At 65.0% G+C, this 115,343-nt stretch carries 98 protein-coding genes, 1 tRNA gene and 1 pseudogene (1 of these 100 running past the window's edge); 50 read left to right on the plus strand and 50 right to left on the minus strand.

The window, feature by feature from the left end:
- Positions 1-632 precede the first annotated feature (632 nt).
- On the plus strand, positions 633-1,319 hold the full coding sequence (locus DI605_RS11125; protein ID WP_293973428.1) for a hypothetical protein: 687 nt from the start codon (positions 633-635) through the stop codon (positions 1,317-1,319).
- Positions 1,320-1,335: 16 nt separating this feature from the next.
- Here DI605_RS11125 and DI605_RS11130 read toward each other — a convergent pair whose 3' ends face one another.
- Genes DI605_RS11130 through DI605_RS11140 form a run of 3 tightly spaced genes read right to left on the minus strand, consistent with a single transcriptional unit; the run spans position 1,336 to position 2,753 of the window.
- Entirely contained in the window at positions 1,336-1,632 is a 297-nt protein-coding gene (locus DI605_RS11130) for a hypothetical protein (RefSeq protein WP_293973431.1), read from the minus strand.
- Positions 1,568-2,122, minus strand: a complete 555-nt coding sequence (locus tag DI605_RS11135; protein ID WP_293973434.1) for a hypothetical protein — start codon at positions 2,120-2,122, stop codon at positions 1,568-1,570. Before DI605_RS11135 ends, DI605_RS11130 begins: the two co-directional genes overlap by 65 nt.
- Before the next feature lie 46 nt (positions 2,123-2,168).
- Positions 2,169-2,753: an alpha-ketoglutarate-dependent dioxygenase AlkB gene (locus tag DI605_RS11140; protein WP_293973437.1), complete on the minus strand. Its 585-nt coding sequence runs from the start codon at positions 2,751-2,753 to the stop codon at positions 2,169-2,171.
- A gap of 332 nt (positions 2,754-3,085) precedes the next feature.
- Between DI605_RS11140 and DI605_RS11145 the strand changes: the two are divergent.
- Positions 3,086-4,261: pseudogene (locus DI605_RS11145) on the plus strand (OB-fold nucleic acid binding domain-containing protein); the annotation flags it as partial.
- Between the two features lie 417 nt (positions 4,262-4,678).
- On the plus strand, positions 4,679-5,116 hold the full coding sequence (locus DI605_RS11150; protein WP_293973439.1) for a hypothetical protein: 438 nt from the start codon (positions 4,679-4,681) through the stop codon (positions 5,114-5,116).
- Positions 5,117-5,817: 701 nt separating this feature from the next.
- Here DI605_RS11150 and DI605_RS11155 read toward each other — a convergent pair.
- From DI605_RS11155 to DI605_RS11165, 3 genes are read right to left on the minus strand one after another with little or no spacing between them, the layout of a single operon-like run.
- A complete protein-coding gene (locus tag DI605_RS11155) occupies positions 5,818-7,113 on the minus strand; it encodes an HlyD family type I secretion periplasmic adaptor subunit (protein ID WP_293973442.1) in 1,296 nt (431 codons plus the stop codon).
- Entirely contained in the window at positions 7,113-8,873 is a 1,761-nt protein-coding gene (locus DI605_RS11160) for an ATP-binding cassette domain-containing protein (protein WP_293973445.1), read from the minus strand. Before DI605_RS11160 ends, DI605_RS11155 begins: the two co-directional genes overlap by 1 nt.
- Complete coding sequence (locus tag DI605_RS11165; RefSeq protein WP_293973447.1) at positions 8,870-10,213, minus strand: TolC family protein; 1,344 nt, start codon at positions 10,211-10,213, stop codon at positions 8,870-8,872. The genes DI605_RS11160 and DI605_RS11165 overlap by 4 nt, the downstream gene beginning before the upstream one ends.
- A 416-nt stretch (positions 10,214-10,629) precedes the next feature.
- Between DI605_RS11165 and DI605_RS11170 the strand changes: the two genes are divergently transcribed.
- Positions 10,630-18,240 carry an S-layer family protein gene (locus DI605_RS11170; protein WP_293973450.1) on the plus strand — a complete coding sequence of 2,537 codons (7,611 nt, stop codon included), beginning with the start codon at positions 10,630-10,632 and terminating at the stop codon, positions 18,238-18,240.
- A 136-nt stretch (positions 18,241-18,376) separates the two neighbouring features.
- On the opposite strand, the gene DI605_RS11175 is transcribed toward DI605_RS11170, so the two are convergent.
- Together DI605_RS11175 and DI605_RS11180 are read right to left on the minus strand one after the other, a co-directional pair.
- Entirely contained in the window at positions 18,377-19,000 is a 624-nt protein-coding gene (locus tag DI605_RS11175) for a PEPxxWA-CTERM sorting domain-containing protein (RefSeq protein WP_293973453.1), read from the minus strand.
- A gap of 211 nt (positions 19,001-19,211) precedes the next feature.
- Positions 19,212-20,402, minus strand: coding sequence for a hypothetical protein (locus tag DI605_RS11180; RefSeq protein WP_293973455.1), 1,191 nt, complete (start codon positions 20,400-20,402; stop codon positions 19,212-19,214).
- Between the two features lie 288 nt (positions 20,403-20,690).
- Here DI605_RS11180 and DI605_RS11185 point away from each other — a divergent pair, with 288 nt between their 5' ends.
- Entirely contained in the window at positions 20,691-21,428 is a 738-nt protein-coding gene (locus DI605_RS11185) for a GntR family transcriptional regulator (RefSeq protein WP_293973458.1), read from the plus strand.
- 9 nt (positions 21,429-21,437) lie between these two features.
- Here DI605_RS11185 and DI605_RS11190 read toward each other — a convergent pair whose 3' ends face one another.
- Together DI605_RS11190 and DI605_RS11195 are read right to left on the minus strand one after the other, a co-directional pair.
- A complete protein-coding gene (locus DI605_RS11190) occupies positions 21,438-22,196 on the minus strand; it encodes a hypothetical protein (protein ID WP_293973461.1) in 759 nt (252 codons plus the stop codon).
- The gene (locus DI605_RS11195) at positions 22,193-23,290 is read right to left on the minus strand and encodes a hypothetical protein (RefSeq protein WP_293973464.1); all 1,098 of its coding nucleotides are present in this window, start codon (positions 23,288-23,290) and stop codon (positions 22,193-22,195) included. The genes DI605_RS11190 and DI605_RS11195 overlap by 4 nt, the downstream gene beginning before the upstream one ends.
- A 379-nt stretch (positions 23,291-23,669) precedes the next feature.
- Here DI605_RS11195 and DI605_RS11200 point away from each other — a divergent pair, with 379 nt between their 5' ends.
- The 4 genes from DI605_RS11200 to arsH are packed head-to-tail and all read left to right on the plus strand — an operon-like array spanning position 23,670 to position 25,847.
- Complete coding sequence (locus DI605_RS11200; protein ID WP_293973466.1) at positions 23,670-23,999, plus strand: helix-turn-helix transcriptional regulator; 330 nt, start codon at positions 23,670-23,672, stop codon at positions 23,997-23,999.
- An 11-nt stretch (positions 24,000-24,010) separates the two neighbouring features.
- Complete coding sequence (arsC, locus tag DI605_RS11205; RefSeq protein ID WP_293973469.1) at positions 24,011-24,442, plus strand: arsenate reductase (glutaredoxin); 432 nt, start codon at positions 24,011-24,013, stop codon at positions 24,440-24,442.
- Complete coding sequence (locus DI605_RS11210) at positions 24,439-25,107, plus strand: MIP/aquaporin family protein (RefSeq protein WP_293973472.1); 669 nt, start codon at positions 24,439-24,441, stop codon at positions 25,105-25,107. The genes arsC and DI605_RS11210 overlap by 4 nt, the downstream gene beginning before the upstream one ends.
- Positions 25,104-25,847, plus strand: coding sequence for an arsenical resistance protein ArsH (gene arsH / locus DI605_RS11215; RefSeq protein WP_293973475.1), 744 nt, complete (start codon positions 25,104-25,106; stop codon positions 25,845-25,847). The genes DI605_RS11210 and arsH overlap by 4 nt, the downstream gene beginning before the upstream one ends.
- Positions 25,848-26,118: 271 nt before the next feature.
- On the opposite strand, the gene DI605_RS11220 is transcribed toward arsH, so the two are convergent.
- On the minus strand, positions 26,119-27,279 hold the full coding sequence (locus DI605_RS11220) for a DUF3644 domain-containing protein (protein ID WP_293973478.1): 1,161 nt from the start codon (positions 27,277-27,279) through the stop codon (positions 26,119-26,121).
- A gap of 190 nt (positions 27,280-27,469) precedes the next feature.
- Between DI605_RS11220 and DI605_RS11225 the strand changes: the two genes are divergently transcribed.
- Entirely contained in the window at positions 27,470-27,814 is a 345-nt protein-coding gene (locus DI605_RS11225; protein WP_293974421.1) for a DUF2924 domain-containing protein, read from the plus strand.
- Positions 27,807-29,483, plus strand: coding sequence for a recombinase family protein (locus DI605_RS11230; RefSeq protein WP_293973479.1), 1,677 nt, complete (start codon positions 27,807-27,809; stop codon positions 29,481-29,483). Before DI605_RS11225 ends, DI605_RS11230 begins: the two co-directional genes overlap by 8 nt.
- A 527-nt stretch (positions 29,484-30,010) precedes the next feature.
- On the opposite strand, the gene ligD is transcribed toward DI605_RS11230, so the two are convergent.
- The 10 genes from ligD to DI605_RS11280 form a co-directional block, all read right to left on the minus strand.
- Positions 30,011-32,524: a DNA ligase D gene (ligD, locus tag DI605_RS11235; RefSeq protein WP_293973481.1), complete on the minus strand. Its 2,514-nt coding sequence runs from the start codon at positions 32,522-32,524 to the stop codon at positions 30,011-30,013.
- Positions 32,524-33,426: a Ku protein gene (locus tag DI605_RS11240; RefSeq protein WP_293973483.1), complete on the minus strand. Its 903-nt coding sequence runs from the start codon at positions 33,424-33,426 to the stop codon at positions 32,524-32,526. The genes ligD and DI605_RS11240 overlap by 1 nt, the downstream gene beginning before the upstream one ends.
- Positions 33,427-33,558: 132 nt before the next feature.
- Complete coding sequence (locus DI605_RS11245; protein ID WP_293973486.1) at positions 33,559-33,858, minus strand: hypothetical protein; 300 nt, start codon at positions 33,856-33,858, stop codon at positions 33,559-33,561.
- Positions 33,859-33,941: 83 nt separating this feature from the next.
- A complete protein-coding gene (locus tag DI605_RS11250; RefSeq protein WP_293973488.1) occupies positions 33,942-35,099 on the minus strand; it encodes a site-specific integrase in 1,158 nt (385 codons plus the stop codon).
- A 257-nt stretch (positions 35,100-35,356) separates the two neighbouring features.
- Entirely contained in the window at positions 35,357-36,409 is a 1,053-nt protein-coding gene (locus DI605_RS11255; protein ID WP_293973491.1) for an AAA family ATPase, read from the minus strand.
- Positions 36,410-36,550: 141 nt separating this feature from the next.
- A complete protein-coding gene (locus DI605_RS11260) occupies positions 36,551-36,904 on the minus strand; it encodes a hypothetical protein (protein WP_293973494.1) in 354 nt (117 codons plus the stop codon).
- Between the two features lie 218 nt (positions 36,905-37,122).
- Complete coding sequence (locus tag DI605_RS11265) at positions 37,123-37,362, minus strand: hypothetical protein (protein WP_293973497.1); 240 nt, start codon at positions 37,360-37,362, stop codon at positions 37,123-37,125.
- On the minus strand, positions 37,359-37,742 hold the full coding sequence (locus DI605_RS11270) for a hypothetical protein (protein ID WP_293973500.1): 384 nt from the start codon (positions 37,740-37,742) through the stop codon (positions 37,359-37,361). Before DI605_RS11270 ends, DI605_RS11265 begins: the two co-directional genes overlap by 4 nt.
- A 109-nt stretch (positions 37,743-37,851) precedes the next feature.
- Complete coding sequence (locus DI605_RS11275) at positions 37,852-38,268, minus strand: hypothetical protein (protein ID WP_293973503.1); 417 nt, start codon at positions 38,266-38,268, stop codon at positions 37,852-37,854.
- 78 nt (positions 38,269-38,346) lie between these two features.
- Positions 38,347-39,057 carry a hypothetical protein gene (locus DI605_RS11280; protein ID WP_293973506.1) on the minus strand — a complete coding sequence of 237 codons (711 nt, stop codon included), beginning with the start codon at positions 39,055-39,057 and terminating at the stop codon, positions 38,347-38,349.
- Between the two features lie 855 nt (positions 39,058-39,912).
- Here DI605_RS11280 and DI605_RS11285 point away from each other — a divergent pair.
- From DI605_RS11285 to DI605_RS11295, 3 genes are all read left to right on the plus strand, one after another.
- Entirely contained in the window at positions 39,913-41,226 is a 1,314-nt protein-coding gene (locus tag DI605_RS11285) for an AAA family ATPase (RefSeq protein ID WP_293973509.1), read from the plus strand.
- 126 nt (positions 41,227-41,352) lie between these two features.
- Positions 41,353-41,619 (plus strand): hypothetical protein, encoded by a 267-nt coding sequence (locus tag DI605_RS11290; protein ID WP_293973512.1) that lies wholly within the window; start codon positions 41,353-41,355, stop codon positions 41,617-41,619.
- A 233-nt stretch (positions 41,620-41,852) separates the two neighbouring features.
- On the plus strand, positions 41,853-42,719 hold the full coding sequence (locus DI605_RS11295) for a hypothetical protein (protein ID WP_293973514.1): 867 nt from the start codon (positions 41,853-41,855) through the stop codon (positions 42,717-42,719).
- Positions 42,720-42,839: 120 nt separating this feature from the next.
- Here DI605_RS11295 and DI605_RS11300 read toward each other — a convergent pair whose 3' ends face one another.
- A complete protein-coding gene (locus DI605_RS11300; RefSeq protein ID WP_293973517.1) occupies positions 42,840-43,280 on the minus strand; it encodes a hypothetical protein in 441 nt (146 codons plus the stop codon).
- A 217-nt stretch (positions 43,281-43,497) separates the two neighbouring features.
- Positions 43,498-43,573 (minus strand) — tRNA-Thr (locus DI605_RS11305).
- A 136-nt stretch (positions 43,574-43,709) separates the two neighbouring features.
- Between DI605_RS11305 and DI605_RS11310 the strand changes: the two genes are divergently transcribed.
- Both DI605_RS11310 and DI605_RS11315 read left to right on the plus strand, forming a co-directional pair.
- On the plus strand, positions 43,710-44,762 hold the full coding sequence (locus tag DI605_RS11310; protein WP_293973520.1) for a hypothetical protein: 1,053 nt from the start codon (positions 43,710-43,712) through the stop codon (positions 44,760-44,762).
- Positions 44,763-44,865: 103 nt separating this feature from the next.
- Positions 44,866-49,527 (plus strand): NAD-glutamate dehydrogenase domain-containing protein, encoded by a 4,662-nt coding sequence (locus DI605_RS11315; RefSeq protein WP_293973523.1) that lies wholly within the window; start codon positions 44,866-44,868, stop codon positions 49,525-49,527.
- A 160-nt stretch (positions 49,528-49,687) separates the two neighbouring features.
- Here the strand turns inward: DI605_RS11315 and DI605_RS11320 are convergent, their stop codons facing one another.
- Together DI605_RS11320 and DI605_RS11325 are read right to left on the minus strand one after the other, a co-directional pair.
- Positions 49,688-50,479: an arginyltransferase gene (locus tag DI605_RS11320; RefSeq protein ID WP_293973525.1), complete on the minus strand. Its 792-nt coding sequence runs from the start codon at positions 50,477-50,479 to the stop codon at positions 49,688-49,690.
- Between the two features lie 129 nt (positions 50,480-50,608).
- Complete coding sequence (locus tag DI605_RS11325; RefSeq protein WP_293973527.1) at positions 50,609-51,856, minus strand: threonine ammonia-lyase; 1,248 nt, start codon at positions 51,854-51,856, stop codon at positions 50,609-50,611.
- 45 nt (positions 51,857-51,901) lie between these two features.
- Here DI605_RS11325 and DI605_RS11330 point away from each other — a divergent pair, with 45 nt between their 5' ends.
- Positions 51,902-52,816 (plus strand): NAD(P)-dependent oxidoreductase, encoded by a 915-nt coding sequence (locus DI605_RS11330; RefSeq protein ID WP_293974424.1) that lies wholly within the window; start codon positions 51,902-51,904, stop codon positions 52,814-52,816.
- 56 nt (positions 52,817-52,872) lie between these two features.
- On the plus strand, positions 52,873-54,594 hold the full coding sequence (locus DI605_RS11335; protein WP_293974426.1) for an amidohydrolase: 1,722 nt from the start codon (positions 52,873-52,875) through the stop codon (positions 54,592-54,594).
- A 113-nt stretch (positions 54,595-54,707) separates the two neighbouring features.
- Here DI605_RS11335 and DI605_RS11340 read toward each other — a convergent pair whose 3' ends face one another.
- From DI605_RS11340 to DI605_RS11370, 7 genes are all read right to left on the minus strand, one after another.
- Positions 54,708-55,322 (minus strand): redoxin domain-containing protein, encoded by a 615-nt coding sequence (locus tag DI605_RS11340; RefSeq protein WP_293973529.1) that lies wholly within the window; start codon positions 55,320-55,322, stop codon positions 54,708-54,710.
- 35 nt (positions 55,323-55,357) lie between these two features.
- Entirely contained in the window at positions 55,358-57,406 is a 2,049-nt protein-coding gene (locus DI605_RS11345) for a thioredoxin family protein (protein WP_293973532.1), read from the minus strand.
- 52 nt (positions 57,407-57,458) lie between these two features.
- Complete coding sequence (locus DI605_RS11350) at positions 57,459-57,752, minus strand: hypothetical protein (protein ID WP_293973535.1); 294 nt, start codon at positions 57,750-57,752, stop codon at positions 57,459-57,461.
- 54 nt (positions 57,753-57,806) lie between these two features.
- Positions 57,807-60,416 (minus strand): methionine synthase, encoded by a 2,610-nt coding sequence (gene metH, locus DI605_RS11355; protein ID WP_293973538.1) that lies wholly within the window; start codon positions 60,414-60,416, stop codon positions 57,807-57,809.
- A gap of 142 nt (positions 60,417-60,558) precedes the next feature.
- The gene (locus tag DI605_RS11360; RefSeq protein ID WP_293973541.1) at positions 60,559-61,614 is read right to left on the minus strand and encodes a homocysteine S-methyltransferase family protein; all 1,056 of its coding nucleotides are present in this window, start codon (positions 61,612-61,614) and stop codon (positions 60,559-60,561) included.
- A 155-nt stretch (positions 61,615-61,769) separates the two neighbouring features.
- On the minus strand, positions 61,770-62,717 hold the full coding sequence (gene metF / locus DI605_RS11365) for a methylenetetrahydrofolate reductase (protein ID WP_293973544.1): 948 nt from the start codon (positions 62,715-62,717) through the stop codon (positions 61,770-61,772).
- A complete protein-coding gene (locus DI605_RS11370; protein ID WP_293973547.1) occupies positions 62,717-63,676 on the minus strand; it encodes a metalloregulator ArsR/SmtB family transcription factor in 960 nt (319 codons plus the stop codon). Before DI605_RS11370 ends, metF begins: the two co-directional genes overlap by 1 nt.
- A gap of 92 nt (positions 63,677-63,768) precedes the next feature.
- Here DI605_RS11370 and DI605_RS11375 point away from each other — a divergent pair, with 92 nt between their 5' ends.
- From DI605_RS11375 to mazG, 13 genes are all read left to right on the plus strand, one after another.
- Positions 63,769-64,689 (plus strand): VacJ family lipoprotein, encoded by a 921-nt coding sequence (locus DI605_RS11375; RefSeq protein WP_293973550.1) that lies wholly within the window; start codon positions 63,769-63,771, stop codon positions 64,687-64,689.
- The gene (locus tag DI605_RS11380) at positions 64,686-64,988 is read left to right on the plus strand and encodes a hypothetical protein (RefSeq protein WP_293973553.1); all 303 of its coding nucleotides are present in this window, start codon (positions 64,686-64,688) and stop codon (positions 64,986-64,988) included. Before DI605_RS11375 ends, DI605_RS11380 begins: the two co-directional genes overlap by 4 nt.
- A gap of 154 nt (positions 64,989-65,142) precedes the next feature.
- Positions 65,143-65,805 (plus strand): ribulose-phosphate 3-epimerase, encoded by a 663-nt coding sequence (gene rpe, locus DI605_RS11385; RefSeq protein WP_293973556.1) that lies wholly within the window; start codon positions 65,143-65,145, stop codon positions 65,803-65,805.
- Positions 65,805-67,520, plus strand: a complete 1,716-nt coding sequence (locus DI605_RS11390) for a heparinase II/III family protein (RefSeq protein ID WP_293973559.1) — start codon at positions 65,805-65,807, stop codon at positions 67,518-67,520. The genes rpe and DI605_RS11390 overlap by 1 nt, the downstream gene beginning before the upstream one ends.
- A 150-nt stretch (positions 67,521-67,670) precedes the next feature.
- Complete coding sequence (locus DI605_RS11395; protein WP_293973562.1) at positions 67,671-68,852, plus strand: D-alanyl-D-alanine carboxypeptidase family protein; 1,182 nt, start codon at positions 67,671-67,673, stop codon at positions 68,850-68,852.
- A gap of 10 nt (positions 68,853-68,862) precedes the next feature.
- Positions 68,863-69,495 (plus strand): dTMP kinase, encoded by a 633-nt coding sequence (gene tmk, locus DI605_RS11400; RefSeq protein WP_293973565.1) that lies wholly within the window; start codon positions 68,863-68,865, stop codon positions 69,493-69,495.
- Positions 69,492-70,451 (plus strand): AAA family ATPase, encoded by a 960-nt coding sequence (locus DI605_RS11405; RefSeq protein ID WP_293973568.1) that lies wholly within the window; start codon positions 69,492-69,494, stop codon positions 70,449-70,451. Before tmk ends, DI605_RS11405 begins: the two co-directional genes overlap by 4 nt.
- 58 nt (positions 70,452-70,509) lie before the next feature.
- Positions 70,510-72,033 (plus strand): methionine--tRNA ligase, encoded by a 1,524-nt coding sequence (metG, locus tag DI605_RS11410; RefSeq protein WP_293973571.1) that lies wholly within the window; start codon positions 70,510-70,512, stop codon positions 72,031-72,033.
- Between the two features lie 40 nt (positions 72,034-72,073).
- Positions 72,074-72,316, plus strand: coding sequence for a hypothetical protein (locus tag DI605_RS11415; RefSeq protein WP_293973573.1), 243 nt, complete (start codon positions 72,074-72,076; stop codon positions 72,314-72,316).
- Between the two features lie 67 nt (positions 72,317-72,383).
- Positions 72,384-73,160 carry a TatD family hydrolase gene (locus tag DI605_RS11420; RefSeq protein ID WP_293973576.1) on the plus strand — a complete coding sequence of 259 codons (777 nt, stop codon included), beginning with the start codon at positions 72,384-72,386 and terminating at the stop codon, positions 73,158-73,160.
- Positions 73,161-73,182: 22 nt separating this feature from the next.
- On the plus strand, positions 73,183-73,938 hold the full coding sequence (locus tag DI605_RS11425) for an MBL fold metallo-hydrolase (protein ID WP_293974429.1): 756 nt from the start codon (positions 73,183-73,185) through the stop codon (positions 73,936-73,938).
- Positions 73,935-74,114: a hypothetical protein gene (locus tag DI605_RS11430; RefSeq protein WP_293973579.1), complete on the plus strand. Its 180-nt coding sequence runs from the start codon at positions 73,935-73,937 to the stop codon at positions 74,112-74,114. The genes DI605_RS11425 and DI605_RS11430 overlap by 4 nt, the downstream gene beginning before the upstream one ends.
- 37 nt (positions 74,115-74,151) lie before the next feature.
- Positions 74,152-75,006, plus strand: coding sequence for a nucleoside triphosphate pyrophosphohydrolase (gene mazG, locus DI605_RS11435; RefSeq protein ID WP_293973582.1), 855 nt, complete (start codon positions 74,152-74,154; stop codon positions 75,004-75,006).
- 57 nt (positions 75,007-75,063) lie between these two features.
- Here mazG and hflX read toward each other — a convergent pair whose 3' ends face one another.
- The 7 genes from hflX to dusB form a co-directional block, all read right to left on the minus strand.
- Positions 75,064-76,398 (minus strand): GTPase HflX, encoded by a 1,335-nt coding sequence (gene hflX / locus DI605_RS11440; protein ID WP_293973585.1) that lies wholly within the window; start codon positions 76,396-76,398, stop codon positions 75,064-75,066.
- Between the two features lie 146 nt (positions 76,399-76,544).
- Positions 76,545-77,141: an RNA chaperone Hfq gene (gene hfq, locus DI605_RS11445; RefSeq protein ID WP_293973587.1), complete on the minus strand. Its 597-nt coding sequence runs from the start codon at positions 77,139-77,141 to the stop codon at positions 76,545-76,547.
- 26 nt (positions 77,142-77,167) lie between these two features.
- Complete coding sequence (locus tag DI605_RS11450; RefSeq protein ID WP_293973589.1) at positions 77,168-78,553, minus strand: sigma-54 dependent transcriptional regulator; 1,386 nt, start codon at positions 78,551-78,553, stop codon at positions 77,168-77,170.
- Between the two features lie 26 nt (positions 78,554-78,579).
- Positions 78,580-80,826, minus strand: coding sequence for an ATP-binding protein (locus DI605_RS11455; RefSeq protein ID WP_293973592.1), 2,247 nt, complete (start codon positions 80,824-80,826; stop codon positions 78,580-78,582).
- Positions 80,827-80,926: 100 nt separating this feature from the next.
- Positions 80,927-82,372 (minus strand): nitrogen regulation protein NR(I), encoded by a 1,446-nt coding sequence (ntrC, locus tag DI605_RS11460; protein ID WP_293974431.1) that lies wholly within the window; start codon positions 82,370-82,372, stop codon positions 80,927-80,929.
- A gap of 65 nt (positions 82,373-82,437) precedes the next feature.
- Positions 82,438-83,484 carry an ATP-binding protein gene (locus DI605_RS11465; RefSeq protein ID WP_293973595.1) on the minus strand — a complete coding sequence of 349 codons (1,047 nt, stop codon included), beginning with the start codon at positions 83,482-83,484 and terminating at the stop codon, positions 82,438-82,440.
- Between the two features lie 41 nt (positions 83,485-83,525).
- Entirely contained in the window at positions 83,526-84,524 is a 999-nt protein-coding gene (dusB, locus tag DI605_RS11470) for a tRNA dihydrouridine synthase DusB (protein ID WP_293973597.1), read from the minus strand.
- 128 nt (positions 84,525-84,652) lie between these two features.
- On the opposite strand from dusB, the gene DI605_RS11475 reads away from it, so the two are divergent.
- Genes DI605_RS11475 through DI605_RS11485 form a run of 3 tightly spaced genes read left to right on the plus strand, consistent with a single transcriptional unit; the run spans position 84,653 to position 86,858 of the window.
- On the plus strand, positions 84,653-85,810 hold the full coding sequence (locus DI605_RS11475) for a bifunctional 2-C-methyl-D-erythritol 4-phosphate cytidylyltransferase/2-C-methyl-D-erythritol 2,4-cyclodiphosphate synthase (protein ID WP_293973600.1): 1,158 nt from the start codon (positions 84,653-84,655) through the stop codon (positions 85,808-85,810).
- On the plus strand, positions 85,807-86,337 hold the full coding sequence (locus tag DI605_RS11480) for a hypothetical protein (protein ID WP_293973603.1): 531 nt from the start codon (positions 85,807-85,809) through the stop codon (positions 86,335-86,337). Before DI605_RS11475 ends, DI605_RS11480 begins: the two co-directional genes overlap by 4 nt.
- Positions 86,334-86,858: a CinA family protein gene (locus tag DI605_RS11485; protein ID WP_293973605.1), complete on the plus strand. Its 525-nt coding sequence runs from the start codon at positions 86,334-86,336 to the stop codon at positions 86,856-86,858. Before DI605_RS11480 ends, DI605_RS11485 begins: the two co-directional genes overlap by 4 nt.
- Here DI605_RS11485 and DI605_RS11490 read toward each other — a convergent pair.
- Together DI605_RS11490 and lipA are read right to left on the minus strand one after the other, a co-directional pair.
- Positions 86,798-87,280 carry a type II toxin-antitoxin system RatA family toxin gene (locus tag DI605_RS11490; RefSeq protein WP_293973608.1) on the minus strand — a complete coding sequence of 161 codons (483 nt, stop codon included), beginning with the start codon at positions 87,278-87,280 and terminating at the stop codon, positions 86,798-86,800. The two genes, DI605_RS11485 and DI605_RS11490, sit on opposite strands and share 61 nt — an antisense overlap.
- Positions 87,281-87,313: 33 nt before the next feature.
- Entirely contained in the window at positions 87,314-88,240 is a 927-nt protein-coding gene (gene lipA / locus DI605_RS11495) for a lipoyl synthase (RefSeq protein ID WP_293974434.1), read from the minus strand.
- A gap of 65 nt (positions 88,241-88,305) precedes the next feature.
- Here lipA and DI605_RS11500 point away from each other — a divergent pair, with 65 nt between their 5' ends.
- From DI605_RS11500 to DI605_RS11515, 4 genes are all read left to right on the plus strand, one after another.
- Positions 88,306-88,956: a carbonic anhydrase gene (locus DI605_RS11500; RefSeq protein ID WP_293973611.1), complete on the plus strand. Its 651-nt coding sequence runs from the start codon at positions 88,306-88,308 to the stop codon at positions 88,954-88,956.
- Between the two features lie 85 nt (positions 88,957-89,041).
- Positions 89,042-89,485, plus strand: coding sequence for a hypothetical protein (locus DI605_RS11505; protein WP_293973613.1), 444 nt, complete (start codon positions 89,042-89,044; stop codon positions 89,483-89,485).
- Positions 89,486-89,727: 242 nt separating this feature from the next.
- A complete protein-coding gene (locus DI605_RS11510; RefSeq protein ID WP_293973616.1) occupies positions 89,728-89,943 on the plus strand; it encodes a hypothetical protein in 216 nt (71 codons plus the stop codon).
- A 76-nt stretch (positions 89,944-90,019) separates the two neighbouring features.
- Positions 90,020-91,411: a M20/M25/M40 family metallo-hydrolase gene (locus DI605_RS11515; RefSeq protein ID WP_293974437.1), complete on the plus strand. Its 1,392-nt coding sequence runs from the start codon at positions 90,020-90,022 to the stop codon at positions 91,409-91,411.
- 25 nt (positions 91,412-91,436) lie between these two features.
- Here DI605_RS11515 and DI605_RS11520 read toward each other — a convergent pair whose 3' ends face one another.
- From DI605_RS11520 to ettA, 3 genes are all read right to left on the minus strand, one after another.
- Entirely contained in the window at positions 91,437-91,856 is a 420-nt protein-coding gene (locus DI605_RS11520; RefSeq protein WP_293973619.1) for a ribose-phosphate pyrophosphokinase, read from the minus strand.
- Positions 91,857-91,871: 15 nt separating this feature from the next.
- The gene (locus DI605_RS11525) at positions 91,872-92,615 is read right to left on the minus strand and encodes a hypothetical protein (RefSeq protein WP_293973622.1); all 744 of its coding nucleotides are present in this window, start codon (positions 92,613-92,615) and stop codon (positions 91,872-91,874) included.
- A gap of 182 nt (positions 92,616-92,797) precedes the next feature.
- A complete protein-coding gene (gene ettA / locus DI605_RS11530; protein ID WP_293973625.1) occupies positions 92,798-94,477 on the minus strand; it encodes an energy-dependent translational throttle protein EttA in 1,680 nt (559 codons plus the stop codon).
- A gap of 237 nt (positions 94,478-94,714) precedes the next feature.
- Here ettA and DI605_RS11535 point away from each other — a divergent pair, with 237 nt between their 5' ends.
- Positions 94,715-95,449: an SDR family oxidoreductase gene (locus DI605_RS11535; RefSeq protein WP_293973628.1), complete on the plus strand. Its 735-nt coding sequence runs from the start codon at positions 94,715-94,717 to the stop codon at positions 95,447-95,449.
- Between the two features lie 83 nt (positions 95,450-95,532).
- Positions 95,533-95,841, plus strand: coding sequence for a hypothetical protein (locus DI605_RS11540; RefSeq protein ID WP_293973631.1), 309 nt, complete (start codon positions 95,533-95,535; stop codon positions 95,839-95,841).
- Positions 95,842-95,904: 63 nt separating this feature from the next.
- Here the strand turns inward: DI605_RS11540 and sdhA are convergent, their stop codons facing one another.
- From sdhA to sdhC, 3 genes are read right to left on the minus strand one after another with little or no spacing between them, the layout of a single operon-like run.
- The gene (gene sdhA / locus DI605_RS11545; RefSeq protein WP_293974440.1) at positions 95,905-97,692 is read right to left on the minus strand and encodes a succinate dehydrogenase flavoprotein subunit; all 1,788 of its coding nucleotides are present in this window, start codon (positions 97,690-97,692) and stop codon (positions 95,905-95,907) included.
- On the minus strand, positions 97,689-98,075 hold the full coding sequence (sdhD, locus tag DI605_RS11550; RefSeq protein WP_293973634.1) for a succinate dehydrogenase, hydrophobic membrane anchor protein: 387 nt from the start codon (positions 98,073-98,075) through the stop codon (positions 97,689-97,691). The genes sdhA and sdhD overlap by 4 nt, the downstream gene beginning before the upstream one ends.
- Positions 98,075-98,491, minus strand: a complete 417-nt coding sequence (sdhC, locus tag DI605_RS11555; protein WP_293973637.1) for a succinate dehydrogenase, cytochrome b556 subunit — start codon at positions 98,489-98,491, stop codon at positions 98,075-98,077. The genes sdhD and sdhC overlap by 1 nt, the downstream gene beginning before the upstream one ends.
- Before the next feature lie 158 nt (positions 98,492-98,649).
- Between sdhC and DI605_RS11560 the strand changes: the two genes are divergently transcribed.
- From DI605_RS11560 to DI605_RS11590, 7 genes are all read left to right on the plus strand, one after another.
- Positions 98,650-100,035: a methyl-accepting chemotaxis protein gene (locus DI605_RS11560; RefSeq protein ID WP_293973640.1), complete on the plus strand. Its 1,386-nt coding sequence runs from the start codon at positions 98,650-98,652 to the stop codon at positions 100,033-100,035.
- A 131-nt stretch (positions 100,036-100,166) separates the two neighbouring features.
- Positions 100,167-100,880, plus strand: coding sequence for an SDR family NAD(P)-dependent oxidoreductase (locus tag DI605_RS11565; protein ID WP_293973643.1), 714 nt, complete (start codon positions 100,167-100,169; stop codon positions 100,878-100,880).
- On the plus strand, positions 100,870-101,784 hold the full coding sequence (locus DI605_RS11570; protein WP_293973646.1) for a 50S ribosomal protein L11 methyltransferase: 915 nt from the start codon (positions 100,870-100,872) through the stop codon (positions 101,782-101,784). The genes DI605_RS11565 and DI605_RS11570 overlap by 11 nt, the downstream gene beginning before the upstream one ends.
- Before the next feature lie 81 nt (positions 101,785-101,865).
- A complete protein-coding gene (locus DI605_RS11575; protein WP_293973648.1) occupies positions 101,866-103,032 on the plus strand; it encodes an efflux RND transporter periplasmic adaptor subunit in 1,167 nt (388 codons plus the stop codon).
- A 21-nt stretch (positions 103,033-103,053) separates the two neighbouring features.
- The gene (locus tag DI605_RS11580) at positions 103,054-106,173 is read left to right on the plus strand and encodes an efflux RND transporter permease subunit (RefSeq protein WP_293973651.1); all 3,120 of its coding nucleotides are present in this window, start codon (positions 103,054-103,056) and stop codon (positions 106,171-106,173) included.
- A gap of 123 nt (positions 106,174-106,296) precedes the next feature.
- Positions 106,297-107,493 (plus strand): DUF445 domain-containing protein, encoded by a 1,197-nt coding sequence (locus tag DI605_RS11585; RefSeq protein ID WP_293974443.1) that lies wholly within the window; start codon positions 106,297-106,299, stop codon positions 107,491-107,493.
- Between the two features lie 129 nt (positions 107,494-107,622).
- Complete coding sequence (locus tag DI605_RS11590; RefSeq protein WP_293973653.1) at positions 107,623-108,177, plus strand: ester cyclase; 555 nt, start codon at positions 107,623-107,625, stop codon at positions 108,175-108,177.
- Positions 108,178-108,246: 69 nt separating this feature from the next.
- Here DI605_RS11590 and dnaE read toward each other — a convergent pair whose 3' ends face one another.
- Together dnaE and DI605_RS11600 are read right to left on the minus strand one after the other, a co-directional pair.
- Positions 108,247-111,741, minus strand: a complete 3,495-nt coding sequence (gene dnaE / locus DI605_RS11595) for a DNA polymerase III subunit alpha (RefSeq protein ID WP_293974446.1) — start codon at positions 111,739-111,741, stop codon at positions 108,247-108,249.
- 60 nt (positions 111,742-111,801) lie between these two features.
- The gene (locus tag DI605_RS11600; RefSeq protein ID WP_293973656.1) at positions 111,802-112,308 is read right to left on the minus strand and encodes a hypothetical protein; all 507 of its coding nucleotides are present in this window, start codon (positions 112,306-112,308) and stop codon (positions 111,802-111,804) included.
- A gap of 85 nt (positions 112,309-112,393) precedes the next feature.
- Between DI605_RS11600 and argJ the strand changes: the two genes are divergently transcribed.
- From argJ to DI605_RS11615, 3 genes are read left to right on the plus strand one after another with little or no spacing between them, the layout of a single operon-like run.
- A complete protein-coding gene (gene argJ, locus DI605_RS11605; RefSeq protein ID WP_293973659.1) occupies positions 112,394-113,617 on the plus strand; it encodes a bifunctional glutamate N-acetyltransferase/amino-acid acetyltransferase ArgJ in 1,224 nt (407 codons plus the stop codon).
- A complete protein-coding gene (locus DI605_RS11610; RefSeq protein WP_293973662.1) occupies positions 113,617-114,039 on the plus strand; it encodes a GFA family protein in 423 nt (140 codons plus the stop codon). Before argJ ends, DI605_RS11610 begins: the two co-directional genes overlap by 1 nt.
- Positions 114,036-114,833, plus strand: a complete 798-nt coding sequence (locus DI605_RS11615) for an inositol monophosphatase family protein (RefSeq protein WP_293973665.1) — start codon at positions 114,036-114,038, stop codon at positions 114,831-114,833. The genes DI605_RS11610 and DI605_RS11615 overlap by 4 nt, the downstream gene beginning before the upstream one ends.
- Before the next feature lie 3 nt (positions 114,834-114,836).
- On the opposite strand, the gene DI605_RS11620 is transcribed toward DI605_RS11615, so the two are convergent.
- Positions 114,837-115,343, minus strand: the 3' portion of a protein-coding gene (locus tag DI605_RS11620) for a hypothetical protein (RefSeq protein ID WP_293973668.1). It continues 297 nt past the right edge of the window; the window shows 507 of its 804 coding nt (coding positions 298-804); its start codon lies off the right edge, out of view — the gene reads right to left on this strand; it ends in the stop codon at positions 114,837-114,839.

The raw sequence follows: 115,343 nt of genomic DNA on the forward strand, positions 1-115,343 counted from the left end.
CCGATGCTGCCAGGCGGGTTGTGCAACACCGCCCCGAGGGGCACCATACCAACCCCGGACTCCAGTTATGACTGGTAGAGCTTTGGGGAGCACGTCAGTGGGTCGAGCCCCGTTTCCTACCCAAAGCGCCCCACGCTGGACCCAAGCGCGCTTCCCACGAGAAGGCCGTTCCGCCGGACGTTACCCGGTTTCCCTTGTTTATGGTGCTTTGGGAGGATGGTGCGCGACGCAGTCGCGAGCGGACCAGTCTCGTGCGCCGTTTCCCTTAAAAAAGGGGAAGAAAGGGGAAAACTGTTCCGCACGACAGCGCAGATTTACGCTTTAGAGCCGTGAGAGGCTCTGTAAACAGCGCCTTCAACGAGAGTGGCAAAGGGCATCAGAAAGGGAGAAAATTCTTCCAGCCGATCTCAAAAGGGAAGCCGAGCGGCAATCTCCGGAAATCCTTGACGGACGATCGTCAGCAGCAGTAAGTCGGAAACAGCGCATCCGTGTTTCGCGGGTGAGCTCTGAGAAGACGAGGCGGCTCTTCGGAGCCAGCGCCAACGCTAACTACGGTCCGCGGACCGAGCAGGCGAGCGCATTTGGATCCCCGCTCCGGCGGGGTTTTGGGCCCACTCTTCTCGGAGGCGCAGATGCGCAAACCTCTTCGTTCATCGACTTCTCTTTCCCGCCCTAACTTTGATGCGATCCGGCTCGCTATCGAGTATGTAGCGCCGCGGCGCGTGTGGAAGCGACGTCGCCAAACTCGCAAGCATGGCCAAGCGCAAATCCGAAAGCTTGCGGCAGGCATTGACCGGCACGGCTTCAATGTCCCTCTTATAGTGGATGACGAGCTGGCCCTGGTTTCGGGCCATCCCGTCGGTCAGCGTCAGCAAATGCGCGCGGTCGACCAGCATCTTCTCGGCCGACCAAAGCGTAGGGCTGCCCGCGAAGCACCTGAACCCGTCGACCTTCGGCTCAACGGCGCGAAGGATTCCACGTCATCTGCTCCTGCGACTCATCGACGCGCCCGGGCACGAACGGCCGAAGTTCAGTTCCTCTGTCGCGGTCCACTGCGACTGACCGCGGCTTATCGCTGTGATCAGCTTGCCAGCGGCGGAAACGATCTCACCGGCGGCGAGCAACTACCGAGCCGGATAGACGTGAAAGAAGCTGAAGCGCTAACGCCGGTTTTCGACTGGGCGGCTATCGAAAACGTACTGCCGGAGCTGACGGGCGCAGAAGCTCGCAACAGATCTGGAGCTTTGGTTGCAAGCTCGCTTTCAGGAATTAGCTGGTCGCCAATGATCCAAAATACGGCCATTCACCCCCTCCACTAACGCAAGCCAGACAGCATCAGGTGGATTTGCGCAATTGCATCTGCGGATCGTCGAGGATGATGAGATCGCCGCCCCGCCCGGTCAGCGTGCCTTCGATCGACGTCGCCTTCCGGAAGCCGCCAGCCGATGTGTAAAATTGAAGGGAGGCGGCTCGTTTGCTGATCACGGTTGAGGGGAACAGGTGCCGGTACCAAGCTGATAGCATCACCTGCCGCGTCTTCTGCCCGAGGTCGGCCGCAAGATCCTGATTATAGCTGATGACGATGATCCGCCGGGTCGGGTCGATGCCGAGGAGGAAGGCCGGCAAAGCCACGGAGATCATGATCGACTTGGTCGGCCGCGAAGTCGCCATGTTTGCCCGTCGACGAGAAATCCTTGGTCTTGAGATTGTAGGGCGGGTCGGTGAGGATCTGACGGATCTTGGCCTCGCCGATCAGCCGCTGGATCGTGGCGGGGTCGGTGCTGTCACCGCAGAGCAGCCGGTGGCGGCCGCACAGCCAGAGGTCGCCGGTGCGAGTCACCGACCGCTTTGCGTGGTCGGGCAACGCCGTGCTGTCGAAGTCGGAAAGCTTCGCCGTCCGGGCCCGACCAGCCATGGTGTCGATCTCAGCAATTTCGAAGCCGCTGTCGGTCAGCTCGAAGGTGGGCTCGGTAAGCTTCAGCTCTTCGAATTCCAGAACCAGAGCGGCTTCGTCCCACTCTGCCTCTTCAGTCACTTTGTTCTCGAAGATAGCAAACAGCCGCAGCTGCTCTTCGGTCAGGTGGGATATGCGAATGATCGGGACCTGATCGAGACCTAGCATCTCGGCCGCCGCAAGCCGCGCATCGTAGATCAGCCGTTTGCGGCTGTCACGGGGCGGCGGCGAGCCGTCGACCTTTGTCCGAGAAGCTGCGGAATGTGATCGAGTAGCGCTTCCCGCTATCCATCTCCGCGATGCTGTGCTCCCAGATATGGCGAACCTCGCCACTCAAATGATAGAGCCCGCGCGGCTCCAGTGGCAGCGATATACGCTGCCAGCGGTCTTCCTCTTTGCGACGAAACCGCATGGTCGCGGGAACTCCTAAAGAAAGCCCGACGACATGCTCGTAGATTGGCCGATCCTTGTGCCAGCCTATCCCGGCACCAGGATCGTAGCGGATCATTAAGGCTTGCGTGATCTCTCCGGATAAAAGACCTGCAAACGCCTCGGCGCGCTCCCGCACCGGTTGAAGCCAGTCCGGCAGCGGCTCTCCGCGGCTCAGCGCGCCACTCGCGAAATCATACTTCCAGCCGAAGCTACGGGTGAGCCGCTTGCCCGTCCACTGCTGGAACCGGAAAGGGGTGAGATCCAGAGTGTCTATGGCCGCAATCAGCGCTTCTTCCTCTTCGCGCGTAATGAAGTGGGGCTGAGCCGCGAGCCCCGGTACGGGCGGGACTTCGAATAGGTCGAGCATCGATCAGATCGCCAGCCGTTGCTGTTGCGCACGCGCCGGCTCGATAACGAACGTGCCGGCGGGATGCGTCACCAGCATCTCGCCTTCGGTCAACGCATGGTCCAGCCATGCCATGTGCCGGTTACGCCGGATGATCGCGCGAGTGGCACCGGCGGGTGGGGTCAGCCACTTTTACGACAAGCTCGTCGACGGCATGGTCGCGCGTGGCTATCCCCGCCGGGCACAGGCGGAAGGCCCTCCTGCGCTCGCACTTCGTTGATGGTCATCCAGCCGGCATTGAGGGCGGCCGTGTAATATGTTGACCGGCCCTCACTGTCACCACTTCGGTCGAATATCCGCGCGATTTCGCCGAGCGGACCTTCAAGCAGATCGAGGGGTTCGGCTCCTACGGCTTTCCTGAGAGCCACGCGGCGAGCTTCGCCAAAATCGCGTACGCGTCGTCCTGGATGAAGCATCACCATCCCGACGTCTTCTGCGCGGCTCTGCTGAACGCACAGCCAATGGGGTTCTACGCACCGGCGCAGATCGTGCGGGATGCGCGTGAGCACGGCGTCGAGATCCGCCCGGTCTGCATCAATGCGAGCCGCTGGGATTGCACGCTGGAGCCGACAAGCGGCCGCTACCTGGCGGTTCGCCTGGGTCTGCGGCAGGTGCGCGGGCTCGCCAATCTCCACGGAGCTGCGATCGTCGGCGCGCGTGGGCAAACGCCCTACGGCTCGGTCGAGGAGGTCTGGCGGCGTGCCGGTGTGCCGCGCGTCGCGATCGAGCGGCTCGCCGAGGCGGACGCGTTCGGAAGCCTCGGCGAAGGGCGACGGCAGGGCTTGTGGAAGGTGAGGGGGCTCGGCGAAGCGCCGCTGCCGCTGTTCGCGGCTGCGGATGCGCGTCAGGCGGCGTTCAACTCGGAGGGGCTGGAGCCCGTGGTGACCCTCCGGCCAATGACTGATGGCCGGGAGGTGGTCGAGGATTACCGCTCCACCCAGCTCTCGCTCAGAGCCCATCCGCTAACCTTCCTGCGGGATGATCTTGCCCGACGCGGCATCGTCTGCTGCGCGGATCTTGCCCGGATCAAGGATGGGCGGCGGGTGGAGGTCGCCGGGATCATTCTCGTTCGCCAGAAGCCCGGCTCGGCCAAGGGTGTGCTGTTCATCACGATCGAGGATGCGACTGGCATCGCGAATGGCATTCTCTGGCCGGACCGCTTCGAGGCGCAGCGGCGCACCGTCATGTCGGCGTCGATGATCGGTATGCGGGGGATCGTTCAGCGCGAGGGCGAGGTGATCCATGTCATCTGCAAGCGAATCGTCGATCATACGGTGCTCCTGGCGCAGGTCGGCGCGATGTCGTTCCCGCATCGGCCGGGGCGCGGCGATGGTGCGACGCACCCCGGCTCACCCGATCGTGGCGACCCCGGTTGGCAGCCGCGCACCAAGGACGGCTATTACCGGCCGTTCCGGACCGGCGCCGACCCCGAGGACGTCGTGCGGGTCAAGACCCGTGACTTCCGGTGAGCCGGTCGCCCTCGCGTCACCAGCGCATCGTCATCGAACTCTCGCTCCGGATACTGCGTGCTGCGATGACGCGGTCGGCGCAGGGCAGGGTGGACTGCATTGAGGTCCGTCTAGCGCTCCGCTGCCTGCTCCATCATTGTCCCGAACGTTGGCCGTTCGCGTTGTTCTGGGATGCGGCTGCCAGCGAGAACGATATCGGCCGCGCGCAGGGGTGCACGGCCGCGTTCAACGGAATCGTGCGGCAGCTTCGGCTCGGAGGCGCAGCGCATGAGGACGAGGGCGGCTCCTCGCGATGAGCTTCATTAAGCCACTTAGCATTCGACCACGTCGTGTACTGATCGGCATCAGTCTTAGCGCTCGCGGCGCAACCGGAGCCCACCCCGCACATTATCATGTCGACCCAATTGAGGTACGCCGATGACCGATCAAGACGGGGCGCCGCGCCCTCTACCACTCATCGACACGGCCAGTGCGGGCGATAGGCCCGCCTCGACCGTTTTGAAACCAGAGGCGGGCCCACAGCCGGCTTCCACAAAGGAAGTATTCGGCCGCGGCCTGCTGCTCATTCTGGGCGAAATGGCCCAGTTGGTAATCGCCTTCGTGCTCGCGATATGTGCGATCGCGTGCTGCGCGGCTCTCCTTGTCAAGCTGAATGACGCCATTCACTTCATGGGCGAAGCTTTTGTGATACCACCGATCGTCGGTCGAGCACTCGGCGGTTTATTGGCGCATTCAGCGACCTTCCTCGTCATCTGCCTCCTGCTGGCCATCTTTGGCATCAAGGTCCTCGATCTCGTCGTGCGTGTGCTCAAGCGTCGCGCACGACTGGCAGAGCTTGGCTATTCACCGAGGTGACCCGCGCCGCTAAGCGCAGCTGCTCGCGGCGCTAAGGGGACATGGTCCTGCGCCGCAGGGAAAGTGTTACGTGAAAGCGGCTGAATTGCGGGACCTGATCGTGCAGCGCCTCGCTAGAGAGGATGGCGGCGGCACGATCCGCTGGCGGAGAGCACTGGGTGAACTGTGGGTCTATTCGCGATCCACACACGCGCATTGCAATTGGGACGTTCGCCCGACCGGATCCATAAGACACACCGCCGCAGTCCAGCGAGCGGCCGACATCGTACGCTTGGCTCATCCTTTTGTGGAGCCAGCTGCGTACCTCGGCGCAGACAATTCCCCGGACCTACCGCTTCGACCGGGTGGGCATGGAAATCGGGCGGCTTGTTCGCCATCCAGTTCAGAAATCGCTCGATCGGCGCGGCACTCGTCAGGTCATCGCGTGACATCCTGGCGAGAGCGTGATTGTCGAAGCTGGCGTGACCCAGACCCGACCATGACGTTCCCTTGCGCGAACGCTTGCGAGGAGTCGCGCGTCCTACATCAGGGTAGCGATGAGAGGCGGCGGCAAGCGCTTTCATCTGTTTGGACGCTCGTTTGAACAGACCGGTCTCGACAAATTCGGAGGCTCGTACCTGATCGAGCCGCCGCTTCTTCCGCATATTTAAGTCGCGGGGCTGATGCGACCAACTGTGTGAATACGAAAATGTTCGGATCGATCACCGCTCCTGAAACGCGTTTTCGCGCAATCGTGTAATAGGCGTCAGTACATAAGACAGCACCGAACGTTTGTCGCCGATCAGGCTTACATCGGAAACCATTCCTGGCCCAATCGGCAGCGGTCTGCCGTCCGCATCGGTCAATTGTCCGTGCGTCTGGACGCGAACCTCGTAATGGATTTCGCCCGTTTTCTCGTTGGCGACCGCATCGGGCGAGATATTGACGACACGGCCGTCTATTGCGCCATAGATCGCATAATCATAGGCGCTGATTTTGACGCGCGCTGGCTGCCCTACCGCGACGAACGCAATGTCTTCAGGTCGGACCTGAACCTCTACGGTGAGCGCGCCATCTTCGGGCACGATTTCGACCAGCGGATCGCCGGGCCGCACCGATCCGCCGACCGTGGCGACCATGACCCGATTGACCCGTCCCGCGAGCGGCGCGCGGACCTCCGTCCGCCTCATCTTATCCGAGAGCGCGGGCAATTGCCGGCGTCGTGCCGCCAGATCGGCGCGCGCGGAGGCGAGATCCTCCGCCGCTTTCGCGCGCCAGTCCTGTCGGGTTTGCGTGAGTGTGGCGCGCGCTTCGGCGACGCCGGCGCGCGCGCGGGCCAACGCCGCCGCCGCCGCATTCGCGTCGGCGGCGGTGATCGCAAGCTGGTTTTCCGCCTGGACGAGGGACAGGCGCGGCTCGATCCCCCGCAGCACGAGCGGGCGTATCAGATCCGCCTCCGATCTGGCCGCATCCCGTGCCGCGCTCTTGGAGGCGAGGGTCGCCTCGGCCTCGGCGACCGCGCGCTGGGCCTGCGCGATGCGCGCCTCGCCCGCCGCCGAGAGGCTCGCGAGATCGGCCTGCCGCGAACGGTAGAGCGCCTCCTCGATACCGACCGCCTCGGCCGCGTCTGCCGGGAATAGCGGTGGATGCCCTCCGACCTCGCCTTCCAGCCGGGCGACCTTGGCGGTCAGCGCCTGGACGGCCGCCTCTCCGCTGCCGAACTCGGCGCCGGTGGCGGTGCGATCCAGGCGGATGAGCGGCTGCATCGCCTTCACGCGATCGCCCGCCTTGACGAGGATCTTCTCGACCACCCCGCCTTCCAGATTGGAGACGACCTGCAATTGCGCGGTCGGCACGACCCGACCGACGCCATGGACCGTCCGATCGAGCCTGGTGAACGTCGCCCAGCCCAGCGCCACCACGAAGAAGCCGACGATGCTCCAGAGCAGGATGCGGGACGCCTGCGACGGATGAAAACGTATCGCCAGGTCCTCGAGAGAGTGGGGTGCGGTGGACATCAGGCGGCCGCCACGCCTTGAGGGCCGGCCTCCGCCCCCCCGCCGGCGGCCGCCGCGCGCTGCCGCGCCAGCACGTCGTCGCGGGGGCCATCGACGATCACGCGGCCCGCTTCCATCACGATGATCCGCGTCGCCAGCCGCATCAAAGCGGGGCGGTGCGTGATCAGGATCATGGTGCGTCCGGCGACCTCATCCACGAGCCGATCGATCAGCTGCGCCTCGCCCGGCCCGTCCATCGCGCTGGTCGGCTCGTCGAAAATAATAAGGGAGGGGCGGCCGGCCAGCGCGCGGGCCAGCGCGATCGACTGGCGCTGGCCCCCCGAAAGCCCTTCGCCCCGATCGGTCAGCTTCAGATCATAGCCGTTGGCGATGCTGCCGATATGATCGTGCGTGCCGGACAGGCGGGCGGCACGCAGCATCTCCTCCTCATCGATATCGGATCGGTCGAGCAGGATATTCTCGCGGATCGTACCGGAAAGCAGGACGCTCTCCTGCAGGGCCGCGCCGATTTTGCGCCGCAGGGCCGTGGGATCGAACTGGCGGATATCGGTCCCGTCGATCTGGACCACGCCCTCGGCCGCCTCGTGCAGACCGAGCAGCAGCCGGGCGATGGTCGACTTGCCGGAGCCGACGCGCCCGATCAGGGCGACACGCTCGCCCGGCTCGATCGAAAACGTCACGCCGCGCAGCGCAGGCTCGGCAGCGCCTGGATAGGTGAACGCTACATTCCGCAGGCCGATGCGCCCGGCGATCGCGCCGGGGCGAAGTCCTTGTCCCTCCGGGCCTTCCAGCGGCTTGCGCATGAAGGCGTCCAGCTGGCGATAGGCGGTGCGGGTCGCCGTCAGGCGGCTGAGCAGCTGCGCGATCTGGGCGAGCGGGCTCACCGCCCGGCTGGTGAGCATGGACGAGGCCACCAGCGCGCCCATCGTCAGCCGGTGATCCACGATCAGCGTGACCCCGAGGATTACGACGCCCGCATAACTCAGCGTATTGGCGGCCGCGACCACGTTCATCCCGATCGCGGACACCATCCTTTGCCGGAGCGCGTGATCGGCTTGCCGATCGATCGCCCCGATCCAGCGGCGTGCGAGCAGCGGCCCGGCGCCGTTCGCCTTGACGGTCTCGATGCCGCCAATCGTTTCGACCAGCACCGCCTGCTTGGTGATCCCCTCGGTCATGGCCTTGCCCGCCAGCCGCTCCAGGGTGGGGCGGGTGAACAAGGCGGATGCGATCACGATCGGCACCGCCGCGAGCGGAACGAGCACCACCCACCCGCCGATCACCGCGATGATCGCCAACGTCAACAGGATGAACGGCACGTCGACGAGCGCGCTCAGCGTTGCCGAGGCGAAGAAATCGCGCAGCGATTCCAGTTCGCGCATCAGCCCGGTCAGTTGGCCGGTCGATCCGCTGCGAAGCGCAAGACGCATCGCGAGCAACCGGCCGAACATTCGCTCGCCTATCTCGCGGTCGATATTCGCGCCGGCAATGTCGACAAAATAGGCGCGCAGCCCTCGGAGCAGGAAATCGAAGACGACCACCACCGCGAGCCCGATCGACAGGCCGACCAGCGAGGCAAGCGCGTTGTTCGGCAGGACGCGGTCATAGACCGTCATTGCGAAGATCGAGCTGGCGAGGCCGAACAGGTTGATCATCGTCGCGGCGACGACCACGCGGATGTAGAGGCCCCTGTTGGCCCACATCGGCGCCGCCATCCACGAGGCGAGGCTCCGGCTTTCGGCATCCGCTTCCGGCTTCATCGCCTGCCTCCCCGCGGTGTCGCATCCGCCACGTCGATCCCCAGCGTGTCCAGCAGGCGCCCCGTGCGTGACAGCAGGGCATATTGGGCGGCATCGCGATCCCCGAGCCCTTCGATATAGGCGGTCGCGGCCCGGAACTCGGCATCGTCCGCTTCCAGTACATCGAACAACGTGCCGCGCGCGAGCCGGAACCTCTCGGCCAGCATCTCGCGCGAGCGGCGCGCGGCGACATAGCTTGCCTCGAGCGCGGCGATCTGACCGTCCAGCGCGCGGACGTCGGTCCATGCGATGGCGGCGTCGCGTTCGGCTTCCTCGCGGATGCGCTGGGCGCGCGCGGCCGCCGCATCGGCCTGCGCATCGGTCTGACGGGCGCGCGCGATCAGCCCCATCGAAAAACGCTGCCGCACGGTGATATGTGCCCGGACGTCATAATCCCGCCTGTCCTCGAAGACGCCGTAGCGTCCCGCATCGACCCCGGCGGACAGGCTGGGATAGCGATCCGCCTTCGCGGCGCGCGCATCGGCATTGGCGCCGGCCGCCTGTTCCTCGGCCGCGCGCACCATCGGCAGACGGTCTGCTGCGCCGCGCGCCATGTCGATGCTCGCCAGCGTCGGCGCGGCGGGCGGTGCACGCCCCAGCGTCGGCGGAGGAAGCGTCCCCGAAAGCTCCTGGAAGCGCGCCTCCGCATTGGCGAGCTGGCGACGATAGCCGGCGGCGCGCGCGGCGGTCTCAGCCAGCGCGCTGTCCACCCGCAGCAGGTCGCCCTCCGCCGAATAGCCGCGCTCGATCCTGACGCCGAGATCGCGTCGCAGCCCCTGCTGCCGGGCGACATGCTGATCCGCCAGCACGATCAGCGCGCGGAACGTGAAAACGTCATACCACGCGGCGACCATCCGCAGGGCTGCCTGATCGGCCGCGACATCGATCCCGGCGGCGGCGGCACGCAGCCTTGCGCTCGCACCACCTATCCGCTGCGCGGTGGCGCCGAAATCGAACAATGTCTGGGTCAGGCTCGCGCTGACGTCGGTGCGGCTATTGGCCCGCGATCGTTCGTAGACTGTGTCCGGATCATTCGAGAAGCCGCGGGCCAGGACGCGCGCCGAATAGAGCGAGACATCGGCGGTTGGCAGCAACGCGGCGCGTGCCTCGAGATGTGCGCCCGCCGCCGCCTTCTCGTTCGCGATCGCTTCCCCCAGCGAGGGATGGCGCAGGACCGCCGTCGACACGACTTCCGCGAAGGCGGCGCCGGACAGAGTGGGACGGGCGAGAGCCAGGATGGGATCGGGCGCCGGCTCGGCTGCCGGATCGGCGAGGGCGCCCGCCGCGCCGGCGATGGCCACGCCGCATGCGAACGCGATCCGGATCGGGCGTCCGAAATCTGTTCCCCTCCACCACCGCTCCGCGTCCGGTTGCATAGGCCGCTGACGATACCCCACCCGGCCCTCACATCGGGCCGAAACCGGGCTTATCTGGCGATCCATCCAAAGCCAAGCCAAAATCGCCGAATGTGAATGGCTCGTTTCCGAAAATGGCGGAAATAGGCGGCGCGGATGGGCGTCCCTTCGTGTGCAAGCGGCGAGGGGAATCTCGAAACCGATTTATTACAAAGGGATGAGTCCAGGCACTGCGCTGCGCGGCTCTCCGAGAGCTGTATCGAAGAGTGAATGTTTGGTTAATGACATTGCTGGTTTGGATGGGTTATGGACCCGTAATAACGAGTCGTGTTCATGTTGCTTTGATTTGGGGGAGGCAGGCGATGTCAACGCTCACCGACGATCTGCGGGCAGAGGTCAACAGCTTTTTCAACAGCATAACGGAAACTGCGCTGGATCAGGCGCTGGGTGTCGACGTCCCGCTCGTCGGGCACACCGTGCAGGACGCGATCACCGGCACCATTCCATTCTTCAGCACGATCAAGTCGGCCATCCTCGGCGCGATCGACAGCGTCGACACCGCCACATCGGCCGAAGCGATCGCCAGCGCACTCGACGCGCTCGATGGGGTGGAGGCGACCGCCAGCGGCGGCAAGGTCCTCATCCATATCGGCGCCAGCGACAACTTCTCGCCCGCCGCGCAGCAGTTCGACCTGGCAGCCGGATCCAGCGCGCTCGGCATCAAGCTGCACGGCAGCGCCGGCTATGCGCTCACGGCGGGGCTCGATGCCAATTTCAGCTTCGACGCCGAAGGCACGCACGCGCTGACGATCGTCGACAAGGGCACGGACGAACTTAGCCTGGGCATCGACGGCAGCCTCGACCTGAACGGCAAGGGCGATCTCGGTTTCCTAGACATCGATGCGACCGACAAGCTCGCCACGCCCGAAATCGCGCTGAAGGCGGCAATCAACTTCGCGGACGGCCAGAACGTGACCGCGCTGACGGCGGCGGACTTCACCACATCGATCAGCGGCGACGCGAACCTCGATCTGGGCCTTTCTGCCGGTCTCCTGACCGACGAGACCAGTCTGATCCCGAAGGTTCTGACCGATCTCATCATCAATTATCACGTCACCGATTTCGATCCGTCCTCCGGCCTCTCGGCGCTGGGCGCGACGCCCACCATCCAGCTCGCCAACATCCAGCTGGATCTGGGCTCCTTCGTCGACTGGCTGTCCGACGTGTTCAGCCCGCTCATCAGCGACGTGTTCGGCGAATTTCCGCTCGGCGATCTGCTGGATGCGGTGACGACGCCGCTGCCGGTCATCGATGACGCCAGCCACGCGCTCAACCTGATGCAGGTGTTCGATCTGGTCGGTCACGACGACATGATCACGCTGCTCGATCTGGCGGCGGCGGGCGGCGCGAACAAGGACGTGCTTAATGCCTTCGCGGTCGCCTTCAACTTCATCAAGGGCATCAACGATTCCACGGGCGCCGGCGAGGCCGATCATGTCGATCTGGGCTCGATCACGTTGCTGGGCGACGCTCCGGGAATGGGCTTCGCGGCGCTGGACGCATCCGGCCCCGACTACACGCCGCCCTCGGACGATCCCTTCGGCAGCGCCCTTGACGGGCTGGCCGACACGCTCGGCGGCAATCCGCCCGCACCTAAGAGCGGCCTTGGCGGCCTGCTCCAGCCGCTGGTGGACACGCTCAACACCGTGGGCCTTTCAATCCCGCTGCTGACAGACCCGGAAGGTACGATCGTGCCATTGCTGCTCAACAGCAGCAGCGCGCCAGTGACGCTGATCCAGTATGACGTGCCCGCACTCACCTACGATGCGAGCTACGAGCAGTTCTTCCCGATCATCGGCCCGATCGGCGTGTTCTTCGGCGGCAATTTCTCGGCCGGGGTCGATGTCGATTTCGGCTACGACACCAAGGGCATCGCGACCGGCAATTTCGCGGACGGCTTCTACTTCACCACCGCCAAGCTGCCGACGCCGAAGATGGTGGGCGACGAGCTCGCTTACTATGCTCCGGCGGGCCTTGTGGGAGCGGGTGTCTATGCGTCCGCCGGCATCAACGTGGGCTTCGCATCGGCGCAGGTGGGCGGCGGCCTGACCGCCGATCTCGAAGCCTATTTCCCGAGCGCCGACAGCAACGGCAAGCTCTATCTCGCCACGATCGGCGACGGCGGCTGCATCTTCGATCCGATCCACGGCGAACTTGGCGTGGAGGTATTCGTCAAGGCCAAGGTCGGCTTCGGGCCATTCAGCGTGTCGCGCAAGTTCGACATTGCCGACGTGACGCTCGCGGAGTTCAACTTCGGCTGTCATGGCGATGCAACCGATCCCGGCTTCGGGCTCGCCACGCTCGGGCCGGCGGGCGGCGTCGCGCCCGGCGTGCTCGCAATCAATGCGGGGACGCGCGCCGACGATCGCTCGATCCAGGGCAAGCATGGCACGGACGGCGCCGAAGCCTTCCAGGTTCGCAACGCCTATGACGATCAGGGCCACCTGATTCCGGGCCAGCTCGACGTCTCCGCGTACAATATCAACGAGCATTATGGCTCGGACGGTAACGTGCCGACGTTCATCTACGCGCAGATGGGCAATGAGCGCGACACGATCGTGATCGCCGCCGATGTGACGCAGAATGCCCATCTCGAAGGCAATGGCGGAGACGATCTCGTCGTAGGCGGCGCCGGCAATGATGAGCTTTATGGCGACGATGGCGAGGATCATCTGATCGGCGGCGCCGGCAACGACACATTGTTCGGCGGCAATGACGACGACGTTCTCGAGGGTGGGTTGGGCGCCGACATCATCGACGGCGGCGATGGCACCGATCAGGTCACCTACGAACATTCGGCCGAGGGCGTCACCTTCAAGTGGGGCACGGTCAACGGCCGCGACGGCTTCGTCGGCACGGGTGGCGAGGCGCAGGGCGATGTACTTTACAGCGTCGAATATCTCATCGGCTCGCACTTCGACGATGAACTGCACGGCAATCCGAACCAGTCGAACACGATCGAGGGCCTCGACGGCGACGACCGGATCTACGGCGGATCGAAGGACGATTTCCTGCTGGGCGGCGGCGGTGCGGACCTGCTCGTCGGCGGCGCCGGCACCGACTCCACCAGCTATGCGACGTCGAACGGCCTGGTCTACGTCGATCTGGCGACCGGCCGTGGTTATTTCAGTGACGCGGCGGGCGACCAGCTCGACAGCATCGAGAACGTCCAGGGATCGTTCGCGGGCGACGTGCTGATCGGCAACGCTTCGGACAACGTCCTCGACGGTTGGTTCGGCGACGACACGATCGAGGGCGGCGGCGGCCACGACACGATCTATGCGGGCGCGGGCAGCGACATCGTCTATGGCGATGCCGACGGTGATGTGATCGACGGCAATGGTTCGGCCGACACGATCAACAATCCCTCCGCGCTCTTCACGCCGGGACGCGATCTGCTGAGCTACGCGCTGGTTTCCGGCCGCGGGGTCTCGATCAACCTGCATGACGGCAATGGCGACGACAATACGGTCCGCTACGTGCTGCCCGACGGGTCGGTCTTCAATTCATTCGAGGATCTCGACGGATCGAACCAGAATGACAGCCTTACCGGCGACGATCAGTACAATGTGATCCGCGGCCTCGATGGCGATGACAGCATCTCGGCGCTCGGCGGTGACGACGACATCGTCGGCGGCAGGGGCGCCGACGCGATCAATGGCGGATCGGGCCGCGATCGCGCCGATTATCGTTCGTCCGCACTCGGCGTGATCGTCGATCTCACCGCCGGGACCGGCAGCGCCGGCGACGCACTGGGCGATACGCTAACCGGCATCGAGAATCTGCGCGGATCGGACAAGGCCGACACGCTGATCGGCAATGCCAACATTCCGATCTTCGGGATCGACGGCAACAACGAGATCGATCCAGGGCTGTCGCGCGGCGGCACCGATTATGTCGACGGACGGGGCGATCCGGGCAACGATGTCGACACGCTGGTGCTCGATTATTCGCGCGGCGATACGGGCCTCGGCGTCACTGGCGGCTTCGCCTATGTCGGCGCGACCAGCGGATCGTTCCAGAGGCTGACGACGGGCGGCGCGCTGCTGGACGGCGTCAATTTCGACAATATCGAACAGATCCGCGTTACCGGCACCGCCAGCGCGGACACGATCCAGGGAGGCACTGGCAACGACACGATCAGCACGGGCGGTGGTGACGATTATGTCGACGCGGGCAGTGGCGCGGACTGGGTCTCCGCGGGCAAGGGCAGTGATTTCGTCAATTATTCCGAGGCCGCCACACCAACGGTGTTCTCGCTCGATGGCGGGCTCGGCATCGATACGCTCTCGATTACGACGGGGTATAGCGGCGCTTTCGGCGGTGGCGGCTATCGCGGTGACGTCACGCTGACGGGTGGTGACGGGACGAGCGAATTTTCCGGCATCAACCTGATCCTGCCGGATACTGGCGGCTCGGCGCGGAATTTCGAGATATTGCGTGATGTTTTCACCGGCGACGGCAACGATGTTGTCACCCAGCCGGGCCGTTTCGACAACAGCTTCAATACGGGCTTTGGCAGCGACGTCATCACGCCGGGCCTCGGTCTCGATTATGTGAATGGCGGAATGGATTTCCCCGGCGGCACGGTGGTCGAACCCTTCGCCAATTACGGCCGTGTGTTCCTCGATTCCTATCCCGAGGCGAAGACCATCCTGCGCGCCGCCGGTGATCAGCTCGTGCTGGATTACAGCCACTCCACGGATGCGGTGATCAGCGCGGTCTCCACCTACGATACGGGCTGGGTGATCGACAGCTACTATCTCGGCACAGGGCAGGACACAGTCGACAGCATCCGCTCGAACGAGGGCAATTACAGCTCCGGCAACGACAGCGTGACGTTCGAGAATATCGAGCGGATCTCGGCCGTGGGTTCGGCGCATAACGACCTCCTCGTCGGCACCGACCTGGCGTTCGGCTTCAACCTCACGATCGACGACGGCTATGGCCGCGCTACGGGTTCGGAAAGCCTGCGCGGCGACGACTATCTCGACGGCGGCGACGGCAATGACGTGCTCATCGGTGGATCGGGCGACGACACGCTGATCGGCGGAAACGGCGACGACATTCTCGCCGGTTCCAACAATGGTCGCGGCCAGATCCCGGATATTAACGAGATCGATCACCTGACCGGCGGGGCGGGGGCCGACACCTTCGTGCTCGGGTCGATCAGCGGGCCGCTCTACCGCGATTTCGCATCGGGCTATGGCACGCCGCTCTTCAATTCGGAGCTCGTCTCCGACGACAACCGCGCCATCATCACCGATTTCGACAAGGCGGCCGACAAGCTGGCGCTGTGGACGAGTTCCACTCATGTCGACGCGGGCCTCTACCGGAGCGAGGAGCATGACGGCTCGACATTCATTTACTATCGCGACGGCATCTCGGTCACCGGCGCCCCCAATCCGGCGGCGGACGAGCTGATCGCCGAACTGGTCGGCGTCACCGGCTTCGATCTCCACGCCTACTATGTCGATTACCGGACGGACTTCTCCGATCTGCTGCAGGCGCCCGCCAATGCGGATCTGGTCGCCGACGCGACGACGGCGAGCCTGGCGAGGACCGCCGACGTGTCGGCGCTGACCGCCGATCTGTCGCCTCTCGACGCCTCATGGGTCACCCAGACCGGCGATGCGGACACGCTCAAGAGCGCTCTGTTCGGCGGCAGCTTCTCGCCGCTCGGCCAGGGGACGCTCACGATCGAGGGAAATTCGGCTGGCTTCGGCACGTTCTCGGGCGATCCCTTCGGGCTCGGCTCGGGCATCGTGCTCTCGACCGGCGATGTCAGCGATCTCGCCGGCCCCAACCTGATCGACGGCGGCACCGTGAAGTCGCAAACCGTCAACCTCACCTTCCAGCAGGTCGCGGCGTTCACCGCGGATGGCGGCGCGACCATCTATCGCGCCGATCTCTCCAATCTCGGCTTCGACATCAAATCGCTGGTGCTGGGAGACAGCGCTTCCGGCTTCGGAGGCAGCGGCGGCAAGGCGAGCGGGTTCGATATCGACGCGCTGGTGCTCAGCACGCAGAAGGTCGACAGCTTCGCCACCCGCGCCGATTTCAACAATACGAGCGTACTGTCGCACCTGGATGCGTTCGGCTTCAACACGGCCGAGACGCGCTACGATCCCGGTACGCAGCGCGCGGGCGGCGGCAACTTCCCGAATGCCTCGGATCTGCTTGGCGCCGTCAACAAGATGCCCGACTTCGGGGAAGCGACGCTCGGCGTGGCGGATGCCGACGGCTACGCGGGCACCGGCGATCTGACGCTGGGCGATGCCGGATCGATCGGCTTCGATCTGCGCGACGGCGTGCCGAGTGACGGGCCGCTCTATCTCTACGTGGTCGAATCCGGCGACGTCGCGGGCGAGAAGCTCACGGGTGGCCTCACCGCTTCGAACACGCGACTGGATGCGCCGACCGATCTCAGCACCGATCTCGGCCTGCCGGGCGGCGATGACGATACGGTATCCCTGACCTACACCTTCACGCCGACCGACATGGCCGGCCATACGGACGGCACCGTCACCGATATCGCGCTCGACTTCGTCTTCTTCTCCGAAGAGCTGATGGAGTTCGCGCAGTCCGAATATAATGATGATTTCAAGATCATGCTGAACGGCGTGAATCTCGCCCGACTCAGCGACGGATCGTTTGCGAGCGTCAACACGCTGGCGACGCCGGCCGCCGGCCCCGATGCGGGCAGCGACATCTTCAGCCTCCGGACCGACATGCAGGGCTCGGACCTGATCTACAATCCCGCCCTCACCGGGCCTTCCGCCGCCGAAACGCGCGCGGATGCCTACAGCAAGGTGCTGCACTTCACCGGCGCGATCAACGTCGGCCAGGAGAATGTGCTGACGATCGAGGCGCGCGACGTGCGCGACGGCCTGCTGGACTCCGGCATCCTGATCAAGGCGGGCAGCCTCTCGGCCGAGACGCACGCCACCTTCTCGATCGATCGCGACGGTACGCCGCTGGACGAGGGCGATATGCGCACGGTCGGCTATCATGTCGTCCTGCCCGGCGGCGCGACCGCATCGAGCCCGGTGACGATCACGTTCGATCCCACCGCTGGCCTCGATCTCGGCGCGGGCGCGGGCGTCGCGGTGACGCGCACGGTCGCTGCGGGCGGTCCTTATGACGGCACGTTCGACATGCTGGCCTTGCCCGACGGCAAGAATGACGGCGAGCGGACGGAGTCCGTGTCCGTCGCAGTCTCGGGTGGAGGCATCACCGATCCTGTCGCGCCGCTGGGCGTGCTCGTCGACGACAGTATCGAGACGCTGACCCGCACGATCGGCAACGCGCCCGAACGCTATAATCGCACCCAGCCCAATGCGTGGCACGATGCGTGGACGGCGGACGGCATCACGATCACCCACACGGCCGACCATACGATATCGACGCCCGCCTACAGCGCCGTCGATTTCGGGACGCTCAATCCCGGTATCCTTTCGGGTAGCGACATGCTGGCCGGCGATCTCGGCGTTTCCGGCATGGCGGGCGCCATGACCAGCACCCCGCAGGACATTGGCGGCACGGAAGCGCTGCGCTTTGAGTTCGCCAGCGGCGGCGTGACCAATTTCGAGATCGATTTTGCCCGCTTCGAATCCGGCGATTCCGCGCTGCTCCAATTCTATGACGCCGGCGGTGCTCTGGTCCGGAGCGAAACGGCCGGTGGCGCCAGTCTCGACGTCTCGGGCCTGCACGATGTCGCATCGGTGGTCGTCAGCGCGGCTGCGGGCGCCTTCATGGTCGACAGCGTGACGGTCGGCGAGGTCAAGGAAGCCGTCACATCTATGTCGATGACGGCGTTCGATACGGGCAATGGCGATCCGGCACTGATGGCCGTTGCCTTCTACGATCATCCCCAGCAGCTGAACGCCAATCACGAGCTGATCCCGCTCTGAGCCGGACGACGCGTCGCCGCCCGCGACCGGTGCATGGTGCGGGGCGGGCGTCTCGGAGACTGGAAATGAAAAGGCGGAGCGGGTTCCTCACCCGCTCCGCCTCACTCGTTCGGGCCCTGGAAAGAACCCGACGCCGTCAGGCCGGCTGTCCGATCCGCAACAGCCGCTGCGTTCGACGAAGCGATCCGCCGACGCAGCCGAAGCCCACGATCATCATCATCCAGGTCGCCGGTTCGGGCACGGCGCCATTCGTGTCGCGCCCGCCTGCGACATCGATCTGCTGCTCTAAAGTGGCAAATGGCGCCGACGTCGCGTTGACATCGAACGAGGCGATCGAAAGCGTGACCTGGCTGATGGCCGTGTCGCTGATGAAACCCAGATAGGCAGCCGACCCGCCTTTGGCCGTCAGCGACGCCGTGGCCCCGCCATTGAGGGCGATGGACAGCGTTCCATCGATATAGTTGAAATTCTCATCCGCGACGCCGCCGAACAGGCCGAGCGCCGTGATCGGCGTGGAGAACGTGAACACCAGCGCATTGCTGTCGATCTCCGTGGAAACCAGATTCCCCGCACCGTACACGTTCGTGCCGGGCGCGGTTATGGTGAGCGGGCCGACGCTGTAGCTCGGCGCGTCATACGATGCGCCCAGATTAAACGTCAGGGTCGATCCGCCGCTGGTCGCCGCCACGAAGTCGGCCCGGTTCGAGAAGGTCTGGGTGATCGTGGCGCCGGCCGCCACCGGTGTACCCGCAACGATCATCGCCCCGACAATCCAATGCGTTATCTGCCGCATCCGCATCATTCGTCCTCCCTACAAAACGCTACGGGGTCTGGCTTTCGACCTTGCCGAAACGGCAGTCGACAGCTCCTAACGGATCGGAAACCGTCCGCCGATTTTTCATACATCATCCAATCCAAAAGCACGACCAAAAAAGGTCCGAATTCGGTCCGTACTTCGGTTGGCGAAAGCGTCAGGAAATCGTCGCCGGGCGGGTCGTTGCGAGGATGTCGGCGGCCATGCGTTTCGCCGCCGCCACCGGGTCGTAGCGGCCATATCGCAGGCGTATTTGGGCGCAGGCGGCGGCGATCCGCGGATCGGTCGTCAGCGTGTCCAGCCCCTCGGCGATCGCGGTGCCGCTCGGCTTCCGCGGCATCACGGCCAGCGCCGCACGGATGAGACAGGAGGCCACCAGACCTGCCTCCAGCGTGTCCGGAAAAACGAGGCTGGGTACGCCGTGCCGCAGCGTGGCGGACGACAATCCGTGCCCCGCGCGACCCACCAGAACCGCCGCTTCCGTGAGGATCGCATCGATATCGACCGGTTCCGGACTATAGTGGATAGAGGGTGGCAATGCTTGGGGCGGCGTGCCTTGCGCATGCCAGATTGCCGGCCATCCGCGCGCGCCCAGTAGCTCGATCAAGGCCGTCGCAGCGGGATGTTCGAAGGGCATATAGAGGAAAGTCCGCGGCCCGTCGCCGGTCGGCCAGGCCGGTCGGGCGGTGCCGCCGAAGCTGAGCAGCGGCCCGTAATAAGCCCGCCCCGCGCGCGTCCCCGCAAAATCGAGTTCCGGCCAGGAGGTCAGAAATTCAATGCTTTGGCCCAGCAATCCGGCGATGCCCCCCACGGCCGGACGATCAAATCGACTCAGTGTCCCCTCAATCGCGGCATCGATCTCCCGATCGGGGTCGTCATCCGGGCCGGCAGGCGCGACCGTCCTCGATATCAGCCGGGGCATCGGCCTGATCGCGGGCGGGGCGGAGAAGGCGGTCCCTATCCGAACGACGGGAATTCCGGCGATATGCGCGGCGAGCAACGAGACCGGCGCATGTTCGGCCACGATCATGTCGGGTTTGGCCAGATCGAACAGGACCAGCCACGCCTTGACCAGCGCCTCGATCGCCTGCGGCTCGGCGAAGCCGGCATCCGCGATGACCTGGCCGTAGGTGATCGTCGCGGTCCGCCGGGGCGGGCGGCGCAAGTAGAGCGGCGCCTGTATTACGCGGGCGAAGCGTGGGTTCGGCAGTGCCGCGACCGTGACCAAATCCTTCGCCGCAAGCGTCACCGTGTGGCCCGCTTCGACAAGGGGCGCGGCGAGCGCATCGAGCATGGCGACATGCCCGTATCGCAATCCCAACTCCCATGTGGCGAGAATGTCCGTCATTCCATGGGGGCCGTAACATCCTCGATCGAAGCTGGACTGACCATACCAATACCATGCCGTATCTCAATCCGGGGAAAGGCGGGCCGATCCGCGTCGATGCGCGGAATTGCACTCGAAAATTCCGCGACGCGCCGCCGGCCGCAATATTCCGGCGCCCAGCGTTCCACTTGGCCGGTTAACCATTATTCACAGTTCCGCATCTACTGACCGAACCAATCCTCCCCTATGTGGGAAGCATACGAACGGCATTTTGCGAGAAATGCGCGTTGGCAGCTGAGGGTCAGGGCGTTGGAGCATCTTCTTCATCTCGATCACAACACGGCCCGACCGCTCTATCTACAGCTCGAGGAGCAGTTGATCGAGTTGATCGAAAGTGGGCAACTCGCGGTGGGAGACAGCCTCCCACCAGAGCGCAAACTTGCCGAAGCTCTCGGGATCAGTCGCTCGACAGTTCAGCAAAGCTACGCGATACTGCGTGAACGGCAGTTACTGGCCGGACAGGGCCGACAGGGTTCGATCATCCAGAACGAAGCTGCGCGGTTGCGCCCAGGTATGGATCGCCTGCGCGGGTTCACGGAAGAACTGGAAAAGCTGGGCCGCAGACCCTCAGTGCGCGTCCTCGAGTGTCGCATTGTGGAAGATCGTTCGGTCGCGTCGCTGTTCGGTCTTCCTTCGACGGCTAAATTCCTGCGATTGGTCCGGGTACGACTAGGCGATGATGTGCCATTGTCGCGCGAATCCGCCTGGTACAGCCTCGAGGCCGCGCCATTCCTTGCCGATGCCGACCCGACCCAATCAATCTACGGCCAGCTCGCTGCCAAAGGCCTGCCCCCAGCTTCGTGCGATCAGACGGTCGAAGCGACAATGCCGAACCAGGAAGAAGCCGAGATTTTCGGCTTCGAGCAGCCATTTCCCTGTTTGCTGATCAAGCGCAAGACCCACGCGCTTAGCGGCGTGATGCTCGAATATGTCGAGGGCACTTTCCGCGGCGACGCCTATGTCTATCGCCTCAAACTGGACGCCTGAGACCGCGATTCAAGGCGCCAGGCAATCGAGATAGGCGCCGATATAGGCATTGATCCCCAATGTCAGCGATCCTCCAACGCGCGGATTGATCTCCAGAAGGACGGGCACGTCGCCGGCGATCTTGAAATCGATGGAACAGGTCCCCGAATAACCGAGGGCCGTGAGCATCGGCTCGAAAGCGGCGAGCGCCGGGCGGGGATCGATTTCGCGGCTCTCGATCGGTGCGTTCGCGCCGCCACGAACGAGGCCGGGACCTGCCATGCGATGATGGAGCGCCCAGGCGAAGCGGATTCGGCCCCGATGCCGGATCGCGTGGAGCACATATTCGTCGGCCCCCGGCACATAAGCCTGATCGAAGAGCGCCGGATCATGATGGGCGGGAGCGGGTCCCTGGAAAATCCGGGCGCCGCGCCCGAACTCGTCACGCCGCGGCCGGCGTATCAGTGGAAAAGGGAGATCGCCCACATCGCCTACGGCGGGGATGTGACGTTCGAAGCCCGCTCTAATGAGATGGCGAGCCAACTCGAGCTTGTCGTTGCAGAGCGCCACCACGTCATCCGCAGGGCGCAGGAAGCGGCGACCTTCCAAATCCGCCCGCGTTGATAATATCTCGTAATCCGCCAGTCCGAACGGCACAACCGCATCGAAGGCATCGAGATCGACATGCTCCAGCGGTGCGAACGACCCGGCATATCGGCTCGGGTCGATCCGCTCGGCGATGAGCGGCATCCAGGCGAGATGTTGGGCAAAGAGAATTTGAACCGTCATCCGTTCGTCCGCTCCAGGGGGCGAACGGGTTTGGCACGTCGGCGAAGGAGGATCATGCAGAGGATGGCGCAGCCCGTCATTGCCGCTGCCGACGAACTCAATGGGCCGAAAGCCTCGCCCTCGACGAACAAGCCTGCAAAGATCTGACCGGCGGCGATCCCGAGCGGCAACATGGCCCCGGCGAGGACGACCACGCGACCCGAATGATCCGCTTCCGCCGCCGATCCCAGATAGTAAGGCACCAGAAAAGACCAGAAGAAGAGGATGGCCGGAACGGCGATCCCGAACGGCCCGCCGACGCTTCCGACGAATGCAAGCGCCAAGCTTGCGGATCCCGCGACGAGTGGGAGCACGCGACCGATGCGATCTGCCAACAGGATCGCGAGAGCCGCACCAGCGATTCCCGCCAAGCCGGCGACGGAAAGAACGTACCCGAGATCGACGTCCCCGATACCGCGAGCCCGCGCGGTCAGCGCGACAACCGGCCAGATCGCGCCAAATCCCGTGGCCAAAAGAAAGATGCCGGCGAGCCCGGGCAGCATTGAAAGGATGTCTCCAAGCACGACAGGCGGACGCTTCTGGCCTTCCTCTTCCATCTTGTGCAGGAAGCCCGCGCATGCCGAGGTAAGCAGCAGGAAGATCAGGAGCAGCGCGAAGATCCCGAAGTGCGGAAATCGCAGGTGCGCCCCAGTTGCCGATGCGAGCAACAATGCGCTGACGATCTGGTTCGAGAATACGACGATGCCGAATGCTCGGTCTGGACGGGGGGTCCGTGCGAGCACCGCGATCGCTAACCCATAGAGGGCGCCTTCTGCGAGCCCGAGAACAGCCCGTGCCGGTATGATGATCGAGATATTACCGGTCAGAAAAGCGAGTTGGGCTCCAATCGCCGTGACGATCGCCATGACGGCGAAGGCGCGATCGCTGACCCAGCCCATCATTATCGGCACAAGCATCATTGCCACGGTCATTGTCGCGAACTCGACGGCGACGAGCCTCAGCGCGATGGTGAGTGGAAGGTTAGCTTCCAGCGTCAGAGCAATTATGATCGCCGGCGTGATAGCGCCAAGGACACCGGCGGGGTTCGTTAACATCGCCGTCGCGATGAGTTGAAGCCATCCATTACAAGTTGGTCGCAAGCGATGCTCCGTATCCAGCTTTTCGCCGAGGACCTACGCTATCGAGAGGCCGACACTCAAGGCTGCGTAAGGCACAATCGACTTTAATCAACTCTGCCACCCATAAGGAACTTGCTGTATATGGTCCGGAGATCAAGGCGATCCTTCGGACATTTAGGGCATATATGCGAGAGATCTGAACGCTCATTTGACCCGAATGCGGACATCAAAGCAGCTTCTCCGCTTCCCGGAACCGGTCGTTCATTCACGCGACCTGCGGACTAGCAGAAGGGCATCATATCGGAAATTCCCGATACATATTGCAGCGACCAGAAACATCGGGTAATTCCGATGTATGGAAAATGGTTCGGCGATATCCGCTTTGGCGGCTCTTGCGCATCCGACGCGCCTCGACGCCTTCCGGCTGCTGATCCGTCATGAGCCCGACGGACTGCCGACCGGCGCATTGGTCGAAGCCAGCGGTCTGAGCCAGAGTACCTTTTCGACCCATCTCGCAGTGCTGGCGAAGGCTGGTCTTGTGAGCGCTGAAAAGCGCGGACGTCAGCAGATACAGCGTGCGAACGTCTCGGCGCTAGTCGCGCTGATGACCTTCCTCGCGAAGGACTGTTGCCAAGGCCGAGCTGACCTGTGCGAGCCGCTGCTCGCCGAACTCATATGCTGCTGAAAGATCACGGCGTGATCGAAATCATCATCTATCACAATCCTGAGTGCGGCACGTCCCGCAACACCCTCGCTCTGATCCGGAATGCCGGTGTCGAGCCGCATGTGATCGAATATCTGAAGACGCCGCCTGCGCGCGGGCTGCTCATCGACATGATTGACCGCGCCGGACTGACACCGCGCGCCCTGCTGCGCGAAAAGGGCACGCCTTATGCCGACCTCGGCCTCGGCGATGAGGCTTTGCCGGATGAGGCGATCATCGATGCGATGATGGCGCACCCGATTCTCATCAACCGGCCGCTGGTCGTGACGCCGCTCGGCGTGAAGCTCTGCCGTCCATCCGAGGCGGTGCTGGACATAATGCCCGCGCAGCAGCTCGGCGCGTTCGCGAAGGAGGATGGCGAGCAGGTGATCGACGCTGCCGGCCGTCGCATCCAGTCGACGTGAGTTCGCGCGCGATCTTCGCCGAGGCGCTGGGCTGCCTGATGCTGTTCGCGACCGTCGTCGGCTCCGGGATCATGGCGGAGCGTCTGGCCGGCGGCAACATGGCCGTCGCCCTTCTGGGCAATACGCTGGCGACGGGCGCGATCCTGTTTGTCCTCATCACGATGTTCGGTCCAGTGTCCGGCGCGCACATGAACCCGGCCGTCACATTGGTCATGCGCCTGCGCGGTCATATCCGCACCGACACGGCGCTGGCCTATGTCGCTACGCAACTTGTTGGCGGCATCCTTGGGGTGTGGCTGGCGCACCTGATGTTCGACCTGCCGATCCTCCAGCTTTCCACGAAGCTACGCTACGGGCCCGGACAGTGGGCCGGGGAAGCGGTCGCCACATTCGGGCTGATCCCGACGATCATTGGCACGATGCGGATGCGGCCGGACAGCATCCCGGCCAGCGTCGCGCTCTACATCGTGGCCGCCTACTGGTTCACCTCATCGACCAGCTTCGCCAACCCCGCCATCACCGTCGCCAGATCGCTGAGCGATAGTTTTGCGGGGATCGGACCATCCTGCGTTCCGGCGTTCGTCATCGCGCAGATCGTCGGCGCAGTCGCCGCGCATCTCGTAAGCGGGATCATCTTCCCCAGCCTTCAAGAGGAATTTGCGTGAGCCGCATACGCGCCCTTGCAGAACCCGATCATCTTCCCGCGCTCGATCCCGCTTACGCGATCAGGCAACCGGCGCTCGGTCTCGGTGACGACCAACCGCCGCCGCGCATCCTGCTGCTCTACGGCTCTCTTCGTGAGCGCTCCTTCTCACGTTTGGCGGTCGAGGAGGCGGCACGTCTGCTCCAGTTCTTCGGGGCCGAGACGCGCATCTTCGATCCGTCGGACCTGCCGCTGCCCGACCAGGTAGCCGGCGACGATCATCCCGCCGTCCATGAGTTGCGAGAGCTGTCGATGTGGTCGCAGGGGCAGGTCTGGTGCAGCCCAGAACGGCATGGCCAAATCAGCGGAATCATGAAGGCACAGATTGACCATCTGCCGCTTGAGATGAAGGGAATGCGCCCAACGCAGGGGCGCACGCTTGCGGTCATGCAAGTCTCGGGCGGTTCCCAATCGTTCAACGCAGTGAACACGCTTCGACTGCTCGGCCGCTGGATGCGTATGTTCACGATCCCGAACCAGTCGTCGGTGGCGATGGCCTACAAGGAATTCGACGACGCGGGCCGCATGAGGCCGTCCAGCTATTATGACCGGATCCTCGATGTAATGGAGGAATTGGTGCGGATCACCGTGCTGATGCGTCCGCACGCGAGCCAACTTGTCGATCGCTATTCCGAGCGGAAAGCGGCAGGCCTTCTGGTTCAAGCAGAGGATCACTCGGCAATCGCAATGCGTCGTGGTTGAGGCGCCGGTCTTCGTTGGAAGGCAAAGCCAGCTCAATACCCGCGAGGGGTCGGCGTCGTGGTGGAAAGACCCAATCCCGGCCGCTCAACGAGCTTAAGGCGGCACCAGAAACCTGCCATTCGTTCATGTGAATAAATGGACCGCTCCGTCGAGCCCAGGGAGGCGCTCCGAACAGCTTAGATTGGGGACAAAGTTGACTGGCAGCTTTTAACACGCTGCCGCGCATAGCTGCCAGTAAGTGCGTGACATTGTCGCTCCGGCCGCGACGACTTCAGGCCGTCACAATGCCCCTGATACGGTCGATCCCCTCCTGATACCAGAACCACTGGCCGCCCAACAGCACCGCGAGGCCCTTCGCCGGATCCTTCAGGTCGTTTAGCTTCCAGGCCTGCGTAAACTGATGGGTGGTAACGGCCACGCCGTCGTCGAGCAGCTTCTTGATAGCCTCCGTCATCCGATATTTTGGACGCTCGACGTGCTTGATCGCCACCTCCACGTTGGAGCCGACTGGACTGTAGATCACAGCCTGGTCCGCCTTCTTGGCGTTGTTCGTTACCTTCGGCACCACGTAGACACGGAAAGAGTAAGCGGGGTCGTCGAACTCGGCTTGCGACATCGGCCCCTCGATGAGCGCGTTGACGGCGGCGACCGCCTTGGCGACCGGCACCGCGCCCTTCAGCGCGTTCGCGGACTGCAGGGTCAGCGCCTGGAGCTGGATCGCGAACGCGAGGTCGTGGGAGAAGTCGTACTTGCTGCCGAAGTTGTCCTTGGCGAACCGCAGGAAGTTCAACGCGTTTGCCTGTATCTTCGCTTGCAGCGCATCGTTAACGTCCTCGGCGGATCGGTGCTCGATCGCGTTCCTGATTGCGATCAGGTATCTGAGGTTGGCCTTCTCACCTGCTGACAGCCCCGACTGCGGCCGCTCGATGCAATAGCCCAGCTCCCAGAGCTTCTCCTGACCGTCGATCATGACCGGTGAGCCGTCCGCGTTCTTGAACGCCGGCGTCACGCCCTGTTCGGTCAGTCGCGCGTGCAGTAGGTATGTCCAGGCAATGATCGACAGGACAATGAAGGTCTCGGATCGGGTGGACAGCGTGTTGTTGTTGTAGACGAGGACGGCGGTCTTGAAGATCTCGACGGCCTTGCGAACCTGCGCGCTGGCGTAGGTGGTCACATAGAACCCGAGATGCTCGGCCAGCGCGGCCAGCTTGGCATACTGGTAGAGAAGCGCGTCCACCTCCCCGACGGTAGCGGTCGCGATCGCCACGTAGCGTGGCTTCGTCCCCTTCCGGATTGCTCCGATCTCGCGGTGGTTGAAGTTGCGATCGAGGAAGCTGAAGATCGCCAGCACCTGCTGATCGTTCAAAGCCTTGTGCTGGATCAGCCCCTTAATGAGGCCGACCTCCCGATCTGACAGAACGACCTTCGCCATACGTCGCCTAGCCCCCCTTGTCCTCCACGCTAGGTCATGATCAGCGCCGGAGTCGATCCGGCGTACACTTATTGGGTGGGATGCCGGCTGGCAGCTTCTTGCCGAGCATGCCCAGAAAGCGACATTCGGTGTGCGCAGATCGGTTCGCCAAAAGGTGCTTTCGTTCAGCTAATGAGCGCGACAGCCGCTGATCCCACTCCGAAGGCTAGGCTATCGGTTGCAGGAGAGAGCACATGGCGGGCTCGCACCTGACATCCGTCGCAAGCTCGACAGCCTGGCGGGCCCGGCAAAGAATGGAAAGATGCGAGCTGAGGTTACTCGGCCAAGCCTCAGACCAGGTGCTCGCCTTGTTCGCGAATGGCACGGCCAAACACATCAGGTGCTGGTGCTGGACAATGGCTTTCTGTTCGAGGAGCGTCGTTACACGTCACTAACCCACATTGCGCGCGACATCACCGGCAGCAATTGGTCAGGACCGCGCTTCTTCGGCTTGCGCGCTACCGGGAAGGGCAGGGAAGTGGCGAATCATGGCTAAGCCCGCCTCGGCTATAACTCGCTCGGACAAGGTCCGCTGCGCCATCTACACAAGGAAGTCGACGGAGGAGGGATTGGAGCAGGAGTTCAACAGCCTCGATGCCCAGCGCGAGGCCTGTGCTGCCTACATCACCAGCCAGCGCCACGAAGGCTGGACGCCTGTGCCCCACACTTATGATGATGGCGGCTATTCCGGCGGAAGCTTGGAACGGCCCGGTCTCAAGCAATTGCTTGCCGATATTGCCGCCGGCAAGGTCGACGTCATCGTCGTCTACAAGGTCGACCGGCTGACCCGAAGCCTCGCCGACTTCTCCAAGATCGTCGAGGTGCTCGAGCGGGCGAATGCCAGCTTTGTGTCGGTGACGCAGGCGTTCAATACGACGACGAGCATGGGCAGGCTGATGCTGAACGTGCTGCTGAGCTTCGCGCAGTTCGAGCGAGAGGTGACGGGCGAGCGCATCCGCGACAAGGTGGCCGCCTCCAAGCGCAAGGGCATGTGGATGGGCGGACCGGTGCCGCTCGGCTACGATCTCGGCAGCCGCAAGCTCGTGATCAACGAAGCGGAAGCGGCGGACGTTCGCGCCATCTACAAACTCTATCTCGAGCTTGGCTCCATCGGCGCGTTGGCCGCGGAGCTCGAACAGCGAGGTATCCGCACCAAGCCGCGTACCTACAAGGACGGGCGTGCCGTCGGTGGAATCGCTTTCTATCCCGGGCCGCTCAGCTATTTGATCAAAAACCCCCTCTACATCGGCGAGGTCCAACACCGCGGCGAGCGCTTTCCGGGTGAGCATGAGGGTATTGTCGAAAGGGACGTGTGGGAGGCCGCCCAGCGGTTGCTCGCCGACAATCGAAACAGCCGTCGCGTTGGCGGCCGCGCCGCCAGTCCCAGCTTGCTGGCTGGCATCATCAAGGATGCCGAGGGCAGGGCGATGACGCCAAGCCACAGCACGCGCGGCAGCCGACGCTACCGCTACTATTTCACGCAGGTCGGCGTGGACCGCAAGATGCCCGCCGATGGCTGGCGAATACCCGCGAGCGACGTCGAGCAGGCGGTGCGAGATAAGCTGCGACGCTTGCTAAGCCGCTCGTCTGAGCTGCTTGACGTACTTGGGCCGCTGGACCGACCGGCTCCCATCCTCGAGGCTGCTGCACTGCTTGCCGGATCGATGGTGGCGATGGCCACCTCGGAGCTGCGCGCCTCGCTGCTGGCGATCAGGACAGAAGTTACCATCAGCGAGGCGGCGATTCAGATAAGCGTCGCGCGAGACAAGTTGCTTTTGGAACTGGGCGCCGTTCCAGCAGAGGAAGATGCTCCTCCGATCGTACTGACTATCCCCGCGAAGCTGACGCGTTGCGGTCTAGAAATGCGGATGGTTATCGATGCCTGGGACCCGGCTGCGCCGGCGCTTGTCGATGCTGCTCTGGTGAAACTGATCGTTCGCGCTGAGCAGGCACACCGCACGTTGGTGGAAGGTGGATCGACCATCCCGCGGCTCGAGCGCAACGAGCTGGCGCGCCATGCCCGCTTGCACACGCTCGCGCCTGACATCGTCAGCGCCATCGTTGAAGGACGCCAACCGCGCTCGCTCTCGGCCCGCAGGCTGCTACGCGTTCCAGAGATGCCGATGGACTGGCGTGAGCAAAGGAAGACGCTCGGCTTCAGCTGAACGTCACGACCATCGGGTGAAGGCCGCGCTATATGCGCGGTCTTCTTCGTTCCGTTTGGCTCACGGTCTTCAGCTGAGACCTTTCTCCACGGGTCACGGAAACGGCGCTCAGAGACTCTGGCCGGATTGGCCGCGCAACGCCGGGTCAAAACGGTCTCGCGACACGCGCGACAGCCACCTGCCTCGGCAAAGTCCCGGAAAAGCGGGAGGAATTTGGCTCGAGCCAAGAGACCGCCACCAAGTCGGTGAATATGAGAATGGATGGTGCCGCTTACAGGACTCGAACCTGTGACCCCCGCATTACGAAGGCCTCTGACGAAGGCGTATTTCTATATATTTATCAGATGGATGATGCCTAAATCGGGGTGTGGTTTTGGTGTTACCCAATCCCGCCCCAAATCGGGCAAAGTTCGGTGATCGGTTGCTTCCTAGCGAACGCACTTTGGCTGGACGATCTTGCGAAAATCGACCTTCTGCCGACCCACTTGGAATGAGGGCGGCAGGTGAGGGGGCTACGTGCTGAGGGGTTAAATTTCCGGAAGCGCCTGCGAGATCGCGCACCAATCCGTGAACTGCCTCGCGCCAGTGCGTTCGAGCAGCAATTCGATATCGTCGATCGTGTAGGGTCGCGCGTCATTCAGCCGGGCGAGTTCGTCCCACGTTATCGGAGCCGCGACAGTCGGCCGTTCCCGTGCTCGCACCGAAAAAGGCAGCACCGCTGTCGCGCCACGCTCGTTGCGCAGCCAGTCGAGGAAAATACGGCCCTTGCGATTAGCCTTGCGCATGTTGGCGGTAAATATGCTTGGGAAGGCTTGCCCGAGCGCGCGGGAGAAGCGGCTGGCGAAATCTTTCACCACTGGCCAGTCGCTGCCGCCGTCCAGCGGCACGATGATGTGCACGCCCTTACCGCCCGAAGCCATCGGCCAGCTCTGTAAACCCAGTTCGGCCAACTGATCGCGGAGCAGCACGGCTGCATCACGTACCGTCACGAAGCCCAGGCCCTCGTCGGGATCGAGATCGAACACCAGACGGTCGGGGTGTTCGACAGCGCTCGCAGGCGAGCCCCAGCCGTGAAACTCGATCGTCCCCATCTGCACGCAGGTCAGCAGCGCGGCCCCGTTATCGACGACGAGATACTCTTCCTCGCCGCCCTTCTTTTCGCGGATCGCGACGGTGGAAACCTTGCCGCCGAAGCTGCCGCCATCGTGCTTCTGGAAGAAGCAATGTCGTCCGCGCCCCTGCGGGCATCTAACGAGGCTGACGGGGCGGTTGCCGAGCCAGCGCAGCATCGGTTCGGCGATGGCGGCATAATAAGTGGCGAGATCGCCCTTGGTGTGGCCGCTGTCGGGAAACACGACCCGATCGGGGTGGGAGATGACGATGCCGAAGGGCTTGTCCGCCGTGCCTGGGGCCTTTGAGGGAACCGGCGTCTCGCGCGTGACATCCGCAGCCGCCTTATCCTCGCGCAGCCCCAGAAAACTGGCGTGGCGCAACACATTCTCGGCGGTGAATTCGGCGAATGCGACTTCAGCTACAAGCTTGGGCGTGACCCAATGCGCGCCACGCGCGGCAGCTTTGGGCACCTCGGCCGGCGGGGTCTTACGGGCCAGCGGCTTCAGCCGCGCCAGCAGTCTCTCGCGGGTATCAGCATTGAAGCCGGTGCCGACCTTCCCGGCGTAACGCAAACGCTTGCCGTCCTGCACACCCACCAGAAGCGACTGCAGATCGCGCCCCGCTTTGCCGCTTTCCAGATAGCCCAGGATCACGAACTCCTGTCGGCGGGTGCATTTCACCTTCAACCAACTTCGCGTTCGCCGCCCGCGATAGGGCGCGTCGGCGGCCTTGGAGACGATCCCCTCATAGCCATCGCGGCACAGCCGATCGAACAGCGCCTCGCCGCCTTTCTCGACATGCTCCGTATAGTGGATCGGCGGCGATACGCCCTCCAGCAGGGCCGACAGTCGCGCCTTGCGCTCGACCTGCCCCAGATCGCGCAGATCCTCGCCGCCTTCCTCCAGCAGATCGAAGGCAAAGTAATGAAGTTCGCCGCTATCCTGCAGCGCGGCCTGGAGCGCCGAGAAGCTGGGTCGCCCCGCTTTGTCGAGTGCCACAACCTCGCCATCGATCAGTGCGCCGTGCGGGGCGAGATCGCGTGCTGCGGTAACGATTGTTGCAAAGCGATCCGACCAGTCGAGCCCGCTGCGGGTATAGGCCTTGGCTGCACTGTCACCACAGGCGAGCAACGCACGATAGCCGTCGAACTTCACCTCATGGATCCAGCCGCTGCCACCCGGCACCGTATCGGCGAGTGTCGCCAACTGCACTGACTGGAAAGCCGGCGGCCTGCCCGATCTCCTGCCTCTACGCGCGCGTTTTGGCTTCGGAGGTGCCTTGCCCGGCGCATTCGCGGCGGTCTTATCCCGTTTCGCTTCGGCTGTATCCGAATGCCACACCGGATCACCACCGCGCAGGATTTCCGCCATGCTGCGACCCGTCTCGACCGAAGTAAGCCCGGTGCCGACCAAATCGATCGACGCGCCGGCATGATCGTCCGCGACCTTCCACAGCAGCCAGTTCTCGCGCTTCTCACCGGGGCGCGGCTTCATCCGCACCAGCAGCCATTCGCCCCGCATCCGCTGGCCATGCAGGACGACATGGACGTGACCGTCCTCGATCGTCTTGGCCGGATCTTTGCCGCCCACAGGGGACCATGTGCCGACGTCCCACAGCATGACCGTGCCGCCGCCATATTCGCCCTTGGGGATCGTGCCCTCGAAGGCGGCATAGGCCATCGGGTGGTCCTCGGTCCTCACCGCCAGCCTCTTGTCGTCCGGATCGGCGGAAGGACCGCGCGTCACCGCCCAGCTTTTGAGAACGCCGTCCATCTCCAGCCGGAAATCCCAGTGGAGGCGGGTGGCATCATGCTTCTGCACGACGAAAAGATTGCCGGCGGCCGTTCCCGTGGGATCGCCTTTCGGTTCCTTCGTCCGCTTGAAGTCACGCTTCGCGTTGTAGGTCGCCAGCGGATCGGCGCGGGCCATCACGCGCTCTTGCGGGCGCGTGGAGCCGGCTTCTTCGCGGTCGGTTTCGCCGCCGCCTTCGTTGCCGCCGGCTTGCGTGAGGCGGCCTTCTTGGCCGGAGTTGCAGCGCCCGGCTTGTCGAGCGACTTCCTGAGTGCCGCCATCAGGTCAATAACGTTCGATCCGCCTTTCGCCGGCCGGTCGTCATCCGTGTCGAGGCTGACCTTGCCGGACTTCGACTTGCGCTTGCGGGCGATCAGGTCGCGCAGCGCATCGACGTAGCGATCATGGAAATCGGATGCATCGAACTTGCCTGATTTCTTCTCGATTAGTGAGGTGGCGAGATCGAGCAGATCCTCGTCAGGTTTGGCGTCGCCGATGTCGCGGAAATAGCTGGCCGCCTTGTTCACCTCGTCGGCGTAGCGCAGCGTCTCCAGCACCAGTCCGCGTCCGCACGGCTTGAGGCTCACGACATATTCGCGGCCCCTGAGCGCCAGCTGGCCCAGCCCCACCTTGCGTGTCTTGCGCAGCGCCTCGCGCAGCACGACGAAGGCCTCCTCGGCGAGATCGTCGGCAGGAACGACATAATAGGGCTTGTCGTAATAGATCGCGTCGACCTCGTGCACGTCGACGAACTGCGTCAGCTCCAGCGTCTTCTTGCTCTCCAGCTTAACGCCCTCGATCTCCTTCTCGTCGAGCAGGACATATTCGCCCTTCTCATATTCGAAACCCTTCATGATCTCGTCCGGATCGACCGGGCCGATGCCGTCAACGACCTTCTCGTAATGGATGCGCTTGCCGGACGGCTCATGGATCTGACGGAAGGAGACGGTCGCCCCGCTCTTGGTGGCGGAATAAATCTCGACCGGGATCGACACCAGAGCGAGGCGGATCTGCCCCTGCCAATATGCGCGTGCCGGCATGCGAGATCTCCATCTGGTTGCGCATCAAAGCCGGCACGGTGGGAGTTGTTCCACTTGAAGGTTGATCGGCCGTCGAACGGAAGTGGAAGTGCACGCCACCGGGTGAATTTGTCCGCGACCAGATGGAAAATCCTATATGATCGCCTCGTATCGCCGGCCCGGCCTGGAGCGCCAGCGAACGCGCATTTGCGCATCCAAAAGCTTGGCCACGCGAGCGCGATCGTAGCCCAGCTTAAACAGCGCGCCAAGAATGCGCGGTCGAGTGTCGAAACCCTCGTCCAGCGCCGCGCTTATGAGAACGAGAATCGTGTCGGTGCTGCTGGCGTCGCCGCAGGCATCGCGAAGCCCGCGCAGGCGCTGGAAGATGAGAGCGGTCTCGTCGGGTACTGCCGGGACAACGGCCTCGGCGGCAGTTTGGATCGGGGTATTCATTGTCGGATGTCCTTCGCGGCCGAAGCCGAAAAATAATAGGAAAGGGTGCCCCGACCCGCGCGAGGCGGATCGAGGCGAGAAGGTTAGGCAGCGATGCCGAGCTTGAGCTTGGCGGCACCGGCTTCGACGGCAGCGGCGAGGGTATCGTCAGCGAAGTGCGAGTAGCGTGCCGTGGAGGCGAGGTTGGCGTGCCCCAGCAGCTTGCCGACGGTCGCCATGCCGACGCCGTTGTTGATCATCGCGGACGCGGCTGAATGGCGCAGGTCGTGGATGCGAAGGTCCGGTAAGCCTGCCGCGACACGCGCCGTCTGCCAGCCGTGCTTGATTGTCGTAAGGTGCCGCTTCGGATTGCGCGGGTTGGGGAACAGGAAGCCCGAGCCCTTCGGCAGCGCCTCGATGATGTCCAGGGCCGCCTGAGACAGCGGCACGTGGCGGGATCGGCCGGTTTTCGATGTCGGGATGAACCAGTCCCGCCGATCGATATCGACGTTTTGCCAGCGCGCCGACAGCAACTCCGATACCCGCGCTCCGGTCAGCAGGAGAAGGCCGATGACGTTGGCCAGCTCGGGGTTCCGGGATTTCGCCGCTGCCGCCATCAACCGGGCGGTCTCATCGGCGGTGACATACTTCTCGCGAGCGTTGCTGAATTTCGGTCGAGGCACGCCCCTCACGGGGTTCTTGTCGCCACCGGGCGTTTCCCAGCGTGCCGCCAGTTCGAACGATCGGCTAAAGATCACACGGATCTTCTCTACCGTGGCCGGCGCGAGGCCTTCCGCCCGCTTCTCCGCCAGCCACTTCGCCACGTCCTGCTGCTTGATGTCGGTCAGCCGAACCTTGCCCCAGCGCGGGCGAATGTGGTTGTCGATGTAACCCTTCAGCGTCTTGATCGACTTAATGTGCGTCCGGGCATGGGCGATGTGGTCGTCGGCGAGAGTACCATAGAGCGGCACCGCTCGCTTCTCGGCTTTATCCGCCATCGGGTCGCCGCCAAGGGCAACCTTGGACATCAGCTGCCGGGCGGTCTTGCGGGCCTGATCGAGGCTAATTTGATCGGACCGCGCTATCTTATGCTGACGCTGGGCGCCGTGCTGGTCCTGATATCGCAGATAGTACGTCTTCCCGCCGCTGGCGCGCACTTCCAACACGAGGCCGGGGTTGTGCGTACACCAGAGGTCGATTTTCTTCTTGCCCGTCGGGCATTCGGCAGCGGCAACGACAGCCGCGTCAAGTTTGAGCTTCATGGTCGGAATTTCCTTCGTGAAGAGGAGATGGCGCGCGGCCGCACAGGCGCACGCAGGGGCACGCCGCGAGGGCGCGATGGGTTGGGGATGGGCGGGGGCCGAAACAGCGCTCCGTGGCCCGCAGGCGGGCGAGGTTGGGCAGTCCGGGCAGAGGGCATGTGCCGCCCGTATCCCCGCCGACGGGTGAGGCCGGCGAGGGGTTGGGAATTGGAAAACTGAAACTGATGCAGGTTGGGCGGCGAACTCGGGATCTGAAACTAAGCGGCCACCGATACGCCCGCGAGCAGCCGATAAACGTTGGCACCGCGCGCCTTGACGTCGAAGGTCCACAGGTGACGACTGGCATCTTCGCCCGTCCGCGCTTCCAACACCCGAAGCACCTTGTCCCGGCTGCTCCGGGACGCAGCACCGGCTACCCTCAGTATCTGCATTTTCTTATTGTGACCGTGTTCGATCGCCAGCTCGATGCATTCCGTAATGTGCTCATCCGAGCCCGGAGGCGGTCCTTGTTCGAAATCGACGCCGTCCACCTGTCGGACCGAGGCAAGCCGCTCGACGTAGCTCAAGCCGGTCGTGGTGGCGTAGGTGTAGAAAGCACGCTGGGCGGTGCCGCCCCGGTTCTTGAAGCACTCGAACTCGATGACGCGTTCGTTGCCGCGTTCCTCCTTAGCGTCGAGATAGTAGCAACTGTCGCTGTCCTCGAAGAGGTCATTGGTGCCCGAGAACACCAGCTTCTGGTTCGCGCCGCGATGCTTGTTGGTGTGCGCGAGAGCCAGCAGCGATCCGTTCGCCATCGCGAAACGCCGAGCGAGCTTGCCGAAGGCTGCAGAGTCTTTCTTGCTCATGAGGTCGGCAAATTTCTTCAATGTATCCAATATGATGAGCTTGCCGTGCGCTGAGCCGTTGGCGATCATCTCCTCCATAGCGGGAATGAGACCGGACGCACGGAAGCCATGTTCGCCTTCCGCCAGACCGTGGATGCCGTAATCGTCCAGAGCCTTCATTTTGGCTGCCACGCCTGCGGTGCTGTCGTCGACGTTGACGTAGAAAATGTCCTGCGGGGCAATCCGCTTTGCATCCACCGCATCCATCGCCAGATGCAGGCCGATAAGGGTTTTTCCTGAGTTCGGCGGACCGTACCAAATGCTGATTTCGCCAGCGAGGGAGACTTCGCCGAGCAACGGACGCTGGCTAAGGGCGCGGGCCTCCAACTCGCCGCCTTGTCCGGTGAGCGAAAACTTGAGCAGTGGGTTCTGAGACGCAGTCGGGATCGGTCGACTTGCCTCCTTAAATATATCTTTCACTTCCATGATCTTAAATCCGATGCGTGATGGCGACCGTGGTCAGATCGCCAGATTTCCAGATCCCGGCCCTCCGCTCGTCGCCGCGTTGGCAATTAGAGGGCGCGGGTCAGGTGTCGCCACCGCCGGAGGCAGCAGCGACGCCCGGCGTCAGTATTTGTCGAAGGCCATCCGCTGAGCGGCATTCAGGTCGGGATACAGTTCGATCAGGCGCTGATGTACGAAACGGATGTCGTCTGCCGAAGCACCGCGCATCCAAAGCCCGTGGCCGCGAAAGTCCTCGAAGAGATCGAAGGTCTGCTTTGCGCGACGGCCGATATTGATGTTGAGGTGTTTGCCGAGAACCGTTTCGATATCGTCGGGATCACGCCCGCGATCGAGGTAAGCGGCGACGATGCCGATATAGTCCGGCACCTGGAGCGTCAGATGCTTCCCGCGATCCGAGAAAGCATAATCGACGAGGGTTGCGCCGCGAAGGAGGGAGTCATTATCGATGATCTGCATGATGTTGCTCTGGCTGTGAGCCCGGCAGGCTGCCGGACGATCACACCGGAAATCGTAACCAAAAAAGCTGAGGCTAAGTGGTCTTCCCGATGCCCACTGTGTGGGTTAATCCAACGGGCTCATAAGTCACTGATAATAGGCGAATAAGTTAGCATCCTATTTGGTTATATTGTGATTATGGTTTGGTTCGTTAGCGCTACGGCTGCCGCTTGTGTGGCTCATCTACGACGAAGCATGTTCGCTATCACCATAAGCGCTACCAACGCGATGAACGCCAAGGGCTGCGCCTGCATCAGTGCCCCGAAAAGACATAGGCCGATCATGCCGAACAGTTCGCGCGGGCACTCGAACAACGCGATCACCAGCCCGATGAGGATGGCGAGGCCGAGAACGACCGCCACAGCCTGTCCGGCAGCGATGATGGCCCCCGCCACAAGGAAGATACCCAGCCATTTCATGCCGCCTGCTCCCGACAGAGAGCGACCAAGGCCGGGTTAGCGGTGTCCGCGACAATTAGCTCGAAGGCATGTCCGGCGTTACCCACGATCTGGACCGCAATGTGATAGTTGCGGCTGGCTCGGTAGATGTAATCAAAGGGCTGGACGAAGGCGGGTTCGTCATGCCGTCGTCCGTCGGGGTCAGTTAGCGGAGCCCAGCCTATGGCCTCGACTAGGTCGGCTTCCGTGGTGACAGCGGTGACGACCACGACGTCGGTCATGTCGAGCAGCCCATCTGCTTCAAGGAGACGACGACGAGCGGTGAGGAGGGCGGTCAGTTCGGGATCAAGCGGCATGCTGAGGGCGCGCGCCCACGATGCGCTGTCGAAGGCGTGGATCATTGATGTTCTCCGGGCATAAAAAATGCGCCCGAGGCGGGGTGCCTGGACGCTGCGATTTCGTTGGTTTTGTTGGGAGAGCGCGTCCGAGAGGGAGGCGCTTCGCTAAGTTTTACGGCTGTTCGGCGGTGTCCCGATCGGCGAAAGCGCGGATGATCGCGAGAAGGGTAGGGTCTATGCCTTCGCGGTCCGGGACAAAAAGGATGGCTCCCCCGCCTGCATCGCTGGTAACGAACACTATCTCGCGCCAGCCATGATCCGATCGGACCCATTCCCAGTTCGGGACGAAGTCTGGATCTGGCCACGCGGCTCCATCGACAAGGTTGGTGGCGATCGGGATACCGGCCGCTGTCTCAACTGCGGCAAGACCATCGCCTGGCTCGACAATGATAAAGGGACCGAGTTCGCCAATCTCGATATCGGCTTCCAGCAGCTGAATGCTTCGCAGAGCCAGCATGTGTTTGAGCCACGGGTTGAGGGCCGTAGCGATGGCGCGCGCCATGGACTGCGCATCGGTGATTATCTGCATGTGAAGGGCTCCAGAAATGACAAAACCCCCGACGCCGGGTGGCGCCGAGGGTCCGTGGTGGATGTGGAGTTGTAAGAGTTAGCGGAGTTGCATCGTGACGAGGCTCTTGCCTTGCGGTGTCCTCCGCGCTCCAAAATCGATGCGGCGATCGCCTCCGCGAGACACTACTGCGAGGCCGGTACAGTTCAGTTGGTTGGCATCGCCCGTATAGCCGACCGCAATCTCGTTGATTTCGATGACCTCCGGGCCGATTCCGTCCTTCGACAACGCGATAACGTTCGGCACGAGGCTGTCACATAGGTTCTGCGCCTGTGTCTGAATGTCGGCTTGTCTTTCGGCAGCAGCGGTTTCAGCGGCTTGAGCCAGTTCGGCCTTGGCACGCGCATCTTCCAGCGCCTGCTTACGCGCCTTCTCGGCGGCTGCCAGTGCCTCGACTTTCGCCTTAGCGGCGGCTTCCTTAGCGCCCTCTGGTGTCTGATGCCACGCAGCATCCACGGCTGCCGTGCAGTCGCCGAACAAAGCCAGCATCGGGATTAAGGCGATATATGCTCCCCATTTGGCCGTACGAGGCAGCCGTTTGAACGTCATGGGCGCGTAAATTAGGGCGGCGATCACCGCGATGGCGATGCAGATATAGAGGTAGACGGCCGGTGCCCCCGGAGAGTTCAGTTTCCCCACGCCAGCGGAAAGCGTGAGCGCCGACACGGCCATTAGGGCACAGACAGTCCATTGAATTATGTTGGCAACCTTCCCGGAGCGGGTCGGTGCGGACGGAATCGTGGCGTCCATCGGGTTCCCCTGTTGCTGAATGTGGAATGGGCGCGACCGATCGCGTCAGGACGCAGGTGCGCTGACGTGTCGGATCGATGGTGTCATTGATATTGCCCCTTAGCGGGACAACCTTCGGCTCAACCTCGTGCCGCCCCTATGAACCCCTCGGGACGACGGCCGAAGCCGGATGTTGGAAACCTACTTAGCATAGGCGCATGCGCCTTTATCGGCCGAAACCGACTGGACATGCGCGCATGCCACCCGGCCTCCGCCTTCGCGGTGACCGAGTTGCTAAGAGAGGTTTCCACGCCCCACCCTCTGGCTTTCACAGAGGGCAAAGCGCTTATCGTTAGGCTGGAGGGCGTTCGCAATAGCCGTCTGCGCGGGAAGGCCTGGATGCCTTCATATAAGATGGTCGGATTGGCGCTCGGCCCTTGACCATCCCTCGATGTTCGTTACTTGTTCTCATTCGACTGGGGTGAGGAATTGTCAGTGCGAATATCGAGCATCGAACTACGGGCTACCCGACGCTTCTCGAAATTGATGATCTCTGACCTGCCATCCAGCGCGAAGCTCATTTTCCTATGCGGGCCAAACGGATCGGGAAAGAGTTCCCTATTTGATGGTATGAGATCTTTCTTTTTGAGGAGCAATGGGACCGGACACGTTCCCAACGATGACTACCTAATGAAGATTATGACCAATGAGCTCGCATCCGAAATCTTTCCTTCGCAGACGATGCCTGGTCCGAACGGGCAGACGATAGCAATGCCGTCACCTCGGTCGTCATACAGTGCGATTCAGTTCCACTCATCTGGCGAGGCAGCGGTTTCGGGGCCAAATAGTTCGACGAGTATTCGCCCAGCGAACCTGATGCCTGGTCAGCTTCATCCTAACTCGTTCTATTTTCGGTCGGCCCATCGGAACGAAGCTGAGTTTTCGATGTCATCGATCGGTGGTCAGCCGCGAAATATGCGGCCTGACATGGAGGGGCTTAGAGCCATCGACAATGATGCTGCGGTGAGCAGAAACTACGCCAGATTGGTGACAAACTCGGTCGAAGACCTTTGGACGAAAGGGCAAGGGGCGACAACATTTGATGAGTATCGGACCAAGACAATCGGTAAGGTTTCCGGGCATCTTGAAAGGCTGTTTCCCGGACTTCTGTTCACCGGTATCGGAAATCCGCTAAATAACGGAACATTTAAATTTGACAAGGGAGGTTCTAGCGATTTTCCTTATAGAGATTTGTCAAGCGGTGAAAAGGCGGCGTTTGACTTGCTGCTTGATGTTTTTTCGCGCCAAAATGCGTTGGTCGATACAGTGATGTGTATAGACGAACCGGAAGCTCATCTAAATGCTCGAGTGCATGGCGACCTTTTAAATGCCTTGTTTGAGGGGGTGTCCGAAAAGTCACAGCTTTGGCTGGCTAGCCACTCGATCGGTATGATGCGACGTGCTCGCGATTTGTCGTTTGCTTACCCTGGATCAGTCGTCTTCCTCGACTTTGAGGGGCATGATTTTGATAAAGCGGTAACGCTAGGGCCGGTGTCACCAGATAGAGATCTCTGGAAACGCGCTTTGAAGGTAGCGCTTGACGATATAGGCGATCTGGTCGCGCCGGAGCACATCGTTGTCTGCGAAGGCGAGGATAGCGCAAAATCGCTCGATGCCGAATGCTATGGCAAGATATTCGGGCGAACGCATCCTGAGGCTCAATTCGTCCCAGGTGGTGCCAACAGCGAGATTGCAACCGATCGCCGAGGCTACGCATATTTGGTTGGTCGGCTGACGCCGGGAGCAATAGTAACAAGGCTGGTAGATCGAGACGATAAGTCCGCCTCTGAGGTGATTGAGCTTCTCCCGATCAAAACACTCCACCGGCGTAACATCGAATCTTACCTTTTCGCCGACGACGTATTGGAGAGGTTCGCTGAATCCGTTGAGGCGAACAGTTGGCAGCGCATCAAGCCATTGATCGATCAGGCTTTGGCCGATGCCGTTGGAAGAGGGAATCCGCCTGACGATCGAAAACCTGCTGCTCCAGCGATCTATAATGTTCTGCGCCGGGAGCTGGAACTCGTCGGGATGGGGTCGACGGCGAACGCCCTTGCCAAGGAACGGTTGGTGCACCTGATCACCCCTGATTCTGAGGGATACAAGGAGCTCGAAGCCGCGATTTTCTAAAGTTGCTGGTTCAGTGGATAAACGGATGGTCGGAGCGATAGATGGATGGGCGAGCCGGGTTCTCCCCAGTTAACGCTGCCGCTCGACGTGTCGCCCTTCTGACGGGTGGGTGGTAGGGGCGTAAGCATGGACTTTGACGCGCTCCTCATCCGTTTCTTCGGCACCGATGATATCACCACGCTTCCGCCTGAGCGGGTGGCGGACGGAGTGGCCGCGCTACGGCTGCAGTTCGGCTTCGAGAAGAATGAGGACGAACGCTTCGCCCTGTGGTGCCTCATGTTCATGCTCGGCATCGAACCCGACGTAGAGGAGGCTTTTCAGGACGAGAGGGATCGCGCCGCCGCACGCGAGTTCATGGCACAGGCCGAGCGGGAGATGGGAGAGGAAGAGTGATGGGAAAGGTGCATTGCGCTAGGCGACTACCCGGCTACCTATCGGCCGCTGCAGTAGCCTTCGCAAGGCGCCTCATGGCGATCGGAGTTTTGTAGAGCACGATGAAACATCGATACCTGTTTGCATTTTGCGTGATGCTTGCAAGCACGCCAGTCCCGGTGGCCTCTCAGTCACGCGATTCCGTGTCGGAACGTGAGAAGTTCACGGCAGATCAGGTTGTTCGGCGATCTCAGATGACTATCGCGGAGCGCGAGCAGAAACTTAAGGAGGACGATCTGCAGTTGCGTCGGCAGGAGGCCGGACGGGCTCGATGGCTAAACCCGATCCTCGTCGGCGTCTTCGCTGCTTTTGTCGCCGCGCTCGCCAATGTCGCTGTGGCATGGTGGAACGGGCGTTCGCAGCGGGAATTAGATAGAATTCGTGCAAATGACAACCTCACGTTGGAACAGGAGAAATTCCGCAGTGAGTTAGAGTTGCATGCGCGACAGGCCGAGAGTGCTCGCATACTTGAAATGATCAAGACCGGAGACCCTGATAAGGCATCCGACAACATGTCATTTTTGGTAAAAATCGGTCTCATTTCGACACCAGATCTGGTCGAAAAACTTAATCATTACGTTGCGGGCAGGGAGCCAGGGACGGGAGCATCCCTTCCGTCTCCTCCCGGAACCTCGGCTGGCTCGTATTTGGATCTAGATCAATATAATAATTTCTTCGCTCAGTTCATAAGCCATTTTGCCCGCGTACTTGAAAATGAACGTGAGGCGCGTAGGCGAGGAATCGATCTTTCTCAAAACACCGAGTGGCAAAAGGCGCAGCCACATAGAAAGTTGCTTCAGCGGGCACGGGACATGCTGATACAACATGCTTTAATCGGCATGGATAACTCGCATTACGTAACCACAGACGTCTTCGATAAATCTGCTGATAAAATTGAGATCACGCCGAAGCGTTTGCGCGCGATGGCGTACGACGCCGCTCTTCTCGCCAATATGGCGATGGGAATCAGTTGGGGAAGCAACTGGTGGTATGATCCGAATGCAGAAGAAGGAATAACTTCTTTCTACCCTGGCGGATCGGACAATCCAAACTGCATCTGAGGTTGCTCAGCAGCTTGGCAGCACTGTTCTATAGCGTGGTCCCGTGCGCCCGGCACAAACAAAGGCCGCATATTTAGTAGAAGGCGGCTCCAGAGCTACGCAGGCGCCCGATCTCATTCGTCACGACGAATAGCTTGGGAGGTGCGCTCTGATCGCCGTCCAAAGCGAACCGCAATTTACTGCCCACCATCCATCGGCCTCGTGCGGTGCTGGTGATCTCTGCTCGTCACAACCGCGTCCGTGATAGAGTGGGGTGCGGGTGACGATCACGCGCGACCAAGCGAACTGATCGCCGGAGATGTCGATCGTGAGGCCGTTCCACTCCAGCCAGCTATGACAACCTGTCCATCCGCCAATGCTATCCGTCGCGGTCTGATTTACGGCTTCAGGCCGAATGCCAAAACGTTCCAAAAGGTAGCGGGCGAGAAGCTCGACCGAGTGACCGCAACATCCGCGCGGATATGTCATGCTCTTCGCCTGCCACGGCCCTTGACCGGCGGCATCAATGGCACGGCGGAAATCGGTTGCGGCCTCCAAGATATCTGCGTCGGTTGGCGCCATTCGTTTACTGGTCAAAGCCGGTTCCCCCCTCGTTATGCCGCCGAGCGTAGCCGGGTAGTTCGCCAACGGCCGGAGAAGGGGGCGACAAGAGTATAGCGTGGGTCGAGCCCCGCTTCCTACCCAAAGCGCCCCACGCTGGACCCAAACGCGCTTCCCACGGAAAGGCCCTTCCACCGGACGCTGCCCGGTTTCCCTCGTTTATGTGCCTTTGGGTGGATGGTGCCGCTTACAGGACTTGAACCTGTGACCCCCGCATTACGAATGCGATGCTCTACCAGCTGAGCTAAAGCGGCGTGCGGCGAGGCCTCTATACGGGCTCGCGCGTTACCGCAAGCGGGTCATTTGATTTACCTTTCGGCAAGGCCTGCGGGTGCATTCTGAAGAACGGTGATGCCGCATTGCGATGGCAGCGAAGGGCTCGGGCGGGCGATGACGAATTTGGTGGGGACAGGGCAGGGCGAAAGCAGCGGGGGCGGCGCTTATGCGTTCGAACCGCTCCCCTTCATCGCCAGCGAGCGACGGCTGCATGTTCGCGCCTATAATTACTGGCGAGGGCGCGCCGATGATCGCGCCATGCCCACGCTGGCGGATTGCGACGACGTGTCCGAATCCGGTTTTGCCGACCAGATGATTCTGGTGGATCTGCCGGCGGGCAACCAGCCGGCCCGAATTCGCACGATCGGCCCGGCGCTGTCGGCGGAAATGTCGACGGCCGACACTGCCGGCACCAGCCTCGTCGGGCAGCTTCTGGCTCGGCTGCCGACCGTGGCATTGCAGCGCACGCCGATCGGCTTCGAGGCGGAAACGCCGGAGGGCGGCGATGCCGGACGCTGCTTTCGCGGCATTCTGCTGCCGATCGCCGACGCAAAGGGCGCGATCGCGCATGTCATGGGGGTGATGAGCTGGCGGAAGATCGCCGCGGAGCTGCCCGGCCGCGATGTGGCCGCCGCCCTCGCCAGCATCGGCGCGACGCCGCCTTCGGATGCGACGCTTTCGCCCTGGTCTCTGCCGCCTGTGACGCGCGATTTGCCGACACCTCCCTCGACGCTGGAGCGCATCGCCTCGGCGCACACCTGGGCCGCGCTTGCCAAGACGGACCGCCCGCGTGCCCGCGCGCATCTGCACGCCGCCATCGGGGCCGCGCATGATGGCGTGGCCGGGCTGCCGGCGGAGGAAGCCAGGGCGCAGCTGCGCTCCATTTTCGATGATGATGCCGAGTTGCCCGCGATCGAGCGCACCTTGGAGCAGGCGCGTCTGCTGGCGATCGGCGGGCATGATCTCGCCCGGCGGCTGGATGCCGCGCCCGGCGGCGTGGCCGAATTCGCCGCCCGCTGGGAAGCGATGCCGGATGCCGGCCAGGCGCCGCCTCGGGCCCGCTTCCGTCTCACCTCGATCGCGCCGGAGCTTATGGCCCGGTCGTCGCATCGCTCCGACGACGAGGATGATGCGGGGCGCGAGCCGGCAGGCCGGGCCGCGGGCTGATACCTGTCGGCCTCGCTTGTGCTGGTAACGAGCGAGGCGCATAGCGCGTGCATCTTGAATGAGGAGGGGCGCCTCTCCGAGGACGCTCCCAAGGAGCAGATGCATGGACGCGGAGCTCGTTGAAAACGAAGCACGCATGACGCTCGACAAGGCGATCGGAGAGGCGATTGTCGCCTCGCTGACGGACGGTGCCTTGCCGGGTGAGACGGATGGGCTGGACGATGCCGGGCGTGCCGAGGCCGCGGCTTTCGTGGCCGCCACGGCGAATGCGAGGCGGCCGGGCGAGGCGGCGGTGCAGATCGAATCGATCGGTGGGGAAGGTGTTCGCCGCAGGATGCGCCTTGCGATCGTGAATGACGACATGCCGTTCCTTGTGGATTCGGTGGCGGGTGCGCTGGCCGAAGCGGGGATCGACATTCATCGCCTGCTGCATCCGGTCGTCGCCGTGCGTCGGGATGGCGGCGGCAAGCTGGTCGAGCTGTTTCGTGGCGAAGCGAGCGGCGAGCGCCGGGAATCGATGATCTATATCGAAGCCGATCGTGCCGATGCGAAGGCGCGCCGCGCGCTGGAGGCCGAGATCGCCGCGACGCTGGGCGATGTGCGCCACGCGGTGGAAGACTGGCCGCGCATGCAGCTTGCGCTGCGCGATGCGGCGGCGACACTGCCGGATGGCGAGGGCGCGGCCTTGCTGCGCTGGTTCCTGGAACGGCATTTCACCTTGCTGGGCGCGCATGTCGAGACGCGTGACGGCGCCCTTCGGGATGGGCTCGGCATATTGCGCGGCGCGAGCGATCCCTTGTGGACCGAGGAAGCACGGGCCGAGGCGTTTCGCTGGTTTGAGCGTGGCGGTGAGGCCCCGCTCGCGATCAAGAGCGATCGCACGGCGCGCGTCCACCGCCGCACCGCACTGGACATGCTGGTCGTGCCCTTGCGCGGCGATACGGGCGTGGAGGCGCTTTCGATCCATGTCGGCCTGTGGACCAGCGCCGCGCTGCGCTCGCCTTCGGACAAGGTGCCGGTGCTTCGCGCGCGGCTGAAGGCGATCGAGGAAAAATATGGCTTCGATCCCGGCGCCCACGCCGGCAAGGCGCTGCGCCATGCATTGTCGGCGCTGCCGCATGATCTGCTCGTGGGCCTCGGCGCGGGCGCGCTGGAAGAGGTGGCGCTGACGGCGATGTCGCTCGCCGATCGCCCCCGGCCGAAGCTGGTGATCGCGGCAGGGCCACTGCGCCGGCATCTTTATGCGTTCGTCTGGCTCGCGCGGGAGGCGGTCTCCACCGCGCTTCGCCTGGCGATCCGCAATCTGCTGTCGGAGGCGGCGGACGCCCCGGTATCCAGCTGGTCGCTGGAGACGGGCGGCGAGGGCGATCTGGCGCTCCTGCGCTTCACGCTGGATCCGCGCCCCGGCGCGACGATGCCGGATGTCGCCGCGCTGGATCACGCGATCGAGGCGATGCTGCGCGGCTGGGCGCCGGCCGTGGAACTGGCGCTGGGCCAGAGCGTGAACGCCACGCGCGCGGCGCGGTTGACGCTCGACTGGGCCGAGCAATTCCCGGCACCCTATCGCAATGCGGAAGTGCCGGCGGAGGCGGCGGCGGATGCGCTGCGGCTCGACGCGCTGGCGGACGAGGGGGCGCGGGGCACGCGCATCGCCGCCGCCGCCGATGGGGAGCCGATGCACCTCAAGCTGAAAACCTATCGGCTGGGTGGGCTGATGCCGCTTTCCTCCACCGTTCCGGTGCTGGAGAATTTCGGCTTCACCGTGCTGGCCGAGCGCCCGACGCGCATGGCGGGCGAGCGGAACGCCTATATCCACGATTTCCTCGTCGAGACGACCGATGTCGCCATCGTCGATGATGTGCTCGCGCGGGCGGACGATGTGGGCGCGGCGATCTCGGCAGTGCTGGAAGGGCAGGCCGAAGACGACGCGTTCAACATGCTCGTCGTCTCGATCGGGTTGCACCCCGGCGACGTGCTACTGTTGCGCGCCTGGTTCCGTTATCTGCGCCAGACCGGCCTTGCCTATGGGCTCCAGACGGTGGCGGCCGCGCTCGGACGGTCCGCCGAAGTGACGAAGGCATTGCTCGGCTTCTTCCACGCCCGGCATGATCCGAAGAGCAGGCGCGACGGCGAGCGCGAACTCGCCGCGATCGACGAAGGGCTCACTGCGGTCTCCTCGATCGAGGATGACCGGATCCTGCGCCGGCTGCGCGGTCTGGTGCTGGCCATCCTGCGCACCAACGCCTTTACGCCGGCCGCTGGGGAGGCGCTCGCCTTCAAGCTGGATTCGGCCGAAGTGCCGAACCTGCCCAAGCCCAGGCCGTGGCGCGAAATCTGGGTCTATAGCCCGCGCGTGGAGGGTATCCATCTGCGCGGCGGCCCGATCGCGCGTGGCGGCCTGCGCTGGTCCGATCGGCGGGACGATTTCCGTACCGAGATATTGGGCCTGATGAAGGCCCAGGTGGTGAAGAATGCGGTGATCGTGCCGACCGGCGCGAAAGGCGGTTTCTATCCGAAGCTGCTGCCGCCTCCTGCGAACCGCGACGCTTGGCTGGCGGAAGGCACCGAGAGCTATCGCATCTTCATCCGCTCGCTCCTCTCCGTCACCGACAATCTCGTCGAGGGCGGCGTCGTTCATCCGCAAGGCGTCGTGATCCACGATGGCGATGATCCCTATTTCGTCGTCGCGGCCGACAAGGGCACGGCGACCTTCTCCGATGTCGCCAATGCGATCGCGGTGGAGCGGGGCTTCTGGCTGGGCGATGCCTTCGCCAGCGGCGGCAGCGTGGGTTACGATCACAAGGCGATGGGGATCACGGCGCGTGGCGCCTGGGTTTCCGTCCAGAGACATTTCAAGGAGATGGGGGTCGATGTTCAGACCGATCCCGTCACCGTCGTCGGCTGCGGCGATATGTCCGGCGACGTGTTCGGCAACGGTATGCTGCTGTCCAAGGCGCTCCGGCTGGTCGCCGCCTTCGATCACCGGCACATCTTCCTCGATCCCTCGCCGGATGCCGCGCGCAGCTGGGAGGAGAGGGCGCGCATGTTCGCGCTGCCGCGCTCTTCCTGGGCGGATTATGACGCAAGCCTGATCTCGCCCGGCGGCGGGGTCTATTCGCGATCGCAGAAGAGCATTCCGCTCTCCCCGGAGATCCGCGCCGTGCTGGGTCTGGCGGAGACCGAGCTGGATCCCTCGTCCCTCATCAGCGCGATCCTGAAATCGCCTGCCGACCTGCTCTGGTTCGGCGGGATCGGCACCTATGTGAAGGCCGCTGCCGAGGGCAATGTGGAGGTGGGCGATGCCGCCAACGATCCCCATCGCGTGAACGGCGAGGAATTGCGCGTGAAGGTGATCGGCGAGGGCGCCAATCTCGGCGTCACGCAGGCCGGGCGCATCGCCTTTTCCGAGCGAGGCGGGCGGATCAACACCGACTTCATCGACAATTCGGCTGGTGTCGATTGCTCGGATAACGAGGTGAACATCAAGATCGCGCTCAATCGCGAGATGAACGAGGGGCGCCTCCCCTTCGAGGATCGCAACGCCTTCCTGGCCGGAATGACGGACGAGGTGGCCCGGATCGTGCTGGAGGATAATCGCCTCCAGACATTGGGCCTCTCCCTGGCCGAACGCGGCGGGGCGGCGGCGTTGCCGGGCCAACTCCGCGTGATCGAGATATTGGAAGGCATGGGCCGGATCGATCGCGCCGTGGACGGGATCGAGAGCAACGAGGCATTGCTGCGCCGCGCACGCGAGGAGCGCGGCCTGACCCGGCCGGAACTCGCCATCCTGCTGAGCCACGGCAAACTCGCGTTGCAGGCAGCGATCGAGGCGACCGACATCGCGCGTGACGAATGGTTCGGTCCCCTGCTGCACGCGGCCTTCCCGCCGCAGATGCAGGCGCGGTTCGCGCCCGCGATCGATTCTCACCGGCTGCGGCCGGAAATCGTGGCCACGAAGATGGCCAACCGTGTCGTCAACCGGCTCGGCCTCGTCGGGCCGTTCGAGCTTTCGGAAGAGGAGGGCGTCACGCTCGCCGAGGTCGCTGCCGCATATTTCGCGACGGATGCGATGCTAGGGTTCGAGGCGCTGTTCGCGGAGCTGGAAACCGGCCAGATGGACGAGACGGCGCGGCTTCTCCTGCTGGATATGGCGGGGCGGGGCGCGCGCCTGCACGTCGCGGATCTGCTCCGCGTGAGCAATGGCCAGATCGAGCCGGCCAGTCTGGTGAGCGAGCTCCAATCCGGTCTCGACCGGCTTTCGGCGGGGCTGGAGCCGCTGCTGCGGGATGATGCGCGCGCGCAGGCGGGGGCGCTATCAGCCCGGCTGATCGCCGCTGGCGGCGAAGAGAGGCTGGTGGCCAAGGTCGTTCGCCTGTTCGAGCTGGATGGCGCGATCGGCACGGCGGCGCTCGGTGCGCGGATCGGTGTCGACGAAATCGCCCTGACGGAAGCCTATGTCCGTGTGGGCGAGGTGCTGGGCATCGACTGGGCGAAATCGGCCGCAGTGCGCTTCGTGCCGGCGGATCCATGGGAACGCCTCCTCACGGCGGGGCTGGCGCGCGATTTCGAGCAATTCCGGCTCGATTTCCTCGCGCGCATCGGGGACGGGGATCCCGAAGCTGCGCTGGATGCGTGGCTGGCCGAGAATGAGACGCGCGTGGGCCAGTTCGTGCAACTGGTCGATCGCGCGCGACTGGCGCCCACCGTCAGCGCCGCGATGCTGGCGCAGATCGCGGCACAGGCGCGAAGCCTTCTCGCGCGATGATCTCGAACGCTCTCCCTGTCTTCCGGGCGAGGAGAGCGTTCGAGCGGTCTTGTTGGGGGATGCTGCTGGTCGATCGACCGGATCGGCGGCGATCCGTCTGCCAGCCCGGAATTCGTCCGCGCGTTTCAGGCCTGCGTTGGCAGGCCCGTTCCTGATCGGATCAGAGCTTGGGGAATTTCAGGCCGCCTGGCATGGGCGGAGCGCCGGGCTCCGCATCGGCGACATCCAGACGCCGCCACCCAGTGGGGCCTAGCCGCTCCATTGGCTGGAAGCGGGTCTTGTATTGCATGCGGGCAGAACCCTTCACCCAATAGCCAAGATAGACATAGGGCAGGTTCGCGGCGTTCGATCGCATGATGTGATCGATGATGATGAACGTGCCGAGACCGGGGCGGCTTTCCAGCTCGGGATCGAAGAAGCTGTAGACCATCGAGAGCCCATCGGACTGCTGATCGGTCAGGCAGGCGCCGATCAGGCGGCCGGGACGGCCATCCGTCGATGGTTCGCGATATTCGACGACGAAGGTGGTGACGGGCGTCTGCTCCACCATGTCGGCGAAATCGAGCTCATCCATCTCCGCCATGCCGCCACCCGGATGGCGCGCGGCAAGATAGCGACGGAGCAGGCCATATTGCTCCTCCGTCGTCCACGGGCGGCAGGCGCTGATCTCGAGATCCGAATTGCGACGCATCAGCTTGCGCTGGGTGGCGTTGGGCTTGAATTCGCCGGCCACGACGCGAACCGACACGCATGCCTGGCAATCGATGCAACTCGGCCGGTAGGCGACACCCTGGCTGCGCCGGAAGCCGATTCGGCCTAGCGCCTCGTTCAGCTCGCCCGCATGGGGGCCGGCCAGCTCCGTGAACACCTTTCGTTCCGTGCGGCCGGCGAGATACGGGCAAGGCGCGGGCGTCGTTACGAAGAAACGCGGAAATTTGAACTGCGCGCTCACGCCCGATTCCGCCCCAATCGCAATGCCTAGCCCCGATAACGACTATGCCGCCAGCGGGCTGCCATGAAAAGCGGCTTTACCATGAAAGATGGTTACCAAAGCTTTAAAGCGATCGGGCGCAGGGATCGGTCAGGCAAGCTCGACCGGGCTCACTTCATAGCCGGCGGCGCGCAACTCACTGGTCAGTCGATCCAGATGCGCCTGATTGCGGGTTTCGCATTCCACATCCAGGCTCAGGCCCTTGGCCGGAAGATTGGTGAAGATGCGCTGGTGCGAGAGCTCCAGGATGTTCACGCCTTCCTGATCGAAGATGCGCGCCACATTGAACAGCGCACCCGGCCGATCCTGCAACCGGATGCGCAGGCGCGCGAGCCGGCCCGAGCGGGCGAGATCGCGCAGCAGGACATTGGCGAGCAGGCGCGTATCGATATTGCCGCCGCAAAGAACGAGGCCCACCGTCTTGCCGGCAAACTTCTCCTTATGCGCGAGCAGCGCGGCGAGGCCGGCGGCGCCCGCACCCTCCACCACCGTCTTCTCGATCTGGAGCAGCAGCGACAGGGCGCGCTCCATGTCCCGTTCGGAAACGAGGACAATGTCGTCCACCTTCTCGCGCACGATCTCGGAGGTCAGCGCGCCCGGCTGGTTGACGGCGATGCCCTCGGCCAGCGTATCGCCGCCCACGGGGAGATGCGCGCCGGTGATCCGGTTGAACATCGAAGGATAAAGCTCGGCCTGCACGCCGATCACCTCGATCGGGCGATCGGCCGCCTTGGCGACCGTCGAACAGCCCGAAATCAGGCCGCCGCCGCCGATCGGCACGACGAAACAGTCGATATCGGGCGCGGCCTCCAGCATCTCCAGCGCCACGGTGCCTTGCCCCGCGATGATGTGCGGATCATCGAAGGGGTGGACGAAGGTCAGCCGCTGTTCGGCCTCCACCAGCCGCGCATGGGCATAGGCCTCGTCGAAGCTCTCGCCGTGGAGGATCACGGTCGCGCCGTGATTCTCGGTCTGCTGCACCTTCACGGTGGGCGTCGGCTTCGGCATCACGATCGTGACGGGAATGCCCAGGCGGCGGCCATGATAGGCAACGCCCTGCGCATGATTGCCCGCCGACGCCGCGATCACGCCGCGTGCCCGTGCGCCTTCATCCAGCTGGAGCAGCCTGTTGAGCGCGCCGCGCTCCTTGTAGGCGGCGGTGAACTGGAGATTCTCGAATTTCAGATAGACGGTCGCGCCCGTCAGTTCGGAAAGCGTGCGGCTCAGCAGGGTCGGCGTGCGCACGATCGAGGGCTGCACGCGCGCGGCCGCGATCCGAATATCCTCCATCGACACCACGGGGGTGGGGACGAGGTCGATCGTTTGCAGCGTAGCCATCGGTGGCCCCTACAGGCTCTTACGCCGTATTTGAACCCTTTCGCGTTGCGAAGGCGGCTGGCGCATGAGCGCGCGTCGCATTATCGGACGCGCATGGCCAAGATCGCATATATCGGCCTGGGCGTGATGGGTGGGCCGATGGCGCGCCACCTCCTCGCCGCAGGCCACGACGTCACCGTCTATAATCGCACCGCCGAGAAGGCGGATCAGTGGGTCGCCGCCAATGGTGGTCGATCCGCACCCACGCCCGCCGCTGCGGCGCAAGGAGCCGATGCGGTGATCAGCTGCGTTGGCGCGGATGCCGATCTCGAGGCGGTCACGCTTGGCGATGCGGGCGCGTTCGCGGCGATGAGCGAGGGCGCACTTTTCATCGATCACACCACCGTTTCGGCGAAGATCGCCCGACGCCTGGCCGAGGAGGGAAGCGCACGCGGGCTGCTCGTCGTCGACGCGCCCGTATCCGGCGGGCAGGCGGGTGCAGAGAAAGGCGCGCTTTCCATCATGTGCGGCGGTACGATCGAGGCGCTGGCGAAAGCGCATCCGCTGATGGAGGCCTATGCGGCGCGCATCGTCCATATCGGTGGCGCGGGCGCGGGCCAGCAGGCCAAGATGGCGAACCAGATCTGCATCGCCGGCGTGCTTCAGGGCCTTTCGGAAGCGATGCGCTTCACGCAGGCCTCCGGCCTCGATCCGGACAAGGTGTTCGAGGCGATATCGGGCGGGGCGGCGGCGAGCTGGCAGATGCAGAATCGCTGGGCGACGATGGCGGCGGACAGCTTCGACTTCGGTTTCGCCGTGGATTGGATGCGCAAGGATCTTGGCCTCGCGCTGGAGGAGGCGCGCGGCAATGGCGCCACCTTGCCCGTCACGGCGCTGGTCGATCAATTCTATGCCGAAGTGCAGGCCATGGGCGGCGGCCGGCAGGATACCAGCAGCCTCATGCGCAGGCTGGGGCGTTGATCCGGAGCCCGTCGTCACCGGCGATGGGATCGGGCGATCCGGCCTGCTCCGCCGGGATGCACCGGGTGGTGCGCGATCGGGCCTCGCTGAGGGTGGCCATGCTCGCCGCGGTGGCGATAGCCTTCTCAGCGGGCGCGCCGGTCAACGCGAAGAAACGCCCGCCCGTGGCGGAAATCCCGCTCACCGAGCAGGGGCTGGTCGATAACGTCAACGGTTACACGATCGGAATGAAGGGCGAGATCGTCCGCTTTACGGGCATGCTGATCGATCGCCAGGGCAAGGTGGCGGGCCTGCTCCACGCGGGCGAGGCGCGGCCGCAGCGCCCCGATTTCCGACTGGACGGGCAGGGGCGGACGTTGCTGCCGGGCCTGATCGATGCCCATGGCCATGTACAGGGGCTGGGTGACCAGGCGCTGAGCCTTGACCTCACGGGCACGAAAAGCCTTGCCGAGGCGCAGGCGAAGCTCGCCGCTTATGCGCCGGCGCATACGGGATCGGCCTGGATCCGGGGCGGCGGCTGGAATCAGGAAACGTGGCGGCTCGGCCGCTTTCCCACCGCCGCCGATCTCGACGCGATCGTGCGCGACCGGCCGATCCTGCTGGAGCGGATCGACGGCCATGCCGTGTGGGCCAATGGTGCGGCCATGGCGGCCGCCGGCATCAGCGCAAAGACGAAGGATCCTGCCGGCGGACGGATCGAGCGGGATGCGAAGGGCAATCCGACAGGCCTGTTCGTGGATGCCGCGCGCAAGCTGGTGGAGCAGGCGGCGCCCCCGCGCCTGCCGCGCGAACGCGATCAGGCCTTCGCCGCCGCGCAGGATATCCTGCTGGCCGATGGCATCACCGCGACGTGCGACATGGGCACGAGCATCGAGGATTGGGAGGCGATGCGCCGCGCGGGCGATGCCGGCCGGCTGCGCCTGCGTGTCGTGAGCTACGCCTTCGGGCTGGAGCCGCTGCTGGCGGTGGCCGGCACGGGCCCCACGCCGTGGCTCTATGGCGGGCGCCTGCGGATGGTGGGCGTGAAGCTCTTTGCCGATGGCGCGCTTGGATCACGCGGCGCCGCGCTGAAGCAGCCTTATGCCGATGCGCCGGGGCAGAAGGGCACGCTCTTCAATGACGACGCCAAGCTCAAGAACCTGATGAGCCGGGCGGCGATGGATGATTTCCAGGTGGCGGTGCACGCGATCGGCGATGCGGCCAATGCGCAGGTGCTGGATGCGATCAACGAGCTGGCGGATACCTACAAGGGCGATCGGCGCTGGCGGATCGAGCATGCCCAGATCGTTGACGTGAAGGATCTGCCGCGCTTCGCCCAGCATGGCACGATCGCCTCGATGCAGCCCAGCCACGCGACATCCGATCACCGGATGGCGGTCGTGCGGCTGGGGCCGGACAGGCTGGCCGGTGCCTATGCCTGGAAGACGATGCTGGACGAGAAGGTGCCGCTCGCCTTCGGATCGGATTATCCGGTCGAGGATCCCAATCCGTTTCCGGGCATGGCGGATGCGATCACGCGGCAGGATGCGGCCGGCGATCCGCCGGGGGGCTGGCTGCCCGAACAGAAGCTGACGCTGGATCAGGCCTTCGCCGCCTTCACGACCGGGGCGGCCTATGCCGCGAAGGCCGAACAGCAGATCGGCAGCCTGGAGCCGGGCCATTATGCCGACTTCATCCTCGTCGATCGCGACCCCTTCCGGGTGACGCCCGAGGCGCTGCGCGAGACGAAGGTGCTGGAGACATGGGTCGGCGGCCAGCGGGCCTGGGTCAGGAAGTAACCGCACCCGTCATGCCGGCACCGTCTGGCCTCCATGCCGTTCGATCATGATTTGCGGGCATGAGGCGAACCGGTATCGCCCCCTGCCTGCGCCGGGGACGATGTCAGGCCGGTTCAGCTCGCATATTTGACCGAGCAGCCATAAGCCCGGCTCTCGCTCACGCCGATCTTGCGCCCGGCCTTCATGTCGCCCAGCGCCGCCAGCACCATATTCTTCGCGGATGCGATGTCGGCGGGGTTGGCGGTCGGCTTGTCGTCGATGCCGCCCTGATAGACGAGGCGCCCGGCCGGATCGATCACGTACATGTGTGGCGTCGTCTTGGCGGCGTAGAGATGGCCGACCTTGCCGGCGGGATCGAGCAGATAGGCATTGGGCCTGGCCTTCGATGACGTGACGAAACGCGCGGCTTGGGCGCCGTTCATATGGCCCTGCTGGCCGGGTGCACCGCTGTTGATCGTCAGCCAGACGACCCCTTGGGCGCCGGCCGCGGCCTGCGTCTTCTGCATGTTCCCGCTGCCATAATGTTTCTGCACGAAGGGGCAGCCGGGATTGTTCCACTCCAGCACCACCGTCTTGCCCCTGAACGCGGCGAGGCTCACCTGCTTGCCGGAGGCATCGGGAAGCGTGAAGTTCGGGGCCATCGCGCCCGTGGCGACATCGGCGGAGGCGGGGGCGGCAAGACTGGCCGCGATCGCGATCATCGCGAGGCTTCGAAACGGAGTGTGCATCTCAGGCTCTCCTCTCGATATATCCCGCCGACTCGTCAGGCGGGCAGGGCCGCCAGCATGCCCGGCGTCAGCACCTGCGGCAATTCCTTCGGTTCGGCGCCGCCCGCCGGATACCAGAGATAGAAGGGCACGCCCGATCGGCCATGCGCCGCGAGGAAACGGCTGATCGCGGGATCGCCATTCGTCCAGTCGCCGACCATCACCGCCACCTTCTTCGCCGCGAAGGCGTGCGCAACTTCCTCGCGCTCGATCGCGGCCTTTTCGTTGACCTTGCAGGTCAGACACCAGTCGGCGGTGAAATAGAGGAGCACCGGCCGGCCCTCCGCTCGCAGCGCGGCGAGGCGCACCTCATCGAAACGTTCATGGCCGGGCTCGGCCGATGCCGCCTGAGTGGCGACAGCGGCGTCGCGCGGTATGGTGACGACGATCACACCCGTCACCAGCAGGGCGGGCACCAGCGGCCACCAGGCAGCGGGCTTGAACGCAAGCTGACGGCGGCCAACACACCACAGACCGAGCGTGAAGACGAGCGCGGCGGCAAGCGCCAGCGCCATCCCGTCGACGCCGGCCTGCCGCCCCGCGATCCAGGCCAGACCGAGCGCCGTGAGGAACATCGGCACGCTCAGGATGCGGCGGAGGCGATCCATCCACGCACCCGGCTTCGGCAGGCGATTGCGCAGGGCGGGGACGAAACCGAGCAGGAGAAACGGCAAAGCGAGCCCCAGCCCGAGCCCCGCGAAGATGGCGAGCGCGGCGGGCGCGGGCAGAACGAGCGCCGCGCCCAGCGCGACGCCCATGAACGGCCCGGAGCAGGGCGTGGCCACGAAGGCCGCGAGCGCGCCGGTCCAGAAGGCGCCGGCCTTGCCCCCCTGCGACGCGAGCGCGTCGCCGCCGGTGATGGCGGGCAACTCGAACAGGCCGGCCAGATTGAAGGCGATGGCACTCACGAGAACCAGCAGGATCAGGATGACGCGCACATCCTGCAGCTGGAAGGCCCAGCCCGCCGTCTGCCCAGCCGCGCGCAGGCCCAGCAGGACGGCGCCGAGCGCGATGCAGATGGCGACCACGCCGGCCGTATAGGCGATCGCCTCGCCCCGCGCGTCCGCCTCCGACTTGCCCGATCGCGCCAGGCTCAGCGCCTTGAGGCTCAGGATCGGGAAGACGCAGGGCATGATATTGAGCAGCAGACCACCGAGGACTGCGCCTCCCAGCGCCAGCAGGGTTGCGACCAGACCCGTGTCGCCCGCTTTTTCCTGCGCGCCGGATGCGCCGATCGCGGCGATCGTTCCCGGCATTGCCTCCAGAGCGACGCCACTGTCCGAACCGAGCCGCAGGATGCCCTCGATTTTAGCGGGAGGCGCACCATCCTTGGCGACCGTCTCGATCACGAGGCGATCCCCCTCGCGCGCCACCTTCTGCGGCGCAGCATAATCGATGATCTTGTCGGTCAGGGGAAAGAAATAGGGCTGCACCGCCTGCGCGGCGGCCGGCAGGGGCACTTCGAGGCGGAAGGTCTTGCCCGAAATGGCATAATGCGCGACGCCGCCGAGCGGCCGGGGGAGCGCCGCGCGCCAGCGATCGAACTGTGCGATCTTGGCCGGATCGGCATGGCCATCCCCCACCGTCAGCTCGGTTTCCAGCACGGCTGTTTCGGGCACGCAGACGGAAGGGTTGCAGGCAAGCCAGTCCAGCTTGGCCTTGATCGGCAGCTGCGTGCCCGGTGCCATGCCCTTCGGCACGTCGACCGTGACGAGCATCGCGTAATCGCGCTCATAAACATAGTTCATCAGGCCCGCGATCAGCAGCGTCTGCGGCACCGGATATTGGAGCGGGCCGAAATGGAGGCCCTTGTCCGCTGTCCATTCCACCAGCGTCTCGATCCCGGCGTCGCCCGGATTTTTCCAATAGCCGTGCCAGGTGGGATCGGGGCGCATCGCGAAAGCCAGCGTCACCTTGCTGCCGGGCGCCGGCGTGGCGCTTTCTGCCACGAGAGCGGGGGTGATATGATTGGTGGTGCCCAGCGCCTCGGCAAAGGCGGGCGCGGCCAGCAGCAGGGCGAACAGCGTGAGGATGCGACGGATCATGTTACGCCTTTAGCATGGCAGGCGGGCGAAACGCGATGACCGGAGCGCGATGTCAGCGCTGGTCACAAGCCTCATAGACGCCGTTCATGCAGGCATCCACGCGCGCGCGCCATTCCGCCATGCGGCGCTGATAGGCGGCGCGGGCGGCGGCATAATCACGCCGGGCATCATTCGCCTCTCGTGCCGCGCCGCGATCGTCGCGTCTGTCCACCACGGCGGCCGCCTGCCGGTTGAGCTGCTGGGTGCGCAACCGATCGAGCCTGTGCGCCTCGTCCTCCACCTCCTGGGCCGAGGATGCGGCTACGGGATGGGCGGCGATGAACGAGGCGATCAGCAGATGGCGCATGCGGGAGGCTGCGCCGAAGCGGATTGCGCGGGGCTGAACGCGGCCCCGCGCCGCTCAATCGAGATTGGGGCGCAGATAGCGCTCCGCCAGCGCCACATCGATGCCGCGCCGGGCGGCATAATCCTCCACCTGATCCTGCCCGATCCGTGCCACGCCGAAATACTGGCTGTCGGGATGGCCGAAATAAAAGCCGGAGACGGCCGCTGTCGGCAGCATCGCGAAGCTTTCGGTGAGCGAGATGCCGGTGGCGTGATGCGCGTCCAGCATCTTGAACAGCGTCGGCTTCAGGCTGTGATCGGGGCACGCGGGATAGCCCGGCGCCGGTCGGATGCCGCGATACTGCTCCTTGATGAGCGCCTCGTTGGTCAGTTGTTCGCCCTCGGCATAGCCCCAGAGCGCCGAACGCACATAATGGTGGAGCCGCTCGGCAAAAGCCTCTGCCAGACGATCGGCCAGCGCCTTCAGGAGGATGTCCGAATAATCGTCGATCGCGGCGCGGAAACGGGCGAGGTGGGGCTCGATGCCGTGGATCGAGACGGCGAAGCCGCCGATCCAGTCGCCATCATGGCTGATGAAATCGGCGAGACACATGCTGGCGCGGCCTTCGCGCTTCGCGATCTGCTGGCGCAGGAAAGGGAGCTTCACATGACTCTCGTCCGGCATGTGGACGATCACGTCGTCGCCCTCGCGGCGGCAGGGCCACAGGCCACAGACGCCCTTCGCGACAAGCCAGCGATCCTCGATCACCTTGTCGAGCATCTTCTGCGCATCGGCATAAAGCGAGCGCGCGCTTTCGCCCACCACGTTGTCTTCGAGGATCGCCGGGAAGTTGCCAGCCAGCTCCCATGCGCGGAAGAAGGGCGTCCAGTCGATATACTGGCGCAGATCCTTCAGATCCCAATCCTCGAACACATGCACGCCGGGCATGCGCGGGCGGCCGGGCTTGAGGCTTTCGTCCAGCGTGAAGGCATTGGCGCGCGCCTGCTCCAGCGTAAGCAGGGCGTTTTGCGGCTTGCCCTCGCGGGCGATGCGGACGGCTTCATATTCGTCGGCGGTCTTGGCGACGAAAGCGTCGCGCTGCGTATCGCTCATCAAGGTCGAGGCGACACCGACGGCGCGGCTGGCATCGAGGACATGGACCACCGGCCCCGTATATTTGGGCGCGATGCGGAGCGCGGTGTGGACCTTGGAGGTGGTGGCGCCACCGATCAGCAGCGGCATCGTCATGGACGAGCGCTGCATCTCCTCGGCGACCGTCACCATCTCGTCGAGCGAGGGGGTGATGAGGCCGGAGAGGCCGATCATGTCGGCGTCATTCTCGTTGGCGGCCTTCAGGATATCCGGCCAGGGGACCATCACGCCGAGATCGATCACGTCATAGCCATTGCACTGGAGCACGACGCCGACGATGTTCTTGCCGATATCGTGCACGTCGCCCTTTACGGTCGCCATGACGACGCGGCCCTTGGCGCGCTGTCCCTCCACCTTCTCCGCCTCGATGAAGGGAAGGAGGTGGGCGACCGCCTTCTTCATCACGCGGGCGGACTTCACGACCTGCGGCAGGAACATCTTGCCCGATCCGAACAGATCGCCGACGACGTTCATTCCATCCATCAGCGGGCCTTCGATCACCTCGATCGGACGACCGCCGCGATCGAAGATCTGCTGGCGGGCCTCCTCGGTATCGGCCACGACATGCGCGTCGATGCCCTTCACCAGCGCATGTTCGAGACGCTTGACCACATCCCAGCCGCGCCATTCCTCGGCGGCCTTTTCAGCGACGGCGTCGGTGCCCCGGAAGCTTTCGGCCAGCGCCACCAGCCGCTCGCCCGCCTCGGGATCGCGATTGAGGATCACATCCTCGCACGCCTCGCGCAGCTTGGGATCGATCTGGTCATAGACGTCGAGCTGCCCGGCATTGACGATGCCCATGTCCATTCCCGCCGGAATGGCATGGTAGAGGAAGACCGAGTGCATCGCGCGGCGCACCGGCTCGTTGCCGCGGAACGAGAAGCTCAGGTTCGAGAGGCCGCCGGAGATGTGGACGTGCGGGCAGCGGGCGCGGATCTCGCGCGTGGCCTCGATGAAATCGACGCCATAATTGTTATGCTCCTCGATGCCCGTCGCCACCGCGAAGACGTTGGGATCGAAGATGATGTCCTCAGGCGGAAAGCCGATGCCCATCAGGAGCTTGTAGGCGCGCTCGCAGATCTCGATCTTGCGATCCCTGGTATCGGCCTGGCCGGTCTCGTCGAAGGCCATGACGACGACGGCGGCGCCATAGTTCATCACCTTGCGGGCATATTTGAGGAATTCGGCCTCGCCTTCCTTCATGCTGATCGAATTCACGATCGGCTTGCCGGAGACGCACTTCAGCCCGGCCTCGATCACCGACCATTTGGAGCTGTCGATCATCACGGGCACGCGGGCGATGTCCGGCTCGGCGGCGATCAGCTTCAGGAAGGTGGTCATCGCATGGTGGGCATCCAGCAGGCCCTCGTCCATGTTGACGTCGATCACCTGCGCGCCATTCTCCACCTGAGCGCGGGCGACATCGATGGCCTTGGTGTAATCGCCGGCCATGATGAGCTTCTTGAACGCGGCGGAGCCCGTGACGTTCGTGCGTTCGCCGACATTGACGAAGGTGGCGGTTGGGGTGGTCATTCTTGCTCCGATCCTCCCCGGTACGGGGAGGGGGACCGCTCGCAGAGCGGTGGAGGGGGCTCTCCATTATCGGTGACGCCAGTGGAGAGCCCCCTCCACCAGCCTTTGACTGGTCACCCTCCCCGGGCCGGGGAGGATCAATTTACGCCGCCATCACGAACGGGTCGAGGCCGGCAAGCTTCATGACGGGCGTGAGACTGGGAAGCGGGCGAGGCGGGAAGCCGGCGACCGCCTTCGCCATCGCCGCGATATGCGGCGGCGTCGAGCCGCAGCAGCCGCCGACGACGTTCACCAGGCCCTGTTCGGCCCATTCACGAATGAAACCGCCGGTCGTCTCGGGCAATTCGTCATAGGCGCCGAGATCGTTGGGCAGGCCGGCATTCGGATAGATCATCACCAGGGCGTCGGCGATCTGCGAGATCACCTGAACGTGCGGACGGAGCAGATCCGCTCCGAACGCGCAGTTGAGCCCGATCGTGAGCGGGCGGGCATGCCGCACGCTCGACCAGAAGGCCTCGACCGAATGACCGGAAAGGTTGCGCCCGGACATGTCGGTGACGGTCATCGAGATCATCACCGGGATCTCGGCGCCGCGTTCCTCCTCGACCTCCTTCACGGCCATGATCGCGGCCTTGCAGTTGAGTGTGTCGAACACGGTTTCGATCAGGATGAAGTCGGCGCCGCCATCCAGCAGCGCGCCCGCCTGATCCTTGTAGACGTCTTTCAGATCGTCATATTCGATCGCGCGAAAACCGGGATCGTTCACGTCGGGCGAGAGCGAGAGCGTCTTGTTCGTCGGCCCGATCGCGCCTGCGACGAAGCGGGGGCGGCCATCCTTCGCCGCATATTCATCGGCGGCCTTCCGCGCGATGCCGGCGGCGGCGAGGTTCATCTCGCGAACCAGATGGACGGCCGCATAATCCTCCTGGCTGATCGTGTTGGCGTTGAACGTGTTGGTGGAAACGATGTCCGATCCCGCATCCAGATATTGCCGCGTGATCGCATCGACCACATCGGGCCGGGTCAGCACGAGCAGGTCGTTATTGCCCTTCTGATCCAGCTTCAGATCATAGGCGCCGCGATAATCGGCCTCCTGCAGCTTGTAGGTCTGGATCATCGTGCCGAATGCGCCATCGGTGATCAGCACGCGCTTGGCGGCTTCGGCCCGGAAGACGGCGGCGACGGGGGAGGGGGTCATGAGCGAAGCCTTTGCGCGCCTCCCCGGCACGGGGAGGGGGGACCGCCGCGAAGCGGTGGCGGAGGGGGCTCTCCTTTGAACGGATCACCGGTGGAGAGCCCCCTCCACCAGCCCTCGGCTGGTCCCCCTCCCCGTGCCGGGGAGGAGCTGAAAATCTAGGCCGCCGCTTCCAGCGCTCCGCCCAGCTTCGCCGGGCGCTTCCCCAGCAGGTGGCAGATCGCGTAGGCGAGTTCGGCGCGGTTGAGCGTGTAGAAATGGAACTGGCGGACACCACCCGCATAAAGCTTGCGGCACAGTTCCGCTGCGATCGTCGCGGAGACGAGCTGGCGGGCGGCGGGATGATCGTCCAGCCCCTCGAACAGGCGGCCCATCCATTCGGGCACCTCGGTGTTGCACATGCCCGCCATGCGAGTGACCGCCGCGAAGGTGGAGACGGGCATGATGCCGGGCACGATTTCCGCATCGATGCCGGCGGCCGCCGCCGCATCGCGGAACCGGAAAAAGGTTTCGGGCGAGAAGAAGAATTGGGTGATGGCGCGATCCGCACCCGCATCGATCTTGCGCTTCAGATTGTCGAGATCGACCTGCGGGTTCGCCGAATCCGGGTGGCATTCGGGATAGGCGGCGACCGAAATCTCGAACGGCGCGATCTTCCGGAGGCCGGCCGTCAACGCGGCCGCATTCTCATAGCCGCCGGGATGGCTCCGGAATGCTTCGCCCGCACGCGGCGGATCGCCCCTGAGCGCCACGATGTGGCGGACGCCGGCTTCCCAGTAATCGCGGGCGATCCGGTCGATCTCCTCACGCGTGGCATCGACGCAGGTGAGATGCGCGGCGGCGGGGATGCTCGTCTCGCGTACGATCCGCGCGACCGTCTGATGCGTGCGCTCGCGAGTCGATCCGCCCGCGCCATAGGTGACGGAGACGAAGCGCGGGGCGAGCGGCGCCAGCGTCTGGATCGCGTCCCAGAGCGTCTGTTCCATCTTCTCCGTCTTGGGCGGGAAAAATTCGAAAGACACGCCGATATCACCCGCGACATCGGCATAAAGCGGCGCCGAAAGCGCGCTCTGCGCCTCGTGCAGCTGGCTCAACGAAAGTCCCATTACGCAACGGCCTTAAGCAGTCGGCTTTCCGGGCGGCGCTGCCCGAGCCAGAGTTTTACGGTCAGTTCGCCGCCCCGCAATTCGCGGGTGGCATCCATATGGAGCCCGGCCGCCGTGAACCAGCCCTCGATCTGATGATCGTCGAAGCCCAGGCGGACATGGGCGTCACGCTCGCGCAGCACATCATGATCGTGCGCCGCGAAATCGATGATGAGCAGGCGTCCATCCTCGCCCAGCGTGCGGCCGGCCTCCATGATCGCGGCGGCCGGCGCCTGCGCATAATGCAGCACCTGATGGATCACCACCGTATCGGCCCCGCCATCGGCGACGGGCAGGGCATACATGTCGCCCTGGCGCAGCTCGGCGCGCGGCTGCCCATCCTTCGCGACCTTGGCGCGGGCGAGCCGCAGCATTTCCGGGCTGCGATCGATGCCCACGGCACTGGTGGCGCGATCGAGCAGCAATTCGATCATCCGGCCCGTGCCGGTGCCAATATCGACGAGGCGGCCGAGCGGATCATCGCCCAGCAGATCGAGGATCGCGCCCTCCACCTGCGCCTCCGCCACATGGAGCGAGCGGATCGCATCCCATTCGGCGGCATGCTGATTGAAATAGGCTTCGGCGGCGGACACCCGATCGGCACGCACGGCCGCCAGCCTCGCCGCGTCGGCGATTTCCCAGCGTTCGGCGGCGATATCCTCCCAACCGTCGATCGCGGCAAGCAAAGGACCTTCCCGCGCGGCCGATCCCAGGCCGAGGAAAATCCAGCTGCCCTCGCGCCGCCTGTCGCACAGATCGGCATCGGCGAGGATCTTGACGTGGCGCGAGACGCGGGGTTGGCTCTGGCCGAGAACCTGGGCGAGTTCGCCCACCGAAAGCTCCATCTGGCGCAGCAATGCGACGATCCGAAGCCTGGTGGGATCGGCGAGCGCGCGAAAGACGGCAAGAGGCGCGGGCATCGTCCAGAAATCTCCTGCAATCGAGACATAAAGATGTCTTTATATGTGGTCAAGGCCTTGTTCGACCGAAGGGCCTATGGCAGCGCCACGCCATGACCAGCCGCGCCCCGACTCCGTTCGTTGCCGTCGTCGCCCTGTCCCTGATTTCCGGCGGTTGTGCGACCGTCCCGGGGCAGGACAGGCTCGCCGCCCGTGATCCGCTCGAAAAGTTCAATCGCGGGGTATGGGGCGTCAACCAGGCGGCCGACAAGGTGGTGATCAAGCCGGTCACGAAGGTCTATCGCGCCGTGGCGCCCAAGCCGGTGCGAAGCGGCGTGAGCAACTTCTTCAGCAATGTGAGCGAACCCTGGTCGTTCGTGAACAATCTGCTCCAGGGGAAGCCCAAGCGGGCGATGCAGAATTTCGGCCGCTTCCTCGTCAACACCACCATCGGCGTGGGTGGCCTGTTCGATGTCGCGAGCAAGAAGGGGATCGATCCGGCGCCCGAGGATTTCGGCCAGACACTGGCGAGATGGGGCGTGAATGGCGGTCCCTATCTGGTACTGCCGCTGCTGGGGCCGTCGACGCTTCGGGATGGCGTGGGATCGGCGGTGGCCTGGGGCGCGGATCCGGTGAATGTCGGCATCCGCGAGGCGGATGTGCCGAACAAGGCGGCGCTTGGCTATCGCGGCGCCTATGTGATCGATGCGCGTTCGCAGTTGATCGACAGCGGCGCGGATGCCTTCCTCAAGAGCAGCCTGGATCCCTACGCGACGGCGCGTTCGGCCTATCTCCAGCGTCGGCGCTCGGCGATCATGGATCAGGAAAATGCGCTCGACGCCGGGCCTCCGGACGAGGAGGAGCCGATGGGCGAATCGGCGGCGATGCCGGCTGACGGCAACCTGACCGAGCCCACGCCTGCGGCGAATGGTTCCGAGGTGGGAGCGCCCCCTGTCGCCGAGGGCGCGGCCCCTGCGGCGGGGCCGGCTCCGACGGCAGATCCTGCTCCTGCGCCCACCGAACCGCCCAAGTGAAGGGCGCTCTTTCCCTGCTGGCGGCGCTGGCGGTGCTGGGCGGGTGCCATCGCGCCAAGACCGACGCGCTCCTCCCGGACGCGCAGGCCGAGGCCCAGACCCGAACCTCCGCCAAGGCGCTCGCGGATGTCGCGGCTGCCGAGGAAGCCGCGCGGGTGCCGCTGCCGGAGCGCGCGTCGCGTGCGAAGGCGGCCGAGCCGCAGGAAAAGCCTGCCGCCAAGGCTCCTGCCGCTGCCGCCGAATCCGCTGCGGAAATGGGCGCCGGCGAGCTTTCGCTGAACGAGTCGGATCCGCGCTGACGAGATCCAGGCGCGACGCACGAGCCATCGCGCTATCGGAAAAGCAGGGAAGATCGGCCGATCCGCGGCAACCTCCGACAGATATACACAGGTTCGTGCCGATCCGACGCCGGATGACGTTGGTGAAGCCTGCCGGCCGCGCTACAGGCGCGGGATGCAACAGCCCGTCCGCATCTCCCCTTCCATTCTTTCCGCTGATTTCGCCAGGCTGGGCGAGGAAGTGCGCGCGATCGATGCGGCGGGCGCGGACTGGATCCATGTCGATGTGATGGACGGGCATTTCGTGCCGAACATCACGATCGGCCCGACGGTGGTGAAGGCACTGCGCCCGCATACGACCAAGCCGTTCGACGTCCATCTGATGATCTCGCCGGTCGATTCCTATCTCGAGGCCTTCGCCGAGGCCGGCGCGGACACGATCACGATCCATCCGGAGGCCGGCCCGCACACGCACCGCACGATCCAGCGGATCAAGGCGCTGGGCAAGCGTGCCGGCGTCTCGCTGAATCCCGGAACCCCCGCCAAAATGCTCGATTATCTGCTCGAGGAGATTGATCTCGTGCTGGTGATGAGCGTCAATCCTGGCTTTGGCGGACAGAGCTTCATCGAAAGCCAGCTGCGCAAGATCGAGGCGATCCGGAAATCGATCGACAAGCTCGGCAAGCCGATCGATCTGGAAGTGGATGGCGGCATCGATATCGCCACCGCGCCGCGCGCGATCGCGGCCGGCGCCGACGCGCTGGTGGCCGGCACCGCCACCTTCCGGGGCGGCCCTTCCGCTTATGCGGCGAACATCGCGGCGCTGCGCGGGGCCTGATGCCCAGGAAAGGCGAAGAGGGCGGGGAGGGGCCGCAGAGCTTCGGACGACGGCGGCTGCGGGGCGATGGCACGCGCGGCCTTTCGCTGGCGGACCGGCTGAACCAGCGGCTCCACCGTCTGGCATGGCGTTCGCCGATCCACCGCATGCGGCTGGCCGGGCGCTATCCGCTCCAGTTGATCGACGTGCCGGCCGATCCCATTCCGGGCCGGCGCAAGGCCGGACGCGCGCTGATCGAGGGCGCAATGCTGTTCGGGCAGGAGCGGATCCCGCTTTCGGCCCTGTCTCGCGGCGGGCAGAGCGCGGGTTTTATCGAATATCGCCACGGCTTCGGCTGGCTGCGCGATCTTGCCGCTGCCGTTTCGCGCGAGGAAGGCGCGCCGATCGCGGAGAAGATTGCGGGCGACTGGCTCGCCGAGCATGCGCGCACCGTGACGGACCCCGCCTGGCGGCCCGACCTGTGGGGCCGGCGCATCCTCTTCTGGACCGCTTATGCCCCCTATCTGCTGAGCTCGGGCGATGATGCGTTGCGCACCGCCCTGCTCAACACGCTCGCGCGCGGCGCGCGGCATCTGGACCGGGCGGCGGACAGCGTGCCCCAGGGCGTGCCGCGCATCGCCGCCTGGTCCGGCGTGATCGCGGCCGGGCTGCTGATCCCGGGCGGAGATCTGCGCACGACGCATGGCGAGGCCGGGCTGGCGCGCGCGCTGGGCCAGGCGCTGTATGAGGATGGCGGCCTGGCGACGCGCGTGCCGGCGATGCAGCTGGATCTGGTGGAACTGCTCGCGCAGTTGCGCGCCGTCTATGAGGTGCGCGCGCGGCCGATGCCGGTCGCCATTACCACCGCGCTGGGCAAGGCTGTGCCGGCGCTCGTCAGCGTGGTGATGGGCGATGGCGGCCTTTCGTCCTGGCAGGGGGGCGGGCCGGCGAATGCGAGCGCGATCGCGGCGGCCGTCAACGCCTCGGGCACACGCCCCGATCCGCTGCCGCAGGCGCGGGACTGGGGCTATCAGAGGCTGGAGGCGGGGGCTTCGCGCCTTGTGATGGATGCAGCACCACCGCCCTCCGGCGCGATGATCCGGGGCGGTTGCGCATCCACGCTCGCCTTCGAGCTTTCGGAGGGCCCACAGAGGCTGATCGTCAATTGCGGCTGTGCACCGGGCCTGCCCCCCGAATTCGCGCAGGGGCTGCGTACGACCGCGGCCCATTCGACCCTCACGCTCGCCGATACCAATTCGACAGCCCTGCACGAGGATGGATCGCTCGGGCGCGGCGTGACCGAGGTGGAACTGGAGCGGATCGAGGCGCGCGAGGGCGTCACGCTGATCGCCGCGCATGACGGATATGTCCGGCGCCACGGCTTCCGCCACGAACGGGCGCTCACATTGTCGTCCGATGGCAAGATGCTGGCCGGCGAGGACAGGCTGGCCCCGGCCGGCCGGCGGCGCGGTCTGGCCGCCACGCCGTTTGTGATCCGCTTTCATCTCGCGCCGGGGCTGGAAACGGTGCTGACGGCTGATGCGCACGGCGCGCTGATCCGTCCACCCGAGGGCGGCGCCTGGCAGTTTCGCGTGGATACAGGAGCGCTCTCGCTGGAGCCAAGCGTCTGGATCGACTCGCTCGGCCGGCCCCGCGCCGCTCAGGCGATCGCCATTTCGGGAGAGACGCCGCCGGATGGAACGGGGCTCGCCTGGTCTTTCCGGCGGGTGCGGTAGCGCGCGCAATCTCCCTTGGCCGTCATCCTGATCTGCCTCGCAACCGGGGATAAAGCATGATCCGGATCCCAAGCCCGCTGGCCTCTCCTGCAATCGGGCGGTAGGGTCGGCCCCGAATTTCGAAACGAACAACAGGATGCCAGAGTAACGATGAAGCGCCTCCGTAAAGCCGCTCTCCTGATCGCCGCCAGCGGGCTCGTCGTCCTGCCGGGGCAGGCGGCCGCGCCGCCGTTCGATACGCCCGCCAGGGTCGCCTACATGATCGATCTGTCTTCGGGCGCCACGCTCTTTGCCAAGGATGCGGACCTGAAGATGCCGCCCGCATCGATGGCGAAGATGATGACCGTCTATGTCGCCTTCGATCTGGTGAAGCAGGGCAAGCTGAAGCTTTCGGACATGGCGACGGTCGCGCCGGAAACCTGGCGCAAATGGCATGGGCCTGCCGCCGGATCGACGATGTTCCTTTCGGTGGGGGAACAGGTTTCGATCGCCAACCTCCTCTTCGGTATCGTCACGCTTTCCGGCAACGATGCCTGCGTGGTGCTGGCGGAGCATATCGCCGGGACCGAGCCGGCTTTCGTGGCGATGATGAACCAGAAGGCCAAGGAGATCGGCCTTGCGAACAGCCATTTCGGCACGTCCAACGGCTGGCCGGACAATGGCGTGACCTATGTGACGGCGCGTGACCTCGCCAAGCTGGCGGCCGCCACGATCCAGAACTTCCCGGACATGTACAAGACTTTCTACAGCCGCCCGAATTTCACCTGGGGCAAGACGCTGGGGACGGGCGCGGACATCACGCAGGCCAATCGCGATCCGCTGCTGGGCCGTGTCGCCGGCGCGGATGGGCTGAAGACCGGGCATACCGAGGAAGCCGGCTACGGCTTCACCGGTTCGGCCGAGCAGAATGGCAGGCGGCTGGTGATGGTGCTGGCCGGCCTGACCAGCTTCAACCAGCGGATCGATCAGTCGGTGGCCTTCATGAACTGGGGTTTCCGCGCCTGGCAGTCCAAGCCGCTGTTCGCGGCTGGAAAGCAGGTCGACAAGGCGCCAGTCCAGCTTGGCGACGCACGCGAAGTGGGCCTGGTCGCGCCGAAAAATCTTACGGTGACGATCCCGGCGGGGCTGGCTTCGGATGTGAAGCTGTCGGTTGCCTATAACGGCCCCCTCAAGGCCCCCATCAAGAAGGGCGATCATGTCGCCGATCTGATCGCGCGCACCGGTGACGGGCCGCCGCAGGTGATGCCCCTCGTCGCCGCGAGCGATGTGGGCGAGGCGGGCTTCTTCGGGCGGATCGGCAACGGGTTCCACCGCCTGCTCGGCGGATCGTGAGCCGCACCGCGTGAGTCCCGCTCCGGGCCGCTTCGTCAGCCTCGAGGGCGGGGAAGGGGTCGGCAAGTCGACCCAGGTCCGCGCCCTCGCGGCGGCCCTGCGCGCACGCGGCAAGGAAGTGATCGAGACGCGCGAGCCGGGCGGGAGCCCCGGCGCGGAGGCGATCCGCAAGCTGCTGCTGGAAGGCGCCGGCGATCGCTGGACGCCCGAAGCCGAGGCGCTCCTCTTCGCCGCCGCGCGGGCGGATCATGTGGCGCGCACGATCCGCCCGGCGATGGAGCGCGGCGCGTGGGTGGTGTGCGATCGTTTCCTCGACAGTTCCATCGCCTATCAGGGGGGCGCGGACGGGCTGGGCGACGAGGCGATCCGCTCGCTCCATGCGGTCGGCAGTCGCGGTCTGCTGCCCGATCGAACGCTGCTTCTGGCCCTGCCGGAGCAGGAGGCGGCCGCGCGCGAGGCGGCGCGCGATGCGGGCAAGCCCGATCGCTTCGGCGCGCGGGACACAGCCTATCACAGCGCCGTGGGGCAAACCTTCCGGCGGCTGGCCGATGCCGATGCGGCCCGCTGGAGGATCGTGGACGCGACCGGCGCGGCAGAGGCGGTGACGGCACGGCTGATAGACGCGCTGGCCGATCTGCTGTGACGGTCATCGGCCATGACGCCGAGGTGGCGACGTTCCACGAGGCGCTCCTCTCCGGTCGCCTCCACCATGCGTGGCTGCTCACCGGGCCAGAGGGGGTGGGCAAGGGAACGTTCGCGCGCGCCGCGGCGCTCTGGATGCTGGCGCGGGCGGCGGGGCCGGAGCCTGTGGGCGGCGGCTTCACGGTGGATCCGGCCCATCGCATCGCGCATCTCTTCGATGCGGGATCACACCCCGATTTCAAGTTGTTGAGACGCCTTCCGAAGGATAAATCGGAGGAGCTGGCGCGGTCGATCACGATCGATCAGGTACGCACACTCCAGCCGATGTTCGCCACATCTCCCAGCCTTTCGCCGCGCCGTGTGGTGCTGATCGATGCGGTCGACGATCTCGAGCGCGGCGGTGCCAACGCGCTGCTCAAGAATCTGGAGGAGCCGCCGACCGGCACGATCTTCCTTCTGGTGAGCCACGCCCCCGGCCGGCTGCTGCCCACGATCCGCTCGCGCTGCCGCCTGCTGCGTTTCTCGCCGCTGGCGGAGGAGAATAGCGCGCGGGTGCTGCGTGCGGCACTTCCCGAAAGCGACGCGGGCGAGATCGCCGCGCTCGCCGCCATCGCGGAAGGCGCGCCGGGGCAGGCGATCCGCTTCGCCGGGCTCGACATAGACGGGCTGGATCGCGCGATCGATCGGATCGCGCGCGAAGGGGATGCGACCGGTCTCCAGCGGCTGGCCCTCGCCAAGCAACTCTCGGGCAAGGCGGCACAGGCACGCTACGAGGCGTTTCTGGAGCGCGCGCCGGGGCGGATAGCACAGTCTGCGCGGGAAGGGGGCGATATCGAGGCGAAGGTCGCCTTGTGGTCGCAGGCGCGAAGCATCGCGGATGGCGCCGTGCGGCTGAGCATGGATCAGCAGACCACCGTCTATGAAGTTGCGGGGCTGCTCGCGAAGCTGGCCGGCTGACTCTACTTCCGCGTCGAAATGCTTTCGCGTCGGGCGATCACGCTCTAGAGCGCGGCCCATGTCCGAACCTTTCTATATCACGACCGCGATCAGCTATCCGAACGGCGCGCCGCATATCGGCCATGCCTATGAGGCGATCGCGACCGATGCGATCGCGCGGTACCAGCGGCTGCGCGGGCGCGAGGTGCTGTTCACCACCGGCACGGACGAGCATGGCCTGAAAATGGCGCAGACGGCGCGCAACCGGGGGATAACGCCGCTGGAACTGGCCGATGAAATGTCGGCCCAGTTCAGGCGGATGGACGAGACGTTGAACATCTCGTTCGATCGCTTCATCCGCACCACCGAGCCCGCCCATTATGAGGCGAGCCAGGCCATCTGGCGCGCGATGGTGGCCAAGGGGGACATCTATCTCGGCCGCTATGAAGGCTGGTATTCGGTTCGCGACGAAGCCTTTTACGGCGAGGAGGAACTGATCGAAGGCGAGGGGGACGCGAAGCTTTCGCCGCAGGGAACGCCTGTCGAATGGACGGTGGAGGAGAGCTGGTTTTTCAGGCTCTCGGCTTATGCCGACAAGCTTCTGGAACTCTATGAAAGCCAGCCCGATTTCATCCGCCCCGAAAGCCGCCGCAATGAAGTGGCCAGCTTCGTGCGCGGCGGCCTTTCCGATCTTTCGGTCTCGCGCACCAGCTTCGATTGGGGTGTGCCGGTGCCGGATGCGCCCGGCCATGTGATGTATGTGTGGGTGGACGCGCTCACCAATTATCTCACCAGCACCGGCTATCCCGATCGCGCCGGGCCGCTCTCGAAATTCTGGGATGCCCGTGCCACGCACATCATCGGCAAGGATATCGTGCGCTTCCACGCAGTGTATTGGCCCGCTTTCCTGATGTCGGCGGATCTGCCGCTGCCTGCCCAGGTCTTCGGTCACGGCTTCCTGCTGAACCGGGGTGAAAAGATGTCCAAATCGGTCGGCAATGTCGTCGATCCGATCGGCATGGCCGAAACCTATGGTGTCGATCAGCTGCGCTATTTCCTGCTGCGCGAAGTGAGCTTCGGCCAGGACGGCAGCTACAGCCACGAAGCGATCGTCACGCGCTCCAACGCGGATCTCGCCAATGGGCTCGGCAATCTGGCGCAGCGATGCCTCAGCATCATCGCCAAGAATTGCGATGGCAAGGTGCCCGCGAGCGGCGTCCCAAGCGAACTTCGCACCGTGCTGGCGACGGCGAAGGAGAAGCTGGACGAGGCGATGGGGGCGCTCGCCCCGCATCGCGCGCTGGAGGCGATCTGGGAAGCGGTGGGCGAGGCCAATCGCTATTTCGCGGATATGGCCCCCTGGTCGTTGCGCAAAACCGATCCGGTGGCGGCTGACGCCGTGCTTTATGAGACGGCCGAGGCGATCCGGCAGCTCGCCATCCTCGTCCGCTGGGCGATCCCGGCGAGCGCCGATGCGCTGCTCGATCAGCTCGCGCAGGCACCGGAGGCGCGCAGTTTCGCGGCGCTCGCGCATCCTCTTGCACCGGGCACGACGCTGCCCGCGCCACAGGGCGTGTTCCCGCGCTGGACCGATCCCGCCTGAACGCTGGACAGCGCGCACGGAGCAAGGCAGTCTGTTCTGTATGAGCGACGAATTCGACTGGGCACGGCCCTGCATCCTGCATTCCCGATCCGACACCGGATCCGAAATGTATTTCGATTTCGAGAAGCTGGACGAAGGCCCGCTTTCCGCGATGATCGCGAGGGTCGTTTCCATGACCCCGGCGGATCGGTCGCGCGTGATCGTGGATGTGCCGGGCAAGGGCAATCTCACGGTGGGAGAGGTGCTGGCACTGGCGGAACGCCCGGATTTCCCCACGATCTGAGCGGAAAATCGCGCGCGACGCAGAAGGCGGGTGACGCGCCGCCGCGTGCCCATTATCCCGGCTCGCGATGCTGATCGATAGCCACTGTCACCTGAACTATAAGGGCCTCGTCGAGGACCAGCCGACCATATTGGCCCGTGCGCGCGATCGTGGCGTGACGGGCATGCTCAACATTTCGACGCGCGAGAGCGAATGGGGCGATGTGATCGCCACGGCCGAGCGCGAAGCGGATGTCTGGGCCTCCGTCGGCATCCATCCGCACGAGGCGGATACGCATCCGGATATGCATGCGGCGCGCCTGATCGAGGCGGCGGCCCATCCCCGCGTGATCGGGATCGGCGAAACCGGCCTCGATTATTATTACGACCATTCGGATCGCGACCGGCAGAAGGCGAGCTTCCGCGCCCATATCGAGGCATCGCGCACGACGGGGCTCCCGATCATCATCCACACGCGCGATGCGGAGGATGATACGGCCGCGATCCTGGCGGATGAGATGGGGAGGGGGGCCTTTCCGGCGCTGATCCACTGCTTCACGGCGAGTGCCGATTTCGCGGCCAGGGCATTGGAACTCGGCCTTTACATTTCAATCTCGGGGATCGTGACGTTCAAGAACGCCAGGGATCTGGCGGCCACGGCGGCGACTTTGCCCGAAGATCGCCTGCTGGTGGAAACCGATGCGCCGTTCCTCGCGCCGGTGCCGCACCGGGGCAAGACCGGCGAACCGGCATTCGTGGCCGATACGACGGCATTTCTCGCAAATCTGCGCGGCGTTTCGGTCGAGCGGCTCTCCGAGCGAACGAGCGCCAACTTCTTCCGCCTGTTCGCCAAGGCGCGGGCATGAAGGCTTCCCTGTGAAGGCGGTCATGCTCGGTTGCGGCACGTCATCGGGCGTGCCGCGGATCGGCGGCGATTGGGGCAATTGCGATCCGGCCGACCCACGCAATCGCCGCACGCGCGCATCGATCGCGATCATGAGCGGGGCGACGACGATCCTCGTCGACACGGGGCCGGATATGCGCGCGCAATTGCTGGCAACCGGAATCGGCGCGATCGACGCGGTGATCTGGACGCACGAACATGCCGATCACACGCATGGCATCGATGATCTGCGCCAGCTTTTCCATGTTCGGGGTGCGCCGATCCCCGGATACAGCAATGTCGCCACGCTGGGTGTGCTCAACGAGCGCTTCGCCTATGTCTTCACTGGCAGGTCCGGCTATCCCGCGTCGGCGACCGGGCATGTTCTGGGGCAGGACGCGACGATCGGAGATATCAGGATCCGGAGCGTGGAAATGCCGCATGGCGAAATCGTCTCGCTCGGGCTTCGCTTCGATCTCGATGGGAAGAGCATCGGCTATGCCACGGATTTCCATGCCGTGACGCCTGAAATGGACGCGCTCTTCTCGGGGCTCGACATCTGGATCGTGGATGCGCTGCGGCGCAAGCCGCATCCGACGCATCCGCATCTGGCGATGATCCTGGACGCGATCGATCGGCTGAAGCCCGGTCGCGCGATCCTGACGCACATGGATCAATCGATGGATTATGCGACGCTCGCGGCGGACCTGCCGCCAGGCATCGAGCCGGGCTATGACGGATTGGAAGCGATAGCGGCATGAACGAGAACCAGCTTCTGTCGCTCGTTGCGGGCATGATGGTGCTGGTGATCGTGATCGGCGGCCTCGCGCGGCGGCGGATGAAGCCGGGTGAGAGCCTGAGGCTGGCGCTGATCTGGATCGCAATCATCGTGACGGCGACAGTGGCGGTAACCCTGGTCCGCCGCTTCCTGCACTGATCCATATTTTACATAATATATATTATCGAGATGAAGAATGACGCAGCCCGCAACCGATCAGTCTGAAAATCCGATCGGCCCCCCGCCGACCGAGCAGCCCGTCCGCGCGCCCGATCCTGCTGCAAATACTGCTTCGGCTGCGGAAGATGCGCTGCGCCGGCTGATCGCGATCATGGCGAAGCTGCGCGATCCGGAAACGGGCTGTCCGTGGGATGTCGAACAGACGTTCGCCACGATCGCGCCTTACACCATCGAGGAGGCCTACGAGGTTGCCGATGCCTGCGCATCCGGCGATCTGCCGGCGCTGAAGGATGAACTGGGCGATCTGCTGCTACAGGTCGTTTTCCATGCGCGGATCGCCGAAGAGCTGGGTGCCTTCGCTTTCGCCGATGTGGCAAATGCCATTTCGGCGAAGATGATCCGGCGGCATCCGCACGTTTTCAGCGATGCGCCGCGCTCGAACGGGCATGGTCAGTGGGAAGCGATCAAGGCCGAGGAGCGCAGGGAAAAGCCGATCGATCCGAGCGCGCTGGCGGGGGTCGCACTGGCTCTGCCCGGGCTCATGCGCGCGGAAAAGCTGCAGAAGCGCGCCGCGCGAACAGGTTTCGACTGGCCGGACGCCGAGGGCGCACGCGCGAAAATCGTCGAGGAAATGGACGAGATCGCGACGGCGGGCGATGCGGCCGCGCGCGAGGAAGAGATGGGCGACCTGCTCTTCTCGGTCGTCAATTACGCGCGCAAGCTGGGCGTGGATCCGGAAGTGGCGCTGCGCGCCGGGAACGCGAAGTTCGAACGACGCTTCCGCATGATGGAAGGCATGGCCGGTGACGCTTTTTCCGGCCTGTCGCTGGAGGAAAAAGAAGCCCTTTGGCAACGCGCCAAGCAAGGCTGAATTCCGGGGTCACGCCCCCCCTTGCGGAGGCGCGCGACGTTTGCGGGCCTGACCGGATCAGCGCGCGGCCGCGTTGCGGACCTGGAAACGATCCCATTCGGCCGGCGCCAAACGGACGTCGAGAGTCATCGTCTCGGCCTCGACCTCCTGCGCCAGAACTTCGCCATGTTCGTGCAGCCATGCGATCGCGGCGCCGTCCGCCACCGGAAGCGTGAGCCGATGGATCTCGGCACCGGCCAGCAGGCGATCGGATACGATCCGCCGCAGCGCATCGATCCCCTCCCCGGTCAAAGCCGAAATGGCGGCGACATCCTCGCGCCGATGCGCCTCGGTCGTCAGCCTCTCCCTTTCCTCGGGATCGAGCGCGTCGAGCTTGTTCCACACTTCCAGGATCGGCGCGGGTAGATCGGATCCCTCCCCGCCTATCTCCGCCTCCGGCCCCACCCCGATCTCGCCCAGCACGGCGAGCACGTCCGCCCGCTGCGCGTCGCTGTCAGGATGTGCGATATCGCGGACATGGAGGATCAGGTCGGCAGCGGTGACTTCTTCCAGAGTGGCCCGGAACGCGGCGACCAGCTGGGTCGGCAGATCGGAGACGAAACCTACCGTGTCCGACAGGATCACCTTGTCGAGACCCGGCAGCGAAATCTGGCGCATCGTGGGATCGAGCGTTGCGAACAGAAGGTTTTCCGCCATGACCTCGGCACCGGTCATGCGATTGAAAAGAGTTGATTTTCCGGCGTTGGTATAGCCGACCAGTGCCACCACCGGCCAGGGCGCGCGCTCGCGGCGGGCACGATGCAGGCCGCGAGTCTTGCGAACCTGTTCCAGCTCGCGACGCAGCTTCGCCATGCGATCGCGGATCATCCGGCGATCGGCCTCGATCTGGGTTTCGCCCGGCCCGCCGAGAAAGCCGAAGCCACCACGCTGACGCTCAAGGTGCGTCCAACTCCGCACGAGGCGGCCCGCCTGATAATCGAGATGGGCAAGTTCAACCTGAAGCCGCCCCTCGGCGGTGGCGGCGCGCTCGCCGAAAATCTCCAGGATCAACCCGGTGCGATCGATCACCTTTGTCTGAGCGGCCTTTTCCAGATTCTGCTGCTGGACGGGCGTGAGTGCGGCATCGACCACGACCAGCTCGGCCTCCACCATGCGCGCGGCGAGGGCGATCTGCTCGACCTGGCCCGAGCCGAACAGCGTGGCGGGCTTGGGCTGGCGAACGCGGAAGGACAGGCGATCGACCACATCAAGCCCGATCGCGGCGGCCAGACCGGCCGCCTCCTCCAGGCGTGACTCCGTATCGCGCAGCACATCGCTGCGCTCGGGCAAGGCGATCACGGCGCGTGCGCCGCGCGTCACCTCGTCAACCGTCTCGCGCTGGAAACCGCTCATGGCGTTCGAACCCGGAAAGAGGGATCTTGTTTCAGGAGGAGCAACCTTTCGTCACGTCACAAGGACGGGCGCCCGACCGCGGCAAGCCCGGCGGGGTCCCGTCGTTGTGGAAGATGCCGAAAAGCAACGGCGCGGCCGAAGGCGCCTCACTCGTCGCCTTCATCCTCATCCGTCATCAGGTTCAGCGGGCGCATCGGCTGCACGGTCGAGATGGCGTGCTTATAGACGAGCTGGCTCATCCCATCGCGACGCAGCAGCATGCAGAACAGATCATAGGCCGCGATCTCGCCCTGAAGCATCACGCCATTGACGAGGAACATCGTCACCGGATCGCCCGACTTGCGGACGGCCGCGAGGAAGATTTCCTGCAGAAGCTGGGATTTCTTGTCCTCGAATGCCTTGTCGATCTCGGCCAGATCGATCGGATGCGCGGGCATCACCGTCGAGATGGCATGCTTGTAGATCAGTTGGCTCTGTCCATCACGGCGCAGCAGCACCGAGAAATTGTCGAACCAGGTGATGATTCCCTGGAGCTTCACGCCCTTTACCAGGAACATCGTTACCGGCGTCTTGGACTTGCGCAGCGTATTCAGGAACACGTCCTGAAGATTGTTGACCTTATCGGCCATCGTCCGGTTCTCCGGCCTTGGCGGGTCGTGGCCCGCGTAGCGCCCTTCATGGGCGTCATGCGCCCCGCCGGCTGCGGAGCGCTCCGAATGTATGTTTTTTGCAGCGCAGCACAAGCTTTAATCGAGGCATTGGGCTCGCGTCATTCCTCGTCGGAACGCGGATCGGCCAACCCCAGCGTCTTCAGCTTCCGGTGAAGCGCCGATCTTTCCATCCCGATAAAGGTCGCCGTGCGGCTGATATTGCCGGAAAAGCGGCGGATCTGGACGCGCAGATATTCACGCTCGAACGTTTCCCGCGCTTCGCGCAGCGGCGTGCCCATGATGGATCGCGCGGCATTGCCGGAGACGAGTTCGGTCTGCCCGCTGGTAATTTCCTGCGGCAGCATGTCCACGTCGATCATCGCCAGCCGATCGCCCGGGGCAAGGATGATGGTCCGCTCGATCACGTTGCGAAGCTGGCGGACATTGCCCGGCCAGTCATAGGCCTGCAACGCGGCCAGTGCCTCGGCGCCCAGAACCGGTGTGGCGACGCGACGCTCGGCGGCGAAGCGCGCGACGAAACGCTCGGCCAGCGGCGGCACGTCCTCGCGCCGTTCGCCCAGCGGCGGGAGATGAACCGGAACGACATTGAGCCGATAATAGAGATCTTCGCGGAAGCGGCCGGCGGCAATCTCCTCCGAAAGATCGCGCGCGGTGGCCGAAACGACACGAACGTCGACCTTCACGGTGCGCGTGCCGCCCACGCGGCTGAAGCTCTGATCGGTCAGAACACGCAGGATGCGGGCCTGCGTCGTCAGCGGCATATCCGCTATCTCGTCGAGAAACAGGGTGCCGCCATGCGCCGCCTCCAGCAGGCCGGGGCGGACCAGTTCGCCCCCCTCCTCCACGCCGAACAATTCCTCCTCGACGCGATCGGGCGTCATCCGCGCTGCCGCGACCACCACGAAAGCGCCGCTCGCGCGCGCGCTCCAGTCGTGCAGCAGGCGGGCGGCGACTTCCTTGCCGACGCCGGCCGGCCCGGTGATGAGGACACGGCTGCCCGTGGCCGCCACGCGCTTGAGCGTGGCGCGCACCGAATTGATCGCGCTGGAGGCGCCGGTCAGCTCCGCCTCTTCGCCGAAGCGCTCCTTGAGGGACGCGTTTTCGCGGCGCAGGCGATCGGTCTCGGTGGCGCGGGCGACGAGATGGAGCAGACGCTCGCTCTCGAACGGCTTCTCGATGAAATCGATCGCTCCCTGCCGGACAGCGGCGACAGCGGTGTCGAGCGTGCCGTGGCCGGACACGACGATCACCGGCAGCGAGGGATCGCGCCGCTTGATCTCCGCCAGAAGCTCCAGCCCGTCGAGCCGGGAGCCCTGCAACCAGACGTCGAGCAGGGCAAGGCTCGGCCGTCTTTCGGCGATCGCGGCGAGCGCGGCATCGGCATTGCCGGCCGTGCGCGCATGATAGCCTTCATCCTCGAGCACGCCTGCAACAAGCTCGCGAATGTCGGCTTCATCGTCGACGACCAGAATATCGAGGGCCATGCGTCAATTCTCTCCGTGAGTTATGGTCATTCTGCCGCGATCGGGCGCTCGGCCGGCGGAGCCCCCTCCCCGCCGGCGAGCGGCGCGAGCGCCGCGGGATCGAGGAGGAGGCGCACCACGGCACCCCCGCCCTCGCGGTCGGCGAAGCTCATCTGCCCCAGATGATCCTCGACGATCTTCTCGACGATCGCGAGGCCCAGGCCCGTGCCCTTTGCGCGCGTCGTCATATAAGGCTCGGTCAGCCGCTCGCGTTCCGCGGGCAGGCCGACGCCGTTGTCGGACACGGTGATCGAGAGGCGACCGTCGCCTGTCCGTTCGATCGACAGGCCGATCTCGCCGCCCGGCGCATCGCCCAGCCTTCCCTCGATCGCCTCGGCCCCGTTCTTGACGATGTTGGTCAGCGCCTGGCCAAGCTGGCGGCGATCGCACACCAAGGTCGGCCCCGGATGCGGCGCATCGAACGAGAAGCGGATGTTCGGGCGGGAAACCTCGGCCAGCAGCAACGTCTCGCGCACGATCTCCACGATCGGCTCCTCGGCGAAGCTGGGCTTGGGCATGCGGGCAAAGGCGGAGAATTCGTCGATCATGCGGCGGATATCGCCCACCTGCCGAACGATGGTGGAAACAAGCCGCTCGAACGTGCCGCTCTCGTCGACGATGTCGCGGCCATAGCGGCGCTGGAGACGCTCGGCGGCAAGCTGGATCGGGGTGAGCGGGTTCTTGATCTCGTGCGCGATCCGGCGGGCCACGTCCGCCCAGGCGGCGCGCCGCTGATCCGAAAGCTGCTGGGTGATATCGTCGAAGGTCAGCACATGGGGCGCTTCCGGCGTATCGCCAACGCGGCCGATCGTGACGGCGAGCGTGCGCAATTCTCCCCCGGCCGGAAGCTGGATCACCGCCTCGCGCTGGCCCGATGCCATCAGTGCCGCCAGTTCCGGCGCGATCTCGTCCAGCCGCGCGCCAATGGGGCTGCGCCCTTCGGCATGAAGCAGGTGGTTGGCGGAGGGATTGATGATCGTCACCAGCCCGTCCGCATCCACCGAGATCACGCCTGCCGACACGCCCGAAAGCACCGCCTCCGTCAGCGCGCGTCGATTTTCCAGCGTGCTCGTCTGCTCCTGCAGGCGGCGCGTCATCCGGTTGAAGGCGGCGGCCAGCGTTCCAACCTCGTCATGGCTGGCGCTGAAGGAAACGCGCGCGGACAGATCGCCGCCGGCCACGCGCCGGGCCGCGCCAACGAGATCGCCGATCGGGCGCACCAGCCTGTCCGCCACGGTCAGCGCCACCCAGATCGCGATCGCCACGATCAGCAGCGATCCGGTGAACAGGGCCACATTGAAGCGGAACTGCCACGTGCGCGAACGATCCAGCAGCTGCGTATAATCGTTGATCGCGCTGTTCGCCCTGCCCGCCTGCGCCAGCACCAGCGGATCGGCGTTGCGGGCCACCCACAGATAGGTTCCGGTATTCTTGTCGAAGCGCAGCACCGATTCCAGCCTGTCGCGCAGCACGCGCGTGTGCGGCTGATCGTCCTGAAGGCTGGGCAGGATCGCGGGCGACAGGCGCTTCTCCAGCGCCATCTTGTCGAGATTGGCGCCCCAGATCAGCTGTTCGCTGCCATCCTTGGCGACACGGATCATCGCCGCCTGATCGAGCAGGCGATAGAAAACCTGACTGGCGAAATAGCTGTCCCAGCGCGGATCGTCCGGCCGGGCATCGTTAAGCGCGCGCAGAATGTCTCCCGCCATCGCCACATTGTCGTCCGCCAGCCGCTTGCTGTGCTCGCTCACATAGGTTTGCGCCACCTTGTCGGCATTTTGCAGCACGATGCGCGCGCGATCCGAAAACCAGAATTGCACGCCATATTGAAACAGCAGCGAGGCGAAGATCACCACCAGCAAAGTCGGCAACGCGGCGATCGCCGAAAAGAGCGCGACGAGCCGGACATGGAGCTGGCCGCGCCCGCCAAGCGGGGACTGTTCCGCCCGCGCCCGCGCGATGCGCCGGGCAAGCAGCACCAGCAGGCCCATCGCGGGCACCAATGTGGCCACGAGCAGCAGCGCCACCACCACCGGCGTCAGCAGTTTCTGCGGTGCACCGGCATGGTTGAGCGTGGCATAGGCCACGCCCATCATCGCGAGCATCAGGAACAGCGTGCCCAGTTCGAACACGAGCCCCGCCTGCGGGCCTCGCATCCACAGCGCGAGCCGGCGCCGCCAGCGCGGCGCGCTCGTGCCGAACCGCTGGCCAAGCTGCGGGGCGGACGACTTCATAGTGTCCGGGATACCACAGTGACGTGGCAGAGCAAACACAGCCGATCGCAGGCGCGATCGGTTCGTCGCAGGATGCGGGACGGCCGCGCCGGAAAGCGCGTCAGTCCGGCCGGCGGACGGCGGGCCCCACGCCCAGATCCGTAAGCTTCTTGCGCAGCGTATTGCGGTTCAGCCCGAGCAACTTGGCCGCCTTCAGCTGATTGCCGCGCACCGCCGCCAGCGCCAGACGGAAGAGCGGGCGCTCCACCTCCGAAAGAATGCGTTCGTAAAGGCCATCCGGCGGAAGGCTGCCGCCATAGCTGGCCAGATGGCGGGCGATATGATGTTCGATCGCCTCGCTCAGGCTGCTCGTCTCCGGCGTGAGTGCGACGCCTGCCAGCCCTGCCGCCAGCTGCTGCTCCACCAGCGCCGCACCGATCACCGGATCGCGGCTGAGCGCGGCGAGCCGCCGCATGAGATTTTCCAGTTCGCGCACGTTGCCGGGCCAATTGTGCCGTTCGAGCCGAAGGGCGGCGGCTTCGTCCAGCGATTTGCGTGGCAAGCCGCTCGCGGCCGCCCGATCGAGGAAATAGCGCGCCAGCAGGGCCATGTCCCCGCCCCGCTCCCGCAGCGGCGGCAGGCGGACGGGCACCACGTTGAGCCGGTAATAGAGATCCTCGCGAAAGGATCCCTCCGCGATCAGGCGCGGCAGATCCTGATGCGTGGCGGAGATGATGCGCACATCGGCGCGGATCGCGCGTGCCGAGCCGACCGGCGTGAATTCTCCCGACTGGAGCACACGCAGCAGCCGCGTCTGCGCCTCGATCGGCATGTCGCCGATTTCGTCGAGGAACAATGTGCCGCGCTGGGCCTGCTCGAACCGGCCGACATTGCGCTGGGCCGCGCCCGTGAAGGCGCCACGCTCATGACCGAACAATTCGCTCTCGATCAGTTCGCGCGGAATCGCCGCCATGTTGACGGGCACGAACGGCGCCTCCTTGCGCCCGCCGAAATCGTGGATCGCGCGGGCGACCAGCTCCTTGCCGGTGCCCGACTCGCCCAGGATCAGCACGGTCAGGTCATTGGAAACGACTCGTGCGATCGTTCGATAGACTTCCTGCATCACCGGCGAGCGGCCGATCAGCGGCAATTCCTCGCCCGGCTCCTGCTGCGCGGGATCGTCCCCCGGCGCGGCGGCGCGGAGCGCATCGGCCACGGTGCGCGCCAGTTCGCCGAGATCGAAGGGCTTGGGCAGATAATCGAAGGCGCCTTCTTCGTTCGCCCGAAGCGCCGTGGTGAAGGTATTCTGGGCCGAGAGCACGATCACCGGAAAACCGGGCTGGTGCGCCCGCAGATCCGCCACGGCATCCAGCCCGTTGCCATCGGGCAGCACCACGTCCGTCACCAGCACGTCTGGCCGAAAATGGGCGAAGGCGCGGCGCTGCTCGGCAAGGCTGCCTGCCACCTCGACGACATGCCCGGCCCGGCGGAGCGCTTCTCGCACAACCGTGCGGATCGCTGCATCGTCGTCCGTCACGAGAATGCGGCCGGCGCGCGTGGCGTTCATCAGGGCAACCCCGCCCGGCTTGTCATGCGCATCCTGCCCCCTCGTTTCCTTCATGCCGCCCATGCTCATTTTTTCCGTTCCGCTCTGGGCAACATCAGACGGAAGACGGTGCGCTCGGGCCGCCCCTCCCGCGCATATTCGACCATCCCGCCCTGATCGACGATCAGCTTCTGCACGAGCGCCAGCCCCAGCCCGCGTCCCGTGGGCTTGGACGTGACGAACGGATCGAACAGATGCTCGGCAATGTCGTGTGGCGGGCCAGGCCCGTCATCGCACACGCAGACCTCGATCGGCAGTTCGCGCCGGCCATGGCCATGATCGGTGAGCATGCGGATGCCGTGGCGATAGGCCGTGGTGAGCGTGATTGTTCCGCCAAGAGGACCAAGTGCTTCGGAGGCATTCTTGATAAGATTGATAAGAACTTGCACCAGCGAATCGCGATGCCCTAGCACTGCCGGCAATGACGGATCATAAACTTCGCGGATCTGGATCGTCGGCGGCGCGCCCTGGATGGCGACGGCACGGGCATGTTCCAGAATGGCGTGGATATTCTGCGGCGCGCATTCCAGCGGGCGCGTATCGGTGAAATTCTCCATCCGATCGATCAGCGCGGCGACGCGATCCACCTCCTGCCGGATGAGCCGGGTGAGCGGGCGCGCCTCCTCATCGGCGCTCTCCTCCAGCAATTGGGCCGCGCCGCTGATGCCGGACAGCGGATTCTTGATTTCGTGCGCCAGCATCGCGGCTGCCCCGGCGGCCGTGCGGCTGCCTCCTTCCCGGCCGCTGCGTCGCGCGATCGGGCCGGCGGTGGGCTGCGGGTGGATGGTCACGATCCGCCAGCCCGGTCGCTCCGGCCAGGGCGCGATCAGGAGATCCGCCTGCTGACGACCTCCCGGCAGCGCGATCTCCTGATCGTAAGCCGTCACCATCGTACCGCTCGGCAGCGAATTCAGCGTGTGGCCGATCGCATCGACGATCATCATGCCAACGATCGCGGCGCGCGAAAGATTGAGCAGGGATTCGGCGGCGCCGTTGATTTCGTGGATGATCCCGTCCGCATCGATCACGATCAGCGGCGTGGGCAGCGCCGCCAGCAATTCTTCCGAGGGCACGGGTTTCCTCCGGTCGACCGCCGGCCGACCGAAAACGGGGCTCAGGCCGCCGCGCGGCACGTCCACGGGGCGTAGAATTCCGAAAGCATGGAAAGAACGGTCGCGGGATCGGGTATCTGGTTCACGCGATTGCGGAACTCCGCCGAGCCTGGCAGGCCCTTGGTATACCAGCCCAGATGCTTGCGGGCCATGTTGACGCCCACATCATGGCCATAGAGATCCAGCATCGCCTGATAATGGCCGGTAATGACCTGATATTGCTGGTCGATCGAGGGATCGGGGCGATGCTCGCCCGTTTCCAGCCAGCGCATCACCTGAGCGAGCAGCCAGGGGCGGCCATAGCTGCCGCGGCCGATCATCAGGCCATCGGCGCCGGAAAGCTCCAGCGCACGATCCGCATCCTCGATCGAGCAGATGTCGCCGTTAACGATGACGGGAACGGCCACCGCATCCTTCACCTTGCGGACGAAGGCCCAGTCGGCGCTGCCCTTGTACATCTGGCAGCGCGTGCGCCCGTGCACCGTGATCATGCGGATGCCGAGATCCTCCGCCATGCGCGCGAATTCCGGAGCGTTGAGGCTCTGATGATCCCAGCCCATGCGCATCTTGAGCGTCACGGGCACGTCCACGGCCTTCACGCACGCCTCGATGATCGCGCGCGCCAGTTCCGGTTCGCGCATCAGCGCCGAACCCGCATCGCCATTCACAACCTTGCGGACCGGGCAGCCCATGTTGATGTCGACGATCGCGGCGCCCTTGTCGGCGGAAAGCTTCGCCGCCTCGCCCATCTCATAGGGCGTGCAGCCGACGAGCTGCATCGATACCGGCTCCTCGATCGCATCCCACATCGCTTTTTGCAGCGATTGGCGCGTCTCGCGGATCGCGGCCTGGCTGGCGATCATCTCGGTGACGTTGAGGCCCGAGCCGAAGCTGCGAACGATGCGGCGGAACGGAAGATCGGAGACGCCGGTCATCGGCGCCAGAATCACCGGCGTTTCGATGCGGACATTGCCGATCTGGATGGGCTTCAGACGAGACACGATTCGCTAGTGCACCATTTCCATTGCCCAAAAAAGAGGCAGGTGACCACAAATCGCGCTGGTGTGTCCAAGATGTGCCATGCGATCGGGCATTCTCTTTCGTGCCGGCTCGCGATAGGGGCCGCGCGATGGCCGACCATGTGACCGCCCTGATCGTCGCCGCCGGCCAGGGCACCCGCTCTGGCCCCGGCCAACCCAAACAATATCGCAGGATCGCCGGGAAGGCGGTGCTCGCTCACGCGATCGACGCGCTGGCGAACCATCCCGCCATCCACGCCGTGCAGGTCGTGATCGCGCCGGGCCAGGAGGATGTCTATCGTGCCGCGATCGGCGAACGCCGCTTGCCCCCGCCTGTTATCGGCGGAGAGACACGGCGGGAATCGGTTGCCAACGGCCTGCGCGCTATCGGCGGCGGCCGGGTTCTGATCCACGATGCGGCGCGCCCGTTCGTGCCGGCGGATGTGGTGGATCGCCTGCTGGCCGCGCTGGACGGGCATGACGGCGCCGTGCCCGTGCTCCCGGTGGTGGATACGATCGTGCGCGTGGCCGATTCCCTGGGCGATGTCGTCCCGCGTGATCCGCTGCGCCGCGTGCAAACCCCGCAGGCCTTTCGCCATGATGCCATACGTGCCGCCCATGCCGCCTGGCCTGAAGGGCGGGAGGCCACGGACGATGCCCAGATGCTGCGCGCGATCGGGCGAAATGTCGCGATCGTCGAAGGAGCCGCCATGCTCGAAAAACTGACCTTTCCCTCCGATTTTGAAGCAGCCGAACGCAGGCTGGCGGATCGCCTCGTCTCCCGCACCGCGCTCGGCTTCGACGTGCACGGCTTCGCTCCGGGCAACAGCCTGTGGCTCGGCGGGATCGAGATCCCCCACACGCGCGGGCTGGCCGGCCATTCCGACGCGGATGTCGCTTTGCACGCGCTGACCGATGCGCTGCTCGGCACGATCGGCGCCGGAGACATCGGCACGCATTTCCCGCCATCCGATCCGCAGTGGCGTGGCGCGGCCTCGTGGCGCTTCCTGGATCATGCGCGCAAGCTGGTGGAAGATGCCGGCGGGCGGATCGATCATGTCGACCTGACGATTATCTGCGAGGAACCGAAGGTGGGGCCGTATCGTCCGGCCATCCGGACCCGTATCGCTGAGATCCTGGGCATCGGCGAAGGAAAGGTGAGCGTGAAGGCGACGACGACGGAGAGACTGGGCTTCACCGGGCGACGCGAGGGCATTGCCGCGCAGGCGGCGGCCACGGTTCGCGTGCCGGACGGGGACGAAGCATGAAGCGGCTCGCGCTGGCTGCCGCGGCGCTCGCCATGCCGGCGGCGACATCGGCGCAGGGCCTGCGCTGCATGCCGCAGGAACAGGCGGCATCGCTCGTCACTTTCGCGCTGCCCTCCCTGGTCCAGGGCCTTGCCCAGCGCTGCGGGCCGGAACTTCCGCGCACCGCCTATCTGCCGGCCAATGCCGATGCGCTGGCCGATCGCTATCGGCCGGATGCGGCGGCGGCGTGGCCTTCGGCACGCACGGCCATCGCCGGCATCTTCACGCAGGTTCTGGGGCAGGAAATGCCGCCGGAAATGAACAGTGATCTCGTGCGTCAGCTGGCCGAGCCGCTGCTGGGCAATCTGCTCGCCAAGCGCATCAGCACCAGCGATTGTGCCGCCGCGGACACCGCCATTTCGGCGGCGGCGGCCCTGCCGGGGCGTAACGTCGGCCGGCTTGCGATCGTGGCGATCATGTTGGCCGACAGAAAAGACAAGGGGATAGCGGGCGTGCTTCACATCTGTCGGCCGGAGATCCGGCCTTGACCGAGTCTCTTCTGCCAGCCGAGCTGACAAAGCTCGCGCGGCGCGTGATCGATGAAAATCGCGCCGCGGGCCGGCGGATCGCCGTCGCGGAGAGTTGCACGGGGGGCCTGGTCAGCGCCGCCCTCACCGAGATACCGGGATCGTCCGATGTCTTCGTGGCCGGGATCGTCACCTATGCCGACGAAGCCAAGATGAACCTGCTTGCCGTGGCGCAGGATGTGCTCGAAACGTTCGGCGCCGTCAGCCTCGCCACCGCCTGGGCGATGGCGAATGGCGCCGTTGAGAAGACGGGCGCCGACCTGTCCGTTTCGATCACCGGCATTGCCGGGCCGGGCGGCGGCAGCGAGCGCAAGCCTGTCGGCACGGTCGTCTTCGCCCGCTGCATCGCCGGCGAGGATCCGGAGAAAGCGAAGGTCGATCAGCGCGCTTTCGGCGATCTTGGCCGATCGGGCATCCGCCTTCAGGCGGCGCTGTGCGCGCTGGAACTGCTGCTGCCGGACGCGCCGGCCGAGCCCGTATAAAGAACGGCGGCGCGTTCCTCGAACGCGCCGATCATCCTGCGCAGCGCGCGATCGAACACCTGGCCCGCCAGCGCCTCGAACATGCGGCTGCGGAAGGCAAAATCCACCGCGAAATCGACGAGGCAGCCGCCCTTCCCATCCGGACGGAACGCCCAGTCGTTGGTGAGATGTGAGAGCGGGCCATCGAGATAGTCGACGTGGATGCGCCCCGGCCGCTCCTTCGTGACGCGTGACGTGAATTTCTCGCGCAGCGCCTTGAAGCCGACGAGCAGGTCCGCGACCATCTCCGTCTCGCTGTTCGATTTCACGCGGACGCCGACCACCCAGGGCAGAAATTCGCCGTAGCGGGCCACGTCCGCCACCAGATCGAACATCTCTTCAGGCGCGTAGGGAAGCGCGCGCGTTTCGCTATGCTTGGGCAAGCTTCACTCCTCCCCGATATACGGGGGAACGGATCAAGGACGCGCCTTCGCCAGTTGCGCCTCGCGCGCCGCCTTCATCTTCGCGAAATCGTCGCCCGCATGATAGCTGGAACGGGTGAGCGGGCTGGCCGCCACGAGCAGGAAGCCCTTGGCGCGCGCGATCGCGGCATAAGCCTCGAACGCCTTGGGCGTGGTGAATTCCTGCACCTTCGCATGCTTGGGCGTGGGCTGGAGATACTGGCCCATCGTCAGGAAATCGATTCCGGCGGAACGCATGTCGTCCATCACCTGATGGACTTCCAGCCTCTCCTCCCCCAGGCCCGTCATCAGGCCGGATTTGGTGAAGATCGAGGGATCGAGCTTCTTCACGCTCTCCAGCAGGCGCAGCGACGCATAATAGCGCGCGCCCGGACGGATCGTGGGATAGAGCCTCGGCACCGTCTCCAGATTGTGATTGTAGACATCGGGCCGCGCCGCGACGATCGCTTCGACGGCGGCTTCCGCCTTGTTGCGGAAATCGGGGGTCAGGATCTCGATCGTCGTCGACGGCGCGGACCGGCGGATCGCCTCGATCACCTTCACGAATTGCGAGGCGCCGCCATCCTTCAGATCGTCGCGATCGACCGAGGTGATGACGATATGCTCGAGCCCCAGTTCACCGGCCGCATCGGCCACGTGCTGCGGTTCCAGCGGATCGACGGGGCGTGGCATGCCGGTCTTGACGTTGCAGAAGGCGCAGGCCCGCGTGCAGACATCGCCCAGGATCATCACCGTCGCGTGCTTCTTCGTCCAGCATTCGCCGATATTCGGGCAGGCCGCTTCTTCGCACACGGTGTTGAGGTTCAGGCGGCGCATCATCGCGCGCGTATCCGAAAAGCCCTTGCTGGTAGGGGCCTTGACCCGGATCCAGTCGGGCTTGCGGGTGCGGATCAACGGCGTGGCGGGAAGCGGCTCGGTCATGGGCCCCAGATAGCGCTGGATGCCCGCGCTTGCCACCCCCGCCCCTGCCGTTCTACGCCAGTAACATGACACAGGAATCCATCGATTTCGAACGGCTGCTGGCCGGTTATCGCCGCTTTCGGGCAGGAGACTGGGCCAACGAGCGTGCCCGCTGGGCCGAACTGGCCGAGGGGCAGAGCCCCAAGGTGATGATCATCGCCTGTTCGGACAGCCGAGTCGATCCGACGGTGATCTTCGATACGGCCCCCGGCGAGATGTTCGTCGTGCGCAACGTCGCCAATCTGGTGCCCCCGTTCGAAACGGATGGCAGCCGCCACGGCGTCTCGGCCGCGCTGGAATTCGCGCTCAATCAACTGAAAGTGCCCGAAATTGTGGTGCTGGGCCACGGCGCCTGCGGTGGCGTGGGGGCGGCGCTGTCGCGGGCTTTCGCCGGGAAGGCCAATGGCGAGGGCGGCTTCATCGCGCACTGGGTCGATCTTCTGGATGAGGCACGCGATCGCGTCGTGGCCGAGCATGGCACCGGCGCAGAGGCGGTTCACGCGCTGGAACTGGAAGGCGTGAAGGTGAGCCTCGCCAATCTGCGCACCTTCCCTGGAGTCGCCGAACGCGAGGCCGCCGGCGATCTCACGCTGCACGGCGCCTATTTCGCGATTGCCGATGGCAAGCTGCATCTGCTGGACGAGGCATCGGGGATCTTCTCGCCAGCTTCCGCCTGACCGCCCCCTCGAAGGCCTCCCTCCGGAACAGGGCCATGCGGGCAGGCGTTTGCGCTGCCGCACATATATGTTTCGGAGAGTAGAGATGCGTACCAAGCTGATCGCCGCCGTTCTGGCCGGAGTGGCGCTGCTGACACCGGCGATCGCGCAGACGGCCGATCCTCATGCAGCGCATCAGGAACTGGCCCAGGATCGCGGCTACGACAAACCCACCGCGCGGGCGGATGCCGTGAATGCGAAGGAAGGTCCCGTTACCGACGCCCTCAATGCGCGGGCCGGGGCGTCGGCCTCGGCGACGGCGGCGACCAGCGAGGCGGATCGGGCGCAATATGATCTCGATCGTCAGGCCTATCTGGAAGCCCTCGTGCGCCACGATGCGGCCGTCGATCGCACGGATGCCCGCTATATGCGCCAGCAGCGCGCCTATGCGGATGCCATGTCGGTGTGGCGCATCCAGGTGCAGGCCTGCAAGAAAGGCCATCAGCGCGCCTGCGACATGCCGCCGCCCAACGTCTCGGATTATTACTGACGAAAGATTGGATGAGCGGGCGCGCGGGCGCCCACTCATCCCCTTCGCGTAGCTTCCGCCAGTCGAAGACCCGGTCATGGCCCGATGCTCCGTCAGATCGTGCAGGAGGATAAGAGGCCGGCCCGCGTGTGACACGCGATCGACTGGATCCGGCGCCATTAGGATCAGCCTATCCGGATCAGCCTGCTGGCGAAAATAGCGGGGATGAGCGTTCCTTCCACCGCCATTTCAAGGCGGCGACAATGAGCCCGCTCCAGTTTCAGAAGGCCCTGCGCCTCCAGACGGCAAGGCTGCCGCTTTCCACGCCATACGATGCCGCGCGCGCGGACCATGCCGTCGGCGGTGAAACCGTCGGCTATGAAAGCGCGTCGCAGTTCAGCCGGGATGATGCGCGGCAGTTCGGCGCGCGCCCGGCGCGCGATATGGCCCGGCTGCGCGGGGCGCTCGACGCCGCCTGAGCAAGCGCATGTTTCTGTCGTTTCGGGGCTGGTGTGCGCTTGACAGGGCGGCGGGAAAAGTGAGCTTGCGGGCATGATGAAACGCCCCCTTGCCCCCCTGTTCGCCACGTTCGTCGCAGCCGGGATCGTCGCCCTGCCATCCGCTGCCATTGCCGCCGATCCCGCTGTGCTGCGCGACGCCGCGCTCAAGGACGATATCGCCTTCGACATCCTCGAAGGACTGACCACGGAAGTGGGGCAGCGTCTCGCCGCGACACCGGCCGAGGCACGCGCGCGGGAATGGGCGGTGACGGAGCTCCGGCGCGCGGGCTTCGCCAACGTCCATGTCGAAACCTTCACCATGCCCGTGTGGCAGCGTGGCGAGGAGACGGCCGAGATCATGTCGCCTTTCCCGCAAAAGCTGGTCGTGGCAGCGCTCGGCAACAGCAGCGCGACCCCTGCCGGCGGGATCACGGCGGAAATCGCCGCTTTCGACGGGCTGGACGCGCTGGTTAAGGCTCCGGCCGAAGCCGTTCGCGGCAAGATCGTGTTCGTGAACCATCACATGGCCGCGCAGCAGGATGGCGGATCCTATGGCGAGATCGGCGCAATCCGTCGTTCCGGCCCCTCTATCGCTTCGAAGAAGGGGGCGCTCGCGATCGTGATCCGATCGATCGGCACCGATCATCATCGCGTGCCGCATACCGGCGTGCAGAACTGGATCGACGGCGCCAGGCCGATTCCTGCCGCCGCCCTCAGCGTGCCCGATGCAGAGCAGCTCGCCCGCGTGCTGGATCGCGGCAAGCCGGTGACCCTGCACCTCACCATCGGCGCGGGAATGGCGGGCACCGGCACATCAGGCAATGTCATCGCCGAAGTGCCCGGCCGCGATCCGAAGGGGGGCATCGTGCTCGTCGGCGGCCATCTCGACAGCTGGGATCTGGGCACCGGCACGATCGATGATGCATCCGGCCTCGCCATCGTGACGGCGGCGGCGCGACGCATCATGGCCTCGGGCCAGCCGCGCCGGGCGATCCGGATCGTCTGGTTCGGGGCGGAGGAACCGGGCGGCTTCGGCGGCGACGCCTATGCGAAGGCGCATGTGGGCGAGAAGCATGTGCTGGTGGGCGAAAGCGACAGCGGCGCCGATCGGGTGTGGAAGGTGGATTTCACGGCGGCCGATCCCAAGGCGCCGCTCACCGTCCGGATCGCACTGGCGCTCGCCCCCCTCGGCATCACGCGCGGCAACGCCCCGGCCCATGGCGGGACGGACGTCGCCCCCATCGCGCGCGTCACGGGCGCCCCGGTGATCGATCTCCACCAGGATGCGACCCGCTATTTCGATATCCACCACACGGCGGACGATACGCTCGACAAGGTCGATCCAGAGCAATTGCGCCAGAATGTCGCGGCGTGGACGGCGCTGCTGGCCGTCGCGGCGGAGGATGGCGAGGAGCTTGGACCGGTGGCGCCCGCTTCCGCCCGATAAAGGGACGAGACCCGGCCCGGTCCGCTCAGGCCCGCTTGCCGCGCCAGTAAGCGAAGGTGCGCTGCTGGATCCCGGCGACGAAGGCCGCCGCCTCCGCTCCGGTCCATTCACCCTTGTAACCGCGCGTCTCGGCCGCGCCGGTCCACCAGCCCTGCCCCGGCAGCCGATCGCTTTCGCGCACCACCAGCACGGCCAGTTCGGGTTCGCCCCTCAGCGCCGCCTCCCGATCGATCACGTCCAGCGTCCTGCATAGCGCGCGCATCTTCGGCCGGGTGAAGCGATGGCCGAGCAGGCCGAGTATTTCCGAATAGCTCACCGCCTCGCCTCGCTTCGCTGCGGCCACGAGCAGCCCGCATACCCGCTTTACGTCCGCGATCGTGCCCGGCCCCCCGGCCGGCACGATCCCCTCGGACTCCAGCCACTCCGACAGTGTTTCGATGGCCATGGCGCACCCCGTCCGTCAGGCGGCCGCGCCCGAGGCGATCGACTCGAGCAGGGTGATCGTGTTCGCATCGGGCGTTCCGGCAAAGGCACGGATGATCGCGAGCGCCTCGTTGGCGGCGGCCACAACCGCGGGATCGGTGCCGGCGTGCAAGTTCGCTACGCTCCGCAGGATGGTGCCCGCCTGGAAGAAGAGAAAAGGATCATCCTGGCGGAAGCGATCCACGATCCATGGCAGATCCGCGAGGCCGGGATCCACCTGCATGATCGCCACCGCCGCCAGGCGTTTTCCGGCCGAGGACGACGCCTTCAGCTCGGCTAGGAAGTGCTCGACGGTCGGCGCCAGCGTACGCAGTTTCACAAGGACCTCGACCATCGCCCGCGTGCGCGCCTGGCCGGAGGGCATCGCCTTCCGGATCGTTTCATATTCCAGGCAGAGCTTTTCCAGCTGATCGTGCAGCGCCGCATCGCCGATGCCGCGCGCGGCGAGCTTCACGCTCGCGGCTGATCTAATCTGGCTGAACGATATCTCGCCGGGCGCGTCGATCGCTTCTTCAACGAGGCCCGCCGTCTTGGCGGAAAGCTCCGCCTCGAACGCGCCAAGCTTCACCTTCTGCATCCGCCCCAGCAAGGCGGGCAGGTTGCGCGATGCCTCGCGGATCGGATCCCTAAAGATCATCAGGGCCGTGACGATCGCCATGGGCCAGACCAGTGCGCCGATCAGCGCCGCAATCGCCGTGATGAGTGCCGCCCAGCCTGCCACCGCCCTCTCCCCTGCCGGAGACATGCATAACGGATCGGCGCGGGACAGGCCATCGGCGGTGGCGAGACGCTCTCCCGCCGCGTTTGCGTTGCGCCCGTCGAGGCCGGCCCTCCTTCCCCTCCTCCGGGGGAAAAGGGCCGCGCCCCGACTGTCTCAATGCTGGCGGGATGAAGGGCCGCGGGTCAGCGCGTCAGCTTCTTGTAGGCGCCGGAGCCCGGTCGGTCGGCAGCATCGCCGAGGCGGCGGCGCTTGTCTTCCTCATAGCTATCGAAATTGCCCTCGAACCATTCGACATGGCCGTCACCCTCGAAGGCGAGGATGTGCGTGGCGAGGCGATCGAGGAAGAAGCGATCGTGGCTGATGACCACGGCGCAGCCCGCGAAATTCTCGATCGCTTCCTCCAGCGCACCCAGCGTCTCGACGTCCAGATCGTTGGTCGGCTCGTCGAGGAACAGTACGTTGCCGCCACGCTTCAACATCTTGGCGATGTGGACGCGGTTGCGCTCGCCGCCCGAAAGCTTGCCGACATTCTTCTGCTGGTCGGCGCCCTTGAAGTTGAACGCGCCCACATAAGCGCGGGTCGACATGTCGTGGCCGTTGACCTTCACATAATCGTGGCCCTCGGACACTTCTTCCCAGACATTATGCTTGGGATCGAGATGGTCGCGGCTCTGATCGACATAGCCCATCCGCACCGTGGACCCCACCTCGACCGTGCCCGTGTCGGGCGTCTCCTGCCCGGTCAGGATCTTGAACAGGGTGGATTTACCGGCGCCGTTCGGGCCGATCACGCCGACGATGCCACCCGGCGGCAGCATGAAGGACAGGCCTTCGAAGAGCTTCTTGTCGCCGAAGCTCTTCGAGATATTCTCGACGTCGATCACCTTGCCGCCCAGCCGCTCGGGCACCTGGATCACGATCTGCGCCTTGCCGGGGGTCCGGTTCTGCTGCGATTCCACCAGCTGCTCGAACTTGGCGATACGCGCCTTGGATTTGGTCTGGCGGGCCTTGGCGCCCTGCCGGATCCACTCCAGCTCGTCCTTGATCGCCTTCTGGCGGCCGCTCTCCTCGCGCTCTTCCTGCTCGAGCCGCTTGGCCTTCTTGTCGAGATAGGTGGAGTAATTGCCCTCGTAGGGGAAATATTTGCCGCGATCGATTTCGAGGATCCAGCCCACGACATTGTCGAGGAAATAGCGATCGTGGGTAATCATCAGGACGGCGCCCGGATAATCCTTCAGATGCGCTTCCAGCCACTGGACGCTCTCGGCATCCAGATGGTTGGTGGGCTCGTCCAGCAGCAGGATCGAGGGCTTCTGGATCAGAAGGCGGGTAAGCGCGATGCGACGCTTCTCGCCGCCCGACAATTTATCGACCGGCCAGTCACCGGGCGGGCAGCGCAGCGCCTCCATCGCGATCTCGAGCTGGTTGTCGAGCGTCCAGCCGTCGACCGCGTCGATCTTCTCCTGAAGGACGCCCATTTCCTCCATCAGCGCATCGAAATCGGTATCGTCCGTGGGATCGCCCATCTCGGCCGAAATGGCGTTGAAGCGATCGACCATGTCCGCCACGCCGCGCGCGCCGTCCTTGACGTTTTCCAGCACGTTTTTCGATGGATCCAGCTCTGGCTCCTGCGCCAGATAGCCAACCGTGATATGTTCGCCAGGCCAGGCTTCGCCCGAAAATTCCTTATCGATACCCGCCATGATCTTCATCAGCGTCGATTTGCCGGCACCGTTCGGGCCGACGATGCCGATCTTGGCACCCTGATAGAATTGCAGGTTGATGTTGCTCAGCACCGGCTTGGGGGCGCCGGGGAAGGACTTGGTCATGTCCTTCATGACGAAGGCATATTGGGCGGACATACGGGGCCAGGCTCCGGACAGGATGGGTCGGGTGAATGAGGTGGTTGCCGGTTAGCCGCTGGCCCCGTGCTTGGCAAACATGGGAAGCATGTCGCCGGTCGTCAAACGCGCGACCCGGATGATGCCGGCTTTTCTATTTAATGGAATTCACCGTCCAGCATAATGCCCACTTTGTGGAAATCTGACAGTGCCTAGATCGTGACAATCACCTCATGCGAGTAGCAAATGGAGGATTTCATGTCAGAAAAACTTGCAGGCAAAAAGGCAATCGTAACCGGAGGATCGCGCGGCATCGGCGCCGCGATCGCGCGGCGGCTGGCGGCAGAAGGCGCGCAGGTCGTCATCACATATGCGGGCAACAAGGCTGCGGCCGATGCTATCGTCGCCGATCTCGGCGAAGGCGCGCTCGCGATACAGGCCGATGCGGCCGATGCCAGTTCTGTCGCCGCCGCGATCGGGCAGGCGGCCGGGGCGCTCGGCGGGATCGACATCCTCGTCCACAATGCGGGCGTAGCCGCGATGGCGCCGCTGGGCAGCACGGGGCTCGAAGATTATCGCCAGATGTTCGGCGTCAATGTCGAAGGTGTGTTCACCGGCACGACGGCCGCCTTCCCGCACCTCAACGACGGCGGCCGGATCATCATCATCGGCAGCGTCAACGCCCATACCATGCCCAATCAGGGCGGTGCGCTCTACGGCGCGACCAAGGCTGCCGTCGCGCAGATGGCCCGCGGCTGGGCGCGCGATCTCGGCCCTCGCGGTATCCTCGTCAACGTGATCCAGCCGGGGCCGGTCGATACCGACATGAACCCGTCCGACGGGCCCTTCGCGGAATTTCTGAAGCCCTATATCGCGCTCGGGCGCTACGGCCACGCCGACGAGATCGCCAATGTCGCCGCCTTCCTGGCCAGCGGCGAGGCCTCGCTCATCACCGGCGCGCTGATCGACGTGGACGGCGGCTTCTCGATCTGACGTTGCTCTCTGCGATCCGATCGTAAGCGACGGATAGCGCCTGCCCGTCCGTTCAATCTCCCGTTCCAGAGAGGAGAACGAACGTGAAGGTAGCATCGCTTCTGATCGGTTTGAGTGGTTTGCTGGTGCTGGCGTCGCCGTCCGCCGCACAGATTAACGGTCGGCAGGCGAACCAGCAGCAGCGGATCGACCAGGGTATAACGAGCGGCTCGCTCACGCCGCTGGAGGCTGATCGACTGGAGCACCAGCAGGGCCGGATCACCCGAACCGCGGATCATCTGGGCGCGACGGGCGGCGGGCTCAGCAATCGCGAGCGCGCCTATATCCATCATCGGCAGAATCGCGCGAGCGCCAATATCCGGCGCCAGAAGCGCGACCGGCAGTTTCGCTGAAACGAAAAGGGCCGCGCCTTGCGAGGCGCGGCCCTTTCCCTTGGATGTTCGTCGCTGGCGAACTCAGTAAACGCGCGCCTTCGGCTTGATATATTCCGCCTCGTCGGTGAGCGTGTAATCATGGACGGGGCGGTAATCGAGCGTCACCTTGCCCTGATCGAACCACGAAATGGTGTGCTTCATCCAATTCGCGTCATCGCGGTTCGGATAATCCTCGTGCATGTGCGCGCCGCGGCTTTCCTTGCGGTTTTCCGCCGAATGCATCGTCACCACCGCCTGCGGCAGCAGATTATCCAGCTCCAGCGTCTCGACGAGATCGGTGTTCCAGATCAGCGAGCGATCCTTCACGCCCACATCCTGCAGACCGCCATAGATCGTATCGATCTTGGCCTGCCCTTCGGCCAGCAATTCGCTGTCGCGGAACACCGCGCAATGCTTCTGCATCGTGCGCTGCATTTCGAGGCGGATCTTCGCGGTCGGCGTACCGCCATTGGCGTTGCGGAAGTGATCGAGGCGGGAGACCGCCTTGTCATCGGCCTCCTTCACGATCGCGCCATGCTTGGAATGGGCCTGCACCAGCTCCGCGATGCGGAAGCCGGTGGCGCGGCCGAACACGACGAGATCGATCAGCGAATTGGAGCCCAGCCGGTTCGCGCCGTGAACGGACACACAGGCCGCCTCGCCCACCGCGAACAGGCCGGGGACGACCGTGTCCGGGTTGCCATCCTTCAGCGTCACCACTTCGCCATGATAATTACAGGGCACGCCCCCCATATTGTAGTGGACGGTGGGCGTGACGGGCAGCGGCTGGCGCGTGAGATCCACGCCGGCGAAGATCTTGCCCGTTTCGGTGATGCCCGGCAGGCGCTCCGCCAGCACCTTCGGATCGATATGATCGAGGTGCAGGAAGATATGATCCTTGCCCGCGCCGACGCCACGGCCCTCGCGCATTTCCATCGCCATCGAGCGGGAGACGACGTCGCGGCTGGCGAGATCCTTCGCGGACGGCGCATAACGCTCCATGAAGCGCTCGCCCTCGCTGTTCGTCAGGTAGCCGCCCTCGCCGCGCGCGCCCTCGGTGATGAGCACGCCCGCGCCGTAAATGCCGGTCGGGTGGAACTGCACGAACTCCATGTCCTGGAGCGGCAGACCCGCGCGCAGCACCATGCCGTTGCCGTCGCCGGTGCAGCTATGGGCCGAGGTGGCGGAGAAATAGATGCGGCCGCCGCCGCCCGTCGCCAGCACGGTGGCGTGGCTGCGGAAGCGGTGGATGCTGCCATCCTCCATGCAGAGCGCGATCACGCCCTTGCACTCACCATTCTCCATGATGAGATCGAGCGCGAAATATTCGACGAAGAAGTCCGCGTCATATTTCAGGCTCTGCTGATAGAGAGCGTGAAGCATGGCGTGGCCGGTGCGGTCGGCTGCCGCGCAGGTGCGCTGCACGGGCGGGCCGGCACCCATATTCTGCATGTGGCCGCCGAACGGGCGCTGGTAGATCGTGCCATTGTCGTTGCGGCTGAACGGCACGCCGGCATGTTCCAGCTCGATCACGGCCGCGGGCGCCTCGCGCACCATATATTCGATCGCGTCCTGGTCGCCCAGCCAGTCCGATCCCTTGACGGTATCGTACATGTGCCAGGTCCAGTGATCGGGCGTGTTGTTGCCAAGGCTCGCGGCGATGCCGCCCTGCGCCGCCACGGTATGGCTGCGCGTGGGGAACACCTTGGTGATGCAGGCCGTCTTCAGGCCCTTTTCGGCGCAGCCCATCGTGGCGCGCAGGCCGGAACCGCCCGCGCCCACCACGACCGCATCATAGACATGGTCGACGATCTGATAGGCGGACATCAGGCGGAAGCTCCGGTAAGGGCGATCTTGAGAACCGAGAAGAGAGCGAGCGCACCGCCGCCCACGGCGTAGAAGTTCAGCAGCAGGATCGCGCCGATGCGGCTGTGATCGTGGAGATAATCCTCGATCAGAACCTGAAGGCCGAGGCGCAGGTGCCAGAAGATCGACACGATCGCGAGCATCAGCGGCACACTCGCCCAGGGCGAGGACAGCCACAGCATCAGCGCGCGATAATCATAGAGCGGCAGCCGCAGCAGCGAAACGACCAGCCAGATGCAGAGGAGCAGATTCGCACCCGCCGTCACGCGCTGCATCCACCAGTGATGAACGCCGGTCTTGGCCGAACCCAGGCCGCGAACGCGGCCGATACCCGTACCCGTGCCCATCAGTGCCCCCGCGTCAGGATGAAGCCCCAAACCAGGGCGGTGAGGATCACGGCCACCGTCATCGCGACGATCGAGGCGGTGCGGTTCGATTTCAGCTCATAGCCCGCACCGGTATCCAGAAACAGGTGACGGATGCCGGAGCACATGTGCTGGAACATCGCCCAGGTGAGGCCGATCAGGATCAGCGCCGGGATCAGGTTCAGCCGCCCGGTCGCATTGGAGGTCATCAGGTCCACGAAGCGCGCATAGCTCGCCTCGCCGCCGGCCAGCGCCGCCAGCCACCAGGTGAAGAGAACGCCGCCGCCGATGGCCAGCCCGTCGCCCGTCACGCGATGCAGGATGGAGATCAGCATGTGCGGACCCCAGCGCCAGATCGTCAGATGCGGCGACAGTGGCCGTGCCGGATTTCGCGCCATTGTTCCTCCCTTTGGCTCGCTGATGATGCCCTTTAGACCTTTGAGAGCGGACTGCAACAATCGTGCTCGCAACTGCGAAAAAGCCATAACCCGACGTTTACCATTGGGCGCCTAAGGAGGAATGCAGCGAAAGGACCTCAGAGGTTTCCACGATGGACATGAGCCAGCATCCCGGCACCGTAGATGGCACCGTCCCGCAGGACGAATATGAGGTGCGCCATGCCCTTTACGGCGAAAATGGGAAGTTCGGCAGCGATCTGGCGCTGATCTGGGCGCGCGCGGAGAAAGTCCTGCGCGAGGCGGCCTATGCCGAGATCGCCGAAATCAGAAAAGAGATGATGGCGACGGAGGCAGGCCGCAGGATGATGGCGGCCGCGCACCGCGCCAACCCGGACTATGATGTTTCCAACCACGAGCGCGCCGCCGATCGGATCATCCTCAATCTTTTCACCCGGCCCGTGAGCGCGGACTGGTTTCGATATGCCGGCGGGATGAATGGCGACGATATCGAAAATCAGATTCCGATCAACTTTGCCAGCCGCAGCCTGTCGCGGCTCATTTCGGCCATATGCCGGAAGATCAGCATCGCTTTTCCCGATGACGGCGATTTCGTCCGACTCGCGACCGATCGCCTAATCTGCATCCTCTCGATCAAGGCGGACATGCTCTCCTGCCGCGTGAATGATGCTGCGATCGAGGAACAGCGCATGTTGCGCCGCACCGAAGGCGCCTCCTTCCGTGAGTCGGTCGGCGTGCTGCTTCAGGATGCGCTGGCGGAATCGAAGGATCTTCGCCACCGCACCGCCGAGGCTTCCGGCTCCGCCCGCGGCATGCTGGGCAAGACATCCGAAGTGGCCGCCGCAGCCGAGCAGTCCGCGATCGCGATGCGCGAGGCCGCGCAGACCGCAGCCGGCCTGATTCGCGCGATCGAGGATGCGCGCAACGAAGTGGAGGTCGCCGCCGAAATCGCCACCCGCGCCGGCAACGAATCCAAGAAGGCCGTGGAGGTGAGCACGGCGCTCTCCGAACATGCCCATGCGATCGAATCGATCCTGGGCCTGATCCGCGACATTGCCGGACAGACAAACCTCCTCGCCCTGAACGCCACGATCGAGGCGGCGCGCGCAGGCGATGCGGGCCGCGGCTTCGCGGTGGTCGCGCAGGAAGTGAAGAGCCTGGCCAACCAGACGGCGCGCGCGACCGACGATATCGCCGCCAAGATCGGCGCCATCCAGATCGCCACGCGCCAGACCGTGGAAGCCAACGGATCGATCCGCGCCACGATCGGCGACGTGCAGACCTCGGCCGAGCGGATCCGGACGGCGATGGAAACCCAGGCGCAGACCGTGACGATGATCACCGCCGCCGTCGACGAGACGGCGCTTGCGGCGGATGCGATGTCGGGCACGATCGCGGCGATCCGGTCCGGCACCGAGAATCTCGCCGGGAATATCGACGATCTCGATACCGGCTTCCGCGATGTGGACGGCAAGCTGGGTGCGTTGGAAACCAGCGCGGTGGAGTTCATCGCCCGCCTCGCGTGAGACGGAACGGACCGCCCATCGCCCCCCCCCTTTTTTCCTCTTTCCGGGCGGATGGCTGACCGGGCCGGTTCGAAGCCCGGCACTGTCGACGGCTGGCGCGGGTGGCGGCGCGGCATTATGGCCGCGCGATCATGCCAAAACAGCTTCACATCCTCGTGACCGGCAGCAGCCGGGGCATCGGCGCGTCGATTGTCGACGCGCTGGCGCCCGCTGCGCGCGTCATCGGCCACGCCACGGCCGCCGCCGTCGATCGCATCGCCGCCGATCTTTCCGTCCCCGGGAGTGCCGCGTCCCTCTGGGATGCCGCGCTGGAGCGGCTGGACGGCCGTATCGACATACTCGTCAACAATGCCGGCATCTTCGAAGCGACACCGATCGATCTTCCCGATGCGGACTGGCTCGCCGGCTGGGAGCGGACGATGCAGGTGAATCTCACCGCGTCCGCCGAACTCTGCCGCCTTGCCGTGCGCCACTGGCAGTCGCGGGAATCGGGCGGGCGGATCGTCAACGTCGCGAGTCGTGCCGCCTATCGCGGCGACAGCCCCGCCCACTGGCATTATGCCGCCGCCAAGGCCGGTATGGTCGCGATGACCAAGACGATCGCGCGCGGCTATGCACGTCAGGGCGTGCTCGCCTTCGCCGTCTGCCCCGGCTTCACGATGACGGGCATGGCGGAGGATTATCTCGCCAGCCGGGGTGGCGAAGCGCTTCTGGCAGATATTCCTCTGGGCCGCGTGGCCGATCCCGCCGAGGTGGCGGAGGCCGTCCGTTTCCTCGCGCTTTCCGCGCCCGCCTCGATGACCGGGGCGGTGCTCGACATTAACGGAGCAAGCTATGTCCGCTGAATGGCAGGTCCAGTCTTCCGAAAGCTGGAAGATCACCCTCCCCTGCACCCGCGCCCAGGCCGATGCGCTGATCGAAGACGTGCCGGCGCTGGCCGATTTCGATCCCCCGCCGACGCTGATGACGAGCGAACCGGATCAGGATCAGCCCGATGCGTGGCAGATCGACGTCTATGTCGAGGGTGAGCCGTCACCCGCCCTGATCGCCGCAGTCTGCGGCCTCGCGCCCGATGCGGGAGATCCGCTGATCGCCCGGCTTGAGGACGAGGACTGGGTGACGCGCAGCCAGGCTTTCCTCACGCCGATCCGCGCGGGGCGCTTTCATGTCTTCACGGCGGCGCATGCCGGCGAGACGCCGGAGGGTGCGATACCCTTTCTGATCGAGGCGGGGCGCGCCTTTGGCACAGGTCATCATGAGACTACGACGGGTTGCCTCGAGATGCTCGATCGGCTGGCGAACGAGGGGCATGTCTTCGCGAACGTCGCCGATATCGGCACGGGAACCGGCCTGCTCGCCTTCGCCGCGCGCGCGCTGTGGCCCGAGGCGGCTCTTCTCGCCGCCGACATCGATCCCGTTGCGATCGAGGTGACGCGCGCCAACATGGCCGAAAACGGGCTTCCTGCGGATTCCATCGCGCTCTTCACCTGCCCCGGCGTCGAACATCCGGATATTGCCGGGAGTGGGCCTTTCGATCTATTGATCGCAAACATCCTGGCCGGGCCGCTGATCGAGCTGGCGCCGGGGTTCGCGGGGCAGATGCGACCCGGCGGGAGGGTGATGCTGGCAGGGCTCCTTGCCGATCAGGAAAAGGCAGTCGTCGCCGCCTATGAGGCGTGCGGCTTCCGCCTTTCGGAACGGTTGCAGCGTGGCGACTGGCCCACGCTGGTGCTCGTTCAGCAATCGTAAAGACGACTTGCGAGAAGTGATATATTGCACTAATACAGTAGAGCGCCTCAGGGGGGGTCCGGGGCGTGGGGATGGAAGCAGATGAACATGGAATCGGGCATCGGCGGCAAGATTGCCGATTATGACGCTCTCCCGCCGGCGCGGTCGCGCCGCACGCTGATCGTCGTTGCGGTCGTGGCACTTTTCGTGCTCGCGGCGATCGGCCTCGTGCTGATGCGTGGCGGCAAGAAGCCAACGGGGCCTGCGGAAGCTGCATTGCAGCGCGTGACCGTGATGATCCCCGGTCACAGCCAGATCAACGGCAGCGTTTCCGCCTCCGGAATCATCGCAGCGCGGCACGATATGCCGGTGGGCATTGTCGGCGAAGGCGGCATGGTCACCGAAGTGCTCGTCAATCCGGGCGATTGGGTGAAGGCGGGGCAGACGCTCGCGATCGTCGAGCGTTCCGTGCAGACCCAGCAGGCCGCGAGCCTCACGGCGAGTGTGGCCGCCGCCCGTGCGGATGCCGCCCTGGCTCAGGCCAATCTGGAGCGCGCCAAGGCGCTCGTCGGCAATGGCTTCATCTCGAAGGCGGATATCGACACGCGCACGGCAGCCCGCGATCAGGCGGTGGCCCGTGTGAACGTGGCCAGCGCGCAACTGGCCGAGCAGCAGGCGCGCAACGCCCGCCTCATCATCCGTGCGCCCGGCGCCGGGCTCGTCCTCACCCGCGCGGTGGAACCGGGGCAGATCGTCGGGCCGTCGACCGGCGCGCTGTTCCGCGTGGCCGATCGCGGCCAGATGGAGATGCAGGCGCGCGTGGCGGAGCAGGATATCGCGCATATGCACATCGGGACGGTGGCGGAGGTCACGCCGATCGGCGGCAGCAAATCGCTGGCTGGATCGATCTGGCAGCTTTCCCCGATCATTGATGCCACGACGCGCCAGGGCGTCGCCCGCATCGCGCTCGCCTACGATACGGCGCTGAGGCCGGGCGGCTTCGCCAATGCCGAAATCGCGACCGGCGTGGCGGACGTGCCGCAATTGCCGGAATCGGCGGTGCTGAGCGATCAGAAGGGCAATTATGTGCTGATCGTGAGCCCGCAGGGGATCGTCGGGCGCCGCGAGGTGAAGGTTGGCGACGTGAACGATCAGGGCGTGAGCATCTCGTCCGGTCTGGCCGGAACCGAGAAGGTCGTCGTCAACGCCGGCGCCTTCCTGTCTCCCGGCGAGAAGGTGCAGCCCGAAATCGCCAAGACAGCGCGCTGAAGACGCGAGCGGAGAGGCACGATGCGTAACATTTCCGCCTGGTCGATCCGGAACCCGGTTCCGTCCATCGTGCTGTTCGTGGCGCTGACGATCCTGGGTATTGTCAGCTTCATCCGGATGGATCTCAATCAGGATCCCGACGTCTCCTTCCCGGCCGCGCAGGTGATCGTCACCCAGCCGGGGGCCGCGCCGACCGAACTGGAAACGCAGGTCACGCAGCGCGTGGAGGCGGCGGTCCGCGCGATCAGCGGCGTCGACGAGATTTCGTCGGTCGTCAACGAAGGCCTTTCCACCACGGTCGTCACCTTCTCGATCGGCACGCCGATCGATCGCGCCGTGACCGATATCCGCGATGCGGTGTCCCAGATCCGCAGCCAGTTGCCCGACGGCATTCTGGAACCGCAGGTGGTCCGCATCGATATTACCGGCGATCCGATCCTGTTCTCGTCCGTCGAGGCGACGGACATGACGCTGGAGCAGCTCAGCTGGTATGTCGACAATACGGTCGCGCGCCGGCTTCTCTCCATCTCCGGTATTGCCCAGGTGCAGCGCGAGGGCGGTGTGAGCCGCGAGATCCGCGTGATCCTCGATCCGAACAAGATGCAGGCGCAGGGCATCACGGCGGCCGGCGTCAACTCGCAGCTGCGCCAGATGAACCTGAACGCTGCCGGCGGCCGCGCGGAAATTGCCGGTGCCGAGCAATCCGTGCGCATCGTCGGCAACGCGGCCGATGCCTATGCGCTGGGCCAGAAGCAGATCCAGGTGGCGAACGGGCGCAGCGTGCGCCTGTCGGACATTGCCGATGTGCGCGATGCCTATGCCGAGCAGCGCAAGCTCGCGAAGCTCAACGGCCATCAGGTGCTGGAATTCAACATCAGCAAGGCCAAGGGCTTCTCGGACGTCACCCTCTATGAGGCGGCGAAGAAGGAGATCGCCAAGCTGGAGAAGGAGAGCAACGGCAAGATCAAGTTCCACGAGCTTTATACCAGCGTGGATTACACCAAGGGCCAGTATAAGGCCGCGATCCACGCGATCATCGAGGGCGCCGTGCTCGCCGTGGTCGTGGTGTTCATCTTCCTGCGCGACAAGAGGGCGACCTTCATCTCCGCGCTGGCGATCCCGCTCTCCGCGATCCCGACCTTCTGGATCATGGAGCTGATGGGCTTCACGCTCAACGGCATCAGCCTGCTCGCGCTCAGTCTCGTGGCCGGCGTGCTCGTCGACGATGCGATCGTGGAGATCGAAAATATCGTCCGCCATATGCGGATGGGCAAATCGGCCTTCCAGGCCGCGATCGATGCAGCCGACGAAATCGGCCTCGCCGTGGTTGCCACGACCTTCTCGATCGTCGCGGTCTTCCTGCCCGTGGGCCTTATGCCTGGCCTTTCGGGCCAGTTCTTCAAGAATTTCGGCATCACCATCGTGGTTGCGGTGCTGATGAGCCTGCTCGTCGCCCGCCTGATCACACCGATGATCGCCGCCTATATGCTGAAGAGCCATGGCGAGGAGACCCATGGCGAAGGCCGGCTGATGGACCTCTATATGTCCGGCCTGACGTGGACGCTGAACAGCGTGACGGAACGGCGCTGGTATCGCCTGTTCATCCGCGACAATCGCAAGCTGACGATGATGTTCGGCCTGTTCTGCTTCGTCGCCACGATCGGGGCCTTCGCCACCCTGCCCTTCACCTTCCAGCCGGAGCTGGATCTCGGCATCAGTCAGGTGCGCATCCAGATGGTGCCGGGCACGACCCTGCAACAGACGGAGGCTGTCGCCGATCGCACCGCCGCGATCCTGCGCGCCGATCCCAATGTCGAGATCGCGATCGAGAGCATCAACGTCGGTCAGGCGAGCATCTTCGTGAAGCTCAAGGCCGATCGCGAAAAGACCACCACCGCATTTGAACGAAACCTCGCGCCCCAATTGCGCGCGATCGCCGATGCCCGCGTCAATTTCCAGAGCCAGGCTGGCGGCGGCGGCGGCCGTGACATCACGGTCATGCTGGCCGGCGACGATCCGGTGAAGCTCTATGAAGCGGCCGACAAGGCGGTGGCGGCGATGCGCAAGATCCCCGAGATCCGCGCGCCCCGCATCGATGGCGATCTTCCGCGCCCCGAGATCGTCATCAGGCCGCGCTTCGATCTCGCCGCCGATCTGGGCGTGACGACCCAGGCGCTGAGCCAGACCATCCGCATCGCCACGCTGGGCGACATCGATCAGAATGTCGCCAAATTCTCGCTCTCCGATCGACAGATTCCGATCCGCGTCGCGCTGGCCGAAAATAGCCGCCGCAGCCTGGATACGGTGAAGAACCTGCCCGTCCCCACCTCGATCGGCGGCTCGGTGCCGCTGCGCGTGGTGGCGGAGGTAGGTTTCGGCTCCGGGCCGTCGCAGATCCGTCGCTACAATCAGGCGCGCCGCCTGATGATCGGCGCGGACATCACGCCGGGCGCGATCCAGGGCGATGTCCAGTCGCGCGTCTTCGCGCTGAAGGAACTGAAGGATCTGCCCAGCGGCGTGCAGCGCGTCGCCTTCGGCAATGCCAAGTGGCAGGCCGAAATGGTCACCAATTTCGTCATCGCCGTCGTGACGGGCGTGTTCATGGTCTTCGCGGTGCTCGTGCTGCTCTACAAGCGCGTCATCCCTCCCTTCGTGAACATGGCCTCGCTGCTGCTGGCTCCGCTGGGCGGCGCGCTGGCGCTGCACCTGGTCGGCATGCCCATTTCCATGCCGGTGATGATCGGGCTGCTGATGCTGCTCGGCATCGTCGCCAAGAATTCGATCCTCCTGATCGATTTCGCGATCGAGGAGATGGGCAAGGGCGTGCCCAAGCGGCATGCCATCATCGACGCGGGCCACAAGCGCGCCCAGCCGATCGTGATGACCACGGTCGCGATGATCGCCGGCATGATGCCGGTGGCCCTCGCGCTGGGCAGCGACGGCAGCTTCAACCAGCCCATGGCCGTCACCGTGATCGGCGGCCTCGTCTTGTCCACGGTGCTCACGCTGCTGATCGTGCCGGCGGGCTTCAGCCTTGCCGACGGGCTGGAGCGCAAGATCGGGCCACGGCTTGGCCGCATGCTGGGTGGCGAGGATCCGGCGAGCCGCCATCCCGTGCCCCCGGCGCATCCGGCAGAATGAGCTTGCCTCCGGAAAGGGCTTGAACCAATCGCCGGCAGGGCGATTGTGATCCCGATGACAGCATTTCCTTCCCTGCCGGCACGGACTGACGTGGCGGTGCCGCAGGCAGCGGCGCTCCGCCGGATGAGAGCCGTGGCAACCGGCCTCCTGCTGGCGATGGCGGCGCTGTTCGTCGTCTCCACGCTGCTGACCCGGCAGCATCATGGCTGGGCCTTCGTGCGCGCCTTCGCGGAAGCGGCGATGGTGGGCGGCCTGGCGGACTGGTTCGCGGTGACGGCGCTCTTCCGCCATCCGCTGGGCCTGCCCATCCCGCACACGGCGATCATCCCACGCAACAAGGATCGGATCGGCGACAGCCTCGCCGCTTTCCTCCGCTCCAATTTTCTGACCCCCAGCGTCGTCTCGCGGCGAATGAAGCGGCTCGATCTCGCGGCGGGGCTCGGCCGGCTGCTCGCCCGCCCCCCCTCGGGCAAGCTGCGCGGCGGCCGGCTGGCGGCGACGTTGCTGGAGGGGCTGGCTGACGAACGGCTGGGAAAGCTGGTGAAGGGCATCGCCGTCCAGCGGCTCAGGGATCTGTCCCTCGCCCCGCTGGCCGGCCAATTGCTGAGCGCCGCGATGGCCGAAGGGCGGCACAGGCCGCTGATCGATGGCGCCATCGATTGGATCGGGCGCACGCTGGATGCGAATGAGGGCCTGTTCCGCAAGATGATCCACGAGCGCGCCGGATCGATCCTGCGCTGGACGGGGCTGGATGAGACGCTTTCGACCAAGATCCTGGAAGGACTGTTCAAGCTGCTCGCCGAAATGGCCGACGATCCCGATCATCCGCTGCGCGCCAAGACGGAGGAGGCTTTGCTCCAGCTGGCGGGGCGGCTCCAGCACGAGCCCGAAACGCAGGAGCGCGTCGCGCGCTTTCGCGATGCGATGATCGCCAATCCGGCGGTGGGCCGCTGGCTGGATGGCATGTGGGAAAGCGCACGGGCGGCGATGCTGCGCGCGGTACGCGATCCGCAGGAGGCGATGGCCGGGCGTCTGGGCGAAATGCTCCGTCAGGCCGGTGAGACGCTCCAGAATGACGAACGCCTCCGCATCGCGGTCAATCGCTTCGCGCGCCGCGCCACCGTCGGCATCGTCGCGGCCTATGGCGACGGGATCGTGGCTTTGGTGTCGGATACGATCCGCGGCTGGGATGCCAGCACGGTGACGCAGCGGCTGGAAACCGCGGTGGGCCGGGATCTCCAGTATATCCGCGTGAACGGCACGCTGGTGGGAGGCCTGGTGGGTCTGGTGATCTACGCAGTGTCACTGGCGATCGGCTAGAGGAAAAGCTGGAAAAAAAGCCCGATTCGGTCAAGAATTGGCCTTGAGCCAATTGGGGGTGCCGCAATGTCGCCGTCCCGTTCGAGCATATTCCGTACAGGGCCATCCCGTCGGTGGCTGATCGGTCTGATGGCTGCCCTTCCGCTGGGAAGCCGGGCTCTCGCGCGGGATGGCACGGTGCCGCCACCCGACGGAGCGCCGGAAACCATCGAGCCAAGCGCCCTTGCGCGGGCCAATGTCGAAGCTCTGAGGCTCTATTACGATGCGCTCAACCGGGGAGACCTCGCGCAGGCCACACTGTCCTTCGCGCCGGACACGAAAAATCATGGCAGGATTGTCGGGCGTACGGGGCTGTCGCGTGTGCTGACGGATCTGCGGACCATGTTTCCGGATTATCGGCACGATCTCGTGGAGATCACCGCGACGGGAGATGTCGTCGTGTCGCGCAACCGGGTCAGCGGCACGCACAAGGGCGTGGGGCGGATCCCCGTCGAAGGCGGCAAGCTGGTCGGCGTGCCGCCCACCGGCCGATCCTTCGTCGTCCAGCATATCCACTGGTGGCGCTTCGCGAACGGGCTGATCGTCGAACATTATGCAACGCGCGATGATCTCGACATGATGGAGCAGCTTGGCCTGCTCGCCCTGCGATCGGCCCAACCACCTAGATCAGATTATGCTTCATGAATACCGTATAACAATCTGTTTTCTATAACATCTTGCTGGACCAGATTCCATTCGTCCGGTGATTATCGCTCAGCTCACCAGTGCCAGTCTCGGCGGCTCCAGCGGCGCCAGTCGTACGGCTGCGATCCCGGGCATATGCTCGATCCGCGCCGCCAGTTCGGCATCGACGCGATAATTGCGGCCGATGCGGATACGGATCTCCTGCCCCTCGACCACGGCGATCAGATCGATCTCGCTCCGTCCGTCCCGCGCTTCCGTGAACAGGCCCGCGAGCGCGGCGGGTGCTGACGCGTCCGCCAGTTCCACCTCCATCCGCAGGCGCGCGCTGCCCACGAGGGTGTCGAGCGGACGCGTCGAGCGCGCCGTGAGGCGGGGTGTCTCTTCGCCCGGCCGGCGATCAAGCTCTACCGTCAGGAGCAGGCAATCGCCCGCCTTGGCGGCGGCCTCCATCTCCAGCGCCACGGGTTCGTCGAACACGCTGACCATGAACTGACCGGTCTGATCGGAACAGGTGGCGAGCAGCCAGCGATTGCCCCGCGCGGAGGTGCGCCAGCGCGCATCCTCGACGAGCGCGGCCAGCTTGGCGGTAGCGCGCGCGATCGGGCGACCGCGATCGTCACGCTCCGGCTCCGAGGAGACGTTCATCGTGATCACCTGCGCATAAGGGCGAGCGCCCTCGCCCTGCGCCATGTGGCGGAATCGATCCGTGGGGTGGGCGGAGAAATAGAAGCCGAAGGATTCCTTTTCGGCCCCCATCCGCTCCGCGACCGTCCAGCGCGCGCCCGTGCCAAGGCGGATATGCGCATGCGCCGCCTCGGAGGGGCCACCGAAAAGGCCGCCCTGCCCCGTCTCGCGCTGTTCATGCGCCTTGGCCGCTTCTGCGAGGATCGTCTCGGCGGCGGCGAACACGCCCGCGCGATCCTTTTCCAGCGCATCGAACGCACCGGCGGCGGCGAGAGCCTCCAGCTGGCGGCGGTTGAGCAGACGCGGATCGATCCGCTCTGCGAAATCGTCGAGACTCTTGAACGCGCCCCGCGCGCGGCGCTCCTCGACGAGCTGCTCCATCGCTTTCTCGCCCACGCCCTTGAGCGCGCCGAGCGCATAGCGCACCGCGCCATCCTCCACGGCGAATTCAGCCTCCGCCTCGTTGATGCCCGGCCCGAAAAGCTCGATCCCGGAGCGCCGCGCATCATCGACCCAGATGTTGAGTTTGTCCGTCAACGCCATGTCGTAACACATTGAAGCAGCGAAGAATTCCGGCTTGTGATGCGCTTTCAGCCACGCGGTCTGATAGGCCAGGAGGGCATAGGCTGCCGCATGGCTCTTGTTGAAGCCATAGCCGGCGAACTTGTCGATCAAGTCGAACAATTCGTTGGCCTTGTCGGACAGAATCTCGTTCCTCGCACAGCCTTCCACGAAGCGGCTGCGCTGGGCATCCATCTCGGCCTTGATCTTCTTGCCCATCGCACGGCGCAGCAGATCGGCGTCGCCCAGCGAATAGCCGGCGAGGATCTGCGCCGCCTGCATCACCTGCTCCTGATAGACGAAGATCCCGTACGTCTCCTTCAGGATGCCTTCCAGCAGGGGGTGCGGATATTCGATCTCGGCGCGGCCATTCTTCCGATCCCCGAACATCGGGATATTGTCCATCGGGCCGGGCCGATAGAGCGACACGAGCGCGATGATGTCGCCGAAATTGGTGGGGCGAACGGCTGCCAGCGTGCGGCGCATGCCCTCCGATTCCAGCTGGAACACGCCCACCGTGTCGCCGCGCTGGAGCAGGGCGTAGACATCCGGATCGTCCACGCTCAGCGCACCCAGATCCACCGTCACGCCGCGCTGGGCCAGAAACTGCACGGCCTTCTGCAAAACGGACAGCGTCTTCAGGCCGAGAAAGTCGAATTTCACGAGGCCCGCCGCTTCGACATATTTCATGTCGAGCTGGGTGACGGGCATGTCCGAGCGCGGATCGCGATAGAGCGGCACGAGCTGATCGAGCGGGCGATCCCCGATCACCACGCCGGCAGCATGGGTGGAGCTGTGGCGCGGCAGGCCCTCCAGCTGGCAGGCGAGATCGAACAGGCGCTTCACCTGATCGTCGCTCTCCACCTCCTTCGCCAGTTCAGACACACCGTTAAGAGCACGCGGCAAGGTCCAGGGATCGGTGGGATGATTGGGGACGAGCTTCGCCAGACGATCGACCTGGCCATAGCTCATCTGGAGCACACGACCCGTATCCTTCAGCACGGCACGCGCCTTCAGGCGCCCGAACGTGATGATCTGCGCGACCTGGCCCCGCCCATATTTCTGCTGGACGTACTGGATCACCTCGCCACGCCGCGTTTCGCAGAAATCGATGTCGAAATCCGGCATCGAGACGCGCTCGGGATTGAGGAAGCGTTCGAACAGCAGGCCCAGTTCGAGCGGATCGAGATCGGTAATCGTCAGCGCCCAGGCGACGACTGATCCCGCGCCCGATCCACGGCCGGGGCCTACCGGAATATCGCGATCTTTCGCCCATTTGATGAAATCGGCGACGATCAGGAAATAGCCCGGAAATCCCATCTGGACGATGACGTCCGTCTCGAATTTCAGCCGGGCGAAATAGGATGCGCGCTCCTCATCCGTCAGCGTCTTGCGCGAAAGGCGCGCTTCCAGGCCCTTGCGCGCATCCTCGCGCAGCATTTCCGCCTCCGCCTCGCGATTGCCGGCGAGGCTGGGCAGGATCGGCTTGCGCGAGGGCGCCGCGACGGCGCAGCGCTGGGCGACGACCAGAGTATTGGCCAGCGCTTCGGGTATGTCCGCGAACAGCGCGTTCATTGCCACCGCCGGCTTGATCCAGGCTTCGGGCGAGGATCGCGTGCGATCGTTCGAATCCACATAGGCCGAGCCGGCGATGCACAGCATCGCATCGTGCGCGTCGTGAAAATCCGGCTCCGCATAGGATGCGGGATTGGTAGCGACGAGGGGAAGGTCGCGCGCATAGGCGGCGTCGATCAGCGCCTCCTCGGCCGCCTCCTCGGTCGCGTCGCCCCGTCGGGACAGCTCGATATAGAGCCGCTCGGGAAACAACGCCTCCAGCCGATCGAGATAGCGGGCCGCAGCATCGGCCTGTTCGTCGGCATAAAGACGGGCAAGCGCACCTTCTCCGCCCGCGGTGAGCGCGATCAGCCCTTCCGCGCCGCGCTCCAGCCGATCGAAGGTGACGTGCGCATCCTCATGGGCCGGCCGATCCAGATGCGCGGCCGAGACGAGCGCGCAAAGATTGTCGTAGCCGGTCATGTCCTGCGCATAGAGGGCCAGCCAGTCGATGATCGGCGGCTTGCCTTCCGGCGTGCCCGGCCGCGCCACGGCGAGCATCGCGCCGATGATCGGCTGTATACCCGCTTTCTTGGCCGCATCGCCGAACGGCATCGCGCCATAAAGGCCGTTGCGATCCGTGATCGCGGCGGCAGGAAAGCCGAGCGCCTTGGCCCGCGCGGCGATCGCCTTCGGATCGATGGCGCCTTCCAGCATCGTGAAGGCGGACAGGATGCGGAGCGGCACGAAGGGATGAACGGCCATTTCCGGAACATAGGCCAAGGCCCCGCCCGATGCGAGCAGGCGAAGGCCAGTTATCCACGCTTATCGTTCGTCCGCGCGGCCCGTCCTCAGCGCCAGCAGGCAGATGGACCCGACGAGAAGCAGTTCGACGACATGGCGCAGCAGCACAGGCCCCAGCCGGAGCGCGAGGATCGAATCGATCACGTGGAGCGAAACCGCGCGGATGCTGGCGAAGGCCAGCAGTGCCAGCGCGAGAGCCAGCGCGCGACGCGCATCGCCGCCGCCCACGGCGCGCGTACGCCAGAGGGAGGCGACCGTCGCCAGCCCGAGCACGAAGAGGGCAACGACGAGCGCCGCCTGGATCTGCCGCCGGTAGGGATACCAGCCCTCGCTGATCGCGAGTCGCGTGATCTCGAACAGCATCGTCTGTTCCAGCGCCTTCTCGATCAGCAGCAGCGCGAGCAGAAAAGCTACGGTCCGCCACAGCCGCCTGGCCCCCGGCGACGGCGCCCGATCCGTGGCACGGATGCTCAGCAGGGCCGCGACGGCATAGGCAATGAAGAACGGAGCGAAGCGCAGCAGATCCATCAATTCCCCCTTCGATCGCCCCGATCCGCGCAAACAGGCCGCGATCCGGGTTCACAGGGCGGCTGAGCGGTGTAAGCGGGCATCCATGACCGCCATCTCGCCTCTCGCCCTTCCCTTCCCCGATCTTCCCCCGATCGACGGCGTCCGCATCGCCGTGTCGCGCGCCGGCTACAAGGCGTGGGATCGTGCCGACCTCACCTATGTCGCGCTCGATGCCGGCACGGTGGTGGCAGGAGTGACGACGAAGAGCAAATGCCCCTCGCCCGAGGTGGAATGGTGCCGTCAGGCGCTGGTGCTGGGGCAGGCGCGCGCGCTGGTGGTGAATGCCGGCAATTCGAACGCCTTCACCGGCAATCGCGGAAGGGCCGCCGTGGAAGCGATCGCCGCGCGGGTGGCGGGCGCCACGGGGTGCAAGCCTTCCGACGTGTTCATCTCGTCCACAGGCGTGATCGGCGTGCCGCTGCCGATCGACAGGGCCGAAGCAGGGATCGATGCCGCGCTGATCGCGCCGGAAGCGACCTGGGAGGAGGCGGCGCAAGCCATTTCAACCACGGACACCTTCCCCAAGGCGGCGGTGACGACAGCCGTGGTCGACGGAAAGACGATCACGCTGGTCGGCATCATCAAGGGCTCCGGCATGATCGCGCCGGACATGGCGACGATGCTGGGCTTTCTCTTCACCGATGCCGCGATCGAGGCGCCGCTGCTCCAGCGGATGATGGAGGCGGCGAATGCGCACACCTTCTCCTGCATCACGGTGGATGGGGACACGTCCACTTCCGATACCGTGCTGGCCTTCGCGACCGGCCGGGCCGGCAATGCCCGGCTCTCGGATATTTCGGATCCGGGCGCGGATGCGTTCGAGGCCGCCCTTTCCGATCTGTGCCGCCAGCTTGCCCATCTCGTCGTCCGCGATGGCGAGGGGGCCAGCAAGTTCATCGCGATCGAGGTGGAGGGTGCCACGTCCGATGAAAGCGCGCACCGCATCGCCATGTCGATCGCGAATTCGCCGCTCGTGAAGACCGCCATCGCCGGCGAAGATGCCAATTGGGGCCGCGTTGTGATGGCGGTCGGCAAGGCCGGCGAGCCGGCCGAGCGCGATCGCCTCGCCATCCGCTTCGGCGCGACGCAGGTCGCGGAGGGCGGGCTCGCCGTGGAGGGCTATGACGAGGCGCCCGTGGCCGCCCACCTGAAGGGGCGGGAGATCGAGATCGGCGTCCATCTCGGCCTGGGCGAAGGGCGCGCGATCATTTGGACCTGCGATCTCACGCACGGCTACATCTCGATCAACGCGGATTATCGCAGCTGATGGCCGGGCTGGCGGGTGGCTGCGCCTGCGGCGCCGTACGGTTTCGCCTGCTGTCGGAGCCCCATGGGGCGGGCTGGTGCCATTGTCGCATCTGCCAGCTCAATTCGGGCAGCCCGGCCATGGCCTTCGCCACCATTCCCGTCGCGGATTATCATCTCGAGCAAGGGGGCGACCGTATCGGCCGCTTCGCATCCAGCAGTTTCGGCCACAGGGAATTCTGCACGGCCTGCGGAACCCCGCTGCTGATGCAGGATCATGGTTCGCCCGATACGCTGGAATTCAGCATCGCCACGCTCGATGAGCCGGATCGGGTGCCGCCCGCCTTCCACATTTTCTATGAAAGCCGGATCGGATGGGCGGATGCGGGCGATGCCCTGCCCCGTTACGCCCGGTTCCGCCGCGATTCGGAGCCGATGGCATGAGTGCGAAGTTGATAGAGCCGGTTGCGGCCCTGATGCGGACGGTCGCGGCGGAGGTCGTCATGCCCTCGTTCCGCTCGCTCGCATCGCACGAGGTGATCGAGAAGGCGCCGGGCGATTTCGTGACGGTCGCCGATCGTGAATCGGAACGCAGGCTGGGCGAAGGGCTCGCGCGGATCCTGCCCGAGGCGCGGATGATCGGGGAGGAAGCGGTCGCGGCCGATGCCAGCCTGCTGGACGGGATCGGCGAAGGCCTGGCGTGGATCGTCGATCCGATCGACGGCACGAACAATTATGCTGACGGCATCACGCCTTTCGCGATCATGATCGCGCTCATCGCGGATGGCGAGGCGCAGGCAGGCTGGATACTCGATCCGGTCACCAATCGACTGCTCCATGCCGTCCGGGGCGGCGGCGCCTTCGTGGATGGCGCGCGGATCGAGACCCACCCCACCGGTGGTCCTCTCCCCGTGGCTGCGCTCGCGACGCAATTTCTGCCCGCCGATGTGCGCGGCGAGATAGAGACGCGCATCCCCGGCAGGCTCATCAACGTGCCCGTGCCGCGCTGCGCCGGCGAGCAATATCCGCGTATATTGCTGGGGCAGAATGACGCGGCCTTGTTCTGGCGCGCTTTTCCCTGGGATCATGCGCCCGGCGCCCTGATGCTGGCCGAGGCCGGTGGGCGTATCGCGCGCTTCGATGGCTCGCCCTATCGTCTTGCCGAACCCGGTTTCGGCCTGATCGCCGCCGCGACGCCGCAACTGTGGGACGAGGTGCGCGCGATCCTGCTGCCCTGAAACTCAGGGTTTCGGCGTCGATGCGGGTGCAGGCTCGGCCGCAGCGGCCGGCACCGCGGGCGCAGGCACGGGTGGCGGCGCCAGCAGGGCGGCCGTCTCGATCCGGTCGAGCGCATTGTGTGCGAGCACATAGCGCCGCGCGGAGGCGATCCAGTCCTTGGCGTTCGCCGCGCCGGGAAGCCGTGTGACCTCGCCCAGCGCGACATCCACCTGCCCCTGTTCCAGCGCGCGGCGCGCGCGATCGCGGCGATCACCCGGCAAAGCGGAGGGGGCGTCCGCGCGGCGCACGACGAACAGCGAGCTCATCTCGCGCCGGAAGCCGTTCCACCAGCTTTCTCGCGGCGGCTTGGCGACCAGTGAAGGCTCGATCCGCGCAAAACCGTCCTGCAGGCCCGAAAGCGTGACGGGGCGCTGGGCGGACGCGATCGTCATGGCCACGGCCTGCGGATCGACGCCGCCGAAATGGTTGCGCAGCATCGTTTCCAGATAGCCGAGCGGCTGGCCTCGATC

Origin of the sequence: Sphingomonas sp. (genome assembly GCF_003248515.1) — a bacterium.
In the GTDB taxonomy this organism is placed as follows: Bacteria; Pseudomonadota; Alphaproteobacteria; order Sphingomonadales; family Sphingomonadaceae; genus Sphingomonas_I.

Excerpts from the sequence above, each read along its gene's own strand:
- DI605_RS11125 (WP_293973428.1), top strand. The coding sequence starts at position 633 with ATGCGCAAACCTCTTCGTTCATCGACTTCTCTTTCCCGCCCTAACTTT.
- DI605_RS11135 (WP_293973434.1), bottom strand. The coding sequence starts at position 2,122 with ATGCTAGGTCTCGATCAGGTCCCGATCATTCGCATATCCCACCTGACC.
- DI605_RS11140 (WP_293973437.1), bottom strand. The coding sequence starts at position 2,753 with ATGCTCGACCTATTCGAAGTCCCGCCCGTACCGGGGCTCGCGGCTCAG.
- DI605_RS11150 (WP_293973439.1), top strand. The coding sequence starts at position 4,679 with ATGACCGATCAAGACGGGGCGCCGCGCCCTCTACCACTCATCGACACG.
- DI605_RS11155 (WP_293973442.1), bottom strand. The coding sequence starts at position 7,113 with ATGTCCACCGCACCCCACTCTCTCGAGGACCTGGCGATACGTTTTCAT.
- DI605_RS11160 (WP_293973445.1), bottom strand. The coding sequence starts at position 8,873 with ATGAAGCCGGAAGCGGATGCCGAAAGCCGGAGCCTCGCCTCGTGGATG.
- DI605_RS11170 (WP_293973450.1), top strand. The coding sequence starts at position 10,630 with ATGTCAACGCTCACCGACGATCTGCGGGCAGAGGTCAACAGCTTTTTC.
- DI605_RS11175 (WP_293973453.1), bottom strand. The coding sequence starts at position 19,000 with ATGATCGTTGCGGGTACACCGGTGGCGGCCGGCGCCACGATCACCCAG.
- DI605_RS11180 (WP_293973455.1), bottom strand. The coding sequence starts at position 20,402 with ATGACGGACATTCTCGCCACATGGGAGTTGGGATTGCGATACGGGCAT.
- DI605_RS11190 (WP_293973461.1), bottom strand. The coding sequence starts at position 22,196 with ATGACGGTTCAAATTCTCTTTGCCCAACATCTCGCCTGGATGCCGCTC.
- DI605_RS11195 (WP_293973464.1), bottom strand. The coding sequence starts at position 23,290 with ATGTTAACGAACCCCGCCGGTGTCCTTGGCGCTATCACGCCGGCGATC.
- DI605_RS11200 (WP_293973466.1), top strand. The coding sequence starts at position 23,670 with ATGGAAAATGGTTCGGCGATATCCGCTTTGGCGGCTCTTGCGCATCCG.
- DI605_RS11220 (WP_293973478.1), bottom strand. The coding sequence starts at position 27,279 with ATGGCGAAGGTCGTTCTGTCAGATCGGGAGGTCGGCCTCATTAAGGGG.
- DI605_RS11230 (WP_293973479.1), top strand. The coding sequence starts at position 27,807 with ATGGCTAAGCCCGCCTCGGCTATAACTCGCTCGGACAAGGTCCGCTGC.
- ligD (WP_293973481.1), bottom strand. The coding sequence starts at position 32,524 with ATGGCCCGCGCCGATCCGCTGGCGACCTACAACGCGAAGCGTGACTTC.
- DI605_RS11240 (WP_293973483.1), bottom strand. The coding sequence starts at position 33,426 with ATGCCGGCACGCGCATATTGGCAGGGGCAGATCCGCCTCGCTCTGGTG.
- DI605_RS11245 (WP_293973486.1), bottom strand. The coding sequence starts at position 33,858 with ATGAATACCCCGATCCAAACTGCCGCCGAGGCCGTTGTCCCGGCAGTA.
- DI605_RS11250 (WP_293973488.1), bottom strand. The coding sequence starts at position 35,099 with ATGAAGCTCAAACTTGACGCGGCTGTCGTTGCCGCTGCCGAATGCCCG.
- DI605_RS11255 (WP_293973491.1), bottom strand. The coding sequence starts at position 36,409 with ATGGAAGTGAAAGATATATTTAAGGAGGCAAGTCGACCGATCCCGACT.
- DI605_RS11260 (WP_293973494.1), bottom strand. The coding sequence starts at position 36,904 with ATGCAGATCATCGATAATGACTCCCTCCTTCGCGGCGCAACCCTCGTC.
- DI605_RS11265 (WP_293973497.1), bottom strand. The coding sequence starts at position 37,362 with ATGAAATGGCTGGGTATCTTCCTTGTGGCGGGGGCCATCATCGCTGCC.
- DI605_RS11270 (WP_293973500.1), bottom strand. The coding sequence starts at position 37,742 with ATGATCCACGCCTTCGACAGCGCATCGTGGGCGCGCGCCCTCAGCATG.
- DI605_RS11275 (WP_293973503.1), bottom strand. The coding sequence starts at position 38,268 with ATGCAGATAATCACCGATGCGCAGTCCATGGCGCGCGCCATCGCTACG.
- DI605_RS11280 (WP_293973506.1), bottom strand. The coding sequence starts at position 39,057 with ATGGACGCCACGATTCCGTCCGCACCGACCCGCTCCGGGAAGGTTGCC.
- DI605_RS11285 (WP_293973509.1), top strand. The coding sequence starts at position 39,913 with ATGCCTGGTCAGCTTCATCCTAACTCGTTCTATTTTCGGTCGGCCCAT.
- DI605_RS11290 (WP_293973512.1), top strand. The coding sequence starts at position 41,353 with ATGGACTTTGACGCGCTCCTCATCCGTTTCTTCGGCACCGATGATATC.
- DI605_RS11295 (WP_293973514.1), top strand. The coding sequence starts at position 41,853 with ATGACTATCGCGGAGCGCGAGCAGAAACTTAAGGAGGACGATCTGCAG.
- DI605_RS11300 (WP_293973517.1), bottom strand. The coding sequence starts at position 43,280 with ATGGCGCCAACCGACGCAGATATCTTGGAGGCCGCAACCGATTTCCGC.
- DI605_RS11310 (WP_293973520.1), top strand. The coding sequence starts at position 43,710 with ATGACGAATTTGGTGGGGACAGGGCAGGGCGAAAGCAGCGGGGGCGGC.
- DI605_RS11315 (WP_293973523.1), top strand. The coding sequence starts at position 44,866 with ATGGACGCGGAGCTCGTTGAAAACGAAGCACGCATGACGCTCGACAAG.
- DI605_RS11325 (WP_293973527.1), bottom strand. The coding sequence starts at position 51,856 with ATGGCTACGCTGCAAACGATCGACCTCGTCCCCACCCCCGTGGTGTCG.
- DI605_RS11335 (WP_293974426.1), top strand. The coding sequence starts at position 52,873 with ATGCACCGGGTGGTGCGCGATCGGGCCTCGCTGAGGGTGGCCATGCTC.
- DI605_RS11340 (WP_293973529.1), bottom strand. The coding sequence starts at position 55,322 with ATGCACACTCCGTTTCGAAGCCTCGCGATGATCGCGATCGCGGCCAGT.
- DI605_RS11345 (WP_293973532.1), bottom strand. The coding sequence starts at position 57,406 with ATGATCCGTCGCATCCTCACGCTGTTCGCCCTGCTGCTGGCCGCGCCC.
- DI605_RS11350 (WP_293973535.1), bottom strand. The coding sequence starts at position 57,752 with ATGCGCCATCTGCTGATCGCCTCGTTCATCGCCGCCCATCCCGTAGCC.
- metH (WP_293973538.1), bottom strand. The coding sequence starts at position 60,416 with ATGACCACCCCAACCGCCACCTTCGTCAATGTCGGCGAACGCACGAAC.
- DI605_RS11360 (WP_293973541.1), bottom strand. The coding sequence starts at position 61,614 with ATGACCCCCTCCCCCGTCGCCGCCGTCTTCCGGGCCGAAGCCGCCAAG.
- metF (WP_293973544.1), bottom strand. The coding sequence starts at position 62,717 with ATGGGACTTTCGTTGAGCCAGCTGCACGAGGCGCAGAGCGCGCTTTCG.
- DI605_RS11370 (WP_293973547.1), bottom strand. The coding sequence starts at position 63,676 with ATGCCCGCGCCTCTTGCCGTCTTTCGCGCGCTCGCCGATCCCACCAGG.
- DI605_RS11375 (WP_293973550.1), top strand. The coding sequence starts at position 63,769 with ATGACCAGCCGCGCCCCGACTCCGTTCGTTGCCGTCGTCGCCCTGTCC.
- rpe (WP_293973556.1), top strand. The coding sequence starts at position 65,143 with ATGCAACAGCCCGTCCGCATCTCCCCTTCCATTCTTTCCGCTGATTTC.
- DI605_RS11390 (WP_293973559.1), top strand. The coding sequence starts at position 65,805 with ATGCCCAGGAAAGGCGAAGAGGGCGGGGAGGGGCCGCAGAGCTTCGGA.
- DI605_RS11395 (WP_293973562.1), top strand. The coding sequence starts at position 67,671 with ATGAAGCGCCTCCGTAAAGCCGCTCTCCTGATCGCCGCCAGCGGGCTC.
- metG (WP_293973571.1), top strand. The coding sequence starts at position 70,510 with ATGTCCGAACCTTTCTATATCACGACCGCGATCAGCTATCCGAACGGC.
- DI605_RS11415 (WP_293973573.1), top strand. The coding sequence starts at position 72,074 with ATGAGCGACGAATTCGACTGGGCACGGCCCTGCATCCTGCATTCCCGA.
- DI605_RS11420 (WP_293973576.1), top strand. The coding sequence starts at position 72,384 with ATGCTGATCGATAGCCACTGTCACCTGAACTATAAGGGCCTCGTCGAG.
- DI605_RS11425 (WP_293974429.1), top strand. The coding sequence starts at position 73,183 with ATGCTCGGTTGCGGCACGTCATCGGGCGTGCCGCGGATCGGCGGCGAT.
- DI605_RS11430 (WP_293973579.1), top strand. The coding sequence starts at position 73,935 with ATGAACGAGAACCAGCTTCTGTCGCTCGTTGCGGGCATGATGGTGCTG.
- mazG (WP_293973582.1), top strand. The coding sequence starts at position 74,152 with ATGACGCAGCCCGCAACCGATCAGTCTGAAAATCCGATCGGCCCCCCG.
- hflX (WP_293973585.1), bottom strand. The coding sequence starts at position 76,398 with ATGAGCGGTTTCCAGCGCGAGACGGTTGACGAGGTGACGCGCGGCGCA.
- DI605_RS11450 (WP_293973589.1), bottom strand. The coding sequence starts at position 78,553 with ATGGCCCTCGATATTCTGGTCGTCGACGATGAAGCCGACATTCGCGAG.
- DI605_RS11455 (WP_293973592.1), bottom strand. The coding sequence starts at position 80,826 with ATGAAGTCGTCCGCCCCGCAGCTTGGCCAGCGGTTCGGCACGAGCGCG.
- ntrC (WP_293974431.1), bottom strand. The coding sequence starts at position 82,372 with ATGAACGCCACGCGCGCCGGCCGCATTCTCGTGACGGACGACGATGCA.
- DI605_RS11475 (WP_293973600.1), top strand. The coding sequence starts at position 84,653 with ATGGCCGACCATGTGACCGCCCTGATCGTCGCCGCCGGCCAGGGCACC.
- DI605_RS11480 (WP_293973603.1), top strand. The coding sequence starts at position 85,807 with ATGAAGCGGCTCGCGCTGGCTGCCGCGGCGCTCGCCATGCCGGCGGCG.
- lipA (WP_293974434.1), bottom strand. The coding sequence starts at position 88,240 with ATGACCGAGCCGCTTCCCGCCACGCCGTTGATCCGCACCCGCAAGCCC.
- DI605_RS11500 (WP_293973611.1), top strand. The coding sequence starts at position 88,306 with ATGACACAGGAATCCATCGATTTCGAACGGCTGCTGGCCGGTTATCGC.
- DI605_RS11505 (WP_293973613.1), top strand. The coding sequence starts at position 89,042 with ATGCGTACCAAGCTGATCGCCGCCGTTCTGGCCGGAGTGGCGCTGCTG.
- DI605_RS11510 (WP_293973616.1), top strand. The coding sequence starts at position 89,728 with ATGAGCCCGCTCCAGTTTCAGAAGGCCCTGCGCCTCCAGACGGCAAGG.
- DI605_RS11515 (WP_293974437.1), top strand. The coding sequence starts at position 90,020 with ATGAAACGCCCCCTTGCCCCCCTGTTCGCCACGTTCGTCGCAGCCGGG.
- DI605_RS11520 (WP_293973619.1), bottom strand. The coding sequence starts at position 91,856 with ATGGCCATCGAAACACTGTCGGAGTGGCTGGAGTCCGAGGGGATCGTG.
- ettA (WP_293973625.1), bottom strand. The coding sequence starts at position 94,477 with ATGTCCGCCCAATATGCCTTCGTCATGAAGGACATGACCAAGTCCTTC.
- DI605_RS11535 (WP_293973628.1), top strand. The coding sequence starts at position 94,715 with ATGTCAGAAAAACTTGCAGGCAAAAAGGCAATCGTAACCGGAGGATCG.
- sdhD (WP_293973634.1), bottom strand. The coding sequence starts at position 98,075 with ATGGGCACGGGTACGGGTATCGGCCGCGTTCGCGGCCTGGGTTCGGCC.
- sdhC (WP_293973637.1), bottom strand. The coding sequence starts at position 98,491 with ATGGCGCGAAATCCGGCACGGCCACTGTCGCCGCATCTGACGATCTGG.
- DI605_RS11560 (WP_293973640.1), top strand. The coding sequence starts at position 98,650 with ATGAGCCAGCATCCCGGCACCGTAGATGGCACCGTCCCGCAGGACGAA.
- DI605_RS11565 (WP_293973643.1), top strand. The coding sequence starts at position 100,167 with ATGCCAAAACAGCTTCACATCCTCGTGACCGGCAGCAGCCGGGGCATC.
- DI605_RS11570 (WP_293973646.1), top strand. The coding sequence starts at position 100,870 with ATGTCCGCTGAATGGCAGGTCCAGTCTTCCGAAAGCTGGAAGATCACC.
- DI605_RS11575 (WP_293973648.1), top strand. The coding sequence starts at position 101,866 with ATGAACATGGAATCGGGCATCGGCGGCAAGATTGCCGATTATGACGCT.
- DI605_RS11580 (WP_293973651.1), top strand. The coding sequence starts at position 103,054 with ATGCGTAACATTTCCGCCTGGTCGATCCGGAACCCGGTTCCGTCCATC.
- DI605_RS11585 (WP_293974443.1), top strand. The coding sequence starts at position 106,297 with ATGAGAGCCGTGGCAACCGGCCTCCTGCTGGCGATGGCGGCGCTGTTC.
- DI605_RS11590 (WP_293973653.1), top strand. The coding sequence starts at position 107,623 with ATGGCTGCCCTTCCGCTGGGAAGCCGGGCTCTCGCGCGGGATGGCACG.
- dnaE (WP_293974446.1), bottom strand. The coding sequence starts at position 111,741 with ATGGCCGTTCATCCCTTCGTGCCGCTCCGCATCCTGTCCGCCTTCACG.
- DI605_RS11600 (WP_293973656.1), bottom strand. The coding sequence starts at position 112,308 with ATGGATCTGCTGCGCTTCGCTCCGTTCTTCATTGCCTATGCCGTCGCG.
- argJ (WP_293973659.1), top strand. The coding sequence starts at position 112,394 with ATGACCGCCATCTCGCCTCTCGCCCTTCCCTTCCCCGATCTTCCCCCG.
- DI605_RS11610 (WP_293973662.1), top strand. The coding sequence starts at position 113,617 with ATGGCCGGGCTGGCGGGTGGCTGCGCCTGCGGCGCCGTACGGTTTCGC.
- DI605_RS11615 (WP_293973665.1), top strand. The coding sequence starts at position 114,036 with ATGAGTGCGAAGTTGATAGAGCCGGTTGCGGCCCTGATGCGGACGGTC.